Source organism: Streptomyces sp. NBC_01446 (genome assembly GCF_026340095.1).
GTDB classification, from domain to species: Bacteria; Actinomycetota; Actinomycetes; order Streptomycetales; family Streptomycetaceae; genus Streptomyces; species Streptomyces aureus.
Genome location: NZ_JAPEPO010000001.1, coordinates 7,183,571 through 7,298,913, shown reverse-complemented (window position 1 = coordinate 7,298,913; position 115,343 = coordinate 7,183,571). Strand labels below are relative to the sequence as shown.

The 115,343-nt window shown below is 70.8% G+C and carries 96 protein-coding genes and 4 pseudogenes (2 of these 100 running past the window's edge); 48 read left to right on the top strand and 52 right to left on the bottom strand.

Features of this window, described 5'->3' with window-relative positions; translation table 11 throughout:
* Positions 1–478, top strand: partial view of a FadR/GntR family transcriptional regulator gene (locus OG456_RS32895; protein WP_266567394.1) — the 3' portion only. It extends 302 nt beyond the left edge of the window; 478 of the gene's 780 nt are visible here — the last part of the coding sequence; its start codon lies off the left edge, out of view; the stop codon is at positions 476–478.
* Between the two features lie 46 nt (positions 479–524).
* Here the strand turns inward: OG456_RS32895 and OG456_RS32890 are convergent, their stop codons facing one another.
* Positions 525–1,055: a MarR family winged helix-turn-helix transcriptional regulator gene (locus OG456_RS32890; RefSeq protein ID WP_266567392.1), complete on the bottom strand. Its 531-nt coding sequence runs from the start codon at positions 1,053–1,055 to the stop codon at positions 525–527.
* On the bottom strand, positions 1,052–2,809 hold the full coding sequence (locus OG456_RS32885; RefSeq protein ID WP_266567390.1) for an FUSC family protein: 1,758 nt from the start codon (positions 2,807–2,809) through the stop codon (positions 1,052–1,054). The genes OG456_RS32890 and OG456_RS32885 overlap by 4 nt, the downstream gene beginning before the upstream one ends.
* A 215-nt stretch (positions 2,810–3,024) precedes the next feature.
* Here OG456_RS32885 and OG456_RS32880 point away from each other — a divergent pair, with 215 nt between their 5' ends.
* The 3 genes from OG456_RS32880 (at position 3,025) to OG456_RS32870 (ending at position 5,417) form a co-directional block, all read left to right on the top strand.
* The gene (locus tag OG456_RS32880; RefSeq protein ID WP_266567388.1) at positions 3,025–3,573 is read left to right on the top strand and encodes a DUF5134 domain-containing protein; all 549 of its coding nucleotides are present in this window, start codon (positions 3,025–3,027) and stop codon (positions 3,571–3,573) included.
* Between the two features lie 160 nt (positions 3,574–3,733).
* Positions 3,734–4,669, top strand: a complete 936-nt coding sequence (locus OG456_RS32875) for a M56 family metallopeptidase (protein WP_266567386.1) — start codon at positions 3,734–3,736, stop codon at positions 4,667–4,669.
* 73 nt (positions 4,670–4,742) lie between these two features.
* Positions 4,743–5,417, top strand: coding sequence for a phosphatase PAP2 family protein (locus tag OG456_RS32870; protein ID WP_266567384.1), 675 nt, complete (start codon positions 4,743–4,745; stop codon positions 5,415–5,417).
* A gap of 59 nt (positions 5,418–5,476) precedes the next feature.
* Here OG456_RS32870 and OG456_RS32865 read toward each other — a convergent pair whose 3' ends face one another.
* Complete coding sequence (locus tag OG456_RS32865; protein WP_266567382.1) at positions 5,477–5,722, bottom strand: DUF2630 family protein; 246 nt, start codon at positions 5,720–5,722, stop codon at positions 5,477–5,479.
* Between the two features lie 29 nt (positions 5,723–5,751).
* The gene (locus OG456_RS32860) at positions 5,752–6,336 is read right to left on the bottom strand and encodes a GNAT family N-acetyltransferase (RefSeq protein ID WP_266567380.1); all 585 of its coding nucleotides are present in this window, start codon (positions 6,334–6,336) and stop codon (positions 5,752–5,754) included.
* Between the two features lie 260 nt (positions 6,337–6,596).
* Here OG456_RS32860 and OG456_RS32855 point away from each other — a divergent pair, with 260 nt between their 5' ends.
* The gene (locus tag OG456_RS32855) at positions 6,597–7,292 is read left to right on the top strand and encodes a TetR/AcrR family transcriptional regulator (RefSeq protein WP_266567378.1); all 696 of its coding nucleotides are present in this window, start codon (positions 6,597–6,599) and stop codon (positions 7,290–7,292) included.
* Here OG456_RS32855 and OG456_RS32850 read toward each other — a convergent pair.
* On the bottom strand, positions 7,280–8,782 hold the full coding sequence (locus tag OG456_RS32850) for an LVIVD repeat-containing protein (protein ID WP_266567376.1): 1,503 nt from the start codon (positions 8,780–8,782) through the stop codon (positions 7,280–7,282). The two genes, OG456_RS32855 and OG456_RS32850, sit on opposite strands and share 13 nt — an antisense overlap.
* 117 nt (positions 8,783–8,899) lie before the next feature.
* Here OG456_RS32850 and OG456_RS32845 point away from each other — a divergent pair, with 117 nt between their 5' ends.
* The 3 genes from OG456_RS32845 to OG456_RS32835 all read left to right on the top strand — a co-directional run bounded on the left by OG456_RS32845 (position 8,900) and on the right by OG456_RS32835 (position 12,510).
* Positions 8,900–9,544, top strand: coding sequence for a DUF305 domain-containing protein (locus OG456_RS32845; RefSeq protein WP_266567374.1), 645 nt, complete (start codon positions 8,900–8,902; stop codon positions 9,542–9,544).
* Between the two features lie 96 nt (positions 9,545–9,640).
* Positions 9,641–10,990 carry an FAD-dependent oxidoreductase gene (locus tag OG456_RS32840; RefSeq protein ID WP_266567372.1) on the top strand — a complete coding sequence of 450 codons (1,350 nt, stop codon included), beginning with the start codon at positions 9,641–9,643 and terminating at the stop codon, positions 10,988–10,990.
* 158 nt (positions 10,991–11,148) lie between these two features.
* Positions 11,149–12,510 carry a nucleobase:cation symporter-2 family protein gene (locus OG456_RS32835; RefSeq protein WP_266567371.1) on the top strand — a complete coding sequence of 454 codons (1,362 nt, stop codon included), beginning with the start codon at positions 11,149–11,151 and terminating at the stop codon, positions 12,508–12,510.
* On the opposite strand, the gene OG456_RS32830 is transcribed toward OG456_RS32835, so the two are convergent.
* Positions 12,466–12,855 (bottom strand): helix-turn-helix transcriptional regulator, encoded by a 390-nt coding sequence (locus OG456_RS32830; RefSeq protein WP_266567369.1) that lies wholly within the window; start codon positions 12,853–12,855, stop codon positions 12,466–12,468. The two genes, OG456_RS32835 and OG456_RS32830, sit on opposite strands and share 45 nt — an antisense overlap.
* A gap of 166 nt (positions 12,856–13,021) precedes the next feature.
* On the opposite strand from OG456_RS32830, the gene OG456_RS32825 reads away from it, so the two are divergent.
* The gene (locus tag OG456_RS32825; RefSeq protein WP_266567367.1) at positions 13,022–14,101 is read left to right on the top strand and encodes an NADH:flavin oxidoreductase/NADH oxidase; all 1,080 of its coding nucleotides are present in this window, start codon (positions 13,022–13,024) and stop codon (positions 14,099–14,101) included.
* A gap of 38 nt (positions 14,102–14,139) precedes the next feature.
* Here the strand turns inward: OG456_RS32825 and OG456_RS32820 are convergent, their stop codons facing one another.
* The 3 genes from OG456_RS32820 to OG456_RS32810 all read right to left on the bottom strand — a co-directional run bounded on the left by OG456_RS32820 (position 14,140) and on the right by OG456_RS32810 (position 17,256).
* Entirely contained in the window at positions 14,140–14,394 is a 255-nt protein-coding gene (locus tag OG456_RS32820; RefSeq protein WP_266567365.1) for a type B 50S ribosomal protein L31, read from the bottom strand.
* A 136-nt stretch (positions 14,395–14,530) separates the two neighbouring features.
* A complete protein-coding gene (locus OG456_RS32815; RefSeq protein ID WP_266567363.1) occupies positions 14,531–16,078 on the bottom strand; it encodes a M81 family metallopeptidase in 1,548 nt (515 codons plus the stop codon).
* Entirely contained in the window at positions 16,075–17,256 is a 1,182-nt protein-coding gene (locus OG456_RS32810; protein WP_266567361.1) for an ROK family transcriptional regulator, read from the bottom strand. Before OG456_RS32810 ends, OG456_RS32815 begins: the two co-directional genes overlap by 4 nt.
* Positions 17,257–17,682: 426 nt before the next feature.
* On the opposite strand from OG456_RS32810, the gene OG456_RS32805 reads away from it, so the two are divergent.
* The 5 genes from OG456_RS32805 to OG456_RS32785 all read left to right on the top strand — a co-directional run bounded on the left by OG456_RS32805 (position 17,683) and on the right by OG456_RS32785 (position 22,427).
* A complete protein-coding gene (locus OG456_RS32805) occupies positions 17,683–18,399 on the top strand; it encodes an ABC transporter ATP-binding protein (protein WP_266567359.1) in 717 nt (238 codons plus the stop codon).
* Positions 18,400–18,491: 92 nt separating this feature from the next.
* The gene (locus OG456_RS32800; protein WP_266567357.1) at positions 18,492–19,580 is read left to right on the top strand and encodes a sialidase family protein; all 1,089 of its coding nucleotides are present in this window, start codon (positions 18,492–18,494) and stop codon (positions 19,578–19,580) included.
* A 34-nt stretch (positions 19,581–19,614) separates the two neighbouring features.
* Positions 19,615–20,292, top strand: a complete 678-nt coding sequence (locus OG456_RS32795; protein WP_266567355.1) for a uracil-DNA glycosylase — start codon at positions 19,615–19,617, stop codon at positions 20,290–20,292.
* Positions 20,293–20,372: 80 nt separating this feature from the next.
* Complete coding sequence (locus tag OG456_RS32790) at positions 20,373–21,344, top strand: N-acetylglucosamine kinase (protein ID WP_266569510.1); 972 nt, start codon at positions 20,373–20,375, stop codon at positions 21,342–21,344.
* A gap of 132 nt (positions 21,345–21,476) precedes the next feature.
* Positions 21,477–22,427, top strand: coding sequence for a sirohydrochlorin chelatase (locus OG456_RS32785; RefSeq protein WP_266567353.1), 951 nt, complete (start codon positions 21,477–21,479; stop codon positions 22,425–22,427).
* 86 nt (positions 22,428–22,513) lie between these two features.
* Here the strand turns inward: OG456_RS32785 and OG456_RS32780 are convergent, their stop codons facing one another.
* The 3 genes from OG456_RS32780 to OG456_RS32770 form a co-directional block, all read right to left on the bottom strand.
* Positions 22,514–23,560, bottom strand: coding sequence for a lactonase family protein (locus OG456_RS32780; RefSeq protein WP_266569509.1), 1,047 nt, complete (start codon positions 23,558–23,560; stop codon positions 22,514–22,516).
* Positions 23,561–23,764: 204 nt separating this feature from the next.
* Positions 23,765–25,102 carry a nitric oxide synthase oxygenase gene (locus OG456_RS32775; protein ID WP_266567351.1) on the bottom strand — a complete coding sequence of 446 codons (1,338 nt, stop codon included), beginning with the start codon at positions 25,100–25,102 and terminating at the stop codon, positions 23,765–23,767.
* 300 nt (positions 25,103–25,402) lie between these two features.
* Positions 25,403–26,914, bottom strand: coding sequence for an FUSC family protein (locus OG456_RS32770; RefSeq protein WP_266569508.1), 1,512 nt, complete (start codon positions 26,912–26,914; stop codon positions 25,403–25,405).
* A gap of 433 nt (positions 26,915–27,347) precedes the next feature.
* Between OG456_RS32770 and OG456_RS32765 the strand changes: the two genes are divergently transcribed.
* The 4 genes from OG456_RS32765 to OG456_RS32750 all read left to right on the top strand — a co-directional run bounded on the left by OG456_RS32765 (position 27,348) and on the right by OG456_RS32750 (position 33,013).
* Positions 27,348–28,817 (top strand): aldehyde dehydrogenase family protein, encoded by a 1,470-nt coding sequence (locus tag OG456_RS32765; RefSeq protein WP_266567349.1) that lies wholly within the window; start codon positions 27,348–27,350, stop codon positions 28,815–28,817.
* Positions 28,818–28,859: 42 nt separating this feature from the next.
* Positions 28,860–30,428 (top strand): APC family permease, encoded by a 1,569-nt coding sequence (locus OG456_RS32760; protein ID WP_266567347.1) that lies wholly within the window; start codon positions 28,860–28,862, stop codon positions 30,426–30,428.
* 20 nt (positions 30,429–30,448) lie between these two features.
* A complete protein-coding gene (locus OG456_RS32755; protein WP_266567345.1) occupies positions 30,449–31,993 on the top strand; it encodes a GMC family oxidoreductase in 1,545 nt (514 codons plus the stop codon).
* Positions 31,994–32,128: 135 nt separating this feature from the next.
* Positions 32,129–33,013, top strand: coding sequence for an LLM class F420-dependent oxidoreductase (locus tag OG456_RS32750; RefSeq protein ID WP_266567343.1), 885 nt, complete (start codon positions 32,129–32,131; stop codon positions 33,011–33,013).
* Between the two features lie 228 nt (positions 33,014–33,241).
* Here the strand turns inward: OG456_RS32750 and OG456_RS32745 are convergent, their stop codons facing one another.
* Positions 33,242–35,464, bottom strand: a complete 2,223-nt coding sequence (locus OG456_RS32745; RefSeq protein WP_266567341.1) for an NADP-dependent isocitrate dehydrogenase — start codon at positions 35,462–35,464, stop codon at positions 33,242–33,244.
* 241 nt (positions 35,465–35,705) lie between these two features.
* Between OG456_RS32745 and OG456_RS32740 the strand changes: the two genes are divergently transcribed.
* From OG456_RS32740 to OG456_RS32725, 4 genes are all read left to right on the top strand, one after another.
* The gene (locus OG456_RS32740; protein WP_266567339.1) at positions 35,706–36,188 is read left to right on the top strand and encodes an Lrp/AsnC family transcriptional regulator; all 483 of its coding nucleotides are present in this window, start codon (positions 35,706–35,708) and stop codon (positions 36,186–36,188) included.
* A 25-nt stretch (positions 36,189–36,213) separates the two neighbouring features.
* Positions 36,214–36,912 carry an HAD family phosphatase gene (locus tag OG456_RS32735; RefSeq protein ID WP_266567337.1) on the top strand — a complete coding sequence of 233 codons (699 nt, stop codon included), beginning with the start codon at positions 36,214–36,216 and terminating at the stop codon, positions 36,910–36,912.
* Between the two features lie 95 nt (positions 36,913–37,007).
* Positions 37,008–37,631, top strand: a complete 624-nt coding sequence (locus OG456_RS32730; RefSeq protein ID WP_266567335.1) for a transcriptional regulator — start codon at positions 37,008–37,010, stop codon at positions 37,629–37,631.
* A 65-nt stretch (positions 37,632–37,696) separates the two neighbouring features.
* Positions 37,697–38,674, top strand: a complete 978-nt coding sequence (locus OG456_RS32725) for a threo-3-hydroxy-L-aspartate ammonia-lyase (RefSeq protein WP_206301765.1) — start codon at positions 37,697–37,699, stop codon at positions 38,672–38,674.
* 70 nt (positions 38,675–38,744) lie between these two features.
* Here the strand turns inward: OG456_RS32725 and OG456_RS32720 are convergent, their stop codons facing one another.
* Both OG456_RS32720 and OG456_RS32715 read right to left on the bottom strand, forming a co-directional pair.
* Positions 38,745–39,389: an FxLYD domain-containing protein gene (locus OG456_RS32720; protein WP_266567332.1), complete on the bottom strand. Its 645-nt coding sequence runs from the start codon at positions 39,387–39,389 to the stop codon at positions 38,745–38,747.
* A gap of 72 nt (positions 39,390–39,461) precedes the next feature.
* Positions 39,462–40,553: a chemotaxis protein gene (locus OG456_RS32715; protein ID WP_266567330.1), complete on the bottom strand. Its 1,092-nt coding sequence runs from the start codon at positions 40,551–40,553 to the stop codon at positions 39,462–39,464.
* Positions 40,554–40,739: 186 nt separating this feature from the next.
* On the opposite strand from OG456_RS32715, the gene OG456_RS32710 reads away from it, so the two are divergent.
* Entirely contained in the window at positions 40,740–42,200 is a 1,461-nt protein-coding gene (locus OG456_RS32710) for a basic amino acid/polyamine antiporter (protein ID WP_266567328.1), read from the top strand.
* A gap of 40 nt (positions 42,201–42,240) precedes the next feature.
* Entirely contained in the window at positions 42,241–43,503 is a 1,263-nt protein-coding gene (locus OG456_RS32705; protein WP_266567326.1) for an arginine deiminase, read from the top strand.
* Positions 43,504–43,562: 59 nt separating this feature from the next.
* On the opposite strand, the pseudogene OG456_RS32700 reads toward OG456_RS32705, so the two are convergent.
* From OG456_RS32700 to OG456_RS32690, 3 genes and pseudogenes are all read right to left on the bottom strand, one after another.
* Positions 43,563–43,835 (bottom strand): annotated as a pseudogene (locus OG456_RS32700) (3-hydroxyacyl-CoA dehydrogenase NAD-binding domain-containing protein); the annotation flags it as partial.
* Positions 43,836–43,900: 65 nt separating this feature from the next.
* Positions 43,901–44,272 (bottom strand): Zn-ribbon domain-containing OB-fold protein, encoded by a 372-nt coding sequence (locus OG456_RS32695; protein ID WP_266569507.1) that lies wholly within the window; start codon positions 44,270–44,272, stop codon positions 43,901–43,903.
* A gap of 205 nt (positions 44,273–44,477) precedes the next feature.
* Entirely contained in the window at positions 44,478–45,146 is a 669-nt protein-coding gene (locus tag OG456_RS32690; protein ID WP_266569506.1) for a TetR family transcriptional regulator, read from the bottom strand.
* A 142-nt stretch (positions 45,147–45,288) separates the two neighbouring features.
* Between OG456_RS32690 and OG456_RS32685 the strand changes: the two genes are divergently transcribed.
* Together OG456_RS32685 and OG456_RS32680 are read left to right on the top strand one after the other, a co-directional pair.
* Positions 45,289–46,074: an electron transfer flavoprotein subunit beta/FixA family protein gene (locus tag OG456_RS32685; protein WP_266567324.1), complete on the top strand. Its 786-nt coding sequence runs from the start codon at positions 45,289–45,291 to the stop codon at positions 46,072–46,074.
* A gap of 51 nt (positions 46,075–46,125) precedes the next feature.
* Positions 46,126–47,088, top strand: coding sequence for an electron transfer flavoprotein subunit alpha/FixB family protein (locus OG456_RS32680; RefSeq protein WP_266567322.1), 963 nt, complete (start codon positions 46,126–46,128; stop codon positions 47,086–47,088).
* Positions 47,089–47,156: 68 nt separating this feature from the next.
* Here the strand turns inward: OG456_RS32680 and OG456_RS32675 are convergent, their stop codons facing one another.
* From OG456_RS32675 to OG456_RS32660, 4 genes are all read right to left on the bottom strand, one after another.
* Entirely contained in the window at positions 47,157–48,692 is a 1,536-nt protein-coding gene (locus tag OG456_RS32675) for a DEAD/DEAH box helicase (RefSeq protein WP_266567320.1), read from the bottom strand.
* A gap of 330 nt (positions 48,693–49,022) precedes the next feature.
* Positions 49,023–49,226, bottom strand: a complete 204-nt coding sequence (locus OG456_RS32670; protein WP_100598391.1) for a cold-shock protein — start codon at positions 49,224–49,226, stop codon at positions 49,023–49,025.
* 287 nt (positions 49,227–49,513) lie between these two features.
* Entirely contained in the window at positions 49,514–50,608 is a 1,095-nt protein-coding gene (locus OG456_RS32665; RefSeq protein WP_266567316.1) for an alkene reductase, read from the bottom strand.
* A 53-nt stretch (positions 50,609–50,661) separates the two neighbouring features.
* Positions 50,662–51,912 (bottom strand): MFS transporter, encoded by a 1,251-nt coding sequence (locus tag OG456_RS32660; RefSeq protein ID WP_266567314.1) that lies wholly within the window; start codon positions 51,910–51,912, stop codon positions 50,662–50,664.
* Positions 51,913–51,994: 82 nt separating this feature from the next.
* On the opposite strand from OG456_RS32660, the gene OG456_RS32655 reads away from it, so the two are divergent.
* Entirely contained in the window at positions 51,995–55,246 is a 3,252-nt protein-coding gene (locus tag OG456_RS32655; protein WP_266567312.1) for a BTAD domain-containing putative transcriptional regulator, read from the top strand.
* Between the two features lie 53 nt (positions 55,247–55,299).
* Here OG456_RS32655 and OG456_RS32650 read toward each other — a convergent pair whose 3' ends face one another.
* The 4 genes from OG456_RS32650 to OG456_RS32635 are packed head-to-tail and all read right to left on the bottom strand — an operon-like array spanning position 55,300 to position 60,107.
* Positions 55,300–56,451, bottom strand: coding sequence for an XdhC family protein (locus OG456_RS32650; protein ID WP_266567310.1), 1,152 nt, complete (start codon positions 56,449–56,451; stop codon positions 55,300–55,302).
* The gene (locus OG456_RS32645) at positions 56,444–58,582 is read right to left on the bottom strand and encodes a xanthine dehydrogenase family protein molybdopterin-binding subunit (RefSeq protein ID WP_266567308.1); all 2,139 of its coding nucleotides are present in this window, start codon (positions 58,580–58,582) and stop codon (positions 56,444–56,446) included. The genes OG456_RS32650 and OG456_RS32645 overlap by 8 nt, the downstream gene beginning before the upstream one ends.
* The gene (locus tag OG456_RS32640) at positions 58,579–59,571 is read right to left on the bottom strand and encodes a xanthine dehydrogenase family protein subunit M (RefSeq protein ID WP_266567306.1); all 993 of its coding nucleotides are present in this window, start codon (positions 59,569–59,571) and stop codon (positions 58,579–58,581) included. The genes OG456_RS32645 and OG456_RS32640 overlap by 4 nt, the downstream gene beginning before the upstream one ends.
* Positions 59,568–60,107, bottom strand: a complete 540-nt coding sequence (locus OG456_RS32635) for a (2Fe-2S)-binding protein (RefSeq protein WP_227293378.1) — start codon at positions 60,105–60,107, stop codon at positions 59,568–59,570. Before OG456_RS32635 ends, OG456_RS32640 begins: the two co-directional genes overlap by 4 nt.
* Before the next feature lie 279 nt (positions 60,108–60,386).
* Between OG456_RS32635 and OG456_RS32630 the strand changes: the two genes are divergently transcribed.
* Positions 60,387–60,974 (top strand): TetR/AcrR family transcriptional regulator, encoded by a 588-nt coding sequence (locus OG456_RS32630; protein WP_266567305.1) that lies wholly within the window; start codon positions 60,387–60,389, stop codon positions 60,972–60,974.
* A 28-nt stretch (positions 60,975–61,002) separates the two neighbouring features.
* Here OG456_RS32630 and OG456_RS32625 read toward each other — a convergent pair whose 3' ends face one another.
* The 4 genes from OG456_RS32625 to OG456_RS32610 form a co-directional block, all read right to left on the bottom strand.
* Positions 61,003–61,455 carry an STAS domain-containing protein gene (locus OG456_RS32625; protein WP_266567303.1) on the bottom strand — a complete coding sequence of 151 codons (453 nt, stop codon included), beginning with the start codon at positions 61,453–61,455 and terminating at the stop codon, positions 61,003–61,005.
* Between the two features lie 368 nt (positions 61,456–61,823).
* Positions 61,824–62,489, bottom strand: a complete 666-nt coding sequence (locus OG456_RS32620) for a DUF305 domain-containing protein (RefSeq protein WP_266567300.1) — start codon at positions 62,487–62,489, stop codon at positions 61,824–61,826.
* A gap of 86 nt (positions 62,490–62,575) precedes the next feature.
* Complete coding sequence (locus OG456_RS32615; protein WP_266567298.1) at positions 62,576–63,037, bottom strand: DUF6153 family protein; 462 nt, start codon at positions 63,035–63,037, stop codon at positions 62,576–62,578.
* A 176-nt stretch (positions 63,038–63,213) separates the two neighbouring features.
* Entirely contained in the window at positions 63,214–63,774 is a 561-nt protein-coding gene (locus OG456_RS32610) for an NAD(P)H-dependent oxidoreductase (RefSeq protein ID WP_266567296.1), read from the bottom strand.
* Between the two features lie 126 nt (positions 63,775–63,900).
* Between OG456_RS32610 and OG456_RS32605 the strand changes: the two genes are divergently transcribed.
* Positions 63,901–64,554: a TetR/AcrR family transcriptional regulator gene (locus OG456_RS32605; protein ID WP_266567294.1), complete on the top strand. Its 654-nt coding sequence runs from the start codon at positions 63,901–63,903 to the stop codon at positions 64,552–64,554.
* 89 nt (positions 64,555–64,643) lie between these two features.
* Here the strand turns inward: OG456_RS32605 and OG456_RS32600 are convergent, their stop codons facing one another.
* From OG456_RS32600 to OG456_RS32590, 3 genes are all read right to left on the bottom strand, one after another.
* Positions 64,644–64,877 (bottom strand): hypothetical protein, encoded by a 234-nt coding sequence (locus tag OG456_RS32600; protein WP_266567293.1) that lies wholly within the window; start codon positions 64,875–64,877, stop codon positions 64,644–64,646.
* A gap of 106 nt (positions 64,878–64,983) precedes the next feature.
* Positions 64,984–65,922: an AraC family transcriptional regulator gene (locus tag OG456_RS32595; protein WP_266567292.1), complete on the bottom strand. Its 939-nt coding sequence runs from the start codon at positions 65,920–65,922 to the stop codon at positions 64,984–64,986.
* Between the two features lie 34 nt (positions 65,923–65,956).
* Positions 65,957–66,880: an NADP-dependent oxidoreductase gene (locus OG456_RS32590; protein WP_266567291.1), complete on the bottom strand. Its 924-nt coding sequence runs from the start codon at positions 66,878–66,880 to the stop codon at positions 65,957–65,959.
* A gap of 363 nt (positions 66,881–67,243) precedes the next feature.
* Between OG456_RS32590 and OG456_RS32585 the strand changes: the two genes are divergently transcribed.
* Positions 67,244–68,374: an NADH:flavin oxidoreductase gene (locus tag OG456_RS32585; RefSeq protein ID WP_266567289.1), complete on the top strand. Its 1,131-nt coding sequence runs from the start codon at positions 67,244–67,246 to the stop codon at positions 68,372–68,374.
* 176 nt (positions 68,375–68,550) lie between these two features.
* On the opposite strand, the gene OG456_RS32580 is transcribed toward OG456_RS32585, so the two are convergent.
* Positions 68,551–69,330: a GntR family transcriptional regulator gene (locus OG456_RS32580; RefSeq protein WP_266567288.1), complete on the bottom strand. Its 780-nt coding sequence runs from the start codon at positions 69,328–69,330 to the stop codon at positions 68,551–68,553.
* A gap of 204 nt (positions 69,331–69,534) precedes the next feature.
* Between OG456_RS32580 and OG456_RS32575 the strand changes: the two genes are divergently transcribed.
* The 4 genes from OG456_RS32575 (at position 69,535) to manD (ending at position 74,848) form a co-directional block, all read left to right on the top strand.
* The gene (locus OG456_RS32575) at positions 69,535–70,890 is read left to right on the top strand and encodes an MFS transporter (protein WP_266567286.1); all 1,356 of its coding nucleotides are present in this window, start codon (positions 69,535–69,537) and stop codon (positions 70,888–70,890) included.
* A 46-nt stretch (positions 70,891–70,936) separates the two neighbouring features.
* Positions 70,937–72,025 (top strand): alcohol dehydrogenase catalytic domain-containing protein, encoded by a 1,089-nt coding sequence (locus tag OG456_RS32570; RefSeq protein ID WP_266567284.1) that lies wholly within the window; start codon positions 70,937–70,939, stop codon positions 72,023–72,025.
* Positions 72,026–72,027: 2 nt separating this feature from the next.
* On the top strand, positions 72,028–73,551 hold the full coding sequence (locus OG456_RS32565) for a mannitol dehydrogenase family protein (RefSeq protein WP_266567282.1): 1,524 nt from the start codon (positions 72,028–72,030) through the stop codon (positions 73,549–73,551).
* 82 nt (positions 73,552–73,633) lie between these two features.
* Positions 73,634–74,848 carry a D-mannonate dehydratase ManD gene (gene manD / locus OG456_RS32560; RefSeq protein WP_266567280.1) on the top strand — a complete coding sequence of 405 codons (1,215 nt, stop codon included), beginning with the start codon at positions 73,634–73,636 and terminating at the stop codon, positions 74,846–74,848.
* A gap of 242 nt (positions 74,849–75,090) precedes the next feature.
* Here manD and OG456_RS32555 read toward each other — a convergent pair whose 3' ends face one another.
* Entirely contained in the window at positions 75,091–76,848 is a 1,758-nt protein-coding gene (locus tag OG456_RS32555) for an FAD-dependent oxidoreductase (RefSeq protein WP_266567278.1), read from the bottom strand.
* A gap of 264 nt (positions 76,849–77,112) precedes the next feature.
* Between OG456_RS32555 and OG456_RS32550 the strand changes: the two genes are divergently transcribed.
* Entirely contained in the window at positions 77,113–77,706 is a 594-nt protein-coding gene (locus OG456_RS32550) for a TetR/AcrR family transcriptional regulator (RefSeq protein ID WP_266567276.1), read from the top strand.
* A gap of 56 nt (positions 77,707–77,762) precedes the next feature.
* Here OG456_RS32550 and OG456_RS32545 read toward each other — a convergent pair whose 3' ends face one another.
* The 9 genes from OG456_RS32545 to OG456_RS32505 form a co-directional block, all read right to left on the bottom strand.
* Positions 77,763–78,995 (bottom strand): RNA-guided endonuclease TnpB family protein, encoded by a 1,233-nt coding sequence (locus OG456_RS32545; protein WP_266567274.1) that lies wholly within the window; start codon positions 78,993–78,995, stop codon positions 77,763–77,765.
* A gap of 312 nt (positions 78,996–79,307) precedes the next feature.
* On the bottom strand, positions 79,308–81,353 hold the full coding sequence (locus OG456_RS32540) for a discoidin domain-containing protein (protein ID WP_266567272.1): 2,046 nt from the start codon (positions 81,351–81,353) through the stop codon (positions 79,308–79,310).
* A gap of 667 nt (positions 81,354–82,020) precedes the next feature.
* Positions 82,021–83,673, bottom strand: a complete 1,653-nt coding sequence (locus OG456_RS32535) for an ABC transporter substrate-binding protein (protein ID WP_266567270.1) — start codon at positions 83,671–83,673, stop codon at positions 82,021–82,023.
* 14 nt (positions 83,674–83,687) lie between these two features.
* Positions 83,688–84,494, bottom strand: coding sequence for an ABC transporter ATP-binding protein (locus OG456_RS32530; protein ID WP_266567268.1), 807 nt, complete (start codon positions 84,492–84,494; stop codon positions 83,688–83,690).
* Positions 84,491–85,513 (bottom strand): ABC transporter ATP-binding protein, encoded by a 1,023-nt coding sequence (locus OG456_RS32525; RefSeq protein ID WP_266567266.1) that lies wholly within the window; start codon positions 85,511–85,513, stop codon positions 84,491–84,493. The genes OG456_RS32530 and OG456_RS32525 overlap by 4 nt, the downstream gene beginning before the upstream one ends.
* On the bottom strand, positions 85,510–86,385 hold the full coding sequence (locus OG456_RS32520) for an ABC transporter permease (RefSeq protein WP_266567264.1): 876 nt from the start codon (positions 86,383–86,385) through the stop codon (positions 85,510–85,512). The genes OG456_RS32525 and OG456_RS32520 overlap by 4 nt, the downstream gene beginning before the upstream one ends.
* On the bottom strand, positions 86,382–87,419 hold the full coding sequence (locus OG456_RS32515; protein WP_266567262.1) for an ABC transporter permease: 1,038 nt from the start codon (positions 87,417–87,419) through the stop codon (positions 86,382–86,384). Before OG456_RS32515 ends, OG456_RS32520 begins: the two co-directional genes overlap by 4 nt.
* Positions 87,416–89,059, bottom strand: coding sequence for an amidohydrolase (locus OG456_RS32510; protein WP_266567260.1), 1,644 nt, complete (start codon positions 89,057–89,059; stop codon positions 87,416–87,418). The genes OG456_RS32515 and OG456_RS32510 overlap by 4 nt, the downstream gene beginning before the upstream one ends.
* A gap of 17 nt (positions 89,060–89,076) precedes the next feature.
* Complete coding sequence (locus tag OG456_RS32505) at positions 89,077–90,150, bottom strand: C45 family peptidase (protein ID WP_266567258.1); 1,074 nt, start codon at positions 90,148–90,150, stop codon at positions 89,077–89,079.
* Between the two features lie 168 nt (positions 90,151–90,318).
* Here OG456_RS32505 and OG456_RS32500 point away from each other — a divergent pair, with 168 nt between their 5' ends.
* From OG456_RS32500 to tnpB, 9 genes and pseudogenes are all read left to right on the top strand, one after another.
* Positions 90,319–91,347, top strand: a complete 1,029-nt coding sequence (locus OG456_RS32500; RefSeq protein WP_266567256.1) for a LacI family DNA-binding transcriptional regulator — start codon at positions 90,319–90,321, stop codon at positions 91,345–91,347.
* A gap of 155 nt (positions 91,348–91,502) precedes the next feature.
* Entirely contained in the window at positions 91,503–92,114 is a 612-nt protein-coding gene (locus OG456_RS32495) for a hypothetical protein (RefSeq protein WP_266567254.1), read from the top strand.
* Positions 92,115–92,336: 222 nt separating this feature from the next.
* Positions 92,337–92,951, top strand: coding sequence for a hypothetical protein (locus OG456_RS32490; protein WP_266567252.1), 615 nt, complete (start codon positions 92,337–92,339; stop codon positions 92,949–92,951).
* Positions 92,948–93,631, top strand: coding sequence for a hypothetical protein (locus OG456_RS32485; protein WP_266567250.1), 684 nt, complete (start codon positions 92,948–92,950; stop codon positions 93,629–93,631). Before OG456_RS32490 ends, OG456_RS32485 begins: the two co-directional genes overlap by 4 nt.
* Complete coding sequence (locus OG456_RS32480; RefSeq protein WP_266567248.1) at positions 93,631–98,394, top strand: putative T7SS-secreted protein; 4,764 nt, start codon at positions 93,631–93,633, stop codon at positions 98,392–98,394. The genes OG456_RS32485 and OG456_RS32480 overlap by 1 nt, the downstream gene beginning before the upstream one ends.
* Positions 98,395–98,409: 15 nt before the next feature.
* A complete protein-coding gene (locus OG456_RS32475; RefSeq protein WP_266567246.1) occupies positions 98,410–98,850 on the top strand; it encodes a hypothetical protein in 441 nt (146 codons plus the stop codon).
* Between the two features lie 230 nt (positions 98,851–99,080).
* Positions 99,081–99,773, top strand: a pseudogene (locus tag OG456_RS32470) (hypothetical protein); the annotation flags it as partial.
* Between the two features lie 69 nt (positions 99,774–99,842).
* Positions 99,843–100,418: an IS607 family transposase gene (locus tag OG456_RS32465; RefSeq protein WP_266567244.1), complete on the top strand. Its 576-nt coding sequence runs from the start codon at positions 99,843–99,845 to the stop codon at positions 100,416–100,418.
* Positions 100,415–101,911 carry an IS607 family element RNA-guided endonuclease TnpB gene (tnpB, locus tag OG456_RS32460; protein ID WP_266567242.1) on the top strand — a complete coding sequence of 499 codons (1,497 nt, stop codon included), beginning with the start codon at positions 100,415–100,417 and terminating at the stop codon, positions 101,909–101,911. Before OG456_RS32465 ends, tnpB begins: the two co-directional genes overlap by 4 nt.
* A 29-nt stretch (positions 101,912–101,940) precedes the next feature.
* On the opposite strand, the gene OG456_RS32455 is transcribed toward tnpB, so the two are convergent.
* On the bottom strand, positions 101,941–102,921 hold the full coding sequence (locus tag OG456_RS32455; protein WP_266567240.1) for an AraC family transcriptional regulator: 981 nt from the start codon (positions 102,919–102,921) through the stop codon (positions 101,941–101,943).
* A gap of 476 nt (positions 102,922–103,397) precedes the next feature.
* On the opposite strand from OG456_RS32455, the gene OG456_RS32450 reads away from it, so the two are divergent.
* Both OG456_RS32450 and OG456_RS32445 read left to right on the top strand, forming a co-directional pair.
* On the top strand, positions 103,398–104,618 hold the full coding sequence (locus tag OG456_RS32450) for a styrene monooxygenase/indole monooxygenase family protein (RefSeq protein WP_266567238.1): 1,221 nt from the start codon (positions 103,398–103,400) through the stop codon (positions 104,616–104,618).
* Positions 104,619–104,697: 79 nt separating this feature from the next.
* Positions 104,698–106,434 carry a flavin reductase gene (locus tag OG456_RS32445; RefSeq protein WP_266567236.1) on the top strand — a complete coding sequence of 579 codons (1,737 nt, stop codon included), beginning with the start codon at positions 104,698–104,700 and terminating at the stop codon, positions 106,432–106,434.
* 1,043 nt (positions 106,435–107,477) lie between these two features.
* Here OG456_RS32445 and OG456_RS32440 read toward each other — a convergent pair.
* A pseudogene (locus tag OG456_RS32440) lies at positions 107,478–108,335 on the bottom strand (hypothetical protein).
* A 95-nt stretch (positions 108,336–108,430) separates the two neighbouring features.
* Positions 108,431–109,009 carry a TetR/AcrR family transcriptional regulator gene (locus OG456_RS32435; RefSeq protein ID WP_266567234.1) on the bottom strand — a complete coding sequence of 193 codons (579 nt, stop codon included), beginning with the start codon at positions 109,007–109,009 and terminating at the stop codon, positions 108,431–108,433.
* Between the two features lie 220 nt (positions 109,010–109,229).
* On the opposite strand from OG456_RS32435, the gene OG456_RS32430 reads away from it, so the two are divergent.
* Both OG456_RS32430 and OG456_RS32425 read left to right on the top strand, forming a co-directional pair.
* Complete coding sequence (locus OG456_RS32430; protein WP_266569505.1) at positions 109,230–109,703, top strand: nitroreductase family deazaflavin-dependent oxidoreductase; 474 nt, start codon at positions 109,230–109,232, stop codon at positions 109,701–109,703.
* Between the two features lie 657 nt (positions 109,704–110,360).
* A complete protein-coding gene (locus OG456_RS32425; protein WP_323136369.1) occupies positions 110,361–110,651 on the top strand; it encodes a hypothetical protein in 291 nt (96 codons plus the stop codon).
* A gap of 160 nt (positions 110,652–110,811) precedes the next feature.
* Here OG456_RS32425 and OG456_RS32420 read toward each other — a convergent pair.
* From OG456_RS32420 to OG456_RS32400, 5 genes and pseudogenes are all read right to left on the bottom strand, one after another.
* A pseudogene (locus OG456_RS32420) lies at positions 110,812–110,973 on the bottom strand (nitroreductase/quinone reductase family protein); the annotation flags it as partial.
* Positions 110,974–111,229: 256 nt separating this feature from the next.
* Positions 111,230–111,994, bottom strand: coding sequence for an SDR family NAD(P)-dependent oxidoreductase (locus OG456_RS32415; RefSeq protein ID WP_266567232.1), 765 nt, complete (start codon positions 111,992–111,994; stop codon positions 111,230–111,232).
* The gene (locus OG456_RS32410) at positions 111,991–113,418 is read right to left on the bottom strand and encodes an MFS transporter (protein ID WP_266567230.1); all 1,428 of its coding nucleotides are present in this window, start codon (positions 113,416–113,418) and stop codon (positions 111,991–111,993) included. The genes OG456_RS32415 and OG456_RS32410 overlap by 4 nt, the downstream gene beginning before the upstream one ends.
* Positions 113,419–113,602: 184 nt before the next feature.
* Positions 113,603–114,586: a Gfo/Idh/MocA family protein gene (locus OG456_RS32405; RefSeq protein ID WP_266567228.1), complete on the bottom strand. Its 984-nt coding sequence runs from the start codon at positions 114,584–114,586 to the stop codon at positions 113,603–113,605.
* Positions 114,583–115,343 carry the 3' portion of a sugar phosphate isomerase/epimerase gene (locus OG456_RS32400; RefSeq protein WP_266567226.1) on the bottom strand. Its footprint extends 151 nt past the window's final position, so the window shows 761 of its 912 coding nt (coding positions 152–912); its start codon lies beyond the right edge, outside the window; the stop codon is at positions 114,583–114,585. Before OG456_RS32400 ends, OG456_RS32405 begins: the two co-directional genes overlap by 4 nt.

The window sequence follows — 115,343 nt, the reverse complement described above, 5'->3', positions numbered from 1 at the left end:
CGCCTCCCTCGGTGAACTGGTGCAGTTCCGCATGGTGCTCGACGCGGAGAGCAACCGGCTCGCCGCACGCCTGCACACCGCCGACGACCTGGCCCGCATGCGGGATCAGATCGACCGGATGGAGCGCCTCGGCGCGTCCTCGACGGGAAACCTGCACGCCTTCAGCGAGGCGGACGCCCTCTTCCACCGGGCCGTCGCCGAGGCGAGCGGCAACTCCCTGCTCGGCCTGTGCGCCCGCGCCGTGCACGAGGCGGTGGTCGGGGTCATCGAGGAGAAGATCGCGGGCGCCGCTGACGCCTCCGCCTGGATGGAGCGCTCGATCACCCACCACCGGCAGGTGCTCGACGCGATCAGCTCCGGCGACGCTCCGCGCGCGGCCCGGCTCGGCCGTGAGGCGCTGTACGAGTACTACGCCGACCATGTGGAGCCGGAGACACGGCGGTTGCTCGCGGCTGCCGTGGAGGATCCCTCGGACTAGCGGCTGCACGGCCGGCCATCCGGCCGGGCCGCGTCGAGCCCCGGGGTCAGGCGCGCGGACCACCCGGGCGTCCTTCGAGCTGGCCGAGCAACTCGCCCAGCAGGACACTGAGTTGGTCATGTCCGGCGCCGCCGAGGCCGGAAAGTACCGTCTTCTCGTACGCGAGCTGGTCGGGCAGCAGCGCGTCGACCAGCTCGCGGCCGGCGTCGGTCAGGCTGAGGTGGGAGACGCGCCGGTCGCGGGTGTCGCCGCGCCGGTCGACCAGACCGCGCTCCTGGAGCTGCTTGAGCCGCTTGGTGACGGCGGCGCCGGAGGAGAAGGTCTCCCGCGCGAGGTCACCCGGGGTGAGTTCGTGGCCGGTGCGGCGCAGCGCGCCGAGCAGGTCGAACTCGGCGCGGGTCAGCCCGGCGCGGCGCAGCGGCGCGTCCTCGGCCTGCTGGAGGAGGGCGGCGCAGCGGTTGATCCGCCCGATGACCTCCATGGGCCCGGTGTCGATGTCGGGGCGGACCGTCTGCCACTGCCGCACCACCGTGGCGACGGTGTCGTCCGCCGCGGCCCTGCCGTTCCGTGTCGTCATGCTCGCGTGTTCTCCCGGGCGTCCGTGCCGCCCCTGTGCTCGTCGGTCTCCTGGACGGTCCGCCGCGTCCGGCGTCGGACCGTCGCCGCGAGCGTACGGTGTGCGGCCTGCTCGGCGGCGACCACACGCTCCTCGGGCAGGGCGCGCTGCCACCATTCGCCGGCCGCGGTGTCGTCGGCGGCGCGCAGTTCGACGAGCGCGGCGGCGAGCCTGCGGTGCGTGGTCTCCAGGCCGCCGGGCTCGGGACGCGGGGCCGCGAGGGTGCGCTCAGCGGCCTCGCGGGCGCGTTCGGTCGCTTCTAGGGCGAGCTCGATGTGGTCGGCGGCGCGCCGGTTGGTGACGATCACGGCGGCGACGATGCCGAGGAGCGCCCCGACGAGGGTGTCCACGACCCGGTCCGTGATGAGCTCGCCGGCCTCCTGTGTCCTGGCGAACTCGGTGATCAGCAGTGCCATGGGGGTCACGCAGACGCCGCCGAGCCAGTAGTTGCGGGAGATGAACGCCTCGGCGCCGAAGCTGAAGAGCAGGCAGAACAGGACGACGAAGATCTGTCCTACATGGGCGAGAGGCACCACGGCGGCGAAGACGAGCACTCCGGCGAGGTTGCCGGCCACGCGCTGCACGGTGCGGTTCCAGGTGAGGGTGACGTTTGCCTGGTAGAGCGAGGCGGCGGTGACCAGGGCCCAGTACGGGCGGCCGACGCCGAGGGCGAGGGACCCGTATCCGGCGAGGGCGCAGCCGACGGCGGTGCGCAGGGCGACCGGCAGGAGAGGCGAGCCGGGGGCGAGCCTGCGCCACAACGACGGCTTGCCGAAGGCGAGTTCGGCCTCGATGCCGAGGACTTCGTCGTCGATGTCGCTGGGGTTGCCGATGGCGCTGATGCCGTCGTGGCGGGCCGGGCGCGGGACGGGGCCCGTGCCGCTCAGGCCGGCGGCCCAGTCGCGCAGGAGCGCCGGGTCGGTGTCGGCGGGGGCCGCGAGGGCGACCTCGGCGCGCACGACGAGGCGCTCCAGGCCGCGGCGGGCGGCGCCGCGGCCGCCGGTGGCGAGGAGGGACTGCCAGGCGGCGTGGACGGCGGCGGCAGCGCCGGCCCTGGCCCGCTCGCGCGCTCCGTCCTCGGCGCTCACGTACGCGGCGGCGGCGTTCAGCGCGCGGGCGGTGGCGCGCCGCTCCGGGCCGTGCGGGCGTATCAGGGCGGGGGCCATGCCGACGAGCCAGGCCACGGCGCCCGCACCGGCGGTCAGGGCGAGGTGGCCGGGTATCTGCCCCAGGGTCTGCGGGGCGAAGAGGCTGGCGGAGCTGATGAACGTGAGGATCAAGTGACCCGGCGGGCCGATGCGGGTCGCGTCGCACAGGGTCTTCTGCGCGGCGGCGAGAACCGCGCCGACCGCGACGAGTACGGCCGCCGACGAGGTGAGCGACGCGGTGAGCAGGGCCGCCGCGAGGCTCGCGAGCATGCCGAGGACGACCCAGGCGAGGGCCCGCGCACGCGCCGCGTACGGCAGATTGTGGGCGTAGAGGGCGCACAGCGACCCGGCCATCGTGTACATCGCGAGGTCGAGGCGGCCGAGGGCGAGCAGCGTCAGGTTCGGCACCGCCGCGGACACGACGACGCTCGTCGCGGGCTTGAACCAGATGTCGGACGGCTTGTTGAGACGCAGCACCCCCGCGAGCGGGAGCCGCCGGACGAGCCGGGGCCCGGACGGCGACGGCGATGGGGTGGGGGTCGAGGTCGGGGTTTCTGCGCTGCTCATACAGAGAAGTTTAGCAAGTGTTTTACCTGGAAACTTTCGCCGCTCTGCACCCGGTCCCCGCACCCGCCCACCGACCGGCGGGCCGCCGACCGCGCACCACCCGCGCACGGTCGCACCGCGAACGCGCCCAGTGCTCCCCTGCGCTCGATTGCGCCCCGCCCCGCACGGGCATCTCGTCCCCGACGCGGTACGGCGTCCGACTGGGGGAGGTTCGCGTGCACGGACCGGGCTCGGCCGCCTGGCTGCTCGTCGCGCTGTGCGCGGCGACGGGGGCGTACTGCCTGCTGCGGATGCGCAGCGGAGTCGAGGAGCAGCGCCGCACGGCGGGCAGCGAGGCCCTCATGGGGTTCGGCATGGCGCTCATGGCGGTACCCGCCGCGGTGATCACGCCGCCGCGCGCCGCCTGGGCGTTGTACGCGGCCGTGTTCGGGGCGGCGGCGCTGCGCGCGCTGTGGGCGTCCCGTTCGAGCGCGCACCACCTGCACCACCTGGTGGGCACTTTCGCCATGGCGTACATGGCGGTGGGGATGGCCGCGGCGCCGAGCGGGCACGCCGGTCACGGAGGGGCGGGCGCACCGCTGGTAACCGGACTGCTGCTGCTCTATTTCGCGGGGTACGTGCTGTGGTCGGGGGTGCGGCTGGTGCCGGTGGCGACGGCCGGGGGCGGCCCGCCGGTGTCCGGCTGGGGGGACCGCCCGGAGCTGGCGCGGGCCTGCCGCCTCTCGATGGGCATCGGGATGGTCGCGATGCTGCTGATCATGTAGGCGCACGGGCGGGGCCGTGGAGGCGCCTGCGCGAGCCCGCACGGACAGGGGGCCGGGGAAACTGCTCCATTGCGGACAACTGCCCGCTCAAAACCGTGGCGTACGTCACTTGACGCGACAGCCCGTACCCTCCGGTAGCCCCGGCTCATAGGCTGAGGCCATGACGGTCCCCGTAGCACTGCTGCTGCTCGGCACCCTCGCCGCTGTCGTTGCCCCGCGCCTTCTCGCGCGGGCCGACTGGCCGGAGCGCGAGCCGGTGGTCGCCCTTTGGGTGTGGCAGTGCGTGGTGGCCGGTGTCCTCCTGTGCTGCGCGTTGTCGATGACGCTGAGCGCGGCCGCCGCCTGGCAGGCCGTCCGCGGCCATGTGTTCGCGTCCGCCCCGCACGCCGTCGTCGACGCGTACGCGCTGCGGGCGGCCGGCGGATGGGCGGCGACGCTGGCCGTGACGCTCGCGCTCGGCGGGCTGTGGACCGCGGCGATGCTCGCCCGGGAGATCTTCCGATCGCGGGCCAGGCGCAGGCGGCGGCGCGCCGAACTCCTGGTGCGTTCCCCGCTGTTGCCGGGCGAGGAGCCGGGCAGCGACCGACTCGTCGTCCTCGAAGGCGAACGTCCCGACGCCTGGTGGCTGCCGGGTGCCGCGCCGCAACTGGTCATCACGACGGCCGCCCTGCGCCGCCTCAAGGGCCGTCAGCTGGACGCGGTCCTCGCGCACGAGATGGGCCACGCACAGTGGCGGCACGACTGGCTGCTGCACTGCTCGGGGGCGCTGGCCACGGGCTTCCCACAGGTTCCGGTCTTCGCCGCGTTCCGCGACGAGATGCACCGGCTCGTCGAACTGGCCGCCGACGACATGGCGTCGCGCCGCTTCGGGCGCCTGACCATCGCCCTCGCCCTGGTCGAACTCAACGAGGACCGCGGGGTGTTCGGCCCCTGCCCGACGCCCCAGGCCCATGTGCCGCAGCGCGTGCACCGCTTGCTGACCCCGCCGCGGCGGCTCACCCCGGCCCGGCGTCTGCGCCTGACCGCGGCGGCCGCCCTCGTACCGGTGGTGCCGCTCCTGGTGACCTTCGTGCCGGGCCTGCGCGCGCTGGGCTGACCGACGGCCGGAGCCGGACGCGTCCGCTCCGCCTGATGGCCACCGGCGCCGTCCATGGGTGAGGATCTTCCCCATGCACCAGGCACCGGTCGACTCCCCGCCCCGCCCCCGGCATCCGCGGCTCACACGCGCGACGGCGGTGCTGGCCGCTCTCAGCGCGCTGCTGCTGATCGCGGTGGCAACGCGCTGGGAACCACTGATGACACTGGACGGCGAGCTGGCGCGCACCGCCCACCGCTGGGCCGTCGACGATCCCGGACTGACGCAGGTGAACCGGGTTCTGACGGACTGGTTCTGGGATCCGTGGACGATGCGCGCCCTGTGCGCCGTGGTCGTCGTCTGGCTTGTATGGAGACATGACGCCTGGTGGCTCGCGCTGTGGGTGGCCGCCACATGTGCGGTCGGCACACTGATCCAGCAGGGCCTCAAGGCGGCCGTCGGCCGTGCCCGCCCGGTGTGGACGGACCCCGTGGACTCCGCTCACTACGCGGCCTACCCTTCCGGGCACGCGATGACGGCGACGGTGGTGTGGGGGCTGATCCTCTGGCTGCTGCGCCGCTACGGCGCAGGCCGCGTCCTGTGGCGTACGGCGTGCACGCTCGCGGTGGTGTCGGTCGTCGGCGTCGGCCTCACGCGGCTGTGGCTCGGCGTGCACTGGCCCTCGGACGTACTCGGCGGCTGGCTGCTCGGGGCGCTGACGGTGACCGTGTCCGTGACGGCCTACGAGCGGCTCACCGCGAGCAGGTGACCCGTCAGGGCAAGACCGCCAGGACAAGACCGCCAAGGTGCGCCGTCACGACCGGGCCGTCACGACTCATAGCCCTCGACCTGGGACTCGGGCCTGGCCCTCGCCTCGTCGGGGTTCTCGCCGAACTCCGTCTTGGCCCGGCGCTGGCGCAGCAGGTCCCAGCACTGGTCGAGTTCGCGTTCCACGGCGGCAAGGCGCTCGTGCTCGGTCGCCCCGTCGATCTGACCGGCGGCGAGCGACGCGCGGAGCCGCTTCTCGTCGTCGACCATCGCCGTGATCCGGGCCAGGATCTGCTCTTGATCCATGTCGGTACGCCTCCTAGCTGGCCTGCCCGTCACCCCTTGCCCACTGTAGGGAGGGTTCGCCCGGTGTGCGATCCGGTTCCGGTGGGCGCCCGGTACCGCAGCACCCCGTCGTCCTCGCCCGCTTCGTCCCGTACTCCACCGCAGGCCTCGATGACGCGGCGGGAGGCGGCGTTGTCCGTGTCACACGTGATCAGCGCCGGGTCGATGCCCAGGCGCGCGGCGAGCGGGAGAGCGGCGCGGAGCATCGCGGTGGCGTGTCCGCGGCCGCGGGCGCCGGGCCGTACGTCGTAGCCGATGTGCCCGTCGCGCAGCCAGGCCTCGGTGAGGCGGTGGCGGATCGCGAGGCGGCCGAGGTAGGCGTCCCCGTCGACGTACCAGAGGGTCGTGCACTCGACGTCGTACTGCAGGATGCTGCGCGGTCCGTGGGTGAGCCGCATGCGGGCGACATAGTGCGCGAAGACCGCCGGGTCCTGCCAGGTGTCTCCGTACGCGCGCAGGCTGAGCCCCGCGGTGGAGTCGTCGTCGGGTCCGCCGTGGCCCTCGGCGCGGGTCTCGTCCATGGCGGCCAGGAAGGAGGCGTGGACGCGGACGTCGGGAGCGATCAGCTGCGGCATGGGGCCAGTGTGCCCCTGGAGGAGTCCGCCACGTCGGGGATTTCCGGCGTCGGCGGCCGGACCGGAATCACCTGCCGGGCGGGTGTCCGGACGGCACCGACGCCGTCCGGACACCCGCCCGGCAGGACCGGGCGTATCCGACGATCCCCCGCGTCGCCGGATACGCCCAGGAGCCCTGGCCGGGGGTTCCGCAAAGGGGCCCTCTGCCAGGGACGCTCCGAGTATACTGGCTACAAGCCAGTCAACGCAGGAGTTACAGGATGTCCCCGCGCAGCGCATCGGTCAACGAGGAGTTGCGACGGCGATCCCGCGAGCGGCTTCTGCAGGCGACGGTCGAGCTCGTCGGGGAGCGCGGGTACGACGCGACGACGCTCGGCGACATCGCGGACCGTGCCGGTTCCGCGCGGGGCCTGGTGTCGTACTACTTCCCCGGCAAGCGGCAGCTGCTCCAGTCCGCGGTGCACCGGCTGATGCACCGGACGCTCGAAGCGGCGCTGGAGCGCGAGCCGCACACCGAGGACGGGCCGGAGCGGCTGGCGCGGGCCGTCGACGCGATCCTTGGCCTGGCCGTCGACCACCCCGTCCTCATGCGGACGCACATGGCGGGGATCCTCCAGGCCGAGGGCTTCGTGCAGTGCCCCGAGCAGCAGCGGCTCGCCGAGCTGCTGCGCGACACCGTCCTGCGGAACGGCTCGCTCAGCGTCGAACGCGACTATCCGCTGCTGCGCTCCCAGCTGATGGGGGCGGTGTTCGCGGCGCTGGTCCCGGGGGCGCCGATGGCGTTGCCGACCCTACGGGCGGAGCTGTTCGCCCGGTACGGGCTCGCGTGGGAGCTCGGAACCCCGCCGGCAGACGCGGCGCCCGGCGGGAGAAGCCCGGGGAGTGCCCCGGACTTCTCCCAGTACTTCGAGCCCGGAGGTCCCGGGTCCCGGTCCAGCGGCTCTCAGTCGAAGTAGTCCGGCTGCGTCTGGACGTTCAGCTCGCCCGTGCGGACTCGCTCGGCCGGGTCGGTGCGCCGGTCGCTGAGCTTCAGGACGTCGAAGCCCTTGGCGATGTCGTTCGAGTAGATGTAGCCGTTGTAGTAGTACGCGGACCAGGCACCGCCCACCTGGAGGGTGTCCGTGGTGAGCGGACCGCGCTCGAAGTAGCCGATCTCCTTGGGCTTCGAGGAGTCGGTGAAGTCCCAGACCGAGACGCCGCCCTGGTACCAGGCCTGGACCATGATGTCCTTGCCCTTGACGGGGATCAGCGAGCCGTTGTGGGCCACGCAGTTCTCGGTGTCCGCCTGGTGGCGGGGGATCTTGAAGTAGTTCTTGAAGACCAGCTTGCGGTGGTCGCCCTTGCCGACGATGGCGTAGATGCCGTCGGCGCCGCGGTCCGGCCCGACGGCCTCGTTGCAGGTGGCCGCCCCGCCGCCGCCCAGCTCGTCCGTGAAGACGACCTTGTCGGCCTTCTGGTTGAACGTCGCCGAGTGCCAGAACGCGAAGTTGGTGTTGTCCTCGACCTGGTCGATGACCTTGGGGTTCTCGGGATCCTTGATGGAGAACAGGATGCCGTCGCCCATGCAGGCTCCGGCGGCCAGGTCCTTGGAGGGCAGGACCGTGATGTCGTGGCAGCCGGTGGTCTTGGAGACGCCCGGGTTGGTGGGCCCGCCGGGGTTGCCGCCGCCGTCGGGTCCCTCACCGGGGAACAGGACGGGGAAGTTGACCATCGCCGCCTTCTCGGGTGCCTTGCGCGGCACCTTGATGATCGAGATCCCGTCGTGCGGCGGCTGGCAGTCCGGGAACGTCGCGTTCGGCGAGTACGACGAGACGTACACGTAGACGTTCTTCTTCTCCGGGACCAGCGTGTGCGTGTGCGAGCCGCAGGCGGTCTCGACGGCTGCGACGTACTTCGGGTTCTTCTTGTCGCTGATGTCGAAGACCTTCATGCCCTCCCAGGAGGACTTCTCCGTGGCGGGCTGCGTGGTGCTGGCACAGGAGTTGTCGCTGCGCGACGAGTCGGTCGACAGGAAGAGCAGGTCGCCGGAGACGGAGATGTCGTTCTGCGATCCGGGGCACAGGACCTGCGCGACGGTCTTCGGCGCCTTCGGGTTGCTGATGTCGAAGATGCGGAAGCCGTCGTAGTTCCCCGCGAAGGCGTACTTGCCCTGGAACGCGAGGTCCGAGTTGATGCCGGGCAGGACGTCCTTGGGGATGTTGGCGAGATGTTCGATGTTGTCGGAGTGGACGACCTCGTCCTGGGCGGGTATGTCGCCGTTCGCGATCGCCGCCCGGGTGTCGGCCGCCACGCTCTTCGAGAGCCGCTCGGCCTTGGCCGGGGCGTCGCCCGGGTCGGGGGTCGCCGCCGCCGGAGCGGCCATGAGCAGCGCGGCCAGCAGCCCGGCCGCGGTCGCGGCAACTCCCAGGCGTCTGCGGCGCGTTCGGGACTCGTTCAACAGGGTCACTGCTGTCTCCCTCGTCGATGACTTCCCCGCTTCCCCCGTTCATGCGGGAGCGGAGCACGGACCCCCACGAGTATCGTCTTCCTCATGCACAGATCAACAGATGGCAACGTACTCGTCATGAAAGTTGTTCTGCCGTTGACGGCCGCGGTCGCCGCGCTCGTACTCGGCGGCTGTGACACGGCGTCGGACGGCGGGGGCGCTGACGCCAACTCCCGCGCGCACCCCGGTCCTTCGGTGATCGCGCCGGGCAAGCCGGGCGAGGGCGCCGAGACGCTGTCGGCCGAGGACGCGCAGAAGCGCAAGCCGGACGACAGCCCCAACTCGGCCGACTTCAGCTACGCGCAGATGATGATCGCGCATCACACACAGGCCCTCCAGATGACCGAACTCGCCCCGAAGCGAGCCGAGTCGGGCCAGGTCAAGCGCCTCGCGGAGCGCATCGCCGCGGCACAGGGCCCGGAGGTCGGGGCCATGGAGGGCTGGCTCAACTCCCACGGCAGAGAACGCGAGAGCGGCGGGCACCACGGGCACGAGGCGATGCCGGGGATGGCGACCGAGGCACAGCTGAAGACATTGCGCGCGGCGCACGGCGCGGCCTTCGACGAGCTCTTCCTGAAGCTGATGATCACGCATCACACCGGGGCGGTCACCATGGCGACAGACGTGCTGTCCGAGGGGAACAACGTCCAGATCGAGGAGATGGCGAACGACGTGATCGCGCAGCAGACGGCCGAGATCGGGCGCATGCGGAAGATGTCGTGATGCCCGACGCGTGAGCTCCGTGCGCGTCACACCCTCCCGGCCCGGCCCCCTCGGTGTCATGCTGGAAGTCCGTCGGGCCTGCGGAAGGAGTCCGCCGTGCTGCGCGTCGCCGTTGTGGGATCGGGGCCGAGCGGGGTGTACACCGCGCAGAGCCTGGTCCAGCAGGAGCGGGTGCCGGACGTCCACGTGGACGTCCTCGACCGGCTCCCCTGCCCGTACGGCCTGGTGCGCTACGGCGTGGCACCGGACCACGAGAAGATCAAGTCGCTGCAGAACAATCTGCGTACGGTCCTGGAGCACGAGCGCGTCCGCTTCGTCGGCGGTGTCGAGATCGGCCCCGGCCTGCCGCCCGACCGGCTCCTGGAGATGTACCACGCGGTCGTGTACTGCGTGGGCGCCGCCACCGACCGCCATCTGGGCGTACCGGGCGAGGATCTGTTGGGCAGCTGGTCGGCGACCGATTTCGTCTCCTGGTACAGCGCGCATCCGGACGCGGTGGCCGAGGGGTTCGTGCGGGGCGTGGAGTCGGCCGTCGTCATCGGCGTGGGCAACGTCGCCGTGGACGTCACCCGGATCCTGGCCCGCGGCGCGGCCGAGCTGGCGCCCACCGACATGCCGCAGGCGGCGCTCGGCGCACTGGCCGACAGCCGGGTGCGGGACGTGTACATGGTGGGGCGGCGCGGCCCTTCGCAGGCACGCTTCACGACCAAGGAGCTGCGTGAGCTCGGCACGCTTCCCGGGGTCGAAGTGGTCGTGGATCCGGCCGAGCTGGCGCTCGATCCCGCTTATACCGACCCGTCGGGGCTGCCTGCGGCGAACCGGCGGAACGTCGAGGTGCTGCGCGGCTGGGCCGAGCGCCCGTCGCCGAGTCTCCCCCGTCGCATCCATCTGCGTTTCTTCCAGCGGCCGGCGGCGCTCCTGGAGGGGGCAGCGGGCCGGGTGTCGGGCGTGCGGTTCGAGCACACCGCGCCGGACGGCTCGGGAGGCGTGAGCGGCACCGTCCGGTTCGACGACATCGACGCGCAGCTCGTCCTGCGGTCGGTGGGATACCGCGGAGTACCCCTGGACGGGCTGCCGTTCGACGAGGCCACCGCAACCGTGCCGCATCGCGAGGGGCGCGTCCTACGGGCGGGTGAGGTCTCGCCCGGCGAGTACGTCGCGGGCTGGATCAAGCGCGGCCCGACGGGCGTGATCGGCACCAACCGCCCGTGCGCCAAGGAGACCGCGCAGTCACTGCTCGACGACGCCGCCGCGCTGACCGCCCGGGACGTTCCTGGTGACGCGCTCCGCGGGCTCCGCGCGGCGGGCTGCGCGGCCGTCGAGTGGCCCGGGTGGCTCGCGATCGAGCGCGCGGAGGCGGAGCTGGGCCGCTCTCTGGGGCGCGGCCCGGTGAAGATCCCGGACTGGGCGGGCCTGCTGGCGGCGGCCCGCGACGGGACGACGTAGCGCCTGAGCGGCGATACGCGCTGACGCGGGGGCGCCCGGGAAGCACGACACATTCCGGCAACAGACGCGAAATCAACAAATCGTTTAAGCCCCCTACGGTCTCGTGCTGTCCACACCCCGCACCCACGTTCGCGTTCCGACATCCCCTTGGAGTGCCCATGGCAGATCCGGCTGTCCCACCGTCCGTCCACCCCGTCGACGAGGTGCTGCCCGTGCGGCAGCTGGCCGCGTTCGGCCTTCAGCACGTGCTCGCCATGTACGCGGGCGCGGTGGCCGTGCCGCTGATCGTGGGCGGCGCGATGAAGCTGTCGCCCGCCGACCTCGCGTATCTCATCACCGCGGATCTGCTGGTGTGCGGCATCGCGACGCTGATCCAGTGCGTCGGGGTGTGGCGGTTCGGCGTGCGGCTGCCGATCGTCCAGGGCTGTACGTTCGCCGCCGTCTCGCCGATGGTGATCATCGGCACGACGGGCGGCGGGCTGCCCGCGATCTACGGGGCGGTGATCGTCGCCGGGCTCGCGATGATGCTGCTCGCGTCGGTCTTCGGCAGGCTGCTGCGCTTCTTCCCGCCGCTGGTCACCGGCACGGTCATCCTGATCATCGGCGTCTCGCTGCTGCCGGTGGCGGGCAACTGGGTTGCGGGCGGCGCGGGTTCGAAGGACTTCGGCGCCCCGAAGAACGTCGCGCTGGCGGCGTTCGTCCTCGTGATGGTCCTCGCGGTGCAGCGCTTCGCGCCGCCGTTCCTGAGCCGCGTCGCCGTGCTCGCCGGCATCGTCGTCGGCACGGCCGTCGCCGTGCCCACCGGTTTCACGGACTTCGGCGGTGTCGGTGACGCGCACTGGGTGGGGATCAGCACGCCGTTCCACTTCGGTACGCCGACGCTCCACGGCGCGGCGATCGTGTCGATGCTGATCGTGGCCCTGGTGACGATGACCGAGACCACGGGGGACTTCATCGCGGTGGGCGAGATGACGGGGCGGCCCGTCCAGCCGCGCTCACTGGCGGACGGCCTGCGCGCGGACGGCCTCTCCACGGTCCTCGGCGGCGTGTTCAACACGTTCCCGTACACCGCCTTCGCGCAGAACGTCGGGCTTGTGGGCATGACACGGGTGCGCAGCCGCTGGGTCGTCGCCACGGCGGGCGGGATTCTGGTGCTGCTCGGCCTGCTGCCCAAGCTGGGCGCGGTCGTCGCCGCGATCCCGGCGCCGGTGCTCGGCGGTGCGGGCCTGGTCATGTTCGGTACGGTCGCGGCGAGCGGCGTGCGGACGCTGGCCCGGGTCGACTTCGCCGGCAACCACAACCTGACCGTCGTCGCCGTGTCGGTGGCGATCGGGGTGCTTCCGGTGGGCGTGCCCGGGATCTACGCCAAGTTCCCCGACTGGTTCCAGACGGTCATGGACAGCGGGATCAGCGCGGGCTGCATCACGGCGATCACACTCAACCTGCTGTTCAACCACCTTCCGGGAAGCGGGCGTTCAGCCCCCGAGGCCGCCGGCACCCTCGGATCCCCCGTCGCCTAGCCGGTCGTCCTGCCGGGCGGCCGCCGCGAGGACGCTGTCGAGAAGGCCGGGGAAGAGTACGTCGAGGTCGGCGCGGCGCAGCACGCTCATCTTGGCGGTGCCCCGGTAGATCTGCCGGATCACGCCGCTCTCGCGCAGGACGCGGAAGTGGTGCGTGGTGGTCGACTTCGTGACCGGGAGGACGAAGTGGGAACAGGAGAGCTCGCTGTTCTCGCCCTCCTCCGCCAGCTCCCGCACCACCCGCAGGCGCATCGGGTCGGCGAGCGCGTGCAGCACCGACTCCAGGCGGATCTCGTCACGCGTGGGGTGAGCAAGCGCCCTGCTGCTCGGTGCGGCGGTCGTCACGGCGGCTCCACTTCGTTCGGCCCGGTGTGCGGATGGGGGTGGTCGGGTGCGTTGCTGTTGCGTCAGGCCCATTGTACGAGACCCGTCGTAGTTTGACAGGCGCCGTACTACGATGCCTATCGTACGAGGACCCGCCACGCCCGTCGTGAACGTATAGGAGTCTGCCGTGAGCGCGCTGTTCGAGCCCTACACCCTTCGGTCGCTGACCATCCCCAACCGGGTCTGGATGCCGCCGATGTGTCAGTACAGCGCCGCCCCCGAGGGCCCGGACACCGGCGCCCCGAACGACTGGCACTTCGCGCACTACGCGGCCCGCGCCGCCGGCGGGACGGGCCTCATCATCGTCGAGGCCACCGGTGTCAGCCCCGAGGGCCGCATCAGCCCGTACGACCTCGGGATCTGGAACGACACGCAGGTCGAGGCGTTCCGCCGGATCACCGCCTTCCTCAAGGCGCACGGCACCGTCCCGGGCATCCAGCTCGGGCACGCGGGCCGCAAGGCGTCGACCGACCGCCCCTGGAAGGGCGGCGGCCCCGTCGGAGCCGACGCGCACGGCTGGGACTCGGTCGCGCCGAGCCCGCTCGCCTTCGACGACAAGCACCCCGCCCCGGCCGAGCTCACCGTGGAGCGGATCCGCGAGATCGTCGCCCAGTTCGCCGACGGCGCCCGCCGCGCCCTGGACGCGGGCTTCGAGGTCGCCGAGATCCACGGCGCGCACGGCTACCTGATCGGCCAGTTCCTCTCGCCGCACTCCAACGTCCGCACGGACGAGTACGGCGGCCCCTTCGACAACCGGGTGCGCTTCGCCCTCGAGGTCGTCGACGCGGTCCGCGCCGTGTGGCCCGACGACAAGCCGCTCTTCTTCCGTATCTCCGCCACCGACTGGCTGGAGGAGAACGGCTGGACGCCCGAGGAGACCGTGCGCCTCGCGACCCTGCTCAAGGAGCACGGCGTCGATCTGCTCGACGTCTCGACCGGCGGCAACGCGTCCGGCGTGCGCATCCCGGTCGGCCCCGGCTACCAGGTCCCCTTCGCCGCGCGCGTGAAGGCCGAGACGGAGCTGGCCGTGGCCGCCGTCGGCCTCATCACCGACGTGGAGCAGGCCGAGAAGATCCTCGCCAACGGCGAGGCCGACGCCGTCCTGCTCGGCCGTGAGCTCCTGCGCAGCCCGTCGTGGGCGCGCTCGGCGGCGCGCGAGCTCGGCGGGGACGTGCACGTGCCGGACCAGTACCACCGCTCGGTCTGAGCCCCAGCGGTACGGCGGTCAGTCGGGCGCAGGGGCGCTCAGCCCTTGTCCTGCTCGCCGTACCGCTTCTCGAACTTGGCGACCTGCCCCTCGGCGTCGACCACCCGCGCCTTGCCCGTGTAGAAGGGGTGCGACTCGGAGGAGATCTCGACGTCGACGACGGGGTAGGTCTCGCCGTCGTCCCACTCGATCGTCTCGTCGCTGGCGGCCGTCGAGCGGGTCAGAAAGGCATAGCCCGCCGACCGGTCACGGAACACCACAGGGCCGTAGGCGGGCTGTTTGTCCTGCTGCATAGTGTCTCCTTCAGCGCGCGGTTCAGCGCACCGGCTCGTCCACGGCCGGTACGGGCCTCTCCAGCCTCACCCGGAAGCGTCCGCTCCGCGACTCCGTCCGCTGCCGGTTCGCACAGGCGCGCCGGCGGAAGCGCGCCTACAGGAGCGTGGCCGTGAGGTCGGGGCCCGGCCCGTCCGCGTACGCGTCGTCGTCGAACGGGTACAGCGGCCGCTCGACCCGGTGGTGGCCCAGGCGCAGGAGGTCCTGGTCGACGCCGCCCGGGGTGAGGGCGAGCAGCCAGTCGGCGGCCAGGTCGTGGAGTTCGGGCTCCAGATAGCCGATCTTGACGACGACCAGGTCGTACGTGCGCGGGTCGACGCCGAGGCCGCCCTCCGCGGGGCCCGTGAAGTCGGCGAGCGTGTGGAACGGTTTGCGGCGCTCCACGAGGACGACGGTGAGTCCGCCGACGCGCACGGCCGCCATGTCGACGCCGCGGTCGTACGCGCCGCCCTCGGCCCGGTCCTTCTGCTCGGTGGCGCGCTGCAACGCCGTGACGGTGCCGGTGAGTTCGTACGGTCCGCCGTGGCCGGCGTCGACCTTGCCGCCGACGCCGAGGGTGACCTCGGCGCCCACTCCCGCCTCGAAGCAGCGGGCCACGGCGACCGGGTCGGTGATGCCGGGGTGCACGGCCGTGACCCGGCCGGTGCGGATGGCGTCGTTGGCGAGGAGCTCGCCCAGCATGTACGCGAGGTCACCGGCGCCGCCCGCGGTCGGGTTGTCGCCGGAGTCACTGATGAGGAAGGGGCGCTTGTCGGAGGCGACCGCCTTCTCGATGCACTCCTGGGCGCTGCCGGTCGGACCGACGAAGACGAAGTCCCTGCGGGCGTCCCAGTAGCGCCGGGCGAGCTTCTCGGCCTCCGCGGCGGCGAGTTGGGCGTCGTCGCCGGTGACGACGATGGCGGCTTTGCAGCGCGGCTCGTCGGCCCAGGCGTAGCCGACCCACATCGCCGCGTCGAGGATGCCGTCCTTCCGCTCGATGTCGGCGAGCGAGGCGTAGAGGGACTTGGCGGGTTCGAGACGAGTGCTGGTCTTCTCGCCGGGCAGCAGGACGGGGACCTGGACCCAGGCGCGGTGCGGGCGCGTGCCGTCGCGCAGGCAGCGTACGAGGTTGCGGGCGGCGCGCTCGCGGGTGTCCCAGGCGTCCTCGTGCGGGGCGAGGCGGTGGGCCGTCAGCAGATCGCAGGGGCCTGCGAAGCGGCGCGAGACATTGCCGTGCAGGTCCATCGCGGCGGACAGGAGCGGGCGGGTGCCGTGCGCGTCGAGGGCGGCGCGGACCGCGTCCGTCAGGTCGCCCTCGGCGTCGGTGAGGCCGATGACGCTCATGGCGCCGTGGATGTCGTAGACCATGCCGTCCAGGGGGCCCGCCTCGCGTATGCGGGTGACGAGTTCGTCCTTGAGGACCAGGTACGACTCCGCCTCGACCGGTCCGCCGGGCAGCGAGGTCGCGTGCAGCAGCGGCACCCACTCGACCACGTCGGCGAGATCGGAGTCGGGCCGGGTCCAGGTGTAGCGGTCGAGGAGGTCCTGGCCGCGGGTCTGCCGGAAATCGTCCGTGGTGGAGCGGTGCGGGCAGAACGTGGAGGACTCGATGCCGATGCCGCCGATGCCGATGCGCAGGCGGCGTGCGGGGGCCGTGCTCGTCATGCTGAGGCGCTCTCTTCCTGGGGGACGGGTGCGGTGGGGAGGTTGTGGCGCAGGGCGGTGAGGCCCGCGCCGAGCAGTCCCGCGTCGGGGCCCGTGACCGTCGTGGTGATCTCCAGGTCCGCGGTCGCGAGCGGCGGGCAGCGCTCGTACAGGACTCCGCGGACGGCGGCGACCAGCGGTTCGGCGGCGGCGAGTGCGCCGCCGAGGGCCACGGCCTGTGGATTGAAGAAGTTCACGACGACGGACAGGACCGTGCCGATGTGCCGGCCGGCGGTGCGGACCAGGGTGGTGGCCTGCGGGTCGCCGTCGGCGACGAGCTGGAGGAGCTCGGTGGTGGAGGCCACCTCGACGCCCTGCCCGGCGAGTTCGCGCATCAGCGCGGCACCGCTGGCGACCGTCTCCAGGCAGCCGATGTTGCCGCAGCTGCACGGCCGGTCCTGCGCGGCCTCCACGCGTACGTGGCTGATGTCGCCGGCGCAGCCGTTGGCTCCGTCGTGCGGGCGGCCCGCGGAGATGATGCCGCTGCCGATGCCGCGGCCCGCCTTCACGACCACCATGTGGTCGAGGTCGGGGCGGGCGGCGCGGTGCTCGCCGACGGCCATCATCGTGGCGTCGTTCTCCACGGTGACGGGCAGGCCGAGGCGTTCGGCCAGGACGTCGCGCAGCGGATAGCGGTGCCAGCCGGGCATGCGGGACGGGCTCAGGATGCGGCCCTCGCCGGGCTTGACCGGGCCGGGGAATCCGACGCCGAGCGCGCGCACGGTGCGGCCCGCCTCCCGCTGCCGTGCGGCGAGTTCGGTGACCTGGCCGCAGAGCCAGTCGACGGCCGACTCCGGCCCCACGGTGATGTCGTGCGGCAGGTCGACGGCGTCGAGGACGGTCCCGTCGAGGCCGACCACTCCGAGGCGCGCGTGATGGCTGCCGAGGTCGGCGGCGAGCGCGACACCGCCCTGGGCCCGCACGCGCAGCAGACGGGGGCGCCGCCCGCCGCGCGAGGCGCCCTCACCGGACTCGGTGAGCACGCCGGCCGCCACGAGTTCCTGCACGCGCAGCGAGACGGTGGAGGGGGCGAGACCCAGCTCCCGTACGAGGTCGGCCCGGGAGGTGGCGGCGCCCGAGGAGACCAGGTGCAGGATGTGCTGCGCCGACCCCGGTTCGCCCTGCGATGTGTCGGACATACCGCCCTCTTGATTGCTCGGTTGCTTGGTTGCTTGGTTCAGCGCGTGGGGTTCGATGAGCTCGTTCGGCGTCTTGGTTCGATGTGTTTCTTCGATGAATGATCGAACCCTAAGACCGAGCCGAACCAAGATGGCCATACCTTCGGAACGAAGAACTGTTTGCCGAATGAAGCTATTGACTTGTTTTCGCCGACCGGCCCAGCGTTCGGGCGCCGCCCCGTCGCACTCAGGTACGGGGCCGTCCCCCGTCCCCTTGGAGGCCCTCCCTCGGCGTCGTCGGCGAGTCCGGCTGCGGCAAGACGACGCTCGGCCGGATCGTCGCGGGCCTGGAGGACCCGACGGCCGGATCGGTGCGCTTCGGCGGCGAGGACCTCGCGGGCCTCACGCGGGCCGGGCACCGGGCGCACCGCCGCCGACATCCAGCTCATGTTCCAGGACTCGACCGCCGCCATGGACCCGCGGATGCGGGTCGGCGAGATCCTGCGCGAACCCCTCGGCATCCAGGGCGTCGGCAGCCGCGCCGAGCAGGAGGCGCAGATCGGCACACTCCTGGACGCCGTGGGGCTGCCGCGGGGCGCAGTGCACCGCTATCCGCACGAGTTCTCCGGCGGCCAGCGCCAACGCCTCGGCCTGGCACGGGCGTTGACGCTGTCCCCCGATCTGGTGGTCGCGGACGAGCCGGTGTCGGCGCTCGACGTGTCCGTGCAGGCGCAGATCCTCAACCTGATGCGGGAGCTCCAGCGTGAGCGCGGCCTGACGTATCTGTTCATCTCGCACGACCTCGCGGTGGTGCGCTACCTCGCCGACACCGTGGGCGTGATGTACCTCGGCAAACTCGTCGAGACCGGTCCCGCGGAGGAGGTGTACGCGCGTCCGCTGCATCCGTACACGCAGGGACTGCTCGACACGGTCAACGTGCCCGACCCGTCGGCCACGGCCGGTTCCGGGTCTCCGCTGGCGGGCGAGACGCCGTCCGCGGCGAAGCCGCCGTCGGGGTGCCGGTTCCGCACCCGCTGCCCACTCGCGCAGGACGTCTGCGCCGAGGTCGAGCCGCCGGTCGCGGCGCCGCGCGGGGCCGGCCACCAGGAGGCCTGTCACTTTCCGCTGCCGGTGCCGGAGGAAGTGGCCGCCCAGCCGGTGTGACCTGCGGCGATGCCGCCACTGGGGGTGACTGTCAGTGGTCAGGTGCAGACTGTGCCGTACCTGAGACAAAGGCGTCCTCGGAGGTGTCCGGCATGACTGAAGTGCTACTGACGGTTGGCACGCGCAAAGGGCTTTTCATCGGCCGCAGGCGGGGCGGCGGCGCGTGGGAGTTCGACGAAGGCCCGTACTTCAACTCCCAGGCCGTGTATTCGGTGGCGATCGACACGCGGGGCGATGTCCCGCGGCTCCTGGCGGGCGGTGACAGTGCGCACTTCGGCCCGTCGGTCTTCCACTCCGACGACCTGGGCCGTACGTGGACGGAGCCGTCACGCCCCGCCGTCAAGTTCCCCAAGGACACGGGGGCCTCGCTGGAGCGCGTGTGGCAGCTGCACCCGGCCGCCGCCGAGCGGGACGTGGTGTACGCGGGCACCGAGCCCGCGGCGCTCTACCGCTCGGAGGACCGGGGCGAGACGTTCGACCTGGTGCGTCCGCTGTGGGAGCACCCGACGCGGTCGAAGTGGGTCCCCGGCGGCGGTGGCGAGGGCCTGCACACGGTGGTCACCGATCCGCGTGACGCGCGCGCGGTGACGGTCGCGGTATCCACGGCCGGGGTGTTCCGCACGCGGGACGGCGGACAGAGCTGGGACCCCGCCAACTCCGGGGTCTCGGCGGTCTTCCTGCCGGATCCGAACCCCGAGTTCGGCCAGTGCGTCCACAAAGTCACGCAGGACGCGGCCGACCCGGACCGCCTCTACCTCCAGAACCACTGGGGCGTGTACCGCAGCGACGACGGCGGTACGCGGTGGAACGACATCGGGGCGGGCCTCCCCTCGACGTTCGGCTTCGCCGCCGCCGCGCATCCGCACCGCGGGGACACGGCGTACGTGTTCCCGATCAACGCCGACTCGGACCGCGTGCCCGCGGAGCGGCACTGCCGCGTCTTCCGTACGGAGGACGCGGGCAGGAGCTGGGAGCCGCTGACGGCGGGTCTCCCGCAGGGCGATCACTACGGGACGGTGCTGCGCGACGCGATGTGCACGGACGACTCCGACCCGGCGGGCGTCTACTTCGGCAATCGCAACGGCGAGGTGTACGCGTCGGCCGACGACGGGGACAGCTGGCGGCAGTTGGCCTCCCATCTGCCGGACGTGCTGTGTGTGCGAGCGGCCGTGGTCGGTTGATCGGCCCGTCCGTCACGGCAGTAGGGTGACGCCCGTGGCACCACGACCCTTGCACGAAATCGTAGAAGCCGGCTGGGCCAAGGCCCTCGAACCCGTCGCGGGACAGATCACCGCCATGGGTGAGTTCCTGCGCGCGGAGATCGCCGCGGGACGCACCTACCTCCCGGCCGGGGCGAACGTGCTGCGCGCGTTCCAGCAGCCGTTCGACGAGGTGCGGGTCCTGATCGTCGGCCAGGACCCCTATCCCACGCCGGGCCATGCCGTCGGGCTCTCGTTCTCGGTCGCGCCCGAGGTGCGGCCACTGCCCGGCAGCCTCATCAACATCTACCGCGAGCTGAACACGGACCTGGGCCTGCCCCAGCCGTCGAACGGTGACCTGACGCCCTGGACGCGGCAAGGCGTACTCCTGCTGAACAGGGCACTCACCACGGCCCCCCGCAGCCCCGCCGCACACCGCGGCAAGGGCTGGGAAGAGGTGACCGAGCAGGCGATCAGGGCGCTGGCCGCGCGCGGCCGTCCGCTCGTGTCCGTCCTGTGGGGCCGCGATGCCCGCAATCTGCGGCCCCTCCTCGGCGACCTGCCGTCCGTGGAGTCCGCGCACCCCTCCCCCATGTCGGCCGACCGCGGTTTCTTCGGCTCGCGCCCGTTCAGCCGGGCCAACGACCTCCTGACGCAGCAGGGCGGGCAGCCGGTGGACTGGCGGCTGCCGTGACGCGCGAGCCCGCCGCTGCCGAGCCCGGTCCGGGCCACGGCGGGAACGACGACCCCGCGCGCCCCGGGTGGGTCCTCGGCGTGGACTCCGGCGGTTCCGGTCTGCGCGTGGCGCTCGCCTCGGCCGGGGATCTCACACGTCCCGAGACGACGCTGTCCCGCGAGCCCGTCCGGACCGGTGCGGCGGGCATCGACGCCGGGCATCTGCTCGAACAGATGCTTCCGATGGCCCGGGAGCTGCTCGCCCGCGTCGGCGACCGCGGCCCCGGCGTGCCGCGGCTGAGCACGGTCGCCGTCGGTGCGGCCGGCATGGCCACGCTCGGCGACGGACTGCGGGCCGAACTCCCGGGCGCCCTCGCGGCCGAACTGGGCGTACGGCGGCTCGCGTTGGCCGCGGACGGTGTCACCGCCTACGCGGGCGCGCTCGGCCAGCGGCCCGGCGCGGTCGTCGCCGCGGGCACGGGCATGATCGCGCTCGGCACGGACCTCACCTCCTGGCACCGGGCCGACGGCTGGGGGCATCTCCTCGGCGACTGCGGTGGCGGTGCGTGGATCGGGCGGGCGGGCCTGGACTCGGCGATGCGGGCGTACGACGGTCGCCGCGGGGGCTCCGCCGCGCTGCTCGCCCTCGCCGAGGAGCGGTTCGGCCCGGCGGCCGGACTGCCGGCCCGGATCTACCCGCGCACGGACCGTCCCGCCGTCCTCGCCGCCTTCGCGCCCGACGTGGCCCGCGCCGCACTCGACGACTCCGTCGCCGCCGGCATCCTGCGCGCGGCGGCCGGACATATCGCCGAGGCGGCGGCCGCGGTGTGCCCGGCGGGTGACGGCAGTGAAGTGGCCCTCACCGGCGGCCTGTTCAAGATGGGCGAGCCACTGCTCGCCCCGCTCCGCGCCGAGCTCGCGGAGCAACTCCCGCACGCCGGCGCGGTGTCGGCGACCGGCGACCCCCTGCACGGTGCACTGGTGATCGCCGCCGCGCTCGCCGACGACGGTCTGCGCCTGCCGTGCGACGGCCGCCTCCTCCACGTCCCCCCGGAGGCCGCCGAACACTGACGGCGGTCCTTGCGCCCCTTCTGACCTGGACAGTTGAGCCATTCGTAACTGAAAGGATAAATACGGACGGATACCGCTCAGCTGCCCCCTCCCCGAACAAGGGAGACCCGTGAGCCAGTAGCATGCGGCGGCATGAGCTCCCCCACTGGGCCTGCATCCGGCCTGCCTGTACGAATGCCGCGACCCCGTCAGCCCGGTCGGCACCGCCGCCCGGAACCCGTGGCCGCTCCCGAGGGCGCACCCGCACTCGTCCTCGCGGTGCCCGGCGCACCCAGCAACGCCTCGCGCAGCCTCGCCGAAGAGGTCGTCAGCATCGCCCGCTCCGAGCTGCCGGGCCTCGACGCCCGCATCGGATACCTCGACGGTGACGACTCGGAGGCCGCCGAGGCCTCGGCGTTCGCCGAGTTCCCCTCCCTGCGGGCCGTGCTCTCGCGCGCCGCGAAGGAGCGCACTGCCCGTTTCGAGCAGGCCCGTGCCGCGGGCGCCGACGTCGCGGAGCCCGACGGACCGGTCGCCGTGGTCGTACCCCTGCTCGCGGGCCCGGACAGCGCGCTCACGCGCCGCATCCGGCAGGCCGTGATCGACAGCCGTACGGCCGCCGAGCTGACGGATGTCCTCGGCCCGCACCCGCTGCTCGCGGAGGGCCTGCACGTGCGTCTGTCGGAGGCGGGCCTGGCCCGTGCCGACCGCGCCCGGCTGTTCACGGTGGCGACCGCCGCAGACGGCATCATCCTCGCCTCGGTCGGCGGCGACGAGGCCGTCCAGGCGGCCGGGATCACCGGCATGCTCCTGGCCGCGCGCCTCGCGGTGCCGGTCATGGCGGCCGCGCTCGACGAGGAGGGCGCCATCGCGGCGACCGCCGAGCAGCTGCGCGGATCCGGCTCGCAGCAGCTGGCGCTCGCCCCGTACCTGATCGGCCCGGAGATAGACGCCAGCCTCCTCGAGGCGGCGGCGAACGAGGCGGGCTGCGCCTCCGCCGAGTCGCTGGGCGCCTACCCGGCGATCGGCAAGCTGGCCCTGTCGAAGTACACGACGGCGCTGGGCATCGCCCCGCAGCAGCCGCAGGGCGCGCCGGTCCTCTAGCGGACCCGGACCGTACGCAGGCACCCGGCGACGGGCCCGAACCCCGGTGGGGTCGGGCCCGTCGCCGTACCCGCTCGGGAACGGTCTCAGCCGAAGATCACGCAGGACGCGGCGGGCGCCTCGATGGAGCCGCTGCGGCGCGGGAGGCCGGTCTCGCGGTCGACGGAGAACCACGTCACGTCGCCGGACCGCTCGTTCGCCGCGTACAGGAAGCGGCCCGAGGGGTGCAGGGCCAGGCCGCGCGGCCAGTCGCCGCCGCAGGAGACGGTGGCGCGCAGCGTCGGCCGGTCGCCGGTGGCGTCGAGGGCGAGGACGGAGATGACGTTCGCGCCGCGTGTGGCGGTCCACAGGAAGCGCCCGTCGGGCGATACGACGGCCTCGGACGGGAACGCGTCGCCGTGCGGCGCGTCCGGCAGCACGGAGGTCTCGCCGAGCGGCTGCAGGGCGCCGCCGTCCGCGTCCCAGTGGCAGACGGTGACGGTCGGCGTGAGCTCGTTCAGGATGTACGCGCGATCGCCGCGCGGGTGGAACGCGAGGTGGCGCGGTCCCGAGCCGGGCCGCAGCGCGACCTCGCGGTGCACCTCAAGGCGCCCGCCCTGCATCGAGCAGACCCGCACCGAGTCGGTGCCCAGGTCCACGCTGACGGCCCAGCGGCCGCTGGGGTCCGGCATCACCTGGTGGGTGTGGGGGCCCTGTTGGCGCCTGGGATGCGTCCCCGAACCCTCGTGGCGCAGCACGTCGACGGACTCGCCGTCGAGAGTGCCGTCGGCGCGCAGCCGTACCGAAGTAACGCTGCCGGAGCCGTAGTTGGCGGTGAGCACATGACCGTCGTACAGGGCGAGGTGGGTGGGGCCCGAGCCGCGGACGAGCACGCCGCGCCCGGCGAGTTCGGGCTTGCCGTCCCCGGTACGGAACGCGGCGACGGCCCCCTCGGCGGTCTCGCTCACCGCGTAGAGGATGTCGCGCGCGGGCGAGAGCGCGAGGTACGAGGGGTCGGGAAGCGTGTCCACGGCGCTGAGCACGGTGAGTGAGCCGCTGTCCATGTGGACGGACGCGGTGAGGATCCCGGAGCCTCCCGCTGCGGTGAAGGATCCGATGTACGCCCGTCCGCCCTGCCTGTCGCCCACGCGAATCCCCTCGCACCACCTGCACGGTGAGCCCGGTGCTCGCCGTTCGTGCGGCCGACGGTAGCAGCGGGGTCCTGGGCCCTTCGTTCGGAGCAGGCTGGATGAGGGAGCGGGGTCTGGCGCGTGCAGCTGCAAGGCGGAGGAAAGCGGCGACGCGACGGGGCCCCTGGTGCCAGGCCCCGCGGGCCCAGCTGAACCGAACGAAAGTCCCTAGAGCAGGAAGTCGCCGGACGCCCTGGCGAGTGCCTCGGGATGCTGTACGTACGCCGGCGTGCGCGCCGTGGTGTCGTACGTGCGGTGGAAGACCGGGGTGGCCGAGCCGGAGATCGGCGGCACGATCCAGGACCAGTCGGCGCCGACCGTGCGGCCTTTGCGCTCCTCGCGGTCGACGTGGGTGAGGAAGCGCCGGGACTCGGTGTGGTGGTCCGTGACGGTGACGCCGGCGCGGTCGAAGGAGTACAGGACGGCGCGGTTCAGCTCGACGAGGGCGCGGTCCTTCCACAGGGATCGGTCGCTGGTGGTGTCGAGGCCGAGACGTTCCGCGATACGCGGCAGGAGGTCGTAGCGGTCAGTGTCGGCGAGGTTGCGAGCGCCTATCTCGGTGCCCATGTACCAGCCGTTGAAGGGTGCGGCCTGGTAGCAGATCCCGCCGATCTCCAGGCACATCGTGGACAGGGCGGGCACGGCGTGCCAGCGCAGGCGCAGCCCGGCCCACCAGTCGTGGTCCTCGTGCTCGATGGGGACTTCGAGGACCGCGTCGGGCGGCAGATCGAAGCAGCGCGGCTTGTCGTCGGTGCCCTGGACGATCAGGGGCAGTACGTCGAAGGGGGTACCGTCGCCGCCGCGCCAGCCTAGGCGCCGGGCGAGCGCGGTGAGGCCCTCGTTGCGCGGGTCGCCGACGACACGGCCGTCGCGCTGCACGTACCCCGCGTACCGGATGAGCTGTTCGTTCCAGATGCGCGGTCCGGGGCGGTCCGGCGCGTCGGGTGCGAAGACGGTGATCAGGGGGCGGATCCGGCCGCCCTGGGAGGCCCCGCGCAGATGGTCGGCGCAGGCGGCCGCGATGTCCTCGGCGGCGGTGAGGTCGCGGCGGTCACGGACGTGCAGGGAGTTCCAGTAGAGCCGGCCGATGCAGCGGTTGGCGTTCCGCCAGGCGACGCGGGCCCCGAAGGTGAGCTCGCGCTCGGTGTGGCGGTACGTTCCTGTCCCCGCGATCTCGGCGTATGCCTCCGCCAGGCGGGGGGCCGGGTCGCCGAGCCGCTCCTCGGCGTGGTGGGCGCGGATGAATTCGGAGGCAACGGGCCAGAGTTCCGGGGTGCGGGGAACCGGGTTACGGGGGTTGGGGTTGCGGGGGTGGTCGATACCGGCGGCGGAACGACGGCGGGCGGCGCCTTCCGGGCAGCGTTCGTGCCGTTCCTGGAAGCCTCCGCCCCAGGCGACGGCTCCGTCCCGCGCCGTACCTCCACCCTTGGCCGCGCCTCCGTCTCTTGCCTCGGCTCGGTCCAGCCAGCCGGCGGGACCGTCGGTTCGCTGTGGTGTATCGGGCATGGCGCACTCCCAGGGGGTCCCCGGCCGCGGGCCCTCCCGCGGGGCCGCGCACTCCGTGCGTCCACATGATGCCGCTGCGTCACCCGTCCGGGGGCCGATCCGCCGTCTACGTGACGGGCGAATCCGCCCCGGGCCACGCCGGGCCGTCCGTCTCGCGGGGCGTTGCCGCAGGTGGGACGAGTGGCGTAGGGCCGCGACCGTACGCGCGATCAGACCCCGACCAGCACGGAGCGCGAAGAGCACTACAGGGGCGCGAAACATCCAGCGCGCGCCCCTCAGGCGGGCCGGAGCCGCGAGGGCTCAGGCGCCGACCGCGACCCGGTTGGATCCGCGCAGCGGGACGGCGAGTTCGAGCAGTGCCTGCTCCAGGGCGTGGAGATGGGCCAGCACGGGTTCGCCCTCGGCGAGATGCGGCACCGCAGCGGATGCGGTCTGGCTGCGCTGCCCGCCCGCCGGGGCGTCGGTGAGCGCCTCGACGGCGGTCTCCACGCGCCAGCAGGCCGCGGCGAGCCGGGCGTCGTGCGAGGCCTCCGGGTCGGCGACGACGGAGGCGAGCCCGCGCACCTCGCGCGCGCAGTCGTCGAGCAGCGCGAGTACGTGCCGGGCCCGGCCCATCCGCGCCCGCATCGGGCTGAGCGGATGCACCAGCGGCGCGAGCGAGAGCCGCACCCTGCCGAGGATCGACTCCAGTTCGGCCACGCGCCGGGTCGGGTCGGCCGTCGGTGAGCCCGCGAGCCGGGCGGCGGCCTCGGCGGTGCAGGCGTGCACACAGCGCAGGGCCCGCTCGACCCACGCGTCGGTGACGGAGTGCGTGGTCACCGGCAGCACGAGCAGTACCGCGAGCACGGCGCCGAGCGCCCCGACGGCGGTCTCGCCGACCCGCAGGGCGAGCAGCGCCGGGTCGAGCACGCCGAGCAGCCCGTACAGCATGCTCGCCATGACGGTGACGGCGAGCATCATCCACGTGTACGAGACAGCGGCGGTGTAGAAGATCCCGAACACGCTGAGCGCGACGATCACGGCGGCCGCGACCGGCTCGTCGTGCAGCGGCACGGCCACGGCGAAGCCGAGCACGATGCCGAGCACCGTGCCGAGGAACCGCCGGAATCCGCGCACCACGGTCTCCCCGCGGGACGTCGTGTTCACGAACACCCACCATGTGGCGCCCACGGCCCAGTACCACCGCTGGTCGGACAGCACCTGACCGGCGGCGAGCGCGAAGCCGGCCCCCGCGGTCGCCTGCACGGCCTGCCGCGTCGTGATGCGCCCGAGCCGGCTCCCGCCGGTGGGCGCCGCCACCGCCGCGGGCGCCGGCAGCCGGCGCTCGTAACACCACAGGCCGAACCGCACGACCAACGCGGCGGCGAGCGAGAGGATTACGGCCGCGTACAGCTCGGGGAGCTGGTCCGGCACGGTGTGCAGGAACTGCGCGGCGAAGAAGGTCATGAACGCGAACACGCCGAGGGAGTGCCCGCGCGGCCCCCACCGCCGCGCGTACACGCCGGCGCCCACGACCGCGAGGAACGCCAGGTCACGGGCGACGGGCACGTCGTGCAGCGCGGCCGCGAGCCCGAGCACCGGGAGTCCGACGGCCGGGAGCAGCGCGGTCGTCACGGCCTGTCCGCGCACCGTCGCGTCGGTCACCGTGAACAGGGCGAGCAGCGCGGCCAGGCCACCGGTGATGGCCGCGACGAGCGAGTGTCCGGCGAGCCCGCACAGGGCCACCGCAAGGCTGATGCCGAGGACGCCACGGGCCGCGAAGCGCAGCCTTAGCCGCCCCGGATCCGGAGCCACGAACACCCTCTTCAGCACAGCCACCCACCCTTTCCGCGTCACCGCGGAACTCCGCACGAAAAAGGCGCCGCGGAGATCCCGCAGCGCCATCGACGGGACCATCACAGCATCTCAAGGGCCTATGGATCAACCGTAGGAGAAAGCCTTGGGCCAATGGCCCAGTCAAACGCTCCGCACGTAAGCCGGGAGGGGACCAACGGACCACGCCGAGGGAGACGGCGCGCTGTCGGCCTTCGAACCGTCGGGCGGGCACGGCCGACGACCCGTCCGCCATGCCTGAAGCCGGTGACGACCGCCGTGCGGCCCGCCCCGTCGGCGACGGGATGTCCCTCACCTCACCGCTGGCCCCCGCGGTGCTGCGCGGACGACGCCGCGTACTTACTGTCGGTTGACGGGGCACCACACCACGTGCTCGGGAGCTGGATCGCACGTCCGACCCGGAGGAGTCTGCATGCCTGAGCTGTTCATCGGTGGCAGGTGGATCGCCGCCGTCGACGGGCGGGTGCGCGAGATCCGCTGCCCGGCCGATGGCACGCTGGTCGCCACGGTCGACGAGGCGGGTCCACAGGACGCGGCGGCGGCGGTCGCCGCGGCCCGCGAAGCCTTCGACCGCGGACCGTGGCCCGCCACACCGGCCGCCGAGCGCGGCGCGCTGCTCCTGCGCGTGGCCGCCCTCATCGAGCGTGACAAGAACGCACTCGCCCGCGCCGAATCCCTGGACACCGGGAAACGGCTCGTGGAGAGCGAGTACGACATGGACGACATCGCGAACTGCTTCCGCTACTTCGGCAATCTGGTGGCCTCCGGCGGCACCGACCGGATCGTCGACACCGGCAACCCCGGCGTGGACAGCCGAGTGGTGCACGTGCCGGTCGGCGTGTGCGCGCTGATCACTCCCTGGAACTATCCGCTGCTGCAGACCGCCTGGAAGGTCGCCCCCGCGCTCGGCGCGGGCAACACCTTCGTCCTCAAGCCCAGCGAGCTCACTCCCCACACCGCGATCATCCTGATGCGGCTGCTGGCCGAGACCGGACTGCCCGACGGGGTCGCCAATCTCGTCCTGGGCACCGGTCCGGACGCGGGAGCGCCGCTCACCGAGGACCCTCGGGTCGACATGGTGTCGTTCACCGGTGGTCTTGTCACGGGACGGCGCATCATGGCCGCGGCCGCGGCCACCGTGAAGAAGGTGGCTCTGGAGCTCGGCGGCAAGAACCCCAACATCGTGTTCGGCGACGCCGACTACGAAACGGCTGTCGACTACGCCCTGATGGCCGTGTTCCTGCACTCCGGTCAGGTCTGTTCGGCCGGGGCGCGGCTGCTGGTCCAGGACGAACTGCACGACAGGTTCGTCGAGGACCTCGTGGCGCGGGCCCGGGCGATCCCGATGGGCGGCCCGTTCGCCGAGGATGCCCGCACGGGCCCGCTGATCTCCGCCGCCCACCGCGACAAGGTCGAGGCATATGTGGCCGCGGGTGTCGCGGAGGGTGCGGTGCTGCGCTGCGGTGGCGTCCGGCCCGAGGACCCGGCGCTGCGGGACGGTTACTACTATCCGCCGACCGTCCTCACCGGGTGCACCCCCGGCATGTCGGTGGTGCGCGACGAATCCTTCGGCCCGGTCCTGACCGTCGAGCGGTTCCGCGACGAGGCCGAGGCGGTCGCCCTCGCGAACGACACCGTCTACGGCCTGACCGGAGCGGTCTGGACGCAGAACGCCGAGCGAGCCGAGCGGGTCGCGTCCCTGCTGAACGCCGGGACCGTATGGATCAACGACTTCCACCCGTACGTACCACAGGCCGAGTGGGGCGGTATGAAGCAGTCCGGCGTCGGCCGGGAGCTGGGTCCGACCGGCCTCGCGGAGTACCAGGAGGCCAAGCACATCTGGCGTAACACCGCGCCACGACCGCAGCGGTGGTTCGAGTGAGCCCTGGGCACGCCACCATACGTGCGGGAGAGGAGAACGGCGATGCCGGACATTCCGCCTGATGGCCCTGGTCACGCCGCGGGTGGCCACGACCAGGACGCCGCGCTCACGGAGCTGGGCTACAAGCCCGAACTCAAGCGCACCCTCGGCAATTTCCACACCTTCGCCGCCGGGATCAGTTACATCTCCATCCTGACCGGCACCTTCCAGCTGTTCTACTTCGGCGTCAGCTTCGGCGGGCCGGCCTACTGGTGGTCGTGGCCGATGGTCTTCATCGGGCAGCTGATGGTGGCGCTGAGCTTCTGCGAACTCGCGGCGCGCTTCCCCGTCGCGGGGTCGGTCTACAACTGGGCCAAGCACACGGGCGGTCCGCACATCGGCTGGCTGGCGGGCTGGATGATGACGATCGCGACCATGGTGTCGCTGGCCGCCGTGGCCCTCGCGTACCAGCTGACGCTGCCTCAGATCTCGAGCTTCTTCCAGGTGATCGGTGACGGGACGGGACCGTACGACGCGGCCACCAACGCCGTGCTCCTGGGCACGATCCTCATCCTCTTCACCACCCTGATCAACGCCTTCGGCGTCAAACTGATGGCCACCATCAACTCCGCCGGGGTGTTCATCGAGTTGATCGCCGCGGTCGTACTGGTGGGCCTGCTGGCAGCGCACATCACCCGCGGTCCGAGCGCGATCGTCGACACCGACGGCTACGGACAGGGCCAGCCGCTCGGCTACCTCGGCGCATTCCTGACCGCGTCGCTCGCCTCGGCGTACGTGATGTACGGCTTCGACACCGCCTCCTCGCTCGGCGAGGAGTCCATCGATCCGGCCCGCAACGCTCCGCGCGCCATCCTGCGCGCACTCATCGCCTCCTTCGTCCTGGGCGGCCTGATCCTGCTCTTCGCACTGCTCGCCACCCCTGATCTGCGGGCCAAAGAGCTGTCGGTGGACGGTCTGCAGTACGTGGTGAAGGCCACGCTCGGCGAGACGGTCGGCCTGGCCGTGCTGTGGTGCGTCGTCATCGCCATCACCGTGTGCGCCTTGTCCGTACAGACCGCCGGCCTGCGCATGGCGTTCGCGATGGCCCGCGACAACAACCTGCCGGCCGGCTCCAGACTGGCGAGGATCAGCCCGCGGTTCAAGACCCCGGTGGTCGCCACGTGTCTGATCGGGATCGTGGCGATCGCCATCCTCGTCGTCAACATCAAGCAACCGCAGATCTTCTCGGTGGTCACCAGCATCGCCATCATCATGATCTACATCGCATATCTGCTGGTCACGGGGCCCATGCTGGTACAGCGGCTGCGCGGCGAGTGGACACCCGCGCCCGGCTACTTCTCGCTGGGCCGCTTAGGCCTGCCGGTGAACATCCTGGCGGTGCTCTGGGGCGCCGCGATGTCGGTCAATCTGCTGTGGCCGCGCGCCGCGGTCTACAACGCCACCGGACCCCAGCACTGGTATCTGCGATGGGGCGGCGTCCTGTTCGTCAGCGTCGTCGCGGCCGCGGGCTTCACCTACTACTGGTTCGTGCAGCGCAAGAAGACCGGCGTGATCGCCGAACACGCCGTCGGGGAACCGCCGGAGCCCGCGCCGGCCCACGGCGGAGCCTGAGTCGAGAGGGAGCAGCAGCGGTGGATGAGTTCGATTACGTGGTGGTCGGCGGTGGTACGGCCGGGGCGGTCGTGGCCGCGCGGCTGAGCGAGGACCCGGCCGTCACTGTCTGTGTGCTGGAAGCCGGTCCCTCCGACGTCGGCGACGACAGCATCCTGCGGCTCGAGCGGTGGATGGCCCTGCTGGAGTCCGGTTACGACTGGGACTACCCGGTGGAGCCGCAGGAGAACGGCAACAGCTTCATGCGGCACGCCCGCGCCAAGGTCCTCGGCGGTTGCTCGTCGCACAACTCATGCATCGCGTTCTGGGCGCCGGCCGAGGATCTCGACGAGTGGGGGGCGCTGGGCTGTACGGGGTGGAGCGCCGCGGACTGCTACCCGCTCTACGAGCGCCTGGAGACCAACGACGCGCCCGGGGACCACCATGGCCGCTCCGGCCCCGTCATCATCCGCACGATCCCGCCCGACGACCCGTGCGGCAGGGCCCTGTTGGCAGCCTGCGCCGACGCGGGCATTCCCACCACGCCGTTCAACACCGGCTCCACGGTGGTGCGCGGCGCGCACTGGTTCCAGATCAACGCCCGCGAGGACGGCACCCGTTCGTCCGCGTCCGTGTCGTATCTCCACCCGATTATCGACAGCCGGCCGAATCTGGAGATCCGTACCGGGCTCCAGGCCAAGCTGCTGCTGTTCGACGACAGCAATCGCTGCACGGGTGTCGAATACCTGGAGCCCGACAGCATTCACAGCGGCTCGGTCGCGGCGCGGCGTGAAGTCGTCGTGAGCTGCGGGGCCATCGACTCGCCGAAGCTGCTGATGCTGTCGGGCGTCGGCCCGGCCGGGGATCTGCGCGATTGCGGCGTCGACGTGCGGGTGGACTCCCCCGGGGTCGGCTCGCACCTTCAGGACCATCCGGAGGGTGTGATCATGTGGGAGGCGAAGCAGCCCATGGTGACGAGGTCCACCCAGTGGTGGGAGATCGGCATCTTCGCCGGAACCGAACCGGGCCTGGACCGGCCCGACTTGATGTTCCACTACGGCTCGGTGCCCTTCGACATGAACACGTACCGGCGCGGCTACCCGACGACGGACAACGCGTTCTGTCTCACGCCGAACGTCACCCGGGCCCGGTCCATGGGCACGGTGCGGCTGCGCACCCGCGACTTCCGCGACAAGCCCAAGGTCGACCCGCGGTACTTCACGGATGAGCACGACATCCGGGTGATGATCCACGGGCTTCGGCTCGCACGGGAGATCACGGCGCAGGCGCCGATGGCCGCCTGGGCGGGTGCCGAACTCGCCCCGGGCCCGGCCGCTCAGTCCGACGACGAACTGTTCTCGTACATCAAGGAGACCCACAACACGGTGTATCACCCGGCGGGAACGGTCCGGATGGGCTCGGCGAACGACGCGGACTCTCCGCTCGACCCGCAGCTGCGGATCAAGGGGGTCAGCGGGCTGCGGGTGGCCGACGCGTCGGTCATGCCGTTCCTGCCAGCCGTCAATCCGTGCATCACGACGATGATGATCGGCGAGAAGTGCGCCGACATGATCAAGGCAGGTTGATCCGGCGAAAGTATTGACGGTGCGGCCCGCCCGCGCGGCCATCGCGCACGGCGTTGTAGTGACGGAATACAAGATCGCCTACGAGGGTTACGGCAGGCGTCGGACATTGATCCACCTGACAGCGGGAGACGGCTCATGAGCTTCAGCGACAGCAGCACGCAGGCATCCGCGATCGGCAGGTACGGCCTGTGGAACACCGGGCTGCGCGACCCAGACCCTGCTCGCGCCGCCGAACTCGCCGAAACCGCCGCGGAGTTGGAGCAGCTCGGCTACGGCGCGCTCTGGCTCGGCGGCAGCAGTGGCATCGAACACGCCGCCCCGCTGATCGAGGCCACCTCGAAGATCACGATCGCGACCGGCATCCTCAGCATCTGGCAGCACGAGGCGCGGGAGACCGCCGACCGCTGGGCCGCCCTGGAGGCCGCCCACCCCGGCCGGTTCCTCCTCGGCCTCGGCGTCAGCCACGCGAAGCTCACCGCGCAGTACAAGCGTCCGTTCGCCGCCATGGTCGACTACCTCGACGCGCTGGACGCCGCGGGGATCCCGGCCGACCGCCGCGTGCTGGCCGCGCTCGGCCCGCGCATGCTGGAGCTCTCCCGTGACCGTGCCGCCGGCGCCCACCCGTATCTGGTCACCCCTGAGCACACCGCGCAGGCCCGCGAGGCGCTCGGCCGGGGGCCGCTGCTCGCGCCGGAGTTCACCGTGGTCCTGGAGGCCGACCCGGACCGCGCCCGGGCGACCGCCCGCGAGACGCTCGCGCTCTATCTGCAGCTGGCCAACTACACCAACAGCTGGCTGCGTCTCGGCTTCACCGAGGACGACTTCGCGAACGGCGGCAGCGACCGGCTCGTCGACGCCCTCTTCGGCTGGGGTGACGAGGAGCGGGTGCGCGAGCGGATCGACGCCTTCCTGGACGCGGGCGCGGACCACGTCGCCATCCAGGTGCTGGCCCCGGGCGAGGACCGGGCCGGCCTGCCCCGCGAGCCGTGGCGGCGGCTGGCGGCGGCACTGGAGCTCTGAGTCCAGGGGGGTGAAATCCTGGCGCGAAATCCAGTGCCTCCCAGGCCCACCCCTGTCGCACGCCCCGTGCGCCGCGCACCCTCATACGGTGGAGACCGGCGGCAGTGATCCGCCCGGCCACAACCACTTCGAGAAATGAGTGGGTACGGGCGCGGACACGGGACCGCCCCGGTCGGCTGGTGCCGACCGGGGCGGAACGCGTCACACCGGGAGCGCTGCCCGAAGTGCTCAGGCGAGCGACGCGATGGCCTGGTTGAACGTGGCCGACGGGCGCATGATCGCCGCGGCCTTGGCGGCGTCGGGCTGGTAGTAGCCGCCGATGTCGGCCGGGTTGCCCTGGACCGCGATCAGCTCGTCGACGATCGTCTGCTCCTGCTCACCAAGGGTCTTGGCGAGCGGCGCGAACGCCTCGGCGAGCTGGGCGTCGTCGGTCTGCTTGGCCAGCTCCTGCGCCCAGTACAGAGCGAGGTAGAAGTGGCTGCCGCGGTTGTCGATGCCGCCCAGCTTGCGGCTCGGCGACTTGTCCTCGTTGAGGAAGGTGCCGGTCGCGCGGTCGAGGGTGTCGCCCAGGACCTTGGCGCGGGCGTTGCCCGTGGTGGTCGCGAGGTGCTCGAAGGAGACGGCGAGGGCGAGGAACTCACCGAGGCTGTCCCAGCGCAGGTAGTTCTCCTTGACGAGCTGCTGGACGTGCTTCGGGGCGGAGCCGCCGGCGCCCGTCTCGAACAGACCGCCACCGTTCATCAGCGGGACGACGGAGAGCATCTTCGCGCTCGTGCCCAGCTCGAGGATCGGGAAGAGGTCGGTCAGGTAGTCGCGCAGCACGTTGCCGGTGACGGAGATGGTGTCCTCGCCGCGGCGGATGCGCTCCAGGGAGAACGCGGTCGCCTCGACGGGCGACATGATCTCGATCTGCAGACCGTCCGTGTCGTGGTCGGCCAGGTACGTCTTGACCTTCTCGATGAGCGTCGCGTCGTGCGCGCGGCCCTCGTCGAGCCAGAACACGGCCGGGTTGCCGGTCGCGCGGGCGCGGGTGACGGCGAGCTTGACCCAGTCCTGGATGGGCAGGTCCTTGGTCTGGCAGGCGCGGAAGATGTCGCCCTCGGCGACCTCCTGCTCCAGGACCACGTTGCCCGCGGCGTCCACGAGGCGAACGGTGCCCGCGGCGTGGATCTCGAAGGTCTTGTCGTGGCTGCCGTACTCCTCGGCCTTCTGCGCCATGAGGCCGACGTTCGGCACCGAGCCCATCGTGGACGGGTCGAAGGCGCCGTTGGCGCGGCAGTCGTCGAGGACGACCTGGTAGACGCCGGAGTAGCTGCTGTCGGGCAGGACCGCGAGGGTGTCGGCCTCCTCACCGTCCGGGCCCCACATGTGGCCGGAGGTGCGGATCATGGCCGGCATGGACGCGTCGACGATGACGTCGGACGGTACGTGCAGGTTGGTGATGCCCTTGTCGGAGTCGACCATGGCGAGGGCGGGGCCCTCGGCGATCTCGGCCTCGAAGGACGCCTTGATCTCGGCGCCCAGGTGGGGCACGGAGTCGAGGCCCTTGAGGATGGCGCCGAGGCCGTCGTTCGGGGACAGGCCGGCAGCAACGAGCGCCTCGCCGTACTTGGCGAACGTCTTCGGGAAGAAGGCGCGCACGACGTGACCGAAGATGATCGGGTCGGAGACCTTCATCATCGTGGCCTTGAGGTGCACGGAGAACAGGACGCCCTCGGCCTTGGCCTTGGCGATCTGTGCCGTGAGGAACTCGCGCAGCGCGGCGACGCGCATGACGGAGGCGTCGATGACCTCGCCCGCGAGGACCGGGACGGACTCGCGCAGGACGGTGGTGGTGCCGTCGGCGGCCGCCAGCTCGATGCGCAGGGTGCCGGGCTCGGCGATGACCGCGGACTTCTCGGTGGAACGGAAGTCGTTGACGCCCATGGTGGCGACGTTGGTCTTCGACTCCGGCGTCCACTTGCCCATGCGGTGGGGGTGCGCCTTGGCGTAGTTCTTGACCGACGCGGGGGCGCGGCGGTCGGAGTTGCCCTCGCGCAGGACCGGGTTGACGGCGCTGCCCTTGACCTTGTCGTAACGGGCGCGGACGTCCTTGTCCTCGTCCGTCTTCGGGTCGTCCGGGTAGTCCGGCAGCGCGTAGCCCTGGCCCTGCAGCTCGGCGACGGCCGCCTTCAGCTGCGGGATGGAGGCCGAGATGTTCGGCAGCTTGATGATGTTCGCGCCGGGCGTCTTGGCCAGCTCGCCGAGCTCGGCGAGCGCGTCGTCGATGCGCTGGCCCTCCTCGAGGCGCTCCGGGAAGCTGGCGATGATCCGCCCGGCCAGCGAGATGTCGCGGCTCTCCACACTGACGCCGGCGGTCGAGGCGTAGGCCTCGACCACGGGCAGGAACGAATACGTCGCGAGGGCCGGGGCCTCGTCGGTGTGCGTATAGATGATGGTCGAGTCAGTCACCGGGTGCTCCGCTCCACAGTCTGCGTCTCTCGTCTGCAACATTGCTCGACATCAAGATATCTCGTGACCGACCCCCTCTCGACAGGACCCCGCACCGGATCCCGCACCGGATCCTGGGCACTCCCCCGCCGCGGCCCTCCGAAGCCTGCCGATTCACCCACTGGCCGGCACAATCCCGGATCCACTGGACCATTGGTACAGTCGTCCGGCGATCACCGCCCCGCGAAGGAGGCCGCAGCCCATGGCCGTGGACGAGTTGGACACCCGCATCCTGCGTCTCCTCCTGGAGCAGCCACGTACGAGTGTGCGCGAGTACGCCCGCATCCTCGGCGTGGCCCGCGGCACGCTCCAGGCGCGGCTCGACCGGCTGGAGCGCGACGGCGTGATCACCGGCACCGGCCCGGCCCTCTCCCCCACGGCGCTCGGGCACCCGGTCCTCGCGTTCGTCCACATCGAGGTCACGCAGGGCCATCTCGAGGACGTCGGCGACGCGCTGGCCGGGGTGCCGGAGATCATCGAGGCCTTCTCGATCACCGGCGGCGGAGACCTCCTGACCCGCGTGGCGGCCCGCGACAACGGCCATCTGGAGGACATCATCCAGCAGCTCAACCGGCTGCCCGGCGTGGTCCGCACCCGCACCGAGGTCGCGCTGCGCGAGCGGGTGCCGCACCGAATCCTGCCGCTCGTCGAGGCGATCGGCCGGGCCGCCGCCGAGCGCCGGTGACCGCGGCCTTGGCATCCTGGAGCGCATGAGCACCCTGGGCAGCACCGCGGTCGTCCTCGACCTCGACGGAACCCTCGTGGACAGCGAGCCGAACTACTTCGAGGCGTGCCGGCGCACCCTCGCCGAGCACGGAGTCCCGGACTTCACCTGGCAGGAACACGAGTCGTACGTCGGCATCAGCACCCAGGAGACCATCGAGATCCTGCGGCAGAAGTACGGCATCCAGGCCCGGGTGGAGGCGCTGCTCACAGAGATGAACACCCGCTATCTGGCGCTCGCGCGCGCCGGCACACCGGTCTATCCGCAGATGCGGAAGTTCGTGGAGCGGCTGCATGACGCGGGGGTCCCGATGGCCGTCGCGTCCGGATCGTCGCCCGAGGCCATCGACGCGATCCTGTCGGGTACGGGCCTGGCCGCACAGCTGAGGATCTACGTCTCCGCGGACGAGGTCGCCCACGGCAAGCCCGCGCCCGACGTGTTCCTGGAAGCGGCGCGCAAGCTCGGCGCGATGCCCGCACACTGCACGGTGGTGGAGGACGCGATCCCGGGAGCCGCGGCCGCCTACGCCGCGGGGATGCGCTGCATCGCGATCCCGTACGTGGCCGCGCAGGCCGACGATCCCGCGTTCGCCACGGCGGGGCTGCTGTTCCGGGGCGGGCAGCGGGAGTTCACAGCCGAGGCCGCGTACGACTGGCTGGCGAGGACTGCGGCTCCGAGCGCGTGACCACGTGACCGCTCCGCACGACAGTTGATCTCCGACTCCCCGCACGACAATTGATCTCTCTGGACGGACAGTCCAGCTCTTTATAAACTGTCAACATGTCCGAACCCGGTCACACCCATCTCATGGAGCAGCTCCAGCAGGTCGCCAAGGGGCTCGCGGCCACGTTCGCGCCGTTCTGCGAGGTCGTCGTGCACGATCTCGACGACCCGGACCACGCGATCGTCGCCATCGAGAACAACCTGTCGGGCCGTTCCGTGGGCGACCCCGCCACCGAACTCGGGCTCGCACGGCTGGCCGACGACGCGTACCCGCAGGTCGTGGCGAACTATCCGAACCGGTTCGCGGACGGCCGCCGGGTCAAGAGCACGTCGATCGGCATCAAGGACGAGCGGGGCCACTACGCCGGCGCGCTCTGCCTGAACATCGACATGACCGTCTTCGACGGCATCGGCACCGTGCTCGACCACTTCGGCCGCTCCGACAGCTCCGCGGCCCCCTCCGAGTCGCTCGACCCGGCGGGCGGCGACGCCATCCGCGCCCGCATCGACGCGTTCGCCGCCGACCGCGCGACCACGCCCCGCGCCCTGCGGACGACCCAACGCCGTGAACTCGTACGGGAGTTGAAGGCTCAGGGCTTCATGGAAGTACGGAGGTCGGCGGGCATCGTCGCCGACCACCTGGGTGTGTCGAGGGCGACGGTGTACGCGGATGCCAAATGAGCGGATGCCACATGCCGCATGCCCGGACGCCAGATGAGCAGCCGCCAATTGAGAGGAAGTCCCCCATGGCCGACCTGACGCCGACCGACCTGCCGACCTACGAGGACGTCGTGCGCGCGCACGAACGCGTCGCCCCGCACGCCCACCGCACCCCCGTGCTCACCTCGCGCCTCACCGACGCCGAACTCGGCGCCTCCCTCCACTTCAAGTGCGAGAACTTCCAGCGCATGGGCGCCTTCAAGTTCCGCGGCGCGTTCAACGCGCTGTCCAGGTTCTCCCCGGAGCAGCGGCGGGCCGGCGTCGTCGCCTACTCGTCCGGCAACCACGCGCAGGCCGTGGCCCTGTCCGCCGCCATCCTGGAAATGCCCGCGACCATCGTCATGCCGCACGACGCGCCCGCGGCCAAGCTGGCCGCCACCAAGGGGTACGGCGCGGAGGTCGTGATGTATGACCGCTACTCGGAGAACGTCGAGGAGATCGGGCACCGGGTCGCCGCCGAGCGGGGCCTGACGCTGATCCCGCCGTACGACCACCCGGATGTGATGGCGGGCCAGGGCACCGCGGCCAAGGAACTGTTCGAGGAGGTCGGCGAACTCGACGCGCTGTTCGTGCCGTTGGGCGGCGGCGGGCTGCTCTCCGGGTCGATCCTCGCCGCCCGCGCCCTGTCCCCGGGCTGTGCGGTCTACGGCGTCGAGCCCGAGGCGGGCGACGACGGCAGGCAGTCGCTGCGTGAGGGCCACATCGTCGACATCGACACCCCGCAGACGATCGCGGACGGCGCGCAGACACGGCACCTGGGCAAGCACACCTTCGCCGTCATCAAGGACGGCGTCGACGACATCCTCACCGCGACGGACGACCAACTCGTCGAGTGCATGCGGATCTTCCACACCCGGATGAAGACCGTCGTCGAGCCGACGGGCTGCCTCGGCTTCGCCGCCGCGCGCGCCCTGGCCGGACAGCTGCGCGGCCGCCGCGTCGGTGTGATCGTCAGCGGCGGCAACGTCGACGTCGAACGCTTCACGCAGTTGCTCCGGCCCTGAGGCACTTCTCCGCGGCGCCGCGCTCTCAGGCAGCGCTGCTCAGTCTCAGTCTCAGTAGCGCCGCTCGGGCTCAGTAGCGCTGCGCCTTGGCGACCTTCGCGGTCAGCTTCATCTCCGGGGGCTTGCGGCTGATGGCGAGGGGCTGGGCCCGCTCGCCGGGGTCGAGGTTCTCCGCGCCGACGTACCGGGTCTCGACGACCTTGCCGTCGGCGTCCTTGAAGTCGACCTGCACGGCGTAGGACGCCTTCTTGTCGGTGCGGTTGGTGATGTTGACGACGACGGCGAACACGCCGCCCGTCTGGGACCTCGGCTTGCCGGTGAGGGCGACGTCGGCCGTGGCGTTGCCCTGGCCCTCGACCTTCATGAGTTCACTGGCGGCCGCGGCGTTGGCCCGTTCCACCTCGGCCGACACGGACGCCTCGAACTCGGAGGCCCTGGCCGAAGCGGAGCTCGCCGCCGCCGAGGCCTCCGCCCTCGCCGAGGCGACGGCCGACTTGGCTGACGACGCCATCGCGGAGGGCGGGGTGCCGGAGAAGGAAGCCGTATTGGGGGGTGTCGCGCGCGGGCTGACGCTCGACGAACTGTTGTTGCCGTTGTCCGTGCCGCACGACACGAGGGCCGCGGCGCTTGTCGCGGCGGCGAGCACCGCGAGGACGGCCGTCATGGACCGCCGCCGGCGCGGCGCTGGCTTCTTCCCGGGGGAACCGGCACTCATTCAGACGTCTCCTTGAATCTCTCCGAAAGCTCTGGCTCTTTTCCGACACCTCTGACAGGGGTGTCGGCGAGGTCAATAACGCATGATTCCGACGATTCCCGTCCCCTCCGGGAGGGTTCCGTCGGGGACGAAACGCACCTCGGCGCCCGTCTCCAGGGCCCGTTCGACGATCTCGTCGACGATGTCGTCGTGGGCGTCCAGGTCGCCGGGCTCGGCCGGGACCAGGTGGTCGCCGTCCAGCCGGACGGTGGTACGGAAGTGCTCCTCGACGACGAGTGCGCGGACCCGCCCGGCGGCGACGTGCTCCCACACCTCGTCCACGCCCGCGGCGAACTCCTTCCATCCCCGGGCGCGCTCGATGTCCGCCATTGTGGCGGCCACGCTCTGCTGCTCCTGTGCGGCGACGGCGGGCAGCACCGCCTCGCGCACTGCTTCCGCTCGGGCGTTCGCGAGCCCGCCGTGGGCCACGGGGACGGCGTGCTCGGTGGCCGTTCCGACCTCGTTGAGCAGGGTGACGGCCGCCTGCTCACCGGCGACGTACAGCCGCGCCGTCGGAGCCAGGGCCTCGCCGAGCGCCGTGTCGACCTGCCGGAGGAACTGGCGGGTCTGCTCGTCGCGGTAGGTGCTCGACAGGTCCCCGATGCGCTCCTTGCGCTCGGCGTCGGGGTCGTCGAGGCTCCGGGACAGCGGGAATCCGGCGGCGTGCTGCTCCACGAGGCGCCGCGCGTCGCCCCTCCACAGCGCGGCGCGGTCCGCCGAGACGGCGAGGACCCAGTAGGGCTGTTCGGCGGTGTACGCGGCGACGAGATTGCGGGTCAGATACGTGTCGGCGAGGACGACCCGTTCGGGGACGGTGCGTGGCAGCGACCACACGTGGTGCTCGCTCGGCGAGGCGAAGATCGCCAGACCGTCCTCGGCGTGTTCGAGGTCGATCTCCGCGAGCGCCAGATCCAGGTGCTCGAGGACGTCCTGGCGGCGCTCCGGGGTCACCGCGGGATCGGCCTCCAGCTCCTTGGCCGCGCCGGCCAGCAGATTGCGCAGCCGGATGGGGTCCTGCGCGTTGTCCGGCTTGCGCCGGTGCGTGGGCATGAGGACCGACACTGCCGGATAGTGCCGGGGCCGGCGCAGCGACGCGAGCACGGCGGGTGTCAGTTCGGGCTGCATGGGAGCGCCTTTCCGGAGGCGTGAGGCTTCACAAGGCTTCCTCGATGCACGATATGCCCGAAATTCCGGTTCGTCGCGCGGCACTACTCCCCTTGCCACCCGCACACCCCCCAAGGGGACATGACGGACATTCTATGAATATGGTCGTCCTCTGTCGGTTCCAACGCCCCACGGCCAGAGGAAGACATGACGCAGGCACAAGGCTCCCTCGCCGCCGACCAGCCCGAGCAGTCGCCCGCGGCCAAGCTGACCCTGATCACGCTGACGACGATGGTCGTCGGATCCATGGTCGGCGCCGGCGTCTTCTCCCTGCCGAGCCGCTTCGCCCAGGAGACCGGCGTCGCCGGCGCCCTGATCGCGTGGGCCATCGCCGGCACCGGCATGCTGATGCTCGCCTTCGTCTTCCAGAAGCTCGCCGTCCGCAGGCCCGACCTGGACGCCGGTGTCTACGCGTACGCCAAGGCGGGGTTCGGCGAATACCTCGGCTTCTTCTCGGCGTTCGGCTACTGGGCCAGCGCCTGCGTCGGCAATGTGACGTACTGGGTACTGATCATGTCGACCATCGGCGCGATCGCCCCCGCCCTCGGCGACGGCGACACCGCCCTCGCGATCATCCTTTCCTCCGCAGGGCTGTGGGCGTTCTTCTTCCTCATCCGGCGGGGCGTCAAGGAAGCCGCCACGATCAACCGCATCGTCACCGTCGCGAAGGTCGTGCCGATCCTCGTCTTCGTCCTGCTGGCCCTGTTCTGCCTCAAACCGCATGTCTTCGCGGAGAACTTCGGCGGCGCCGACTACGCGGGCTCACTGTTCCACCAGGTCAGAGGGACGATGCTGGCCACGGTCTTCGTGTTCCTCGGCGTCGAGGGCGCGAGCGTCTACTCCCGCCACGCCAAACGCCGCGAGGACGTCGGACGCGCGACCGTGCTGGGTTTCCTGAGCGTCTTCGCCGTCTTCGCCTCCGTCACGATCGTGTCGTACGGCATCCTGCCGATGAGCGAGATCGCCGAGCTGCGCCAGCCGTCCATGGCGGGCGTCCTCGAGGCGGCGGTCGGCACCTGGGGCAAGGTGTTCGTCAGCGTCGGCCTGATCATCTCCGTGCTCGGCGCATATCTCGCGTGGACGCTGATGGCGGCCGAGGTCCTCCTCGTCGCCGCCCGGGACAGTGACATGCCGCGGTTCCTGGCCCGCACGAGCCGCGCCGACGTTCCTGTGCCCGCACTCGTGATGACCACGGCCCTCTCCCAGGTCGTCCTGGTCATCACCTCGTTCTCGGACGACGCGTTCAACTTCGCGCTCGATCTGACGAGCGCCCTGTCGCTGATCCCGTTCCTGCTGGCCGCCGCGTTCGCCGTGAAGATCGCAGTGCGGCCGGACGCGCTCACGGTCAGGGCCCACGACTCGCGCGGCGAACTCGTCGTGGCGGGCATCGCGACCGTCTACACCGCGTTCCTTCTCTACGCGGCCGGGATGAAGTTCGTCCTGGTGTCGTTCATCATCTACGCGCCCGCCACGGTCCTCTTCGTGATGGCCCGCCGCGAACAGGGCAGACGCCTGTTCTCCCCCGCCGAACTCGTCATCCTCGCGGTGTCCGTGGCCGGAGCTGTCCTCGGTGTCATCGCCCTGGCGGCCGGCTGGATCAGCCTCTGACCGGCCCGCCCGTCACACCGACACTCTGGAAAGGCACATCGTGACCAGCAACGACACCACGGCCGAGCCGGTGCTCGGCGTCCACTCCGAGGTCGGCACGCTGCGCAAGGTCCTGGTCTGCGCGCCCGGCCTCGCCCACCGCAGGCTCACCCCGACCAACTCCGACGACCTCCTCTTCGACGACGTGATGTGGGTGGAGAACGCCCAGCGCGACCACGCCGACTTCGTCAACAAGCTGCGCGGACGCGGCGTCGACGTCGTCGAACTGCACGAACTCCTCACCGAGACCATGACGATCCCCGAGGCGAAGGCCTGGCTCCTGGACCGCAAGATCGTCGCGAACGAGGTCGGCCTCGGCCTCATGGACGACACCCGGGCCTTCCTCGACGAGCTCAGCCCGCACCGTCTCACCGAATATCTGATCGGCGGCCTGGCCACCACCGACCTGCCGGACGAGTTCCGCTCCGACTACGTCGCCCTGGTCCGCGAGTCGACGGGCGTACGCGAGTACCTGATGCCGCCCCTGCCCAACACTCTCTACACCCGCGACACGACCTGCTGGCTGTACGAAGGCGTCACCCTCAACCCGCTGTACTGGCCCGCGCGCCACGACGAGACCCTGCTGATGAAGGCGATCTACACGTTCCACCCCGACTTCACCGGCTCCACCGTGTGGTGGGGAGACCCCGAACAGGACTGGGGCCAGGCCACGTTCGAGGGCGGCGACATCATGCCCGTGGGCAACGGCGTCGTCCTGATGGGCATGAGCGAACGCACCTCACGCCAGGCGATCACGCAGGTGGCGGCCGCACTGTTCGAGAACGGCGCGGCGGACCAGGTCATCGTCGCCGGCATGCCGAAGCTGCGCTCCGCCATGCACCTGGACACCGTCTTCACCTTCGCCGACCGCGACATCGTCACGCTCTACCCGGCCATCGTGGACGCGGTCCACACCTTCACGCTGCGCCCCGGCGACGATCCGTCCGGCCTCCACATCACCGACGAGGGCACGCGCCCGTTCGTTGACGTCGTGGCGAAGGCGCTCGGCCTCGGTGCACTGCGCGTGATCGAGACCGGCGGCGACGTCTACGCCTCCGAGCGCCAGCAGTGGGACAGCGGCAACAACGCCGTCGCGGTCGAGCCGGGCGTCGTCATCACGTACGACCGCAACACCCAGACGAACACGCTGCTGCGCAAGGCGGGCGTCGAGGTCATCACCATCGTCGGCGCGGAACTCGGCCGCGGCCGAGGCGGCGGCCACTGCATGACATGCCCGCTGATCCGGGACCCGGTCGACTTCTGACCGGCGCCGGGTGCGCCCGGCTCAACTGTCGTACGCGCAGAAGCCGCGCCCGACCTCCTGACGGCGGAGACGACCAGGTCACGGTCGGCGAACTCGTCGAGGTCGGTGGTGAACTCCGGCCTGGCGAGGGCGGCTTCGCGGTCATCCGCGCCCACCTTGCCGCTGCGCAGGCCGCGGTCGAGGGACGCGGTGATACGGGACTTGCCCGCCGCAAGCGCCTCTTCGCCGCGCTAGGCGACCAGGACGTCGAGACCGGCTCGGGCGCAGACCTCCGCGATGCCCGATCCCATCAGGCCGCAGCCCACCACGCCCACTCTGCCGAACGCACGCATCGAAGATCGTCCTCTCTTCCGGCCGCCCGCGGTTGCCGGCCACCAGTTGTCGCAATGCGGCAGAGTCACTGCCAGTCGGTGCGTCCGCCCGTGTCGCACAGCTCGAAGACCACTTCCCCCGCGTCGGGGTCGCTGCCGGCCACGGGTCGCACCCGGGCGCCGATCCACACCAGGTTCGGGGCGGCACCGACGACACGGCACCGGAACACGAAGCCTTCGGGGAATCGGACCAGGGACTCGTTGCGTGCCGTGCCCGTGTACCGGTTCACGACGCTGGACTGCACGACGACGCCAAGACCGTCGCTGTGTTCGGCCTGCAGATCGCTCGACGCGCACACCGGGCACAGAAGCCGCCGGAACGAGGCGGTGCCGCACCATCGGCAGCGCTGGATCGTCAGGCCGGTCCCGTCGGGCCCGGTCGGCGCGGTGTGGGACACCGCGTGCCCGATCGGCGCGGTGTGGGACACCGCGTGCCCGATCGGCGCGGTGTGGGTTGCTGTCTCGGACACGGCTCGGCCCCCTGCGCTCGGCTCTGATGCGCCGCACCATCGCGTCGGCGCCTCCGCACCGTATGGCACTGAGTTCCACGTTGTAAAGGTACTGAGTGCCAAATCAAGCCGATCCATCTCCGGATCGAGCCCCTCAGCCCTGACCCAGGGCCGATTCGATCCGCTGCACGACCTGCCACATCGGGGCACCCTTCGGGGCGACCATCACGACGACTTCGTCCTCGGCGGCGGGCAGGGCCGCACCCTGATCCGCGCCACTCCACACACCGCGCACCATTCCCAGAGCGTGGTCCACGGCCGCGTACGGGTCCCCCTCACCACCCGAACGGAGCCAGGTGCGGAGCCCGTTGTTATGGGCGGCGACGACGGACGCGGCGATCACCTCGGCCCGCAGCGCGCCGTCCCGCTCCCCCTCGAAACGCTCCCGCAGATAGCCCGCCAGGGTGCGCTCGTAGCGCCGCACCACCGACAGCTCGTACGTCCGCAGCCCCGGCACCTCACGCGTGAGGCGGTACCGCTGCACGGAGAACTCGGGGTTGGCCGCGTACATGCGCAGCACGAGGCGCGCCGCGTCGGCGACGGTACCCACCGGATCACCGCCGTCGGCCTCTTCGAGGAACGCCGTCATGTCGGCGAGGCAGCGCTCGTGATCCGGGAAGACCGCGTCCTCCTTGGACGGGAAGTACCGGAAGAACGACCTGCGCCCGACACCCGCACGGGCGACGATGTCGTCGACCGTGGTCTGCTCGAAACCCCGGTCGAGGAAGAGCTGGAACGCCGCCTCGGCGAGCACCTCGCGCATCGGCGCTTTCTTGGCCGGTCTGGTCGCCTCAGTCATGCCGGGAACGTAACACCGAAGCGGCTCCTCTGGCACCACGTACCTTGCCAGAGGGTACTGAGTGCCATAGTGTCACTTTCAGGAACCAGAGGGTAGGAGAGCCGGCGTGAGCTTGAGGATCGTTGTCACCGTGAAGTATGTGCCGGACGCGACGGGGGACCGGCATTTCGCTGATGACCTGACGGTGGACCGTGATGATGTGGACGGGCTGCTGTCGGAGCTGGATGAGTACGCGGTCGAGCAGGCGTTGCAGATCGCGGACGGGGCGGACGATGCGGAGGTCACCGTGTTGACGGTGGGTCCGGAGGACGCGAAGGACGCGTTGCGCAAGGCGTTGTCGATGGGCGCGGACAAGGCGGTCCATGTCGAGGACGACGATCTGCACGGCACGGACATCGTGGGCACGTCGCTGGTGCTGGCGAAGGCGATCGAGAAGGCCGGCTTCGACCTGGTGGTCTCGGGTATGGCGTCGACGGACGGCACGGCGGGTGTGGTTCCGGCGTTGCTGGCGGAGCGGCTGGGTGTGCCGCAGGTGACGCTGCTGTCGGAGGTGTCCGTCGAGGGTGGTGTGGTGACGGGTCGTCGTGACGGTGACACGGCCTCGGAGCAGGTTCAGGCTTCGCTGCCGGCGGTGGTGTCGGTGACCGACCAGTCGGGCGAGGCCAGGTACCCGTCGTTCAAGGGGATCATGGCGGCGAAGAAGAAGCCGGTCACGTCCTGGGATCTGTCGGATCTGGGCCTGGAGGCCGACGAGGTGGGTCTGGCGGGTGCGTGGACGGTCGTGGACGCGGCGGCTGAGCGTCCGGCGCGCAGCGCGGGCACGATCGTCAAGGACGAGGGCGAGGGCGGCAAGCAGCTCGCCGAGTTCCTCGCGGGCCAGAAGTTCATCTAGCCCGGCCGTCCCCTTCCGTCTCACTCTTTCGCATGCAGGAGAAGAAGTCCCATGGCTGAAGTTCTGGTCTACGTCGATCACGTGGACGGTGCCGTCCGCAAGCCCACCCTTGAGCTGCTGACGCTGGCCCGCCGGATCGGCGAACCGGTCGCCGTCGCCCTCGGCAACGGTGCCGCCGGCACCGCGACCGTGCTGGCCGAGCACGGCGCGGTCAAGGTCCTCACGCACGAGGCGTCCGAGTACGCCGACTACCTGGTCGTGCCGAAGGTGGACGCGCTGCAGGCCGCCTACAACAGCGTGTCGCCGGCCGCGGTCCTGGTGCCGTCCTCGGCGGAGGGCAAGGAGATCGCCGCGCGCCTGGCGGTGCGGGTCGGCTCGGGTGTCATCACCGACGCCACCGACCTCGAGGCCGGCGACTCCGGTCCCATCGCCACGCAGTCCGCGTTCGCCGCCTCGTTCACGACCAAGTCCCGTGTCTCCAAGGGCACCCCGGTCATCACCGTCAAGCCCAACAGTGCCCCGGTCGAGGCTGCTCCGGCGGCCGGCACCGTCGAGGCGCTGGCCGTGACGTTCAGTGAGCAGGCCACCGGTACCAAGGTCACCGCGCGCACGCCGCGCGCCTCGACCGGGCGCCCGGACCTGACCGAGGCCGCGATCGTGGTCTCCGGCGGCCGCGGCGTCAACGGCGCCGAGAACTTCACGGTCATCGAGGCCCTCGCCGACTCCCTGGGAGCGGCGGTCGGCGCCTCGCGCGCCGCGGTCGACGCGGGCTGGTACCCGCACTCCAACCAGGTCGGCCAGACCGGCAAGTCCGTGTCTCCGCAGCTGTACATCGCCAACGGTATCTCCGGCGCGATCCAGCACCGGGCCGGCATGCAGACCTCGAAGACCATCGTCGCGGTCAACAAGGACGCCGAGGCCCCGATCTTCGACCTCGTCGACTACGGCGTCGTCGGCGACCTCTTCGACGTCGTCCCCCAGCTCACCGAGGAAATCAACACCCGCAAGGGCTGACAGCAGCAGAACGGCCGGAGGCCCTGGACCGATATCGGTCCAGGGCCTCCGGCCTTCGTGCGTATGTCTCAGCCGGCGCGGCGGACCCGCGCGGCCTTGCGGGCGTCGGCGAGCTGGCGGGCCTCGGAGGTGCGGCGCGAGTCACCACCGGCGCGGCCGGGGCGCGAGCCCATGCCGCGGAACGGGGCACCGCCGCGCTTGGGGCGCTCCGTGGCCGGCGCGGTGCCGGTGATCGGGACGCCGGAGGGCGCCTGAGCACCGGTGATACGGCTCAACTCGGCCTCGCCCGACCGGACTTGGGTGATCTGCGGCCGGATACCGGCGTCGCGCATCAGCCGGCTCATGTCGCGGCGCTGGTTGGGCAGGACCAGGGTGACGACGCTGCCGGACTCACCGGCACGGGCGGTGCGGCCGCCGCGGTGCAGGTAGTCCTTGTGGTCGCTCGGCGGGTCGACGTTGACCACGAGGTCGAGGTTGTCGACGTGGATGCCGCGCGCCGCGACGTTGGTGGCGACGAGCGCCGTGACCGTACCGGCCTTGAACTGGGCCAGGGTGCGGGTGCGCTGCGGCTGGGACTTGCCGCCGTGCAGGGCCGCGGCCCGCACGCCGCTGCCGAGCAGGTGCTTGGTGAACTGGTCGACGGCGTGCTTGGTGTCCAGGAACATGATGACCCGCCCGTCGCGGGCCGCGATCTCGGTGGCGGCGGCAAACTTGTCGGCGCCGTGCACATGCAGTTCGTGGTGTTCCATCGTGGTGACGGCGCCCGCCGACGGGTCGACGGAGTGGACGACCGGGTCGTGCAGGTAGCGGCGCACCAGCAGGTCGACGTTGCGGTCCAGGGTCGCCGAGAACAGCATGCGCTGCCCCTCGGGGTGCACGAGGTCGAGCAGCTCGGTGACCTGCGGCATGAAGCCCATGTCGGCCATCTGGTCGGCCTCGTCCAGGACGGTGATCTTCACCCGGTCCAGACGGCAGTCCTTGCGCTCGATGAGGTCCTTGAGGCGTCCGGGCGTCGCGACGACGACCTCGGCGCCACCGCGCAGGGCACTGGCCTGACGGCCGATGGACATACCGCCGACGACGGTGGCCATCCGCAGCCTCAGCGACCGGGCGTACGGGGTGAGCGCCTCGGTGACCTGCTGGGCGAGCTCGCGCGTGGGGACGAGGATCAGGCCGAAGGGCTGCTTGGCGTCGGCGCGCTGACCTGCGAGGCGCGCGAGAAGCGCGAGTCCGAAGGCGAGCGTCTTGCCGGAGCCGGTGCGGCCGCGGCCGAGGACGTCCCGGCCCGCGAGCGAGTTCGGCAGGGTGGCCGCCTGGATCGGGAACGGCACGGTCACACCCAGGCCGGTCAGCGTCTTGAGGATCTCGGCCGGCAGGTCGAGCTCACCGAAGGTCTCCACGGCGGGGAGGGCGGGCGTGACGGTGACAGGCAGCGCGAACTCGCCCTGCGGCGCGGCGGGCCTGCGCCCGTAGCCGCCGGAGCTCTTGCCGCCGGAGCGTCCCTGGCCCTGGCCCTGGGGTCGAAAACGGGCGCCCCGGTCGCCGCCGGCGGAGCCCCGGCGGGGGTTGGAGTAGCGGTCGTTCGTGCGAGCTGAACGGTTCATGGAGAACCTTCCTCGATATGGCACGTATCGAGGAATTCCCGGCGCATGAGTGCCGGACGAATTGCAAGAACGAGCCGAATAACAGACTGAAAATCAGCCGGCGCGCCGGTACGGAGAATGGCGACGCCTGACGTCGGAATGCTGGGATTCCGCTGCGGCAGGCGGCTCTCGGACGGGCCGGATCAATGGGGTGCGGGGGTCTTGGCGCCCCGCCGGGGTGGTGTGCCACCCGGTGGTCGTGCCTACCCGGGCGGGATACCCCGCAAACAGCAACGAGCTGGTGCCCGTACCACCAGGGTACGGGCACCAGCTGCGCTCAACGCTTCAGCGTCAGGCGGGAACGATGTTCTCCGCCTGCGGGCCCTTCTGGCCCTGCGTGACATCGAAGTTCACCTTCTGGCCTTCCTGAAGCTCACGGAAGCCCTGGGTGGCGATGTTCGAGTAGTGGGCGAAGACGTCGGGGCCGCCACCCTCCTGCTCGATGAAGCCGAAGCCCTTTTCCGAGTTGAACCACTTCACGGTGCCAGTAGCCATATGCAAATTCTCCTTCGGGGCAGTGCCCGTGGCCCACACTGTGTGGACCTCGGCGTCGCCGCAATGATTGCCCCGCCCGGAAAAATGCATCCGGAAATAGAAAAGCGCCCGGCAACGTGAAGTCACCTAAGGCACTTGAAGTATCTATGGGAACCACAACTGCAACTGAGATCAACACTAGCACGGACCGGGCTTCGGAGCACGGTGAGCCAGAATATTTCGCGCGTCGCCGTGAACCTTCACCCCGGATTGAGCAAACCAGGGGCCCCGGGCGCCTGGTATTCACTTCACCGCCGGCTGTCGGACAGGGACGGGTAGTCCGTGTAGCCCGTCTCCCCTCCCACGTACATCAGGTACCTGTCCCGGACCTGGTTGACCGGCGCGCCCACTCGCAGCCGCTCGACCAGGTCGGGGTTGGCCAGGAACGGCCGGCCGAGCGCCACCAGGTCGGCGCCGGCGGCCAAAAGGCGCTCCCCCTCGCTTCTGCCGCCGTCGGCCGGAATCCGCTCCCGCGGCAGCACGGGGTTGGCGATCAGCGTGCCGGTCCAGCGCTTGCGGAGGTTCTGGAAGAGCAGATTGTCCGGGTCGGCGAAGACGATGTGCAGATAGGCGAGGTCCAGGTCCGAGAGGGCGTCGACGAGTGCGGGGTAGATGTCGTCGGTGTCTCCCTCGTCCATGCCGTTGACGGTGAGTCCCGGAGAGATCCGCAGGCCCACCCGCTCGGGGCCGATCGCGTCCGCGACGGCACGTACGACCTCGACCACGAACCGGACCCGCCCCTCGGCCGTTCCTCCGTAGGCGTCGGTGCGGTGGTTGGTGCCCTGGCCGAGGAACTGGTGGAGGAGGTAGCCGTTGGCGCCGTGCACCTCGACGCCTTCGAAGCACGCCGCCACGGCCTTGCGGGCGGCCTCGGCGAAGTCGGCCACGGTGGTGCGGATGTCGTCGGGCGTCATCTCCCTCGGTACGACGGCGGGCTGGTGGCCGGTCGGGGTGTGGACGGTGTCGGGGAGCGGCACCGGCGAGGGGGCGATCGGGGTCAGTCCGCTGTTGTCGGGGTGGCCGATCCGGCCGCCGTGCTGGATCTGGAGGAACATCCGGCCGCCGGCGGCGCGGACCTCGTCGGTCACATGTCGCCAGCCCTCGACGTGGGCCGCGTTGTGGATGGCCGTGATGTTGGCGTAGGTCTGCCCGACGGCGCTGGGCGTGGACGCCTCGGCGATGATCAGGCCCGCGGTGGCGCGCTGGGCGTAGTAGGTGGCCATGACGGGCTGCGGGACGCCGTCCGCGGAGGCGCGGTTACGGGTCATGGGCGCCATGACGAGGCGGTTGGGCAGGGTCAGCGCGCCGAGACGGGCGGTGTCGAACAGGCGGGACGTCGTCATGGCGGTGCTCCTCGAATCGGGGTGAGTGGTGTGACGGGGTGTGGTGTGGGCGTTCATGAGGTCCGCGCCGTGCGGCGGGCGGGGAATCCGTGGGTGCGGGCAGTGACGACCACGGCGAGTACGGGAACCAGGAGCAGGAGGACCGTCCAGGGGAAGGAGCGGGATCCGACCAGGTCGAGGAGGATCCCGCCGGCGATTCCGCCGCCGGCCATGGCCACGTTCCAGAGGGTGACGAGCATGGCCTGCGCGGCGTCCGCCGACTCGCCGCCCGCGTCGCCCGCGGCGGTCTGCAGGAGTGTGGGGGCGCCGCCCCAGCCGAGGCCCCACAGCGTCACGGCCGCGTACACCAGAGCGGAACTGTCGGACAGCAGGGCCAGGACGGCCGCCGCCACGCCCACCAGCAGGGCGGCCGCGACGGTCAGGGCGCGCAGGTGGCGGTTGATCATTGCGCCCACGATCCAGATGCTCGCCAGGGACGCGGCGCCGAAGACGAGCAGCACGAGATCGGTGGAGTTCCCCATGCCGACTCCGTCGAGGAACGTGGCGACGTACGTATAGAGGACGGTGTGGGCGAGGACGAAGACGAGGGTGACGAAGAGGACCGGGGACACGCCGGGGACGCGGAGCGCCCGCAGCATCGGCGGCCGGGCTCCCTGTCGCAGTCCCGGCTGGTCGGGGACGGCCGCGGCGATCCAGCCGAGGAGGGCGACGGTGAGGACGGTCATGCTCACGAACGCGATCTGCCAGTTCACGGCCTTGCCGAGGAACGTGCCCGCGGGAACGCCCAGGGACAGTGCGACCGGGATACCCGCCATCGCGATCGCGATGGCCCTGCCCTGGAGGTGGGCGGGCGCGAGGCGCCGGGCGTAGCCGGCGAGCAGCGCCCAGGCCAGGCCGGCCGCGACTCCGGCCACGAAACGGGCCACCATCGTGAGGGGGAAGTTCGTCGAGAGGGCGGTGACCGTGTTGGCGACGCCGAACCCCGCCATCGCCGTCGTCAGGAGCCGCTTGCGGCGCCATCCGGCGGTGGCCGCGGTGAGGGGGATCGCCGTGAGGGCGGTGCCGATCGCGTAGACCGTCACGGTCTGCCCGGTGGCCGATTCGCCGACGCCCAGGTCACGGCTCATCGCGGGCAGCAGACCCGCGGGCAGGGTCTCCGTCAGGCTCGTGACGAAGACAGCGGTGGCGAGGGCGAGCAGGGCGGGGAGCGGCAGCTTGCGGTTCTCGGTGGCGAAGGCGGTGGATGGTGCGGCGGCGGGTGGTGTGCGGGTCGGCTCTGTTCTGGTGAAATCTGTTCCGGTCATGCGTCGACAGTGCAGGTCGGGGCTTCGGGAACGCTGACGGTCCGCTGACGGTCGGCGGCCACGGCGTGTGTACGGTGCTCGCATGCGGTTCGGGGTGCTTGGTCCACTGACGGTGTGGGACGGCGACGGGGATCCGGTCGTGGTTCCCGAGGTGAAGGTCAGGGCCCTCCTCGCCGCGCTCCTGGTCCACGAGGGGCGGCCCGTCTCCGCCGACCGTCTCATCGACGGCCTGTGGGGCGACGATCTTCCTGGGAATCCCGCCAACGCCCTCCAGGCGAAGGTCTCTCAGCTGCGCAAGGCGCTCGGCCGCGACCGCGTGGTGCGCCAGGCTCCCGGCTACCGGCTCCGTCTCGACGAGGCCGGGGACGAGGTGGACGCCGACCGCTTCCTGTCCCTGGTGGACCGGGCGGGATCCGCGTCGGGTCCGCGCGAACGGACCGAACGCCTCACCGAGGCACTGGAGTTGTGGCGTGGTCCGGCCTACGCGGATTTCGCGGACGAGGAGTTCGTACGTACTGCTGCGCAGCGTCTGACGGAGCAGCGGCTGGCCGTCCGGGAGGAACGGGCCGAGGCGCTCCTGGAGTCGGGCGACCTCACGCTCCTCACCGGGGAGCTGGCGGACCTCGTCGCGCGCCATCCTCTCCGGGAGCGGCTCCGCGCCGTCCAGCTGCGGGCGCTGTATCTGACGGGCCGGCAGAGCGAGGCCCTCGCCTCGTACGCGGACCTGCGGGGCCGGCTCGCGGACGAGCTCGGCCTCGACCCGAGCCCCGAACTGGCCGCGCTCCACGAGGCGATCCTGCGCCAGGACCCGGCGCTCGCACCTCCCCCGACCTCTCCTGCGGGAGCCGCGCCGCCGCCGTCCGAACGCCCTCGGTCGAACCTTCCCGCCCCGCTCACCGCGCTCGTGGGCCGTGAGCGCTCCCTGGCCGAGATCGGTCAACTCCTTGCCACGGAACGCCTGGTCACGCTCACCGGCCCCGGCGGGGTCGGCAAGACGCGGCTCGCGGTCGAGGCGGCCCGGCGGAACCAGGACGCCCCGGACGGGGTGTGGCTGGTCGAACTCGCCGGTGAGCGCGGGAGCGTGGCCGATCTCGCCCAGGTCGTCTCCGCCGCGTTGGGCTTGCGCGACGACGCGCTTTCGGGTCCGCCCGGACAAGGCGCGGCGGCCGGGCCCGAGCAACGGCTCGCCACGGCCCTGCGGGACCGCAGGACGCTGCTCGTCCTGGACAACTGCGAGCAGGTCGTCGATTCGGTGGCGCGGCTCGCCGGGACGCTGCTGGGCCGCGCACCGCACCTGCGGATCTTGACCACGACCCAGGAGCCGCTGTGCGTCGCCGGGGAGACGGTCCATCTGGTCGAGCCACTGCAGCCCGCCGACGCGGTAAGCCTGTTCACGGCGCGCGCGGCGGCGGCCTCCCCCGGCTTCTCGCCCGACGAAGCCACTCCTGAGACCCGTGCGGCGGTTCTGGAGATCTGCCGGCGCCTCGACGGCATCCCGCTCGCGCTCGAACTGGCGGCCACACGTGTACGGGCCCTGGGCGTAGAGGAGTTGGCGGCCCGGCTCGAGGACCGTTTCCGGGTGCTGACGTCGGGGCGGCGGGGTGCGCCACCGCGTCAGCAGACTCTGCGGGCGGTGATCGACTGGAGCTGGGAGCTGCTCAGCGCTTCCGAGCGGATCGTGCTGCGCCGCCTGGCCGTGCAGCGCGACGGCTGCACTATGGACGCGGCGGAGGAGGTGTGCGCGGGCGACGGGGTGCGCCACGACGAGGTTCTCGACCTCGTGACGCGACTGGTCGACCGGTCGCTGGTCGTCGTGGTGACCGACCCCGGCGGCGCCGGCCCCCGCTACCGGCTCCTCGAGTCCGTCGCCGCGTACGCGAAGGAGCGCCTGCACGAGACGGATGAACTCGCCGCGGTACGCCACCGCCATCTGCGGCACTACACGGAACTGGCCGAGCGCGCCGAGCCCCGCCTCCGTGGCGGTGGGCAGCGCGAGTGGCTCGGCCGGCTCGACGCCGAGACCGCCAATCTGCGGGCGGCGCTCGACGAGGCGACGCGGCGCGCGTCGACGAGTGGCGCTACCGACGACGCCGTGCGCCTGGCCACCGCCCTGTCCTGGTGGTGGCTGCTGCGCGGCCGCCTGAGCGAGGCCCGTCGGGCCCTGTCCGCCGTGCTCGCGGTGGTGCCGTCCGCGGGCGAACTCCGCCTATTGAGCGATGCGTTCGGACTGATGACCGGTGAGCGACCGCCAGCGGCGCCGTGCCATGACGTGGCGATCACCGATCCGGTGCGGCGGGGGCGCGCCCTGTGGTTCTCCGCGTACGGCCTGTTCAGGTCGGGTGACCTCACCGCCAGTGAGGAGGCGGTCTCGCGGGCGCTCGCTCTCTTCGCCGCCGCGGACGACCGGTGGGGTACGGCCGCGGCTCTCGGGCTGCGGTCGATGCACGCGCTGATCCGTGGCGACCTGGACGCCCTCGGGCGCGACGGGCTGCGCAGCGCGAGAATCTTTTGTGAACTCGGCGACCAGTGGGGCGAGTTGCAGACGGTGGAGCCACTCGCGGCGCTCGCCGAGATCAAGGGTGGGTACGCGGAGTCAGCGCGGCGTCACGAGGAAGGACTGCGTCTGGCGCGGGAACTCGGTCTGGACGCGGAGGTCTCCGCCCGGCTCTCCGGCCTGGGCCGGCTCGCGCTGCTCGACCGCGACTGGGACCGGGCCGTCGAACTGCACGAGCAAGCGCGGCGATCAGCGTCCGAACAGGGCTACAAGTACGGCGAACTCCACGCGGAGATGGGCCTCGCCCTCGGCGCACGCCGCTCCGGCGACCTCGATGCGGCGCGGGCACATCTGCTGCGTATCCGCGACGAATTCGGTGACGTGTCGTCGGAGGCGGGTGACCATCTGCTCCAGGCCGAACTGGGCTTCGTCGCCGAACTGCGCGGGGATGCGGCCGGGGCGGCCGCCCATCATCTCCTCGGCCTGGACGTCGCCTGTGCCATCGGCGAGCCGCGCGCCGTGGCCCTCTCCCTGGAGGGCCTGGCAGGCGCGGCGGCGCTGACTGAGGACGGGGGCCGGGCAGCCGCACTCCTCGGCGCCGCGGACGCGGCCCGCCGCAGCGCGGGCGCACCGCTCCCGCCCGCGGAACGCGGCGACGTGGACCGCATCACGGCGAGGGCGACGGCTGCGCTGGGCGGCCCGGCCTTTGCGGAGGCGTACGGGGACGGTGCGAACCTTTCACCGGAGAAGGCGGCCCGTACGGCGCGGCTCCACTTCCGAGCTGCCGCGTCAGGCCAGGACCCTGGGGGCCTCCACACGTCTCCCCGCACGGGTCGTTGAGGCCGGGCACACCGAATATGGCCCGCCCTCTCCAGCTATGGTCGTGTCGTATCTCAGATCCGCCCCGACGTCATCCGGCGCTCCCCCGCCTCGCCGTCGTGATGGATCGGTGTGCGCGAGGCGGTCAGGGGGGCGCCCGTGCCGCCCTGTCTCGACGCGATGATTTCCGCCGCGATGGACAGGGCCGTCTCCTCGGGGGTGCGGGCGCCGAGGTCCAGGCCGATCGGCGAGTGCAGGCGCGCCAACTCCTCGCTGGTCAGGCCGACTTCACGGAGGCGACGGTCGCGGTCCTCGTGGGTTCGGCGTGAGCCCATCGCTCCGACGAACGCGACGGGCAGCCGTAGGGCGATCTCCAGTAGCGGGATGTCGAACTTCACGTCATGGGTGAGCACACACAGGACCGTGCGTTCGTCGGTCGTGGTGCGCCGCAGGTAGCGGTCCGGCCAGTCGACGACGATGTCGTCGGCTTCAGGGAAGCGGGCCCGCGTGGTGAAGACGGGGCGTGCGTCGCACAACGTCACGTGGTAGCCGAGGAACTTGCCCGTACGGACCAGGGCCGCGGCGAAGTCGACGGCGCCGAAGACGATCATCCGGGGCGGTGGCACGCTCGACTCGACGAAGAGGGTCAGGTCGGCGCCGCATTGGGAGCCGTCGGCCGAGAGATCGAACGTGCCGGTGCGGCCCGCGGCGACGAGGGCCCGCGCCTCGCCCGCCACGGTGCGCTCGAGACCGGAGCCCCCGGCGAGCCCTCCCTCGTACGATCCGTCGGCCCTCACCAGCAGTGCCCCGCCTCGCAGTTCGGCCGGTCCGCGGGCCACCCGGGCGAGCGCGGCCGTCTCGCCGCGGGCGGCGGCCGCGAGCGCCGCCGCGAACACGGGCCTGTCCGGCGCGTCGGCGCGTACCGGCGTGACGAGGACCTCGATGACGCCGCCGCAGGTGAGCCCCACGGCGAAGGCGTCCTCGTCGCTGTAGCCGAACCGCTCCAGGACGGACCCGCCGTCCTGGAGCACCTGCAGGCACAGTTCGTATACCGCTGCCTCGACACAGCCGCCGGAGACCGAGCCGATCACCGTGCCCTCGCTGTCGACGGCGAGGGCGGCGCCGGGCGGGCGGGGTGCGCTGCCGCCCACCGAGACGACGGTGGCGACGGCGAAGTCCCGGCCCTGTCCGGCCCACCGGTTCAGCTCGTCGGCGATGTCAAGCATCGCCGTCACCCTCGGCCGGGGCCCCGGCCGACAGGACGCGGTCGGGCCGGATCGGCAGGTGGCGGTGGCGGACGCCGGTCGCGTGCCACACCGCGTTGGCGACGGCCGCGGCCGCGCCCACGATGCCGATCTCGCCGATTCCCTTGATCCCGACGGGGTCGTCGGCGTCCGGGTCGTCGACCCAGTCCGCCTCGATCAGCGGTACGTCGGCGTTCGCGGCGAAGTGGTAGCCCGCGAGGTCGGCTCCGACGTGGCCGCCCGTGGCCTGGTCCCGGATCGCCTCCTCGTGCAGCGCCATGGACAGTCCCCAGATCATCCCGCCGACGAACTGGCTGCGCGCGGTCAGCGGGTTGACGATCCTGCCTGCCGCGAAGACGCCGAGCATGCGCCGTACGCGCACCTCGCCGGTGGTGACGTCGACGGCGACCTCGGCGAACTGGGCGCCGAAGGAGTGCCGTTCCTTCTGGGTGAGGGAGCCGACGGCGGCGCTGGTGTCGGATCGCACGGTGATGCCCTGCGGCGGAATGTCGCCGCCCAGGGCCAACTGCTCCCGCAGGTCGCGCCCGGCGGCCGTGACGGCCCAGCCCCAGGAGCGGGTGCCCATCGAGCCGCCCGAGATCGCCGCCGGGCCGAAGTCGCTGTCGCCGATGCGCACATGGACGCGCTCCCCGGCCACGTCGAGGGCCTCCGCGGCGAGCAGGGTCAGCGCGGTCCGCGCCCCCGTCCCGACGTCCGACGCGCCGATCCGCACCGTGAAGGTGCCGTCGGCCTCAGCGGTCACGGCCGCCGTGGACGGTGCCACGATCACCGGGAAGGTGGCCGCCGCCGTGCCGGTGCCGAGCAGCCAGCGCCCTTCGCGCCGCACGCCGGGACGTGGGTCCCGGTCCGCCCAGCCGAACCTGCGGGCCCCCTCGTCGAAGCAGGCCAGCAGGTTGCGGGAGCCGAACGGCAGCCCGGAGACCGGGCCCACGTCGGGCTCGTTGCGGGCACGCAGCGCGATCGGGTCCATGCCGCACCGTTCGGCGAGTTCGTCGAGCGCGGACTCCAGGGCGAACGAGCCCGGAGCCTCACCGGGCGCGCGCATGAAGGTCGGCGTCGGCACGTCCAGGCGCACCACCCGGTTGACGCTGCGGTGAGCGTCCGCGGCGTACATCGGACGCCCGAACCCGGCGCTGGCCTCGACGAATTCGTGGACCGTCGACGTGAGGCTGTGCGCCTGATGGTCGAGAGCACGCAACCGCCCGTCGGCGTCGGCGCCGAGCCTGACGCGCTGGGCCGTGGGGCTGCGGTAGCCGACCAGCGAGAACATCTGACGTCGGGTCATGACGACCCTGACCGGGCGGTCGAGTACGGTCGCCGCCATCACGGCGAGGATCTGGTGCACGCGCACACCCTTGGACCCGAAGGCACCACCGATGTGCTCGGACCGCACCCGCACCGAGGCCGGGTCGAGCGAGAACAGTTTCGCCAGCTCCTGCGCCACCCACATGCTGCCCTGGTTGGAGTCGACGACCTCCAGGCGTCCGCCGTCCCAGCGCGCCATCGCCGCGTGCGGTTCCATCGTGCCGTGGTGCTCTTCCGGGGTGGTGTACTCCGCGTCCACGACATGGACGGACGCGGCGAGTTCGGCCGCGAGGTCGCCCTTCTCCACGAGCATGCCGTCGCCGTCCGGTGTGTAGATGCCGGCGTGTCCGGCGGAGAACGCGACGTCGTGCGGCTCCTCGTCGTACCGCACCACCAGCGCCTCGGCGGCCTCCCTGGCCTGCTCCGTGGTCTCGGCGACGACCAGCGCCACCGGCCAGCCCACGAAGGGCACCCGGTCGTGCTGGAAGACCTCGACGATCGGGTCGGGCCGCCCCAGCATGCCGATGTAGTTCCCGTCGACGCGCGGCGCGTTGCCGTGGTGCAGCACGGCCAGCACCCCGGGCATCCCGCGGACGGGGTCCGACTCGACCGAGCGGATGCGGCCGCGGGCGACGGTGGACAACACCAGCCAGCCGTGGGCGAGTTCGGCGGCGGGGACGTCCCCCGCGTACCGGGCCGCCCCGGTGACCTTCTCCAGCCCCTCCACCCGGGTGTACGAGGCGCCGACGGTGCCCGTCACCGGGCCCGCCGTGGTCGTCGTGCTCATCGGGCGGCCTCCTCGGCGAGCTCGGTCAGCACGGCCACGACGAGATTGCGCATCAGCGTCACCTTGTATCCATTGTGGGGCAGCGTCTCGGCGGCCGCGAGTTCGGCGTCAGCGGCGGCGGCGAAGGCCTCGGCGGTGGCGGGGCCGCCGGTCAGGACGCGCTCGGCCTCGCGTGCGCGCCAGGGTCGTGACGCCACCGCCCCGAAGGCGAGGCGCACTTCGTGGACAGCTCCGTCCCGGACGTCGAGCGCGGCGGCGACGGAACCGATCGCGAACGCGTAGGACGCGCGCTCGCGGACCTTGCGGTAGCGGGAGAGGGCGGCGACGGGCGCCGGGGGCAGGATGACGGCGGTGATGAGCGCGCCGGGCGGCAGGGCGGTCTCCACGTGCGGGGTCTCCCCCACGGGCACATAGAACTCCGCGAGCGCCAACTCGCCCGGGCCGTCCGCCGTTTCGTACGCGACGACGGCGTCGAGTGCGGCGAGCGCCACTCCCATGTCCGAGGGGTGGACGGCCACGCAGTGCGCGGAGGCACCGAGGATCGCGGCGTTGTGGTGCTCCCCCTCGATGGCGGGGCAACCGCTGCCGGGCGTGCGCTTGTTGCAGGGTTTGGCCAGGTCGGTGAAGTAACCGCAGCGGGTGCGCTGGAGCAGATTGCCGCCGACGGTGGCCATGTTGCGCAGCTGGCCCGAGGCGCCCGCGAGGACGGCCTGCGCGAGCATCGGATAGCGGCGCCGCACGTCGGGATGGGCGGCGAGGTCGCTGTTGGTGACCGTGGCACCGATGCGCAGGCCGCCGTCCGGCGTCAACTCGATCTCGCCGAGCGGCAGTTCCCGTACGTCGACGAGCCGGGCCGGCCGCTCGACGCCCGTCTTCATCAGGTCGACGAGGTTGGTGCCGCCGCCCAGACAGCGCGCGTCGGGGTCGGCGTCGAGCAGGGCGACCGCGGCGGGCACGTCGAAGACGCGCTCGTAGCCGAACTCCTTCATGCGACTGCCTCCGTTCCGGCGGCGCGTGCGACGGCCTTGACGATCGAGACGTAGGCGCCGCAGCGGCACAGGTTGCCGCTCATCCGCTCCCGGATCTCGTCGGCGGTCAGCGGCGGGACACCCGCCTCCGGCCGTACGTCGGCGGTGACTGCGCTGGGCCAGCCCGCCGCGTGCTCCTCGATGACGGCGAGGGCCGAACAGATCTGGCCTGGGGTGCAGTAACCGCACTGGTACCCGTCGAGGTCGAGGAACGCCTGCTGCACCGGATGCAGTCCGTCGGCGTCGGCCACGCCCTCGATGGTGGTGATCTCACGCCCCTCGGCGGCGACCGCGAGCTGCAGGCAGGAGACGGCGCGGCGGCCGTCGAGGAGCACGGTGCAGGCGCCGCACTGGCCCTGGTCGCAGCCCTTCTTGGTGCCCGGCAGATCGAGTCGCTCGCGCAGGGCGTCGAGCAGGGTGGTGCGGTGGTCGACGGGCAGCGTGTACTTCTCACCATTGATGTTCAGCGTGATGACGCTGGACGTCGATGGGGCCATGATCAGCCTTCTTTCGCTCATGGGGTGCGAGGGCTGTGCGTGTGCGAGGGGTGTGCGTAGAGGGAGAACGTCGGGATGGTGCGCCTGCCGCGCGCTCGTCGGCCGAAAGGCCGCTTGCGGTGGGCGGCGGCCGTTAACTCGAGCCGGATCTGCCGCTATGGTGGACCTAAGCGGACAAGTGTCCGCTACGTCGAACCTAACGGACACCTGTCCGCTTAGCAAGGGCATTCCGGTTCTTGGCACCGGCGTACGGATTCGTGATTCCCGGAAGGGGGACGGGTGCAGCCGAAGAAGGACGCGCCGCTGCGCTCGGACGCGCAACGCAATCGCGACCGCATCCTGGAAGTGGCGCTGGTCGAGCTGACACGGTCGGCGGACGCCCCGCTGAGCGCGATCGCGAAGAAGGCGTGCGTCGGCCAGGGAACGTTCTACCGCAACTTCCCCAACCGTGAGTCCCTCGTCCTCGAGGTCTACCGCTACGAGATGCAGCAGGTTGCCGACACCGCGTCCCAGTTGCTCGCGGCCCGCGCTCCCGACGAGGCCCTGCGCGCATGGATGGACCGCCTCGCCCAGTACGCCATGGCGAAGGCCGGCCTGGCGGACGCACTGCGTCAGGCCACCACGCGCGGCAGCCTGGCCTCCCTCGGCCACGGCCCGGTGACTTCGGCCATGTCGCTCCTGCTCAAGGCGAACGAGGAGGCGGGCACGATCCGCCCCGGGGTGACACCGGAGGACTTCACACTCGCCATCGCCGGGCTCTGGCAGATCGATCCGCACGGCGACTGGCAGTCGCGCGCCGGGTGGCTGTTCGACCTCGTGATGGACGGCCTGCGCGCCGGTGCGCCGGGGGCCGCCCGAGGCGGGTGAGTCCCGCGCACCCCAGGCCGGGGCCCCCTCAGGGTGAAGGAGGCCGGGGATGCGGGGGTCTGGGCGGCCCGTCGTCCAGCGCCTCGGGGCTCGACACCGGCGGCCAGACCGGCCGGTGCGAGGGAGGCAGCGACAACAGGGCCTGGCCGACGGACCGTTGGGCGGGGAGCAGATCGACACTGCCGGTCTGGGCGAGGAGTTCGGTCAGCCGTCGCCCCGCCCCGGCCAGGAGGAGCTTGCCGCCCCGGCGGTCCAGCAGCCACCGCATGGCCAGCAGACAGTACAGACCGCGTGAGTCGCAGAAGGCGAGCGCGGTGACGTCGAGGACGAGGTACGGGTGCCCCGCGTCGACGCAGGCACCGAGCGTGCCCAGGAAGAGTTCCTCGCCGCTCTGGTCGAGTTCGCCGCTGACCCGCAGCACCGCGCAGCCTTCACAGCTCGCCAGCTCGGTGATCATCAATCGGTGGCTCTGCGTGGACATCACACCTCCATCCGGCCGACGTACGAGGGCCCTTGGCGTCGAGCCTCGCACACATCGGCGCCGGCGCCCGAACCGGACAAGTGCCCCGGGCCGGCACGATCAGGCCGTGGCGGGTCCCGGTTCACGGTCGGCGCGGCTGCCGGGCGGCCGTTGCGGTGAGGGTCTCCCACCATGCCCCCGATCGCGCGTGCCGTCACGGGTCCGGCGGCAATCAACCGTGCGTGCGCCCTGCCGGGGTGTGGCCGACAGGGTGCCTGTCGGCCACACCCCTGGGGTGTACGGCGCGTCCACCCCAGGGCGTTTCACCAGACCTTTCAGATCCGTCAGCTCTTTCGGATCTTTCGGATCTTTCGGATCTTTCGGATCCGTCAGCTCTTGCCGAGCATCTTGTTCATCTGCTCGATCTCGGCGGTCTGCGCGGTCACCACGTCGGCGGCGAGCCGCGTCGCGGGGCCGTACTTGCCGTCGGACTTCTCGGTCCTGCCCATCGTGACGGCGCCCTCGTGGTGCTTGACCATCATCGCGAGGAACTTCTTGTCGAAGTCGCCGCCGGAGGCCTTCTTGAGTTCCATGTCGCCGGCGCTCATCATGCCGGGCATGGACGAGGAAATGTCGTGGCCCATGCCGGACATGTCGGCGGGGACTTCCTCACCCCATGCGGTGAGCCAGCCGGACATGTTCTCGATCTCGGGGTCCTGGGCCCCCTCGATCCTGGCGGCGAGGCTCTTGACGTCCTTCGACGCGGCGCGGCCCTCGGCCAGTCCGGCCATCTCGACGGCCTGGCGGTGGTGCTGGATCATCTCCTTGGAGAAAGAGACGTCGGCGCTGTTGTGACCGTCGGCACTGTCGCGGCCTTCCGCCTTGCCGTGGTCGCCGACCTGGGGCGAGGCGGCCGCGGCCGAGCCGGATTCCTTCGCCCCCATGTCGTGTCCCCCGGCCGGCTTGTCGCTGCCACAGGCGGCGAGTACCAGGGCGGCCGCCCCTGCGGTGGCGGCGAAAGCGGCGCGGCGGACGAACGTGCGGTGTGCGGTCATGCGGAACTCCTGGTGCTGATCTTGGGTGAATGGCTCGCGCGAGCGCGGCGCCGCCCCTTGGGGCGTGCGGTACCGCGCGGGCCGTTCTAGATCCGCAGGAGTTGGAGTTCCGATAGTGACGGCGGGGCGCGGCCGCCGTCGGGGCCACTGCCGGCCGACGAGGTGCGGGCGTCCGGGCGGGCGGGGCAGGTGATCACGTCGGGGAGCATCGCGGGCGCGACTGCCGGGGGCCCGGCGACGGAGGCGGAGGCGCAGACCGAGTCGGCGTGGGCCATGTGTCCGCCGCAGCCACCGCCATCGTGGTCGCACGAGTCGGAATCAGAAGCCTTGACGCCCCGCTGTCCGGGCCCGGCATGGTCACCCGCGTCTGCGGCGCCATCCGCACCCATGGCGGACGCGGCCGCGGGATGCATCTCGCCGTGCGCGCCTGCCGGTACGGGTCCCAGGCCGTGCATGCCGAGCAGGCCCAGGAGCACGGCGCCGACGAGCAGCCCGAGGAGCCGCAGCGTCAACTGCGGTCGCGCGGGCGGTCCGAGGCGGGTGGTCACCGCTGCATCGTAGGCAGAGAGGATCGGCGGGCGCGCTCCGGGGCCGCCACGGATCAGCCGTTCGTGGCCCGGCCGGGGTTCGTCCGGAACCCGTGAGGGCTCCCCCGGAACGGGAGCGGCCGGAGGCCCGGGACAGTCGTCGTCCCGGGCCTCCGGCCGCACTCGTGTCAGGAGCCTCAGGCAGCGGCGGGAGTGACCTGCTCGCTCAGGCGGCCGACGACCTCGGCCAGCGCGGTCGCGACCTCGGAGTCGTCGGCGGGGTGGGTCTCGGCGAAGCGCGTCACGGAGCCGGGGATGGACAGCTTCACGTCCTCGAGCACCGCGGCACCGGCGATGCCCGCGGCCTTGCGCACGTCGTCCTGCGCCCACACGCCGCCGTACTGGCCGAAGGCGGTGCCGACGACGGCGACCGGCTTGCCGGAGATCGCGCCGGCGCCGTACGGACGGGACAGCCAGTCGATGGCGTTCTTCAGGACGGCCGGCATGGTGCCGTTGTACTCGGGCGAGAAGAGGAGGAAGGCGTCGGACTGACCGGCGGCCTCGCGCAGCCGCGCGGCAGCGGCGGGGACGCTGCCCTCGACGTCGATGTCCTCGTTGTAGAAGGGCACGTCGGCGAGGCCCTCGAAGAGCTGGATGTCGGCGCCGGCGGGGGCGTGCTTGGCGGCGGCCTCGGCGAGCTGACGGTTGTGGGAACCGGCGCGGAGGCTGCCGACGAGGGCGAGGATGCGAACAGACATGGCATAACTCCAGATAAGGGCGAACGGATCTCATGCACGGTCCAACCGGACCGAAGTCCGTTTAAAGTTGTACCACCTATCCGGACCACGGTCCACTTTTCGGTTTCCCGGCGCTACTCTGAAGCCATGACCGGCCCTATCCCTCCCCTCGTCACGACGTCCGGCACCCAGGGCGGACCGACCGACCTCACTCTGACACCGACGGGCGAGCGGCCCGCGCTGCGGGCGGACGCGGCACGCAACCGCACACGCCTGCTGGAGGCCGCATCACACCTGATGTCCGAGTGCGGCGCGGCCAACCTGACCATGGAGGCGGTGGCGACGGCGGCCGGGGTCGGCAAGGGGACGGTCTTCCGGCGCTTCGGCGACCGGACCGGGCTGCTCATCGCCCTCCTGGACCACCGGGAGCAGCAGCTTCAGGCGGCATTCCTTTCGGGCCCGCCGCCCCTGGGTCCTGACGCGCCCGCCCTGGAGCGCCTGCATGCCTTCGGGCCCGCCCTCATCCGCCACGAGCGGGACCACCACGAGCTGATCCTCGCCGCCCGCACCGACCCCCTGCGCAACTACACGGTCCCGGCGAACCGCCTGCGCCACACACACGTCAAGCTGCTGCTGCGCCAGGCGGGCGCGAAGGGCGACACCGATCTCCTCGCGCACACGCTGCTGGCCGCCGCGGACACCGCGCTCGTCCACCATCTGACTGTCGAGCGGGGCATGCCGCTGGACCGCGTGGAGGCGGGCTGGCACGAACTGCTCGACCGGCTCGCGCGAACGTCCTAGCCGGACCGGCTCACGTACGCGATCATCCTGGTCGGCCGGTTTACGCAAATGCCCCGACCGGCGCACGCAAGCGCTCTATGGCCGACCGGTCACGACGCCGACTCCGGCCCGTCCGGTCCCCAGGAGTCGGGCCCCGCATCGTGCCAGTCGATCAGTTCCGGGTCGTCGACGGCCGTGTCCGCCTCGGGAAGGCCCGCGGCGCGCAGGAATTCCAGCACGTCGAGCAGGTTGTAGGCGGTCCCCACGTCCGTGCCGCGAATCGTCACCCGCCTACCGCCGTCAGGCAGGGGCGGGTGCACGGTCACGGGCGCACCTTCGGCCATACCTCAAGCATGGTCCAGGCAACCCGAAAATGCACCCCCACTCGAACCTGCATTCGAAGGCCCGGCCCCGCCTACGCCGCCCCGCCGCATCGCCACACCGCCCCGCCTACGCCGCCCTGGTCTGCCGCCGGTAGCCGCCCGGGGCGAGCCCGTACTCCCGTTTGAACGCCTTGGCGAAGGCGAACTCCGAGCCGTAGCCGGTGCGGGCGGCGACCGTCGTCAGGGGCGCGTCGGACTCCCGTAGCAGCCGGGCCGCCGTCGTCATGCGCCAGCGGGTCAGATACGCCATGGGCGGCTCCCCCACCAACGCGGTGAACCGCCTGGCGAACGCGGCGCGGGACAGCCCGGCCCGCTCGGCCAGCGCCTCGACGGTCCACTGGGTCGACGGGTCGCCGTGCATGGCCGCCAGCGCGGGCGCGACGGCCGAGTCGCCGAGCGCCGCGGCCCAGCCCTGCGCGGCGGAGGCGGGCTGGTCGTCCAGCCAGGCGCGCAGGATGTAGAGGAGCAGCGAGTCGATCAGCGTGGGCACGATGCCGTCCGAGCCGATCCGCGGATTCTCCAGTTCGGAGCCGAGGAGCTGGACCGCCGCGCTCAGCTCCGGGTGGCGCCCGTGCCGCGTCGGCAGGTGGACCACCTCGGGCAGCTGGCGCACCAGGGGGTGCGGGCGGCCCTGGTCCAGGTGGTAGTTGCCGCACAGCAGGCTGGTCTCGGGGCCGTCACCGCCGAGCGTCACCGAGCCGATCGGCGACCCCTCCCGGAAGTGCTCGGCCCTGGGCTCCTCGGCCGGGCTGGACGGGTGGTCGGCGAGGATGTGGCCCCGCCCGTCGCGCAGGAAGACGACATCGCCGGGACTCAGCGGGATCGGCTCCAGATGCGGGGCCGAGTCCTCCAGCGGGACCAGCCAGCAGGTCCCGTACAGCACCACGTGGAATCCCGCGCCGGCGACCGGGGGCAGGCGCAGGCCCCAGGGGGCGCGGCCGTTGGTGCGGACGGACGCCGGGTGTCCCGTGCGCATCGAGGCCAGCGCCTCGGTGAGGATGTCCATCCGGCCTCGCCCTCCCTGGTGCGGCCTGTCCCGGTCAGACCGTCAGGACAATCTTGCCCTGTACATGCCCTGAGGCGACCAGCTCGTGCGCCTTGCCCGCCTCCGCCAGCGGGAACGTCTCCTGGACGTGCGGACGGATCGCGCCCGCGTCGACGAGTTCGGCGATCGCCTCGAGCGCGGCGTAGTCCGGCTCGACCGAGATGCCGGCGAAACGCCGCCCGGCCGCCTCCACGCGCGCGGCGAGCTCCGGGTCACCGTGTTCCAGGATGCTGATGAGCACGCCGCCGGGACGCAGCGCCCCGAGCGACCGGTCCCCCTGGGCGAGCGAGTCGAGGACGATGTCGGCGTCCTTGACCACGTCGGTGAAATCGGTGGTCCGGTAGTCGATGACCTCGTCGGCGCCGAGGCCGCGGAGGAAGTCCTGCCGGGCCGCGCTGCCTATGGCGGTCACATGGGCGCCCCGCGCCTTGGCGATCTGCACGGCGAAGTGGCCGACACCGCCTGCCGCCCGCTGGATGAGGACCCGGTCCCCCTCCTTCACGCCCGCGGCCTGCACGAGGCCCTGCCAGGCGGTGAGCGCCGCGAGGGGGATGGCAGCGGCGTGCACGTGGTCGACCGACGCGGGCTTACGGGCCAGCTGGCGGGACGGGGCCGCGACGTACTCGGCGTAACCGGTGGCGGCGCGGGGGAAGAACGGCATCCCGTAGACCTCGTCGCCCACGGCGAACCGGCTGCCGGGGGCGGCCTCCTCGACGACCCCCGAGATGTCCCAGCCGACGCCGAACGGGGGCTCGCCGAGCAGCGGGAAGGCGCCGGACCTGACGGCCACGTCCACCGGGTTGACCGCGGCGGCGTGCACCTTGACGAGAACCTCACCGGAGAGCGGCTTCGGCCGCCCGGTCTCGACGACCTCGAGAACCTCGGGACCGCCGAAGGACTTCTGAATCACTGCGCGCACGGTAACTCTCCCTGTTCCAGGCGGGGTTGAGGGAGCCGGTCCGAGATCCGGCCCGGCGCCTGCTTGATGTCCTCAACCATAGGGAGATCGAATGAGCCGCTGAATAGCCTTCCGTCTCGGCCACATGTCCCAGCGTCTCGATGGCCGGGATCCCCGGGCATCTCCTCGCAGGGACGCTCGCCCTGCCGGCCGGCGTGCTGTGGCGGGCCTCCGGTGTCGTCGGCCACCCATGGGCCCCGGAGCCGTGGCCCGGATCACATGAGGACGAAGCTGACCTGCGGAATGCCATGGGGGCCGGAACGGTTGGCACACGGAGATTGCATGCTTGTGCACATACCGACTGGTACCTAAGAGGAGCACTCTGTGACTGACGCCGTGTCGCCTGTTTCCCGCGCTGCCGAGATCCTGTCCCGCCCTGTCGCCCTGAACGGTCTGAAAGTCCCGAACCGCATCGCGATGGCGCCCATGACGCGCATGTTCTCGCCGAACGGCGTCCCGGGTGAGGACGTTCGGTCCTACTACTCCCGCCGCGCCGCCGCGGGCGTGGGCCTGATCGTCACCGAGGGGACCTACGTCGGCCACGAGTCGGCCGGCGAGAGCGACCGGGTGCCGCGCTTCCACGGCGAGGAGCAGCTGGCCGGCTGGGCGACGGTCGCCGAGGACGTGCACGCGGCGGGCGGCACGATCGTGCCGCAGCTGTGGCACATCGGCATGGTGCGCCAGCAGGGCAAGCCGCCCTTCGCCGAGGCCCCGGCCGTCGGCCCGTCGGGCCTTCGCATCGACGGCACCGAGGGCACGGGCAAGGCGATGACCCAGGGCGACCTGGACGACGTCATCGGCGCGTTCGCGCAGGCCGCCAAGGACGCCGAGCGCATCGGCTTCGACGGCGTCGAGGTGCACGGCGCCCACGGCTACCTGCTCGACCAGTTCCTCTGGGCCGGGACCAACCGCCGTACCGACGGCTACGGTGGCGACCCCGTGGCCCGCACGCAGTTCGCCGCCGAGATCGTCGCCGCGATCCGCGAGAACGTCTCCCCCGAATTCCCGGTCATCTTCCGCTACTCGCAGTGGAAGCAGGAGGCCTACGACGCGCGGCTCGCCGAGACCCCGGACGAGCTCGAGGCGATCCTCAACCCCCTCACCGCGGCCGGTGTCGACGCCTTCCACGCCTCCACCCGCCGCTACTGGAACCCGGAGTTCGACGGTTCGGACCTGAACCTGGCGGGCTGGACCAAGAAGCTCACCGGCAAGCCCACCATCACGGTCGGCTCCGTCGGCCTCGACGGCGACTTCATCCGCGCCTTCATGGGCGAGGGCTCCGCGGTCAAGGGCATCGACGACCTCCTCGACCGCCTGGAGCGCGACGAGTTCGACATGGTCGCCATCGGCCGCGCCCTGCTCCAGGACCCGGAGTGGGCGGCGAAGGTCCTGGAGGGCCGTTTCGACGAGATGAAGCCGTATGACGCGGCAGCAGCGCTCAAGACCCTGAGCTAGGACCTGCCTCCAGTCCTGGGGTCGTCCTCCACGACGCCCTCACGAGCAAGGACAAACCGGCCTCGCGCCCCGGTTTGTCCTTGTTCGTTTAGGCGGGACTCCGTTGGGGGCGCGAAGCTGCTGGACGGCTGCTCGGCCCTCGACCGGCAGACGAGCCGCCCCCGGAGTGAGTGGCGTCAGGCGCGCAGCCCGGGATGGACCCGTGGGCGGGCCGGGGCGCTGCCCGGCTGCTCATGCGGATCTGCGAACAGCTCCGGATGGCTTGCCCTGATCGTTCCGATGTCGTCGAAGACGCCCTGGAGGTGTCCGCGCAGCGCGTCCTCCGCGCGCGCCGCGTCCCGCCGTTCCAGGGCGTCGACCACCGCGGTGTGCTCGTCGACCAGCGTCTCGATCCGGTGCGGCAGCGGCAGACTCAGCCGGCGGGCCCGGTCGAGGTGCGCCTTGGCGGTCGCCACCGTGCGCCAGAGCGTGCGGTGGCCGCTCGCCTCCATCAGGCGGCGGTGGAAGGCCTCGTCCTGCTCGAAGAACCCGTCCGCGTCCCCCGCCTTCAGCGCGTCCCGCTGTGCATCGAGGATGGCGCGCAGCGCCGCGATGTCCGGCGCGCCGGACTTCGTCACCGCCTCGCGCAGCGCGGCCAGTTCGAGCGCCTCCCGCATGAACTGGGCTTCCAGGACGGCGTCGACGCTGATCCGCGAGACGAACGTACCCAGCTTGGGGAAGACGTCGACCAGCGACTCCTCGCCCAGCAGGATCAGTGCCTCGCGCACCGGGGTGCGGCTGACGTCCAGCTCCGCGGCCAGCTCGTTCTCCGACAGGGGTGCGCCCGGCAGGAGCTCGAGGGAGGTGATGCGTGCCCGCAGCAGGGCGTGCACCCGAGCCCGGACGGACTCGCGCGGACGCGGCGCCTCCGCTTCGACCCGTCGCGTCTTTCTCGGTTCCCGCCGCTGAGCTGCCATGACGCTCACTTTCTCACCTCAGCTGCAAGGTTACTTACATACAAGGCTTGTATGTAAGTGCGGACGGGGGTAGAAAATGACGCGGAGGTCAACGGACCCCCTGGCCACGCCCGTGTCCCTGTCCCCACTGTGGACACTCCTGTGCCCCGGTCTCGCGAACCGCTTCCGTCACGTCCGCACGTCCCCCTCGACCGGAGGTCAACGATGACCACCCGCTCCGTCACCGAGAGCGAGACGCCGGCTGCCCCGCCCGGCACCTCGCTCCCCGCCCGCCCGCGCGGCCGGGGGAAGAACGTCCGCTGGGGCATAGCCGTCCTGTGCTTCGGCGGCCTCGCGGTCAACTACCTGGACCGCTCCACGCTCAGCGTCGCCCTGCCGTCCATGTCGGACGACCTGCACATCGGTCCCGAGACGCAGGGCTTCATCCTCAGTGCCTTCTTCTTCACGTACGCGCTGTGCCAACTGCCCGCCGGGGCACTGCTGGACAAGTACGGCGTGAAGCGGGTCTTCGCGATCGGCGCCATCTGGTGGTCGGTGGCCACCGTCGGCATGGGCCTGGTCCGCGGCGTCGGCTCGCTCGTCGGCGCCCGGATGCTGCTCGGCGCCGGTGAGGCCGCCGGATATCCCGCACCCGCGAAGGCCGTCTCCCGCTGGTTCCCCCGTCACGAACGAACCCTCGCCAACAGCGTCTGGGACAACGGCGCGCGCGTCGGCACCGCCATCGCCCTGCCGCTGGTGACGATGCTGGTCTCCGCGTTCCACTGGCGCGTCGCGTTCATCGCCTGCGGCCTGCTCGGCGTTCTGTGGATCATCGGCTGGTGGCGGCTCTACCACGAGCCCGCCGACCACCCGAGGCTGACCACCGAGGAGCGCGCCTACATCGAGGCGGGCGGCGCTCACACCGACGCGACGGCCACGCAGGAGGCGGACGGACCCAAGGTGCGCTGGCGGGACCTGTTCCGCTACCGGACGGTCTGGGGCATGATGCTCGGCTTCTTCTGCCTCAACTACGTCATCTACTTCTTCATCACCTGGTTCCCCAGCTACCTCGTCGACGAGCGCGGCTTCGACCTCCTCAAGCTCGGCTTCTTCGGCACGGTCCCGGGTCTGGTCGCCATCTTCGGGTCGCTGCTCGGCGGCTTCACCGCCGACCGGTTGCTCCGCAAGGGCTGGTCCACCACCAGGGTCCGCAAGACCTGCCTGGTCTCCGGCACGCTGTGCTCATCCGTGATCGCGCTCACCGTCGTCGTACCGACCGCGTCCGGCGCCCTCGCGCTGCTCTCCCTCAGCTACGCCTCGCTGACCTTCTCGACCGCGTCGGTGGCGTCGCTGCCCGCGGACGTGGCGCCGACCGCCGGGCATGTCGCCTCGCTCGCCGGCATCCAGAACTTCGCCTCGAACGTGGCGGGGATCCTCGGCCCGATCGTCACCGGATTCCTGCTGGCATCCTCCGGGGGCTCGTACCTGGTGCCGCTCCTGGTGTCCGGCGCCCTGTCCGTCGTCGGCGCCCTCACCTACGCGTTCGTCATCAAGCGCGTCGAACCGCTGCCGGTGCGCTAGCCCGCCCCGACCCGCTCCATCCCCGCACGAAAGAGAGGGACGCCCCGTGGCCCAGTCGGTCGAGTCGGCCCAGTCGGTCGAGCCCGTCGAGTCCATACATCGCGCCGCCGTGCTGCACGGCCCCAAGGACGTGCGCGTCGAGGACCGCCCGGTGCCCGAGCCCGGTCCGGGCCAGGTCCTGGTCGCCGTCCGTGCCGTCGGACTGTGCGGGTCCGACCTGCACTACTACGCCCACGGCGAGAACGGCCCGAACGTCCTGCGACAGCCGACCGTCCTCGGCCACGAGCCGGCCGGCGTGGTCGTCGGCCACGGCGCAGGCGCCGACGACCTGCCCCACGGCACGGCCGTGGCCATCGAACCGGCGCACCCGTGCGGCACGTGCGCGCTGTGCCGGGCCGGGCGCTACAACCTCTGCCCGAAGGGCACCTGTTTCGGTTCGCCGCCGACCGACGGCGCGCTCGCCGAGTACGTGTGCGTGCCGCGGGACTTCGTACATCCGCTGCCCGCGTCGACGGACGTCCGGCTCGGCGCGCTGATCGAACCACTCGCCGTCGCCGTGCACGCGATGCGCCGCGCCGCGCTCGCCCCCGGTCAGCGGGTGCTGGTCACGGGGGCGGGGCCGATCGGTGTGCTGGTCGCGCAGGTCGCCGCGGCCGGCGGCGCCGGGTCCGTGACGGTGTCCGATGTGGCGCCCGAGCGGCGGGAGTCCGCGGCGCGGATCGGCCTGCACACCGTGGACGCGGCCGGCCTCGCGCCCGATCCGGAGCGGGCCCACGCGCTCGCCTCGCCGGACGGCTACGACGCCGTGTTCGACTGCTCCGGCGTGGGGCCCGCCCTGGTGTCGGGGATCCGCGCGCTGCGCCCCGGCGGCACCGCCGTGGTCGTCGGCAATCCGAGCCGGCCGCTGACCGAGCTGCCACTGGCGTGGATGCAGCGTCAGGAACTGTCCCTTGTGACGTCGTTCCGGTACGGGGCGGGGGACTTCGCGGCGGCGGCCGCGTTGGCGGGCCGTGTCCAGCTGGCTGAACTGGTCACCTCCTCCTTCCCGTTGGAGCGGGCGGCCGAAGCGCTCGAGGTCGCGCTGACCGACCCGTCACAGATGAAGGTCCTGGTCGAGCCGGCGCGGGAGGTCTGACCATGACCTCACGCACCCAGCCCCGCCGGTCGCGTACCGCCCTGCCCCGCCTGTCCCGTACCGCCCTGCCCGTGGCCGGTCTGAAGCTGCCCCCGCCCCTCCCCGAACCCGGCATCGTCCATCTGGGCCTCGGTAACTTCCACCGCGCCCACCAGGCCGTCTACACGGCCGACGCCCTGCGCCACAGCCCCGGCCCCTGGGGCATCACCGGTGTCTCGACGAGCACGGCGCGAGGTCCGCGCCCGGTGCTGACCGGCATGGCGGAGCAGGGCCAGCTCTATACCGTCCTCACCCTGCGCCGCGACGCGGGCGTCGCCGCGACCGTGCCCGGGGTGCACCATCCGGGCCTCGTCGCGGACGGGCAGGGCGCCGAGGTCGTCGCCGCGATCGGCAGCCCCACCACACGCATCGTCTCCGTCACCGTGACCGAGAAGGGGTACACCTTCGGCGCCGACGGCCGTCTCGACCTCGACGACCCGCTGGTCCGCGCCGACCTCGCGGGAGGCCCGCCCCGCACCGCCCTCGGCCTGATCGTGCGCGGGCTCCAGCACCGGGCCCGCACCGACGGGTCGCCGGTGACCGTGCTCAGCTGCGACAACCTCATGGCCAACGGGCACCGACTGCGTGCCCTCATCGACGAGTTCGTCGCCGCCCTGCCCGCCTCGGAACGCCCCGAGCTGCAGGCCTACGCCGCGACCTCGCTGACCACGCCGAACACCATGGTCGACCGGATCGCGCCCGCCACCACCGACGAGCACCGTGATCTGGTCGCCCGCGCCTTCGGCGTCCGCGACTCGGTGCCGGTGCCCGCCGAGCCGTACCGGCTGTGGGTCATGGAGGACCACTTCCGCGCCGGACGTCCGGCGTGGGAGCACGCGGGCGCGCTGTTCACGGACGATGTCGCCCCGTACGAGCTGATGAAACTGCGGCTCCTCAACGGCGCCCACTCGCTCCTCGCCTACCTCGGCCTGCTGCGCGGACACCGCTGCATCGACCAGGCGGTGACGGACGAACTCCTGGGCGGTGCCGTGGAGTTCGCGATGCGGGAGGAGATCCTGCCGACGGTCCCGGAGCCCGAGGGAATACCGGGCAAGGCCTACGTCACCGAACTCCTCGACCGGTTCGCCAATCCGGCGCTCGGCCACCGCACCGCGCAGGTCGGCTCCGACGGTTCCCTGAAGATCCCGGTCCGCTGGGCGGGGGTGCTCGCCGAGTCGCTGGCCGCGGGGCGCCTCCCGCGCGTCCTCGCTCTCGGCCTCGCCGCGTACGTGCGCGTCATCACGGCCGACGACGCGTACGACGAGCGTGCGCTCGGCACGGTCCACGACGGCGCCCGGTCACGCCTGGCCGAGCTCGCGGCCCGGGCGAGCGGCCCCGCCGACGCGGCCCGTCTTCTGCTCTCCGAAGGCGACTTCCTGCCGCCGGACGTCGCTCAGCACCGCGAACTAGGCGATGTGGTCGGCGAGTTCGCGCACACGCTCGCCGTGCACGGCGTCGAGGCCGCGCTGCGTTCCGCGCTCACCTGATCCAGGTGCCGGGCCGTCGAACCCGTGCGCCGGCCCGGCACCTCCCCCTGCCCCGCGCCCCCCATCGAGAAGAACGGCACCCATGGCCACCATCACCTCGGCCGAGGTCTTCGTCACCTGCCCCGGCCGCAACTACGTCACCCTGAAGATCACCACGTCGGACGGTGTCACCGGCATCGGCGACGCCACCCTCAACGGCCGCGAGCTGTCCGTCGCCTCCTACCTGCGCGACCACGTCTGCCCCACCCTGATCGGCAAGGACCCGGCCCGCATCGAGCTGGTGTGGCAGTACCTGTACAAGGGAGCCTACTGGCGGCGCGGCCCGGTCACCATGACAGCCATCGCCGCCGTCGACGTCGCCCTGTGGGACATCAAGGGCAAGGTCGCGGGCCTGCCCGTGTACCAGCTGCTCGGCGGCGCGGCCCGCGACGGCGTCACCGTCTACGGCCACGCCAGCGGCAACACGGTCCCCGAACTCCTCGACGACGTACAGCGTTTCCTCGACAAGGGCTTCCGCGCGGTGCGCGCGCAGGCGGCGGTGCCCGGTCTGGAGCGGGTGTACGGCATGCGCAAGGGCGACGGCGACACCTACGAGCCGGCCGACGGGGCGCTGCCCACCGAGGAAGTCTGGGACACGGGTGCCTACTTGGACTTCGTGCCGACCTACATGTCCGCCGTCCGCGAGCGGTTCGGCTACGACTTCCACCTGCTGCACGACGTGCACCACCGGCTCAGCCCCATCGAGGCGGGCCGCCTGGGCCAGTCCCTCGAGCCCTACCGCCTGTTCTGGATCGAGGACCCCACTCCGGCCGAGGACCAGGAGGCCTTCCGCCTCATCCGGCAGCACACCACGACGCCGCTCGCGGTCGGCGAGATCTTCAACTCGATCTGGGACTGCCAGCACCTGATCACGAACCGCCTCATCGACTACATCCGCACGTCCGTCTCGCACGCGGGCGGCATCACACACCTGCGCAGGATCTTCTCGCTCGCCGAGCTGTACGGGGTCCGCTCCGGCTCGCACGGCGCGGGCGACCTCTCCCCCGCGTCACTCGCGGCCGCGCTCCATGTCGACCTGTCGATCCCGAACTTCGGCATGCAGGAGTACATGGCCCATCTCCCGGGCTACGAGGAGGTGTTCGAGACGTCCTGGACGTTCGAGGACGGCCTGATGCACCCCGGCGACCGCCCCGGCATCGGCGTCGAGTTCGACGAGAAGGCCGCCGAGCGCTTCCCGTACGAGCGCAAGTACCTGCCGGTGAACAGGCTGCGGGACGGATCCGTGCATGACTGGTGAGGCGAGTGGCCACGGCGCCTGCCCGCCGTGGCGCCGATCCACCCGGGACCGCTGCTGACCGGGACGGGGCACCCCGGCAAGCGCGGCCGGGGCGGGCCCCGACCGTGCCCGCCGTGTCCACGACGCGGGGAGCCCGCAGCCCATGCCGGATCAGCCGGGAGCGCCGCACAGCATCGGTGCGACCCTCGGGCGATGGCTCCTACCCGCGTGCCGTCTTGGCCGCCCAGGCCCGCCTTAGCCGCCTAGGCTCCGAGATAGACGCTCGGCGGGAGCCACGTCGGACGGGGCAGGCCGAGGTGGTCCTCAAGCATCAACTCGGCCTGGGTGAGCGCGCCGTAGACCCATCCCTGCCCGGTCGAATAGGCATCTCCGCAGACGTACAGGTTGGCGTCGTGGAGCGGGCGGCGCATGCGCGGCATGATCTCCCAACTCTTCGCCCCCACCTGCCAGAAGTGGAAGGCCGCCCCGTACGGGTCCTGTACCCAGTCCTGGAAGTAGGCCGACGTCGGTTCGGGGATGCGGGCGTCGGGGCCGTGCAGCTCGCGCAACTGGCGCTGTGCCTCGTCGACAAGCGTCGCCGGCGCTGCCGCGTCCATCGGCCGCGGCGGACGGGTCACCGACACCGGGCCGAGGCGCTGTGGCCGCTTCAGCAGTTCGTTCCAGAACTCCACGTCGCTGAGGTCGTTGTAGGAGGCCAGCAGCAGGGCGTTGCGGTTGGCGGAGTCGGCCCCGGGCTGCTTCCCCTCGACGCCCCAGTAGTACGTCTGGCGCAGCGGCAGGTCGGTCACCGAGCGGCCCTTGCGCAGGCCGAGATCCTCCCACCACGGCCGGTCGTAGCCCAGAAAGAGCTTGGAGGCGGGCCTCGGGACGATCGAGCCAAGGTCGGACAGGAAGCGGTCGCTGGTGAAGAGGAAGGTGTCCGGGTCCAGCAGCTCGATCGAGCGCTGGGGCATGGCCAGAACGACGTGGCGCGCCCGGACGGTGATCGGCCGGCCGGAGGGCCAGACGGAGAGGGCGAGCGACAGCACCTGCTCGCCGCGGACGGTCTCCCGGTCGATCCGGCGCATCTGGTGGTGGAGGTGGACGGTCCCGCCTTCGGCCTCGAACCGCCGGACGAGCTCCTCGGGCACTGTCTGGTAGCCGTTGCGCAGAAGCAGGTACTGCGGTGCCGGGGAGCCGACGAAGTCAGCCACCGACGCTTCCATGGCCTCGACGCTGTTGACGTTGGCCACCACCGAGCCGTAGCCGAAGCCGGCGCGGAGGAACGCCCACCCCTCCTGCCCGACCGCATCGAGCAGCAGGTTCCAGAACCCGGTGTCGTAGAGGTGCCGACCGTCGGCCGACGCCGTCGGCTTGATCTTGTCCCACGCCTGTTGGTCCATGCCGACGGCGCCGGGGACGAAGCGCTCTATGACCGACACGAGCGCGTCGTCCGGCGACTTTCCCCGGATCGCGGCCGGCAGGTCGTAGGGCACGACCGTCGGATCGCCCCACTGGGACTGGGTGAAGCGGTGCCGGCGCAGGTAGACGAGGTTCTGCGACTCGTCGACCGGAAAGGGATCTGTCGGCAACCCGAGATGGTCCACGAGGTCGGCGATGACCGGCTGGTTGTTCAGGTAGCGCATCCCGCCGAGCTCGGCGTGCAGGTGCGGCATACCGGGCGGCGTCACCGAGAAGAGGCGGCCGCCGACGCGTTCACTGCCCTCGAACAGACCCACCGTGAGCGGGCCGCCCCGACGCCGTCGAAGCTCCTTCAGTACGGGACTGTGCTTGGCTTCCGGGCCAAGCAGTCGCCAGGCGGCGTACGCCCCGGACACCCCGGCGCCGATGACCGCGACGTCGAGCACGCCGTGCTCGCCCTCGACCGTGGTGGCCTGCTCCGGCCTCGCCTGGACGAGCGGACGCGCCCGCGCCGACGCCCCCAGCGCTCCGTCGACGATGGCGGCGGCGCCGAGCGCCCCGGTTCCCTTGAGGAGATCACGCCGCGTTGGTTTGCCCATCTCCAGCAGCCTCTCGGCTCGAAATGCCCTCGGTGGACCGCCTATTGCGGCCGCCGAACCGTATCAATTCGGACATCTTGTGGGCTGCTGTCGGGCAGCGACGGGTGAGTCGCGGGATGTCTCGAGCGGACGGAAACACACGGCGCGTACGGAGTCGCGGCACCGGGGGCTCTGTGGGGCGAGGAGAACGCGGGGCCGTCACAGCGGCCCGCTGCGTCACACCCCCCGCGGCGTATGCTTGCGCAGGTCAGGGGAGGAGGCACCATGGGGCGGATGCCGTCGGCGCAGCGGCGCAGGCAACTGGTCGAAGCTGCCATCCGGGCCATGGCCCGCGACGGCGTCGCGAAGACCACCACGCGGTCCGTCGTAGCGGAGGCGGGCGTCTCACTGAGCGTTTTCCACTACTGCTTCGACTCCAAGCAGGAGTTGCTCGAAGCGGTGATGGACACCATCTCCGAGCACTCCGAGTCGGACGTTCTCACCACGCTCACCCGCAGGCCCACCCTGCGCGAGACGATCCGCGCCGGGCTCCAGGCGTACTGGGACCACGTACTGGCCAATCCCGGCGAGCACATGCTGACGTACGAACTCACCCAGTACGCTCTGCGGGAGCCCGGCTACGAGCATCTCGCCCGGCGGCAGTACGAGCGCTATGTCGCGGCGCACACCAAGGTGATCCGTCAACTCCCCTCGGTCCTGGGCGTGGAGCTGACCGTGCCCGAGCCCGCGGCCGCCAGGTATCTGGCCGCGCTGACCGACGGGCTCACCCTCAACTTCCTCGTGCTGGGCGACGAGGAGAAGGCGGGCGACGTGCTGGACGTCGCCGCGGACCAGATCCTGACGTTGGTGCGGGATTGACTTGCTCCTCGGGCTGAAGCCCGAGGATTCTGGCCTTCCCTGATGTTGCTGCGCCGCTACGCGACGCGGGCGGCATCGGGGAGTCCGTGGCTTCCTGTTTCGCTGCGCTGTGCCACGACCAGGGCCGTGGTCTTATCTGCGCTCCGCAGGCTGTGACCACCGAGTCCGGCGGCCTTTTTCACGTTGATCGCGGCGTTGATGTCCCGGTCGTGCACCGTGTGGCAGCCGGGGCAGGTCCACTCGCGGATGTGCAGGGGCTTGGGGCCGTCGATGCGGTCGCAGACGTGACAGGTCTGAGAGGTCGGCACAAACCGCCCGACCTTGATCAGGGTGCGTCCGTACCGCTGGGCCTTGTACTGGAGCATGGTCACGAACTGGGACCAGCCCGCGTCGTGCACGCTCTTGGCCATCCGGGTGCGCGCCAGTGCCCTGACCGCCAGGTCTTCCACACCGATCGCTTGATTCTCGCGGATCAGCTTCGTGGAGAGCTGGTGGTGGAACTCGCGGCGCGCGTCGGCCACGGCCGCGTGGGCGCGGGCGACCTTGAGGCGGGCCTTCTCGCGGTTGCTGGATCGCTTCTGCTTACGGGCCAGCTCGCGCTGCGCCTTTTTGAGTTTCTTCTCCGCGCGGCGCAGAAACCGCGGGTTTTCGATCTTTGTGCCGTCGGAGAGGATCGCGAAGTGCTTCAGGCCCAGGTCGATACCGATCTGGTGGCCGGGGCCGGCGGGCCCGAAGCGCTCCAGGTCGGCGGCAGGGTCGGTGTCGATGACAAAGCTGGCGAAGAACCGTCCGGCGCTGTCCTTGATGACCGTGACCGACGAGGGCACCGTGGGCAGGGTGCGCGACCACCGCACCTTCACCTCGCCGATCTTGGGGAGCAGGAGGTGTCCGGCGTCGGTGAGTTTCCAGCGGGCGTTCGCGGTGAACCGGATGGCCTGGCGGGTGTCTTTGCGGGACTTGAAGGACGGCTCCCCGAGCCTGGGGCCCTTGCGTTCACCCTTGAGGGAGGCGAAGAAGTTGCTGTACGCACTCTCCGCGTCGCGCAGAGACTGCTGCAGCACCACCGAGGAGACCTCGCCCAGCCAGGCCCGCTGCGGGGTTTTCTTCGCCTCGGTGATCAACCGGCGGGACAGTTCGCCGGCCCTGGGGAAGGGGAGCTTGTTCTCGCGGGCGGTGCGCCGGGCGCGTACCGCGTCGTTGTAGACGACGCGGGCACAGCCGAACGCCCGTCCCAGAGCGGCCTGCTGGCCGCGGGTCGGATACAAGCGAAAGCTGTACCTCAGCTGCATGAACGGAAACCGTACCCGGTGCGGTGATGCCGGGCAGAGGGAAGATCCATACTGATCACCGGCGCCTTCTTGCGATCACGTGTGCGCTGACACCGAGCAGGGCAACGCCCTTCTCCGATCACACGCGTTCACCTGTGCCCCAGGCCGTGTCCAGCCCCGCCGGAAGGCAACCACACCGCTCCGCGGCAGCCCTCACCTACGACGCGTTGGCCCGCTCCGCGGCCCACAACACTGCGCCGCTCCGCGCCGCCACCACATGATTCGCTTCACCCTCGGCGTAAACGCCGGAGCACTGCGAATGAAGCCGGTAGCTCAGCGGCCGTACACCGCCGCCTCGTTGACCGAGTAGCCGTACTTGGTGGCGCGTGTCACGCCGTGGATACGGACGTACCGGGCCTGCACCGGGCTGAACACCGCGTTGTCCAGGCCCCCGTCCCCGCTGTCCGTGGACCACACGGTCCGCCACGTGGTCCCGTCGTCCGAGACCTCGATCCGGTAGGCCCGCGCAGAGGCCCGTTCCCAGTCGAGGGAGACCTTGCCGACCGTACGGGAGCTGCCCAGATCGAGCCGCAGCCACTGGTCGTCCGACCAGCCGCTCGCCCATCTCGTGCCGGTGTCGCCGTCCACGGCCCGCCCTGCAGCGTAGCTGGTGAACGGGTTCCACTCCGTCGAGCTTGCGCTCGCCGGGGCGCCGGCGGCGAGGTCGGGCGCGGGCTTGTGGAGTTCGGTCGCCTTCCAGGTGCGGAGGTAGGACTCCGCGCCGCCGAGCAGGTCCTGCACCGTGTCCTTGCCGCCGCTGAGCCGCATCTGCTCGATCCAGTCGGGCACCATGCCGACATGGGCCGCGCCGTCGGTGTTGAAGTCCCATGTGCGTTCGCCGGTTTGCTGACGGTCGATGACGGAACCGCCGTCGGCGCTGCGGAAGGGGTACTTGACCGCGTTGGGGGCGTCGGGTCCGACCGGTCCCGGCCAGCCGCCGACACCGTTCATGTCGGTGCCGTAGCCGAGTCCGACGCCGTACTTCTGGCGCAGCGCCCTGGTCCCGGCGGACTCCTTGGCGAAGCTGTCGGCGCTGGACATGTACGAGGCCTTGAAGCCGCCGAGGCGGTAGACGCGCTCCAGCCAGCCGTCGTCCATCCAGCTGTGGCTGGAGAGCACACCGGGGTAGTCCGCCGACTCCAGCAGGTCCAGGGTGCGACCGGCTGCCTTGACGCTCATGTGGTCGACCTCGACCATCATGTTGCGCTTCATCAGCCCCTTGACCGCGTACTCACCGAGGCGGGTCAGACCGCGCTTGTTGCACTGCGCGTCGCTGTCGTACGTGGGCACCTTGGTGCCTGCGGGGAGCAGTTTGGTCACCTCGGCCGGGGCGGCCGCGTTGCCGGTGGGGTTGTCGTGCTGCGGACCGCTGCACTTCTCCGTGTTCCAGAAGGTGCCGGTGGAGAGGAACTGGCCGATGTCCACGGCCGTTCCGATGGTGCCGGAGTCCATCCGCACCCCGCACAGGGCGTTGTCGAACTTGTGGCACAGGAACATGCTGCGCACACCCAGTTTGTACAGCTCGTCCAGACCGCTGTCGATGTCGGCCTGGCTGCACTGGGGGACGTCGAGGATCTGCTTGCAGCCGAAGGGCTCCGAGGTCTCGACGCCGAGCACCACGGCGAGCTTGCCCTCCGCGACGACCTGGCGGGCCTGGGTGGAGTCGGTGACGATGCGGAAGAAGCCCTTTCCCTTTCCGCCGTAGATCTTGTCGATGTAGTCCTGCATCTCGTAGGACTTACGGGCCTCGAGACGGATGGCGTCCATCTCGTTGCAGCCGCGGTCCCTGACGTAGATCGAGCACAACAGGCCGTTGGTGACCAGGTCGTTGACCAGCACCCGCTGGCCGCCGCGCCAGGCGCGCTCCAGCCACGCGTAGTAGTTCTGCTGGTGGCTGAGGGAGTTGTGGGCCGGCCAGTCCTTGAACGTCGGCCAGCCCACTGGGTCGTGGTGGCCGTCCGCACCGCCGGTGACGTTCTCGAAGAGGGCGAGGGAGCCGTCGGGATAGTGCTCGGGGCAGTCCTTGAGTGCGTCGGCGATGCCCGCTTCGGAGAACGGCTTGCCGCAGATGATGCGCCCGCCGAAGCCCTCGTTGGACATCAGGTGATTGTGCGCGTCGATGAAGCCGCGGACCCGGCCCTGGCTGTCCGTGCCGTGGAAGGGTTCGCCGGTGACGTTGATCTGCGAATCGGCGGCGGGCCGCGCCGTGGGCTCCCACCAGGGAGTGTCGGCGCCGACGGCCGGAGGGGAGCCCACGCCGAGAGCCAGCAGGAGGGTGACGACGATGGCGAACAGGCCGCGTCTGCGGAGGAGGGTCATCCGGGCTACCTTCGCTGTCCGGGATGGGCACGCGCCAACTTACTCGCGCGTAGGTCCCGTCGAGGATGGCGCGGCCCTGACAACGAGTCAATAGTCCGGGACAGATGACCTATTTGATGCGCCGTCAGCTCCCTGGCTGAAAAAGGCCCCTGCACCTGGTCGGAGAGAAGGGCCTGCTCAAAGGGCGTTCTGGAGGGCGCGCCGGAGGCCGAAATGGCGGAGCAGCCCGGTTGCGAGCGAGGTGCCAAGGCCGGGGCGAGGGCGGGGAACTCACGCAATGAGTCCTCACGCAGGCGGGTGCCGGCCGATGTTGCCGGCTGGAGTTCCTGCTGCGGGTGGTTCGGACGGGCCTGGGCCGGCTGGCAGTGGATGCGGCGGTGAACGTGGCTTGCTGGTGCGAGACCGCTCACGCCACCCATGACGTTGATGCCCTCAGGACGACGAGGCTTCGCCTGACGCACGAGGCGGCCGCCGCTGCCCTGGCCCTGCCGGGCCGGATCCACGTAGAGAGGTAGCGATGAAGCCCGGCATCGGACGACCGGCCTCGTGCCGGACACACGCCCCCTCACGAACTGCGCTCCGGGCGGGCAGCGCCCTGAAGCGGGAGACACCGGCGGGGTTGCCGCTGGAATCTCCCGCCTCGGGCGGAAGGGAGGCCAGGTGAGGGCTACTTGCCGGTTCCGCTGAGGTGAGCCGCCCACGGGTAGTAGACGTAGTCGAACGCTGCCGGCGCACCGGTGATCTTACTGCCGAGCCACACGTCGTTCGTCAGCTGGATGCCGGAGAACATCGGATCCATCTCGTCGTGCAGCTTCTGCTCCATCTGCACGACCAGCTTGGAGCGGGCGCTGTCGTCCTTAGTGCCGATCGCCTTGGCGTAGAGCCCGTCGATGCCCTTGTAGCCGGACTGGTTGAAGGTGCCGCCGGTCACCGCGGTGAGGCCCAGCCAGTCGAGCGGGTTCGGGATGTTCGGCCAGAACTGTGTGTACAGCAGGTCGGTGTCGCCACGCGTCGCCGGGTCGTAGAGGTAGTTCGAGTAGCCGGTCGCGGGGACGACGTTGAGCTTGAATTTCAGGCCGATCTTGTCGGCCGCGTCCTTGATCCCGACGCCCAGCTGCTGCGTCTCCGCCTGCTGCGGAACCACGAGGCTGATCTGCTGCGACTTCACGTCGGCCGGAACGCCGGCGAGCAGCTTCTTCGCCTCCTCGATCTTCGCGGTGCCGTCGGTCCTGACCGAGTCGGCGTACGGGGTGAGGTCGTCCTTCGCGAAGCCGTACACGGCCGGTACGGTCTGCAGCGAAGCAGGGGTCCCCTCACCGGCGTACACCTGCTTGCCGATGCCCTTCCAGTCGATGGCCATCTGGAGCGCCTTGCGTACGTCGGCGTTGCCCATCGCGCCCTTGTGGTTCGCGACCACGAGCGTGACGGCCAGGGGCGCGGGACCGGAATAGAGCTTGCCCGCCGACGATGCCCTCAGCTGTGACAGGCCGGCCACCGGCGGACCGTACGTTCCGTCGATCTGGCCCGAGAGCAGGCCGGAGGTGATCGCGGAGTCGTCGGTCAGGAACGTGAAGTCGATGTTCTTCACCTTCCGTGGCAGCGACTTGTTCCAGTAGCCGTCGTAGCGGGTCGCGCTGATCGACTGACCCCGCGTCCACTTGGCGAACTTGTAGGGGCCGGTGCACATGACACCGACGCCCGGCGTCCCGACCTTCTTGCCGTGCTGCTCGTAGAAGTTCTTCTGAACGACGACACCGGCGTAGCTCGCCAGCTCGTCGTTGAAGAGGTAGTCGGGCTTCTTGAGCTTGACGGTCACTTCGGCGGTGCCCGTCTTCGCGATCGAGGCGACGTTCGCGTACAGGTAGCCGTAGAAGCTCGACTTGTCCGTCATGTTGTGCCGCATGCTCCACACGACGTCGTCGGCGGTCATCGGCGAGCCGTCCCAGAAGGTGACGCCGCTGCGCAGCTTGTAGACCCAGGTCTTCGGGTCGGGGTTCGCGTACGACGTCGCCAGATTGGGCTTGATCTTGAAGTCGGGTGTCTGGGCGAACAGTGTCTCGCACATATTCGAGTTGATCATGTTCGGCGTGTAGTCGGCCGACTGGAAGGGGTCGACGGTCTGCGGCTCGCCCTGGAAGACGTTCCAGGTGATCTTGTCGACCGAGCCCTTGCCTGTCGGCGTGAACGTCGTCAGCGCGTCCGAGGACTTGGTCCCTTCGGTGTCGGACGTGCCTCCTCCGGAGCAGCCGGCCACCACGAGCGTGGTGGCGGCGACGACGGCGAGTGCCGATGCCCGTCTGCTGGGGCGGGGTGCGTACATGGCGTGACTCCAGGTCAGTGTCGGGCTGTGAGGGTTTCGGGGTCCCACCCGCTGCGGGGGACGCTGTCGCGCAACAGGCGGGTGTAGGGGTCCTGAGGGTTGTCGAGCACGTCGGCGGTGGGCCCTTGCTCGACGACGGCGCCGTGACGCATGACGATCGTGTCGTCGGTCACCTGGCGGATGACGGCGAGATCGTGGCTGATGAACAGGTAGCTCACGCCACGCTTGCGTCGGATGTCCGAGAGCAGATTGAGGATCTGGGCCTGGATCGAGACGTCCAGGGCGGACACGGCTTCGTCGAGGATGAGGATGTCCGGATCGGCGGCGAGCGCGCGGGCGATGGCGACGCGCTGGCGCTGCCCTCCGGAGAGCGACCTCGGCAGTGCCGCCAGCTGCCGGTCGTCGAGTCCGACGAGCTCCGCCAGTTCGCTCACGCGCTTCCTGGTCTCGTCACGGCCCAGCCGGGAGTGAACGCCGACGACTTCCGCGAGGCAGTCGCCGACGCGCTGGCGGCGGTCGAGCGAGGTGTACGGGTCCTGGAAGACGATCTGGATGTCCCGGCCCCGCTGACGGCGGCTGCGTGCGGAACGCGCCGGAAGTGACCGGTCCTCGCCCCGGAACGTGATGCGGCCACCGGAGGGACGTTCCAGGCCGATGACCATCCGCGCCGTGGTCGTCTTGCCGGAGCCGGATTCGCCGACGATACCGAGGGACCCGCCGGGGGCCAGGGCGAAGCTCACGTCGGCGACCGCGGTCGCCTCGGCGCGCCCGCGGCCGAACGTCTTGGTCAGGTGCTCGACCACGAGCAGCGGTTCGGTCATCGCTGGACCTCCTCGTTCGAAACGGAGCCGACATGCTCCTGCGGCACCAACCGGCCGCGCATTCCGGGCATCCGGACGCACCGGGTCTGCGAGGGACCGATCTGCAGCAGGGGCGGCACTCCTGCCCGGCACTCCTCTCGCGCAAAGGAACAGCGCGGTGCGAACGCGCAGCCGTCCGGCGCCTCGTAGGCCGTGGTCGGATGACCGCTGATCGCGGGCAGCCGGTCGACGCGCCGGCCGATCTCGGGTCGTGCCTGCACCAGTGCGGCGGTGTACGGGTGGAGCGGGTCCTCGTGCAGCCGCACCGACGCCTGACGCTCCATCACCTGGCCCGCGTACAGCACGATCGTCTCGTCGCACACGGCGCCGGCGAGCTCCAGGTCGTGCGTGATGAAGAGCATCGCCATGCCGTACTCGCGCTGCATGCGCCTCAGGATCGCCATCACTTCCGCCTGGGTGGTGACGTCGAGCGCGGTCGTCGGCTCGTCCGCGAGGATGAGCCGGGGTCGCGCGGCGACCGCGGCGGCGATCATCACCCGTTGCAGCAGACCGCCGGAGAGCTCGTGCGGGTACTGCCGCAGCCGGCGCTCCGGGTCCCCTATCCCGACCTCGGCGAGCAGCTCCTGCGCGCGCTTGCGAGCGGCGGACTTCGGCATCCGGTCGTTGATGCGCATCGCCTCGGTGAGGAAGTCGCCGATCGTGCGTACCGGGTTCGTGTAGGCCCGTGCGTCCTGGAAGATCATCGCGACGTCCTCGGCCCGGTAGGACCGCAGGGCGTCGGCGCGAAGGTCGAACACCTCGGCGCCGTCGAAGCGGACACCGCCCCGGACGTCGGCGCCGTCGGGGAGCAGGCGCGCGATGGTGCGCACCGTCATCGACTTGCCCGAGCCGGACTCGCCGACCAGGCCGAGCGTGCTTCCGCGGTCGAGCGAGAACGAGACATCGCGCAGCACGGTGCGCAACTCGCCCGCGACCGGCAACCGGACTGTCAGACCCTCGACTTCGAGAAGTGCGTTCACGAGCGTGCCTCCCAGCGCTCCGTGAGCCGGTCGCCGAGCATGTTCACGGCGCCGACGGTGACGACGATGAGCGCGCTGGCGAACAGCGCCTCCTGCGGGTGTTGTTGCAGCACACCGGCCATACCGGTGCCGACCATCGCGCCCCAGTCGGAGCTCGGCGGCTGCACCCCGAGGCCGATGAAGGAGAGGCCGGCGAGGTCCATCAGGGCGAACCCGAAGGCGAGGGTGGCGTTGGCGACGATCAGCCCACCCACGTTGGGCAGGATGTGCCCCAGCGCGATCCGCAGCCCGTGCACGCCCTGGACCTGCAGCGCCGCGATGTAGGGCAGGTTGCGCTCACGCAGCGCCGCGCTCCGCACGATCCGTGCGATGTAGGGGACGTAGGCGACGGACAGCGCCACGACGGCGGCCGTCAGGCCGGATCCGAACAGTGCGGTCGCCAGGATCGCGAGGAGCAGACCGGGGAAGGCGAACACCGCGTCGACGACGCGCACCACCATCTGGTCGAACCAGCCGCCGAACCAGACGGCCGCGAGCGCGAGGATCGTCCCGAGGAGCGTCGAGATCACCACGACGAGGAACGGTCCGATCAGCGCGGTTCGGGAGCCGTGGACGAGGCGGGAGAGAAGGTCCCGCCCGCTCGCGTCGGTTCCCAGCAGATGCGCGCCGCTCGAACTCTGATACGCACCGGAGAGGTCGACGGCGTTCGGGGCCTGCGGTGAGAGGAGCGGCGCGAGGACGGCGCAGCAGACGACGAGTCCGAGGAGCGTGAGCGCCACCCAACCGGACACCCCGATGCCTCGCGCAGCCCGCGCCGCCCGCCGGCCGGCCTTTCGGGCTCCGATACGGCGTACCGCTGCTGTCGCGCTCATGAGTCCTTCTTCCCGATCGACACGCGCGGGTCGAGCAGTGTGTAGGCGATGTCGATGAGGGTGTTCAGCACGATGAAGGCGGCGACGTACATCAGGCAGATCGCCTGGACGACGGGGAAGTCCTTCTGCTGAACCGAGCTGACGAGGAACTGGCCGAGCCCGCCGAGCTGGAAGACCTGTTCCACGACGACGCTTCCGGCGATCAGGCCCGCGATCGTGAGACCGGCGACGGTGAGCACCGGCATCGCGGCATTGCGCATCACATGTCTGCGCACGACGGCCCCGCGGGGCAGTCCGCGGCTGATCGCCGTCTGCACGTGATCGGCCGACAACTCCTGCCGGACCGCGGTCTGCGCGAGTCGCGCGACGAACGCGACGGACGCGAGCGCGAGCGCGACCGACGGAAGAACCAGGTGGTAGACCTCGTCGAGGCCCGCGCGGCCGGCGCCGAACACCGGGAACCACTCCAGGTCGACCGCGAACACGACGATCAGTACGACCGCTCCGACGAAGGTCGGCACCGCCATGACACCCGTCGCAGCGGCCATGGCCGACCGGGACACCCAGCCGGGCTTGAGGCCGGCGAGCGTGCCGATGGCCAACCCGAGCACCAGGACGATCGCCGCGGCCATGAGGACGAGAAGCGTGGTCACCGAAGCGCGGTTTCCGACCAGCGACGACACGGGTTGGTTGTAGATGATCGAGGTTCCGAAGTCGCCGTGCAGCACGCCGCCCAGCCACCTCAGGTACTGCTGCCAGATGGAGTCGTCGAGGTGGTACTCGGCCTTGATCGCGGCGATCGCTTCGGGGCTCATGGTGCGACCGTGCGTGAGATAGGTGAGCGGGTTTCCCGGCGCGGCGTAGAGCGCTCCGAAGACGACGAGGCTCGCGATGAACAAGGTCACCATCAGCCCCACGATGCGAACGGCCACGAACCGCGCTATCGCCCCGCCGGGCCGCTGCTTCGCCCTCGCCTTCGCCTTCGCCTTCGCCTGCCCTGACGGCACGGGCGCCGGCATGGTCGCGTCGCTCATCGGTTCACCTCCGGCTGTGCGTGATGGACCACGCGGCCACCCACGACGGTCCGCAGCACTCGCGCGTCGAGCAGTTCCTCGAGCGGCCGGGAGAAAATGTCCCTGTCGAGCACGATGAAGTCGGCGTACAGCCCTTCGGCGATACGGCCGTGCAGGTGCTCGGAGCGGCTCGCCCAGGCGGCGTCACGCGTGGCGTGCACGATCGCGTTCGCCAACGGCAGGGCGTAGTGCGCGAGATTGGCGGGCAGCGACGGATCCAGTGCCGAACGCCGTGTCGCCGCGATGAACATGTTGGGCAGCGGCGCGTGCGGCGAGGTCGGGGAGTCGGTGCCGAGCACGAGCGTGGCCCCGGCATCGGTCATCTCGGGCCACGGGAAGCCGCGCTCGACCCGTTCGTCGCCGAGTACGCGTCGCCAGTTCTCCTGGATCGCCGGATCGGCGTGCACGGGCTGCATGCTCGCCGTGATGCCGAGTGCTGCCAGTCGGTCGATGTCCGCGGGGTCGACGACTTCGAGATGCTCGATGCGGTGGCGGCGCTCCTTGGGGCCGTTGAGAGCGACGGCGTGCTCGACGGCGCCGATCGCGACGCGGATCGCCTCGTCACCGATGGCGTGCATGGCGACCTGCAGGCCGGCCGCGTCCGCGGCGGCCACCACCGGTGCGAGCTCGGCAAGACTCCAGATCGGGTCGGCGTTCGTGCCGTCCGCGTAGGGCTTCCCGAGAGATGCGGTGCACCCGTCGACGGTTCCGTCGACCATGACCTTGATGCCGGTCACGCGCAGGAACGCGGTCGAGTGGTGGCCGGCGAGTTCGACGGCGCGCTCGACCTGGGTGAGGTTCCTGCCCTCGTCGCCGGTGGGCTGGACGCGCCAGAACGCGCCGATGCGCGTGGTCAGGGCGTCCGCCTCGTCGGCTCGGCGCATCGCCGCGTAGTCGTCCTCGCCCAGCGCCATCTCGGTCGAACCGACGATCCCGGACTCGGCGTACGCCGCGAGGGCGACGGCCAGGGCCTCGTCACGGTCGGAGTCACTGGTGAAGCCGTCGAGCACCGGCCACACGAGGTGATGCATCGCGGTCTCGTCGACCAGGCCGGTGGCCGCGCCCCGCTCGTCCCGGTGGACCGTTCCCCCGGGGGGTGATGCCGTGGTGTCGTCGATGCCGACCTCGGCGAGGGCCGCCGAGTTCAGCCAGATCGAGTGGAAGTCGTAGGCCTGCGCGTAGACGGGCCGGTCGGCGACGGCGTCGAGCATGCCTCGATCCGGCTGGCCGCCAGGTATGTCACCGTGCTTCCACCCGGTGGCGAGCACGCGAGGGGCGTCGGGGTTCTCCTGCGCCCCCTTCCGGATGCGCCGCTGGATCTCCTCCACCGTGTTGGCGCCCCAGAGATCGACCTGGGCCGCTGCTTCGCCGGTGCCGACCACATGCGCATGGCCGTCGACGAATCCGGGGAGGACGGTCGAGCCGTCGAGGTCGTGGATCAGGGCATCCGGTCCGGCCACACGTGCCGCGGTGGCGTCGTCGCCGACGTAGGCGAACCGGTCGCCCACCACCACGAGCGACGCGGCCCAGGTGCGTCGGTCGGAGGTGAAGATGCGGGCGTTGCGATAGAGATGAACGGGCTGGGTCACGTCGTTGTGCATCGGGTTCCTCAGAACTGTCAGAACTGGTCGAGACCCTCGCGGGCCGCGGTGTCGGGGTTGCCTGCCCGGTACTCGAGGGCGAAGCCGGGAAGGTCGAGAGAGGCCGTGAGCAACGTGCTCCACTGCTCGTGGCCGGGCTGGGACGCGTCGGCATGGACGCACACCACCGCGGCGGCGCCGTCACCACCGCAGAAGGCGGCCGCGCGCTCCGGCGCGGAGCGGCCGGTCATGTGGCCGCGCACAGCGCGTGCGTGGAGGTACCGCTCGACCGACGCCGACTCCGGAATGCTGGCGTCGCCGTCGGCAAGCCCGGCATCGAGAAAGTGGTTCGTGTGGACGACCCAGCCGTCGTCGTCGGGTCGCACCACGGCGATTCCGGAGGGCGACATCTCGATGGACGCCGCTTCGGCGTGGCCGCCCTGGTAGCTCGCGACAGTCAGCACCGTGGACGCGCTCAGGGTCGCGGAGGCGACGATGTCGCGGGCCTCCGCCACCGTCGTCGCCTCCTCCAGGATGCGACGCGCGACCGCATGGACGGGTACGCCGCCGGTGGCTCCGTCGGAGCGATGCCTGAGGATGTTGAAGTGGAGGCCGAGGCCGGCGTCGTTCACCCCGATCTTCGCGGCCGTTCCGAACTCGGTGAAGAGCTTCACCCGGCGTCCGGTCCCGGTCACGAGCGACAGCAGGAGACCGTCCGGAGTGAGCGAGTCGTGCCAGTCCCACGTCTGGATCGTCTCGGGTGGGCCGCCGGCGGGCGGCGCGTACACGGCGGTCGTGCACTCGCCCTTCCCGGGGGGTGCGTCGGCGAGCACCTCGGTCCGTGCGCCGACCGCGGCCACCTGCCACGGCTCGATCCCGGCTGCCCCGGCGATCGCGTCGGACTCCTCGGCCAGACCCGGATACCAGTCGCGCAAGGCGTCGTGACTGCGGGCGACGATGTCGCGGACGGTCGTCTCCGGGATGCCCAGAACCGCGAAATGCGACAGGTAGCGGGCACTGACGTCACGCACCTGATCGGCGTATCGCGTGCCGATCTCGCGTCCCCGGTCGTGGGGGTCAGTGGTGGTCGTGCGAAGTGTGTGCAGCTTCATCGTGTTGCTCTTCGACCTTTGCTTGTGAGGCCAGTCACAGTGAGAGGCGGGCGACACGCTAGGTGGGTAAAACGTTTAATACAATGGCGCGCAAGTCACTTCCGCTCGCTTTCCGCTGGCTTTCCGCTCTTTCCGACGCGGCGGGAAATTCGAACCGAGGAGGTCGCCGTGGCCCGACCGAAGGGCGTCACCATTCGCGATGTCGCCCAGCGCGCGGGGGTATCCGTCGCAGCCGTCTCGATGGCGCTCAACGACACCGGGACGCTCAGCGCGGCCACGCGACTGCGCATCCGGGCACTCGCCGAGGAGATGGACTACCAGGCCGACGCCCTCGCGCGCGGCCTGCGACGTTCGTCGGTCGGGGCGATCGGGCTCGTCATACGGTCACTTGACGCACTCGGTGAATACGCGCCGCGGGGCGTCGACGTGTTCACTCGCTACATCGGCGCCGTCTCGGCGCAGGCGATGGACCGTGGACTCAGCGTGATGCTCGTACCCGACCCGACCAGGCGGCCGACCCCACCACTGGCGCTGTCGCTCGACGGCTACATCGTGACGATGCCTCACATGGATGATCCGGTGGTCGCTCTCCTCGAACGGAGAGGGATCCCGTACGTGACGCTGGGACGCGATCCCAGCCGCCCGGACTTCACGGACTGGGCCACCGAGGACGACGGCGCGAGCTTCCGGCGCGTCTACGAGCACTTCGCCGCGAGCGGCGCCCGATCGATCGCCCTGTTGCGCGGAACCGACCCCAACGCGTGGAACATCGACAGCGAGGTGACGTACCGCGCCTGGTGTGAGAGCGCCGGGATCACGCCGCGCGTCTACATGTCGGCCGAGCGCGCCGGCGAGCAGGGCGGCGAAGCCGTGGCGCACACGATCGTGGACGACGGCATCCCCGACGCCATCCTGTGCCACACCGGCCGTCAGGCGGCCGGCGCGCTCGCGGGCCTCACGGCTCGCGGTGTCGCCGTGCCGGACCGGACGATGCTCGCCGCGGCTTCCGACTCCGAGCACACTCGCCACAGCAGGCCTGCCATCTCGGCCATCGAACTCCACGTCGAGGAAACGACGTTGGCGCTGCTCGACCTTCTCCAAGCGCGTATCGCAGGCGAGCCGAGCGCGGGACCGGTCCTGACGACCGATCGCTTCCGGGTACGCGCATCCTCACGACGCACTCACACGAACACCTGATTACTCGCTCGAGCTGCCGCACCCGGGATGATGGGGGGCGCCGTTCCTGGCCGCTGGCCCACCGTGGCGAGCACAGCTCATAAAGTCCGAGGTTCGGACGGTAGCGTCACGTTCTCCCCATAGCTCTCCGGTTCCTGCACCGGTACTGTCGGGCCGTGACACCCGATCCCTCCATCGATGCCGTTTCCGCAGGCCAGGGTCGCGTCAGTCAGCGCAACCTGCGTCTGTCGGCGGTGCTGGTGACGCCTGTGCTGGTGGTGACGTCAGGGCTGCTCGTGCGGTCAGGTCTGGTCGGTGATTCGTGGTGCATCCTCGCCCTGTTCTCTCCGCTGATCAGCGTCCTTGTCTGGTCCATCCTCGGCGAGGCGCGGGCCGTTGAGCTGCGAGACGGCCATCTGTTGACCGCGCACACCTTGAGCGGGCGGCGTACCGTCGATCTCACCCGACTGACGAAAGTACGACGAATCGAACTCATGGGCCGCGGCCAGCCGATAGACGGGCTCGCGTTGCAAGACGCCTATGGCGTCTCCCTCGTCATCGACAAGGGGCCCGACGCTGCGGTCCGCGAAGCGATCGCGCAGCGTCCGACCGGGGAGATTGCCGTCTCGCGCCGCGCGGCCGAGCGACTGCAGCTCATGCCGTCGACGTACCGCGCCTGGAGGACCTACCTCCGCGCCCTGCTCTGCACCATCGCCTGGATCGGCGCCGTCATGGTGTCGGGCATCATCTTCCTGGCCGTCAGCCTTGGCGTCGCGGGCAGGGTTTGACGGACGCTCCGGATGTCGCAGTGGCGGAGGGGTCCGGTTGACTTCCGAGCCCTAGGAGGCTCACGACACACGCGAAGGCATGCCCATGCCATTCGTGTGCGCCTTGCCGGGACGAGGCCCGGCGCACTTCCGGATACCCCCCGGGTCTACGCGCTTCTCTGTGACAGGGGTGTGACGCAGGCACGTTGCCACACGCAATGTGTGGTTGTGATGATGGGTGGCATGTCTGGGCACGGGGGTGCGGCAGATGAGCCGCAGCGGATACCGAGATCGCGTCTCGCGGACTACGCGGCGATGAGCGCAGCGCCGGCTGCTGAACCAGCGGCGATGTCCGGGGAGCCCGATTCCGGACTGCAGGAAACCCCGTTCGCGCAGTCGGCAGCAGCCGACCCGGCGACCGGGCCGGTCGGCCCGGATCCGGCGGCTGAGGAACCCGAAATGGCGGCCCGTAGAAAAGCGTTCGCCCAGCTACTCGGAGAGTTCCGGCGGACGGCGGTGCTGGTGCCGCTGGGCGACGAGCCGGGCGCGGAGGAGGAACGCGGGATGCTGACCGCCGACTTCAACGGGATCCGGTTCATCCTCGCCTTCTCCGACGAGCAGGCCCTGGCCCGCTACGCACAAGCGCGTGGCGAATACGCCCGGGAGTGGACATACCGCACAGTGCTGGGGGCCCGCCTCCTCGATGTGGCGGTGCCGGCCGCGGGGGTGCCCTGCGGGGTGGCCCTGGACTGCGCGGACGGGGCTGACGGGATGGTGTTCCCGCCGGTGAAGGGGATCGTGCCGGACGACGTTGCGCTCGACCGTGACATCGACGAGAACGCGGGGGGTGCCGCATGACCGGCGACGGAGGCGGTGGCGGAGGTGGTGGCGGCGGCAAGGATCTGAAGGCCACCGGTCTGGATCTGGTCGCCAAGGGGTTGACCGAGGCGCTGGCCGAGTTGAAAGAGCTGGGGATGGTCGGGGAGGCCGGCGCGGGGCGCGGCTTCTCCGACATCGCTTTGTCCGGCCTGGAGTTGGGGCACGAAGGGCTGACCGGGGACTTCAAGTCGTTCTGCGAGCGCTGGGAGTGGGGTGTGCGCTCGCTGGTCAACGAAGGCAACGCGTTCGCCCAGAAGACCGGCCTGTCGGCAGGCACGTACTACGAGACCGAGCAGTACGTGGAGGGCAGCTTCAAGGTCGTCGCGAACTCGGCGATCGGCAACCCGTACGCCTCCGAGGAGGACGTCACCAAGCAGGGCTGGGGCGACATCGCGAAGTCCGGTGCCTACGGCGGTGTCGACTACAGCGAGAAGTCCTTCGATCAGGCCATGGCGAACAGCGCGCAGGGCTGGAAGGACGCCGGCCGCGACATGGCGACGTCCCATATTGCGGGTCCGTTGGGCATCAATCCCGAGAACCTGCACAAGGCTGCCGGGGTCTCCGATGCCGAGTACGACAAGTGGCTCGACGACACCTTCGGCCCCTCCCCCGAGGAGCGGGCCAAAGCCGCCGGGCAGCAGGGCGGGGGTGAGGGCTGATGGGGCTCGGTGACATCGTCGATGGCGTCAAGGGCGGTATCAACAAAGGGCTTTCGGTCGGTGAGGATCTCATCGACGAGGGCAAGAAGAAGGTCGGCGAGGGCGTCGACTACGCCACGAACAAGGTCGGCGACGGCCTGGACTACGTGGGGCTGCACGGGGCGGCCGACGCGGTCGAGGACTGGGGCGACGACGTCGCCTCCGACCTCGGCGCAACGCCCGGCGAGCAGCAGCTCGGCCAGACCGAGGAGGCCAACGAGCTCGTCCACGGCAACCCCGACAAGATCCGCGAGTCCGCCAAGCACCTCAAGGACTTCCACACCGCCTTCGACCACGTCAGCGCGGGCATGCGCAAGGTCGACTCCTCCGGCTGGGCGGGCGAGGGCGGCGACGCGTTCCGCAAGAAGTTCGGCGTCCACCCCACCAAGTGGGCCGAGGCCGCCGACGCCTGCGACGATGCGTCCAGCACTCTGGAGTCGTACGCCGGTACGGTCAAGTGGGCGCAGGGCAAGGCCAAGGAAGCCGTCGAGCTGTACAAGAAGGGCACGAAGGCGTCCAAGGACGCGGTCGACGCGTACAACAAGAAGGTTGACGCCTACAACGGCAAGATCAAGGCGAACGAGGACCCCGGCCCCAAGCCGGAGCCATTCTCGGATCCCGGCAAGGCCGACATCAAGAAGGCCCACGAGACGCTCGCCGAGGCGCGCAAGCAGCGCAACACCGCCGCCTCCGATGCCCAGGGCAAGGTGAAGGCGGCACTCGCGCACGCCCCCGCCGAACCCCCGCCGCTCGACCGCCTCGGCAACGACCTCGTCGACGGCTACCAGGCGTACAACCTCGAGCTGACGCACGTGGTGGGCGGCGCCCTCAAGGGCACGGCGGGACTGCTCAACTTCGCCCGCGGCCTCAACCCCACCGACCCCTACAACCTCACCCACCCCGCCGCCTACATGCAGAACGTCTCCATGACGCTCTCCGGCCTCGTCTCCACCGCCGCCCACCCCGAACGCATCGTCACCGCCGCCGTCGACGGCTTCAAGAAAGACCCCTCCGAATTCATCGGCCGCCTCCTTCCCGAACTCGTCGGCACCAAAGGCGCCGGACTCGCCCGCAGCGGCCTGCGACTGGGTCTCAAGAAGGGGATGGAGGAAGGGGCGGAGACCGGCCTGCGACGCGCCACGCGCGATGCCGAGCGGCACGCGGAACCCGACGGACAGAAGAAGTGCAACGGCACCGACCCGGTCGACCTCGCGACGGGGCTCATGTATCTGCCCCAGACCGACGTCGAACTGCCGGGAGTGCTGCCGCTCGCCTTCACGCGTCGCGCCGAGTCCGGGTACCAGCTCGGCCGCTGGTTCGGGCCTTCCTGGTCGTCGACGCTGGACCAGCGCCTGGAGATCGACGCAGAAGGGGTGGTCTTCGTCACCGATGACGGCCTCCTGCTCGTCTATCCCCATCCCGCTCCCGGGGTTCCCGTGCTGCCCTCGCACGGCCCCCGTCGCCCGCTGAACCGTGTCGACGGCGGTTACACGGTGAGCGATCCGCGCACCGGCCGCGTCTGGCACTTCGCCGACCGGGACGAGCGATCGGCGGTGATCGAGCAGATCGACGACCGCAACGGCAACTGGATCACCTTCGAGTACGACTCCGAGGGCACCCCGCTGTCCATCGCCTCCAGCGCGGGCCACCGTCTGGTGTACACCGTTTCCGACGGCCGGGTCCGTGCCCTGCTGCTGGCCGACGCCGCCGGCGACGGGGAGAACCTTGAGATCAAGAGATACGGCTACTCGGACGAGGGCCACCTCACGGAGGTCGTCAACTCGTCCGGCCTGCCACTGCGCTTCACCTACGACGAGCGTGGCCGCATCACCTCCTGGACCGACACCAACGACCGCTCGTACACCTACGCGTACGACGACCGGGACCGCTGCGTGGCAGAAGGCGGAGCGGAGGGCCATATGGCTCTTCGCCTGGCCTATACAGAGCCTGACCCGAGCACGGGGTACCGCCTGACCACGACGACGACCGGCGAGGGTCACCGGCGGCGATTCCTCGTCGACGCCTCGTCCCGGGTGATCGCGGAGACAGACCCGCTCGGCGCCACCACCCGCTACCGGCGTGACCGCTTCGACCGGCTCCTGTCCCGCACCGATCCTCTCGGACATGTCACCGCCTTCCGGTACGACGAAGCGGGCAACCTCGTCCACGTGGTGCGCGCCGACGGGCGCGAGGCCCACGCCGAGTACAACGAGCTCGGTCTGCCCGTGAAGGTGACCAATCCCGACGGCACGACCTGGCGCCAGACCTACGACGAACGCGGCAACCGCCTCACAGCCACCACCCCCGCCGGTGCGACGACGCACTTCACCTACGACGAGGCGGGCCGGCTCACCTCCGTTGTCGACCCGCTGGGCGGCGCCACGACGCTTCACTGTGATCGCGCGGGCCTTCCGGTCGAGGTGACGGATCCGCTCGGTTCGACCACCACGTACGAACGTGATGCCTTCGGCCGGCCTGTCGCCGTCAGGGACCCGCTCGGGGCGACGACCCGCCTGGAATGGAACACCGAGGGCCGGCTCGTCCGCCGTACCGCTCCCGACGGCGGCAGCGAGACGTGGTCGTACGACGGGGAGGGCAACTGCACCGCCCACACCGACGCCGTCGGCAACGTGACGCGCAGCGCCTACACGCACTTCGACCTGATCACCGCGCGCACGACACCGGACGGAGCACAGTACGCGTTCACGCACGACTCGGAACTGCGCCTCACCAAGGTCACCAACCCTCAAGGTCTCACCTGGAGTTACGAGTACGACAGCGCCGGGTGGCTGGCCCGGCAGACCGACTTCGACGGACGTACGGTCCACTACGAGCACGACGCCGCCGGGCGTATGACCACCCGGACCAACGCTCTTGGCCAGACGGTGCGGTACGTCTACGACGAGCTCGGCAGGGTGGTGGAGAAGGAAACCCCCGCGGGCAACACCACCTTCGCCTACGACCTCACCGGCCGGCTCGCCCGGTCCGACGGGCCGGGGGGCTCGCTCACCATCCTGCGCGACCGCTTCGGGCGCGTGCGTTCGGAGAACGTCGACGGACGTGTACTGACCTACCGTTACGACGAGTTGGGTCGACGGACCGGGCGGCTCACGCCCAGCGGCGCCGAGTCCGCATGGACCTACGACGTGGCGGGGCGCAGCGTGCGGCTGACGACCGCGGGGCGTGATGTGGGCTTCGCGTACGACTCCGCCGGCCGCGAGACCGGTCGCCGCATCGGCACGTCCCTCGCACTGGACAACTCCTTCGACGACCTGGGCCGCCTCACCACACAGTCCGTCGTCGCGTCGGGCGAGGACCGGTGTGTCCAGCGCCGCGCGTACACCTACCGCGCGGACGGCAACCTGCTGGGCGTCGAGGACCTCGTGTCCGGCACCCGGCGGTACGAACTCGACGCGATCGGCCGCGTGACCGGCGTCGAGGGCAGCGGCTGGTCGGAGTCGTACGCCTACGACCTCGCGGGGAATCTGACCGCCGCCTCCTGGCCTGACGAGCATCCGGGCCAGGCGGCCACCGGCGCGCGCTCGTACTCCGGTACGCGCCTCACCCGGGCAGGGCGTGTCCACTACGAGCACGACGCGCTGGGCCGGGTCACCGTGCGCCGCAAGCGCCGCCTCTCGGGCTCGACCGAGGTCTGGCGCTACGAGTGGGACCCCGAGGACCGGCTCGTCTCCACGGTCACCCCGGACGGCAGGAAGTGGCAGTACACGTATGACGCGTTGGGGCGACGCAGCGCGAAGACGTGTCTGGCCCCCGACGGCGAGACCGTGGTCGAGCGCACCGTCTTTACCTGGGACGGCACGACCCTGTGCGAGCAGGTGGCGACGTCGCCGGAGCTGCCCCGGCCTGTCGCTCTCACCTGGGACCACGCCGGTCAACGGCCCATCACCCAGACCGAGCGGGTGCTGGCACCCGGGGCGCCGGGCGAGGAGTGCCCGATGCCACCGCAGGAGGTCGACTCACGGTTCTTCGCCATGGTCACCGATCTCGTCGGCACGCCCACGGAGCTCATCGACGAGTCCGGGGGCATCGCGTGGCGTCGGCGCAGCACCGTGTGGGGCACGACGGCCTGGGCGAGCGACAGCAGCACGTACACGCCGCTCCGTTTCCCCGGGCAGTACTTCGACCCCGAATCCGGCCTGCACTACAACTACTTCCGCCATTACGACCCCGAGACGGCACGCTACGTATCGCCCGATCCGCTCGGCCTGACTCCCGCACCCAACCCGTCCACCTATGTGGACAACCCCCATACCTGGTCGGACCCGCTCGGCCTCGCACCGGAGTGTCCGCCGAAGGGCGAGCACTCCAACCCCTTCGAGCGCCGGGAGGACGCCGAGAGGGCGGCCTTCGAGGTGGCGGGCGTCCCCTACGGGGCCGCGCCGGACGCGCAGTGGGTGGTGATGGGGGACAAGACCCTCAAGCACATGCCCGGGCACGTCTACTCGAAGGACCCCACCCACTGGGGAAACTTCCGGCAGTTCGAGACTTCGGACGGCTCCAGAGTGGTGGTCGAGCACACGCACGATCCGGCGGGTCCCCACTTCCACGCCGGGGCACCCAAGGGCTTCACGCCGGCGGACCGGAGCCGAGACCTCGTCAACTTCGGCTGGGACAACACCCGAGAGGGCTACAGCACGATGGAACGCTATCGCGCGTTGGACAAACCTGGTGGGGACCACCACTTCTTCCACAAGAACAACTGACGGACAAGGACCACAGTGAACAACGACGACATCAAGGATCGCTTCCGGCAAGCCGGACTGGGCGTCGGGGAGTTCCTCGACGACGGGACGAGTCCGACGGTCACCGAGGCGTTCCGGGTGACGGCGAACATCGACACCGTGCCGTCGGCCCGGGTGCCGAAGCGGGACGAGGACGCCCTGCGCCGGGCTCAGGACCTGTGGCTGTCGGCGGCCCGGCAGCGGGGCGTCGTCACACCCGACGGCGCCTTCCTCACGGCCGCCGGGCTGAACGAAGGCTGGCTCCGCGTCACGCTCACGCCCGACACCGACCTCTCCCGGCTCACGGATCCCTCCGGCGGCATCGAGTTCCTCACCCGCTCACCGGACGGTTCCCGCCTCTGCGCGATCTCCACCGAGGGCGGCGAGCACTGGGTCATCGACGAGGCGTACCCGCCGACGGACGACGAGGACGACTGACGCAACCCCTCACCATCGACCCGACGCACGACGGCACGGGACCGGGAAGTACGGGACCGGGCGCTACGACCCGCCGGGCTACACCCCGCCGGGTCGTACTCCGCAGCCACCGTTGGTCATGTCCACCTTGTAGGAGATGAGGGAGAACGTGCCCCGGTTGATACGGATCTTCGCCGCGTCGTTCCAGCTCATCAGCTGATCACAGCCAGTTCGCGCCATCGGAAGCCACCATGAGTTTCACCACCCCGCCGCGCCCACTCGATGTGACCGCACTCATTCCTCAACTGGCCCCACTGGCACGTAAGGCGACGCGGTTGCACCCCCGACCCGGATCGCCGTCCCTGCACGACAGCTCCGTCGGCGGGCCGCTGCTGTGGCCCGCCGACGAGCCTTGGCCTCATTGCGAAGGGCCTCACGACAGCAGCGCGGCAAGCGGCGTGACGCACTCTCCGGACGACATCCGGCTTCTGCGTCGCATCCGTGCGGCAGCGGCCGAGCAGCGGCTCCGCGACCCCGAGGCGCCCACGATCACGCCCGAGGAACTGGAGACGGAGAAGGAGCTCAGCATGGGCCGCCCGTGGTTCGACGGCCCGATCCCCATGCTGCCCGTGGCCCAGCTCTACACCCGCGACGTCCCTCTCCCGAGCAGCCCGCCCGGAGCCGATCTCCTCCAGGTCCTGTGGTGCCCCTTCGACCACTCGGCGGCACACCCCCGAACCGCCCTCTTCTGGCGTTCCTCTGTCACCGTCACCGACTTCCTCGACGCCCCGCCCGAGCCGCCCGTGATCCAGGAGGGCTGGTACCTCCCGGAACCGTGCTTGCTCGCACCGGAGCAGATCACCGAGTACCCCAACCCCACGGAGCTGAGCAAGGAGCTGCAGGATCAGCTGGGCGACGCGAGCCGGTGGGAGACGGCCGGCTCTGGTGGGGCCACCAACTGTTGCGTAATTCGTCAGTGAATCTCAGCCTTTCTCATGTGTTATCTTGATTGCGTGAAGCTTTCCGAGTGGGCGGCGCGCAATGGCGTGCACTACCAGACCGCGTGGACGTGGGCGAAAGAGGGCCGTATGCCGGTCCCGGTGCGCCAGACGCCGTCCGGCACGTGGCTGGTCGACGAGCCCGCTTCGGAGGTGCCTGGCCGCGTCGTGGCGTACTGCCGAGTGTCGTCGGCGGACCAAAGGACGGACCTTGACCGGCAGGTGGCCCGCGTGGTCCAGGGGGCCACTGGTCTTGGCCTGCCGGTTGCAGAGGTCGTGACCGAGGTCGGCTCGGGACTGAACGGTCGTCGGCGCAAACTGCACCGGGTTCTGTCAGACCCGCAGGCGGTGGTGATCGTGGTTGAGCATCGAGACCGGCTGGCCCGGTTCGGCGTCGAGCACCTCGAAGCCGTCTTGTCCGCGTCTGGGCGTCGCCTGGTTGTCCTCGACCCCACCGAGAGTGCTGATGACCTGGTGCGCGACGTCACCGAAGTGCTGACGTCGATGTGCGCGCGCCTGTACGGGCGGCGGGGGGCGAAGAACCGGGCCGCCCGCGCGGTGGCCGTGGCGACCGGTGAGGCCGCCGAGTGAAGAAGTTCCGGCCGCAGCCCGGGTTCGTGGTTAAGGCGTACCGGTTCGCCCTGGACCCGAACGCTGTCCAGGAGCGGGCACTGCACTCGCACTGCGGTGCGGCACGGGCCGCCTACAACTGGGCGGTTGCCTGGATCGAGGCGTCGTGGTGGCAGCGCAAGGCCGAATCCACCTACGGCATCCCGCAGGAGCAGTTGACCGAGTGGCGGCCGTGGTCGCTGCCCGCGCTGCGCAAGGCGTTCAACGCGGCCAAGCACACCGACCCGAGGTTCGCCGCCTGGTGGCAGGACAACTCCAAAGAGGCGTACAACACCGGCCTGGCGAACGCCGCCGCTGCGTTCGACAACTACGCCAGGTCCAGGCAGGGCCAGCGCCGTGGCCGCGCGATGGGAATCCCGCGTTTCAAGTCGAAGCGGAAGGCGCGCCCCTCCTGCCGGTTCACCACCGGCACCATCCGTGCCGACGCCGACGGCCGGCACGTCACGCTGCCCCGGCTCGGCACACTGCGCACCCACGAGCCCACGGTGAAACTCCTCGCACGCATTCAGGCCGGGACGGCCCGGATCCTGTCGGCGACCGTCCGGCACGAGCGCGGGCGCTGGTTCGTGTCGTTGCAGACCGAGGTGAAGCGCGACCTGGTGCGCGTCGCCCGGCCCGGCGTGGCGATCGGCATCGACCTCGGTGTGAAGACCCTCGCGGCGATGGCCGACAGTGCCAAAGAGATCCGCGAAGTGGCCAATCCGAGGCACCTGGACACTGCGCTGAAGCAGTTGCGCCACGCCTCTCGCACGGTCTCCCGACGCCAGGGACCCGACCGGCGTATGGGGCACAAGCCCTCGAAGCGGTGGGAGAAGGCCAACGCCGCCCGCAATCGGGTTCACCACCGGGTGGCGAACCTCCGCGCCGACGCCCTGCACAAGCTCACCACGAGCATTGCGGCCGAGTACGGCACCGTCGTCGTCGAAGACCTCAACGTCGCCGGCATGCTCCGCAACCGGCGCCTGGCCCGCCGGATCGCCGACGCCGGGTTCGGCGAGATCCGCCGCCAGGTCGAGTACAAGACCCGCCAGCGCCACGCCACCCACCTCGTGGTCGCCGACCGCTGGTACCCATCCTCCAAGACCTGTTCCGAGTGCGGCGCAGTGAAAGCCAAGCTGCCGCTGCACGTTCGAACCTACATATGCGACGCCTGCGGCCTGGTCATCGACCGGGACGAAAACGCCGCACTCAACCTCGCAGCCCTCGCGGCAGCCGCAGTAACTGGTACCGGAGTGGCCGGAGACCAGGACACCGCCCCGGCGGCGTCGAAGCCTCGTGGAGCCGACCGTAAGACCCGCGCCACCCGTCCCGGCCGCACGGCCAGGACGGGGCGGGCAGGTGGCGCAACCCTGCCGCACCAGTGGCAGACGGAAACGAGAGACCGTCCCCAAGCCGAAGCCTTCACGCTTTGGCGACGTGACGGACCTTCCGGGCAGAAATGCCCGGAATGCTGAGAGCTACTGACGCTCTGAGCAACGGTCTCCTATGACCGCAACGTCTCCGAAGGAGACTCCCCGAACTGCTGGCGGTACGTGAGTGAGAAGCGGCCTGGGTGCAAGAAGCCCCAGCGGGATGCGACGGCGGTGACGGTCGTGACACCCGGGTCGGAGGTCAGGAGTTCCTTGCGTACGCGGTCCAGGCGGACCTCGCGCAGGTACGCGAGCGGTGTCGTGTCGAGGTGCCGGCGGAAGCCTTCCTGGAGGGCCCGCACGCCGACGCCGGCACATTCCGCGATCTCAGCGACCGTGAGCGGCTCGGCGGCGTGACCCTCGATGATCTCCATGGCACGGCGGACCGCGGGCGGCGCGACGCGCGGCTGCTCGCCGAGCAGCGCCGGCGTGTAATTGCTGGGCTGGGCCATCAACAGCTGGGTCATGAGGAGTGATTCAAGCTGTTGTGTCACGACGGGCCGGCCTGTCATGCCGTCCGGCCCCTCCGCCTCCCGGCGCATGAGGTCGACGATGTTGAGCCAGGAGCGGGAGCCCGGTGTGGTGAGGTCCATACCGAGCGAGAAGGAGATCGGGCGGCGCACGGTGCGGCCGAGCAGACTGCCCAGGTGTGATTCCAGGGATGATCGGTCGAACCACACGATCAGCTGCGGATTGCCACCGCCCCAGCGCATGTCCAGCTTTCCGGTCGGAGAAGGGACAGAAGCGAGTTCGGGGGAGGAAATGATCTCCTCGCGGCCGCAGGTGATTTCGGCGTAGCCGGCGAGCGGGATCTGGACAAGGAAGAAGCTCTCCAGGTCGCCCGGCGTGATCCGGACCTCCGCTCCGTAATCGAGGTAATACAGACCTGTCCGGTCAAAGGGTGCGCCGTGCAGCCGGGCGTCGAGCGTCGCCGAGCGCTGCATGATGCGCAACTCATGTGGACAGAAGGCGCGGCCGACCTCGGCCCGCGCCTCCCAAATGTCCGCTGTATGAAACCGCTGGCGATTTGCGAGGGGAGGCTCTTCAGCGGGCATGTAAACCTCCACCGCCGAGACGCGCGATCAGGACAGCAACCCGCGTGATCCGGATAGCAAAGATGATCTTTCCATACCAAGGTTGATCCCCGGCACCTCGAGAAGGAACCAGGGAATCAACGATGCAGGGAGTGCCGGGCCGGACTGCGCTCGTCACGGGAGCGGAGCCAGGCCCAGCGGACAGCCCGTCGCATGCGCGCCGCGCGTGCTACGCGCGACCTGCGCGGAGAGGGCCGCCGAGGCCGTACCCCCGCGCGTCGCGGCACCCTTGCCTCTGCCTCCCGGCTCACCGAGTCGGCCGGGCCGGGTCCCCCTACGGGTGACCCGGCCTCCCGCGGCTGCTCCCCGGCCCCCTCCGGGGGCAGCCGTATTCCACACGTGCGCCCCACTCATTGGCGCCGCCACCTTGCCGGAACGCTGTACCAGTGCACGGCACCGCCCCCAACCGCACAATCCGACACCCGGAGGTTCCCCCCATGCGCAAGATCACCATCGTCGGAGCCGGCCAGGCCGGCCTCCAGCTCGGTATCGGTCTGCTCGGCCATGGTTACGACGTCACCGTCGTGTCCAACCGCACCGGAGACCAGATCCGTGAGGGCCGGGTCATGTCCAGCCAGGCCATGTTCGGCACCGCGCTGGCCCACGAGCGCAGCCTCGGCCTCGACTTCTGGGGTGACGCCTGCCCGCCGATCGCCGGGCTCGGCGTGAACATCGCGGACGGCCAGGGCGGCCGGGCGCTCTCCTTCGACGCCCGCCTCGACGCCACCGCCCGCTCGGTCGATCAGCGCGTCAAAATGCCGATCTGGATGGGCGAGTTCGCGCGCCGCGGCGGCCGTCTGGTCATTCACGAGGCCGGCCTCGAGGACCTGGAGCGCTACGCCGCCGAGTCCGACCTGGTGATCGTCGCGGCGGGCAAGGGCGAGATCGCCGGACTGTTCCCGCGGGACGCCGAGCGTTCCCCGTACGACGCTCCGCAGCGCGCGCTGGCCCTGGCGTACGTCATCGGCATGGCGCCGCTGCCCCACCGCCCCGGCGTCAGCTTCAACGTCATCCCCGGTGTGGGCGAGTACTTCACCATGCCCAGCCTCGCCACCAGCGGCCCCTGCGACATCATGTTCTTCGAGGGCATCCCGGGTGGCCCGTTCGACTGCTTCGACGGACTCACCCCGGACCAGCAGCTGGCGAAGTCCCAGGAGCTGCTGCGGACGTACGTCCCGTGGGAGGCCGAGCGCTGCACCGATGCCGCGCTCACCGACCGGAACGGCACCCTCGCGGGCCGCTTCGCGCCGACCGTCCGCAAGCCCGTCGCCACGCTGCCCTCCGGCGCGCAGGTGCTCGGCCTCGCCGACGTCGTCGTCCTCAACGACCCGATAACCGGCCAGGGTTCCAACAACGCCTCGAAGTGCGCGGCCTCCTACCTCGCCACCATCCTGGACCACGGTGAGCGCCCGTACGACGCGGCGTTCATGGAGCTGGCCTTCGGCCGCTTCTGGGACAACGCGCAGTCCGCCACGACCTGGACCAACGCGATGCTCGGCGCCCCGCCGCAGCACGTCCTGGAGCTCTTCGGCGCGGCGAGCGTCAACTCCCGTATCGCCGCCCGCTTCGTCAACGGCTTCGACGACCCGCGCGACTTGTTCCACTGGTTCATGGACCCGGTCGCCGCGAAGAACTACCTGGCCGAGGTCAGTGCCTGAAGCTCCGTCGGGATCAGTCGGGCAGCGATCTGACAGAGCGTCAGCAGTACGTACGTAACGAGAGCGGGACAGCAGGACCATGAGAAGGATCGCGGTGATCGGCGCCGGGCAGGCGGGTGCCCAACTCGCTCTGGGACTACAGACGCACGGCTATGACGTCACCCTGGTCACCGACCGCAGCCCCGACGGGATACGTCGCGGCCCGGTCATGTCCAGTCAGTGCATGTTCGACACCGCGCTGCAGAGCGAGCGCGAACTCGGTCTGCACCACTGGGAGGACCGGGCCCCGGACATCACCGGCATCGCGCTCTCCCTCATCGGTCCGCACGGCACTCCGGAAGTCTCCTGGCGCGCGCCGCTGGATGGGCCCGCACACTCCGTCGACCAGCGGGTCAAGTGTGCCGCCTGGATGGAGCAGTTCGCGGACGGCGGCCGCGGCGAGATCGTGCTGCACGAGGTGGGCGTCAACGACCTCGAGTGGTACGCCCGTACGCACGATCTCGTCGTGGTCTCCACCGGCAAGGGCGAGCTGAGCCGCCTCTTCCCGCGCAACGCCGAACTCTCCCCGTACGACGGGCCGCGCCGTGCGCTGGCTCTGACGTACGTCACGGGAACGGCGCCGCGGGAGGGGGAGGCAAAGGGGGAGGCCGCCGTCCACTACCGCATGGTCCCCGGCGTCGGCGAATACTTCTCCTTCCCCGCCCTCACCACCACCGGGCCCTGCGACATCATGGTCTTCGAGGGCGTCCCCGGCGGCCCGATGGACTGCTGGGACGACATCGTCACCCCCGAAGCCCACCTCACCCGCTCGCTGGAAATCCTCCACCGGTTCTTCCCCGACGAGTACGAGCGCTGTCGGCACGCCCAACTCACCGACAACGGCGGCGTGTTGCGCGGCGGGGTCACCCCGACCGTGCGGCATCCCGTCGCCCGCCTCGCCTCCGGCCGGCACGTCCTCGGTATGGCCGACGCCGTCGTCCTCAACGACCCGATCACCGGCCAGGGTTCGAACAACGCGGCCCAGGCCGCCACCCACTACCTCGACAGCATCCTCCGCCATGGCACCGCCGAATTCACCCCGCAGTGGATGCAGCGCACCTTCGACAACTTCTGGCGCGGGTGGGCCCAATGGGCCGTCGGCTGGACCAACTCCCTCCTGACCGACCTGCGCCCGCACCACCGCGAACTCCTTTCCGCAGCGGCCGAAATCCCCTCGGTCGCCGGCGCTCTCGCCGCCGGATTCGACGACCCGCGCACCCTGTACCGCTGGTGGTTCGAGGAGGCCGAGGCGCACCGCTTCCTCGCCGAGAAGCGCGCCCAGCACGCCGCCCGCTTCGACGGCCGCGCACTGCGCCGCGCACTGGGCCAGTACGCCACCGGCGTGACCGTGGTGACGGCCCGCGCCCCCGACGGCCGCAACGTCGGGATGACCGCGAACTCGTTCACCTCCGTCTCCCTGGACCCGCCCCTCGTCCTGTGGTGCCCCGGCAAAAACGCCCCGAGCCTCCCGGACTTCACCGACGCCTCGCACTTCGCCGTCCACGTACTGGCCGCCGACCAGCACCACCTCTCCCGCCAGTTCGCCACCCCGGCCGACGACAAGTTCCGCGGCACCCCCACCACCCCCGGCATCGCCGGCACCCCCCTCCTGGACGGCGCCGTCGCCCGCTTCCAATGCCGCACCGTCCAACGCCTGGACGCCGGCGACCACATCATCTTCCTCGGCGAGGTCGAACAGTACGAGGCCGACGGCGGCACCCCTCTGGTGTTCCACTCGGGGTACTACCACGTGGCGACGAAGCATCCGGATCTGTGAACGCGTAAGCGGAACTGCGGCGCCCAGGGCCATGTCCGTCTGTCCGTCCGCCGGCCTGTCGCGGTTCAGGCCGCCGACTGCCGGCCGTGCACCTGGCAGGTGTCGAAGAGGCGGGGGCAGCTCGGCGAGGGTGGTCCGCGACCACGGAACCCCAGCCCCGCACCGCCGCTGAAAACGTGAACATCCTGACCGGCGGTTCTCACCCGGCTCTGACCTTTACCACGGCGGCGGCTTACCTCCGTGCGCAGGCGTGACGGACCCCGCCTGGCGGCCGTCGGCACGCCGGTTCCCGCCTCCCCGGGACCGGCCGCTGCCGTGGCGGCCCCGAGCAGCACGCCCAGGTGAGACGCACGCCCTCGACGCCGACCCGAAGGAGGGAGACATGGGTGACCGTGATGATTCCGACGACGCCCCGAGCGACCTGAGCGACCTGACCGACCCACTGCCTGAGAATGAGAATGAGGATGAGGATCCGAGTGGGCACATGTCGGTGACGTGGACACACAGCAGCACCCCGTCTACGCCTCCATCGTTCAGCGTTTAGCTCGATATCAGCTGCGGGCGGACTCCAGAGCGCCAGCCAGACTCGTTTGGTACGGCCGGACTTCAGACCTACAGTCGGCACCCGCATCAAGCAAGGAACGACAACCGAACCTGCCGACGAGCATTGTCCTTGTTGGTATCCGCGAAACTCCGTTAAGACAACTGTCAGCGTAGCCGTCGACACGCCCCTCGTAGGCGCGCTGACTAGCCAATGCAGGGGTGGGCGACGCCTATCGGTGGTTCGTCAATCCCAGCGGAAGCGGGGGTTGACGAACCACCGGTAGCCGTGTGATCGGCTGGTTCATCGATGCCGCAACAACCGCGGAGTTGGCCACCAACGCGCCGAGCATGGCGATCGGCGACAGCGTGGACACCGCGATGGTGGAGTCCTTCTGGGCCCGCGTCCAGGTGAAACCACTCGACCGCCGACGATGGCTCCCCCGGTTGGAGCTGTCCACCGCCCTCTTCGAGAACGTGCGACCGGAATCGCTCGCCTTCAGTCAGCAGCCCCTGGCCGAGGCGAGCGCCTCCGCTCCGGCGTATTCCGCGAGGGAACCCAACTCCGCCTCGATGCGCAGCAGGCGGTTCCACTTCGCGGTGCGCTCGGAGCGTGTGGTCGAGCCGACCTTGATCTGCCCGGTGCGCTAGCCGACGGCCACATCCGCGAGCCAGTCGTCCTCGGTCTCCCCGGACCGGGCGGACAGGACCGTGCCGTACCCCGCGGCGTGGGCGCGGGCGACGACGCCGCGCGCCGAGTCGAGGGTGCCGGTCTGGTTCGGCTTGACCAGTACGGCGTTGGCGACGCCCTGGGTGATGCCGCGATCGAGGCGGGCCAGGTCGGTGACGAAGAGGTCGTCGCCCAGCAGTTGCCGGCCGGCCAGACGCTTCGTCGCGAGGTTCCAGCCCTCCCAGTCGTCCTCGCCCAGGGCGTCCTCCAGCGAGACGATGGGGTAATGGGCGCACCAGTCGGCCAGTTCCTCCACCAGTTCGTCCGGGGTGAGCTCCCTGTCCTCGGCGGCGAGGCGGTAGCCGCCGTCGGCCTGCTGGAACTGGGTGGCTGCGATGTCGATGGCGATGCCGATGTCATGGCCAGGGCGCAGCCCAGCTCGTTCGACGCCCTCGATCAGAACGTCGAGCGCTGTGCGGTTGCTGGGCAGAAGGGGACCGAGGCCGCCTTCGTCCGCGACCAGGGCCACCGGGAGTCCGCGGCCGGCGAGGACCTCGGCTGTTCCGGCGCGTACGCGGGAGGCCCATTCGATGGCTTCGGTGAACGTCGTGGCGGCCAGGGGGACGGCGAGAAAGTCCTGCACGTCGATGGAGCGTCCCGCGTGCGCACCGCCCGAGATGATGTTGACCATGGGAAGCGGGAGCTGAGGGGCGGCACCGGCTTCAGCGACGGCTTCGTACAAGGGGATGCGCCGGGCGTCGGCGGCCTGCGCCGAGCAGCCGTGACTCAGCCTCGCGGTCCTGCGCCATGCAGCAGGGTGTCGATGACGAGCGTGGCCAGTGCGTCCGGGTCCTGCGCTGCTGGCTCCTGATCGGCGCCGGGTCTGTCAAGGGCTTCACCGAGGAGGGCGTAGTACACCTGCCGCGTCCACTCCAGGTCCGCGTTCGGAGCGAGCAGCCCCTCTCCCCGCGCACGGGCCAGGAGTTCCATGGTGTGCGCGTCGATCTCGACCCAGAGGGCGATCGCGGCGGGGGTGTGGGCCGTGGCGTGGCTGAGGGTGAAGCGCCAGGTGTTCTTGACCCGCAGTACGTTCGCGGTCACTCGGAACAGCGCCACGAGCGCGGGGGCGGAGCCGGGCCGGGCTTCCTCGATCGCGTCGATGATCTGCTGCTTCGCGGAGACCGCGAGCGCCTCCAGTAGCGCTTGCCGGTTCGCGAACCGGCGGTGGACGGTGATCCGCGTCAGCCCCGCCGCCTCGGCGATCTGCTCCATGGACGCGCCGGCGTCCTGGGCGAGGACCCGCTCGGCCGCCTCCAGAATCGCGCGCACACTGCGCTCGGCATCTGCCCGCAGTGCTCGGCCCATGTCTGTCTCCTGTCTGGTTCGCTACCCGGCTCCCTTGTAGAGGATACGTGAACGCTACGGTTACCTCATTAAGTGATTCTCCAATGTTGCAGGTCTGGATGTATTCGATACGCTAGTGGCACGGGTAAAGGATCGCTCCGCACCACTGAGCTTTTGCCGACCTGGCTGACGGCGAGACCAGTGCGAACGAAGACTCTTCGACAGTATGGAGATGGGTGACATGCCACTTAAGGGCGAGTACGAGCCGAGCGCGATGCAGTTGGTACGTGACCAGGTGGAGCTGTACGAAGGCTCCGGTGGCACGGAAGGCACGACGCTGAACGAGCTGATGGGTCCGGAGGCGGGGCGGGACCTGCCTGTCGTCATCCTGACCACCCTGGGCGCAAAGAGCGGCAAGATCCGCAAGTCCCCGGTCATGCGGGTGGAGCACGACGGCTCCTACGCCGTCGTCGCCTCCTTGGGAGGAGCTCCCAAGCACCCGGTCTGGTACCACAACGTGGTGGCCGACCCCCGGGTGGAGCTTCAGGACGGCCCGGTGCGCCAGGACATGGTGGCACGCGAGGTGACCGGCGACGAGAAGGCCGTCTGGTGGGCCCGCGCCGTCGAGGCGTTCCCGGACTATGCCGACTACCAGAAGAAGACGGACCGGGTGATCCCGGTCTTCGTCCTGGAGCCGGCGGCCGAGGAGCACTGACACGGCACGGCTGGCTCATATCCGAAGAGGGACCATGGCGCTCGCAGCGCCAGGTCCGCGTACGCACACGTGAGCTCAAGAGCGATCGTGCTAAGGGGGCACCACATGCCACCCCATGACAGCCTGTGCAGGTCAGAGGATTGCGGTGGCATGTTGAGGGTCAACCCCTGCCAACGACCCCGAAGTCGTCCGGGCGCGCGGTGGCCACACAGTGGCGCGCTGCGTGGGTCCTGCAACCTGGGCTTTTATAGGTGGCACGAAGGTTTTGAACGCTGCGCCGTGCGTGCCCGTCGGCCCGCATGAGGGCCGCACAGCGCGCGCTGTGCGGCCCTCGGCCTCTTTCGTCACGCCTGACGCCGGCTGGAGCCCGGGACGGACTTCAGCAGCTTGGCGCCTCGGGGGCTGGTCCGTGACGCCGGGGGCGAGGCCAAGCGCCTCGTGGCTCACATCGCCCGCTCGATGACCCAGCGGCGTCGCCCTCAGCGTTCGCTGGACTCGACGCCCTTGCGGGCGATGCCCCCCCGATCCACTTGCCGCGCAGTCAGAGCCCTGCCACCAACCCCGCCTGGCGACGGAAATCAACTCGCGAACCGCCCTCTCACACCGGCTGGGCGTGGTCAGCGTTCCGTTCGTGGAGCCCGCCGCCAAGCTGATCTCATGGCGACGTCCGAGAGACCGGTAGTGATCTATCCGCCCGACGAGAACGGCGGCCGGCGTCTGCGCGTTGACGGCTCGATCCTCGGTCGCGCATTCACGGTGCGGGACGTGGTGGCGTTCATGCAGGAAGCCGGGCTGCAGGAGTGGGACGAGATTGACGTCGTGCGGACCTCGCTCATCGACCGGCGCGGCGGTGGCCCGGACCATGCTGACGAAGCTCGGGATAGTGACGCCGGTGTTCGCGGCGCGTGTGATAGCGCAAATAGTCCTCGATGTCATCGCAGGGGTTGACCCTCAACATGCCACCGCAATCCTCTGACCTGCACAGGCTGTCATGGGGTGGCATGTGGTGCCCCCTTAGCACGATCGCTCTTGAGCTCACGTGTGCGTACGCGGACCTGGCGCTGCGAGCGCCATGGTCCCTCTTCGGATATGAGCCAGCCGTGCCGTGTCAGTGCTCCTCGGCCGCCGGCTCCAGGACGAAGACCGGGATCACCCGGTCCGTCTTCTTCTGGTAGTCGGCATAGTCCGGGAACGCCTCGACGGCGCGGGCCCACCAGACGGCCTTCTCGTCGCCGGTCACCTCGCCTGCCACCATGTCGAACAGTCTTCGTTTGCGCACAGCGAACATGGCGGACGCGATCATTCCTCGGTGCGATCAACACGCGTGATCGGCGGAACTCGCCTCACCACGATCACGCGACCGTCAGGAGCTTCACCTCTTCCCGCACTCGCCCCCACCACCAAACAAAGGCTCACTGCTACCTGCACAGCACCGTCGAGCACCTGGCCGGCCCGGAGTGGGAGTCCGTGACATGTTGCCGGGGCCGACGGCTCCCGCCCCCGGCGTACCGCCCGGGAAACGTGCCTCAGCTGCCCATTCCCAGCCGGGCGCCGCCGGCGACATCCAGGCTCAGGCCGGTCAGGTAACGGTTGGCCGGGTCGGTGAGGAAGGCGATGGTTGCCGCCACCTCCTCCGGCTCGGCGAACCGGCCCATCGGGATCTGCGCGGCCCGGGCCTGGCGGGCGCGACGGTCCCCCTCGGGGGCACCGCCGCCGGCGCGGGTGGCGAGCTGGTCCCACATGGCGGTGTTGACCGGGCCGGGGCACACACAGTTGACCGACACGTTGTCCGGGCCGAGTTCCAGAGCCAGCGACCAGCAGATGTTCAGCACGGCCGCCTTGCTGGCGTTGTACGGCACGTACGCGCGACGGGCCTCCTTCGCGGCGACCGAGGCCACCGCGACCATGGAGCCGGACCCCTGTTCCTTCATCACGAGGCCGACTTCGCGCAGTACGGAGAAGGCGCCCGTGGCGTTGATCGCCATGACCCGGGCGAACTCGGAGCTCGGGGTGGTGAGGAGGTCCGGCTCGTTGCCGAGGATTCCGGCGGCGTGCACCAGGACGTCGATCGCCCCGTACTCCGCCCGGATCCCGGTCACGGTGTCGCGTACCGACTGCTCGTCGGTGACGTCGAGTTCACGGAAGTCCGCGAGCCCCTTCGGGCGGCTGTCGGGTGCCGTGCGGTCGCAGCCGATGACCGTCGCGCCCGCTGCGTGCAGTCGTTCGGCGGTGGCGGCTCCGATGCCTCCGCTGGATCCGGTGACCAGTGCGATCTGGGACGGGGCGGTCATGGCGTGTCCTCCGTGGGTGCGGTGAGATTCCTGGATGAAGTGCTGTGCTCGGCGTCGGATGCCGCAGCAGGGGGCGTGGTGGCAGTGGTGTGGGTGCCTGCGCTGCCTGTCTCGGGGAGGGTGAAGTAGACGATGAGGCAGAGCAGGACGATGGCCGTCATGTAGACCGCTACGCCCATGGGGTGTCCCGCCTCGATGAAGGCGCTCGCGATGAGCGGGGCCGTCCCGCCGAGGGCCGCAATGACGATCTGGTGGGCCACTCCGATGCCGGACACTCGGACGGAAGCGGGGAACAGTTCGGCCTGGATCGTCGGGTAGACCCCCTGCCAGATCGCCAGGACCACCCAACCGGAGACGGTCACCGTCACGTAGACACCGAATCCGGGGTGCTGCAGCAACAGCAGCAGCGGATAGAAGAGCACCACCATGCCGATCGCCCCGATGATGGGGAAGGGCTTGCGCCGACCGATGCGGTCGGACAGGGCGCCGCACAGCGGCACGATGATCACCAGCAGGCCGAGACCGATGGCGTTCCCGGCCAGGGCGGAGTCCAGGTCACGGCCGGTGGTCAGGTGCGCATAGGTGGGCAGGAAGGTGGCCCACGTGTAGTAGGCGACTGCCGGGGCCGACAGCGCCGCGGTCTGCAGCAGCGCCTTGGGGTGCCTGCGCAGCAGTTCCCGCAGGCGCAGGGTCTCAGGCTTCTTGTCGGTGTCGGACTCCTCGACGGCGGCCTCGAACTCGGGGGATTCGTCGGCGCGCGAGCGCAGCAACAGACCCACCACGCCGAGGACGCCACCGATGGCGAACGGGATGCGCCAGCCCCACGTCTCCAGGTCATGGGTGCTCAGCGTCGCGGTGACAACCGCCCCCATGCCGGTGGCGGCCAGCGTCGCCAGGCCGCTGGCCATGTTCGACAACGAGCCGAACAGGCCGCGCCGGTCGGTCGAGCCGTTCTCCACCATGTAGGCGATGGCGCTCTGCATCTCGCTGCCGGCCGAGATGCCCTGCAGTACGCGGGCGAGCAGGAACAGCAGCGGCGCCGCGTAGCCGATGGCGGAGAACGGCGGGGTGAGCGCGAGGATCAGGCTGCCCGCGGCCATGCCGCCGATGGTGGTGGCCATGACGACACGGCGGCCGTAGCGGTCGGCCAGCGGGGAGATGATGATGCCGCTCAGCGGCCGCACCACGAACCCGACCGCGTAGGTCAGCAGGGCGCCGATCAGCGACATTGCCGGGCTGCTGCCGGGAAAGATCTGACTTGAGAAGACGGCGGCCAGGAGGCCGTAGATGTACCAGTCGTACCACTCGATGAAGTGGCCGATGGTGCCCGCCAGGATATTCAACGTCCTTCCGCGGGGCGGGACTTCCGGGTTGCCGGTGGCGGAGGGGTGTTCCGGTGAGGCTGTTCTTGGTGCGTTCGCCATTGAGCGCTCCTCAGTACGGTGAGGGATGGGGGCTGTGCGAACAGTCGGCGGTCTGGGCGCCGCGGACCAGGGGGTTCCGGTCGCCGCCGTCGGCGGTTTCGGAAGCCTTCTTCGAAAATTGATGCCGGCCGATGCCGGGGAATGCCGGCCGCGATGAGGGGGCCGGTCGGGCTCGCGCGGAGGGTCAGCGCGTCGCGTGACTGGACCAGGTGCGGCCCTCCTGCTCCTTCACGGGGAGACCGGCGGCCAGCAGGATCTGATCGAGGAGTGCCTGTGTGCGAGCGGCCTCCCGACCCGATGTCAGCGGTGTGTCACGGTCTCGTACGCGGTCGAGGAAGTGGTGAACGGCGGCCGCGAACCCGAAGGTGTTCGTCGCCGTGGCCCAGCCGAAGGCCTCGGGGCTCATCGAGCGCACGGTGCTCACGCCGTCCCGGGTGAGGGTCACCGTGTCCGGGGCCACCACCTCGGCCGAGCGCTCCGCACCGTAGGCGTCGAGCTTTTCCGCCCACGCGCCGGCGGTCCTCGCCGCGGTCAGGACGCCGGTGCCACCACCGGCGAACCGGACCAGGGCGGAGATGCCGTCCTCCTGCCAGGGGTCGTCTCCGGCGGCGTGGGCCGAGACATCGACCGGTTCACCCGGGCAGAACCAGCGCAGCAGGTCCACCATGTGGATGGCGTTCTCGAAGGTCGCGCGGTACTCACTGCCGCGACGGTTCTTCTGCGCGACGCAGAAGTCGGCGCCGGTGTCCCCGAATTGCTCACGAGCGGCTGCGTAGGACGGCGCGAACCTCCGGTTGAACCCGACCATCAGCACGCGCTCGCGCTCGTCGGCGAGGTCGGCGAGCCGCTCCGCGTCGCTGGTTGCGGTCGCGAGGGGCTTTTCGCAGAAGACGTCGACGTTCGCCTCCAACGCGCGGCTCACACCGGCGAAATGCTCCGACCTCGGGGTCAGGACGAACAGCGCGTCCAGGTCGCGTTCGAGGGCCTGCTCGATGGTCGGGACGGCAGTGGCGAAGCCCCAGCGGCGGACCAGTTCGGACGGATCCTCTCGCCGGGACACCAGGGCATCGAGGACGACATCGTCCCGCGCCACCAAGGTGGGCAACTGCGCGATGTGCGCGATGTTCCCGGCGCCGACCACACCGACGCGCAGCGGGGCCGGGCTCATCGGGACACCTCCGCGGGCGTGCGGGTGGCGGCCTCGTCGAGGAGCGAGCGCAGTACGCGGGCGGAGCGGGCGAAGCCCTCCGCCGGGGCCGGCAGGTCCTGCGGGTGCCAGCGGTATTCGTACTCAAGGCTGATCACGTCGTCGTATCCGTGCTGCTTGACCGCTTTCAGGATGTCCGCCCAGGGCACGATGCCGTCGCCGACGACGCGGGAGCGCACGGCCCGCTCGTCCGCCTTCACCCGGGCCGTCTCGGACGCGACGAAGGGGGCGTCCGGGTCGGTGAAGACGAGGTCCTTCACGTGGACGTGCCCGATCAGGTCGCCCTGCTCCCGCAGTGCTTCCGGCCATGCCTCGTCGTGCGTGAAGGTGAGGTTCGCCTGGTCGTAGAGCACCCGGACGGCTGGCGAGTCGACCTCGCGTATCAGCCGGGCGGTCTCCTTGGCCGACTGCGTCATGGTGCCGAAGTGGTTCTCCACGCACAGGCGTACTCCGGTGTCGGCGGCGAGCGGCGCCAGCTCCGAGAGGCTCGCGCGCAGGCGCTCCCAGTGTCCGGCGTGATCGGTTCGATCCGCTCCCCAGGAACCCGCGTACACGCGGATCCGGGTGGCGCCCACGCGATGGGCGCAGTCGATGGCCGACCGCAGTTCGTCGAGCGCGGCCCGTCGCTGCGCCGGGTCCTCGTGGTTGATTCCCGTGGTGTACGGAGCGAGCCCCACCACCGGTACGCCGAGATCGTCCGCCACGCGGGCCGCCTCGG

Coding starts and splice junctions, on each gene's coding strand:
- OG456_RS32890 (WP_266567392.1), bottom strand. CDS start 1,055: ATGACGACACGGAACGGCAGGGCCGCGGCGGACGACACCGTCGCCACG.
- OG456_RS32885 (WP_266567390.1), bottom strand. CDS start 2,809: ATGAGCAGCGCAGAAACCCCGACCTCGACCCCCACCCCATCGCCGTCG.
- OG456_RS32875 (WP_266567386.1), top strand. CDS start 3,734: ATGACGGTCCCCGTAGCACTGCTGCTGCTCGGCACCCTCGCCGCTGTC.
- OG456_RS32870 (WP_266567384.1), top strand. CDS start 4,743: ATGCACCAGGCACCGGTCGACTCCCCGCCCCGCCCCCGGCATCCGCGG.
- OG456_RS32865 (WP_266567382.1), bottom strand. CDS start 5,722: ATGGATCAAGAGCAGATCCTGGCCCGGATCACGGCGATGGTCGACGAC.
- OG456_RS32860 (WP_266567380.1), bottom strand. CDS start 6,336: ATGCCGCAGCTGATCGCTCCCGACGTCCGCGTCCACGCCTCCTTCCTG.
- OG456_RS32855 (WP_266567378.1), top strand. CDS start 6,597: ATGTCCCCGCGCAGCGCATCGGTCAACGAGGAGTTGCGACGGCGATCC.
- OG456_RS32845 (WP_266567374.1), top strand. CDS start 8,900: ATGAAAGTTGTTCTGCCGTTGACGGCCGCGGTCGCCGCGCTCGTACTC.
- OG456_RS32835 (WP_266567371.1), top strand. CDS start 11,149: ATGGCAGATCCGGCTGTCCCACCGTCCGTCCACCCCGTCGACGAGGTG.
- OG456_RS32820 (WP_266567365.1), bottom strand. CDS start 14,394: ATGCAGCAGGACAAACAGCCCGCCTACGGCCCTGTGGTGTTCCGTGAC.
- OG456_RS32815 (WP_266567363.1), bottom strand. CDS start 16,078: ATGACGAGCACGGCCCCCGCACGCCGCCTGCGCATCGGCATCGGCGGC.
- OG456_RS32810 (WP_266567361.1), bottom strand. CDS start 17,256: ATGTCCGACACATCGCAGGGCGAACCGGGGTCGGCGCAGCACATCCTG.
- OG456_RS32805 (WP_266567359.1), top strand. CDS start 17,683: ATGTTCCAGGACTCGACCGCCGCCATGGACCCGCGGATGCGGGTCGGC.
- OG456_RS32800 (WP_266567357.1), top strand. CDS start 18,492: ATGACTGAAGTGCTACTGACGGTTGGCACGCGCAAAGGGCTTTTCATC.
- OG456_RS32785 (WP_266567353.1), top strand. CDS start 21,477: ATGAGCTCCCCCACTGGGCCTGCATCCGGCCTGCCTGTACGAATGCCG.
- OG456_RS32775 (WP_266567351.1), bottom strand. CDS start 25,102: ATGCCCGATACACCACAGCGAACCGACGGTCCCGCCGGCTGGCTGGAC.
- OG456_RS32765 (WP_266567349.1), top strand. CDS start 27,348: ATGCCTGAGCTGTTCATCGGTGGCAGGTGGATCGCCGCCGTCGACGGG.
- OG456_RS32760 (WP_266567347.1), top strand. CDS start 28,860: ATGCCGGACATTCCGCCTGATGGCCCTGGTCACGCCGCGGGTGGCCAC.
- OG456_RS32750 (WP_266567343.1), top strand. CDS start 32,129: ATGAGCTTCAGCGACAGCAGCACGCAGGCATCCGCGATCGGCAGGTAC.
- OG456_RS32740 (WP_266567339.1), top strand. CDS start 35,706: ATGGCCGTGGACGAGTTGGACACCCGCATCCTGCGTCTCCTCCTGGAG.
- OG456_RS32735 (WP_266567337.1), top strand. CDS start 36,214: ATGAGCACCCTGGGCAGCACCGCGGTCGTCCTCGACCTCGACGGAACC.
- OG456_RS32730 (WP_266567335.1), top strand. CDS start 37,008: ATGTCCGAACCCGGTCACACCCATCTCATGGAGCAGCTCCAGCAGGTC.
- OG456_RS32725 (WP_206301765.1), top strand. CDS start 37,697: ATGGCCGACCTGACGCCGACCGACCTGCCGACCTACGAGGACGTCGTG.
- OG456_RS32720 (WP_266567332.1), bottom strand. CDS start 39,389: ATGAGTGCCGGTTCCCCCGGGAAGAAGCCAGCGCCGCGCCGGCGGCGG.
- OG456_RS32715 (WP_266567330.1), bottom strand. CDS start 40,553: ATGCAGCCCGAACTGACACCCGCCGTGCTCGCGTCGCTGCGCCGGCCC.
- OG456_RS32710 (WP_266567328.1), top strand. CDS start 40,740: ATGACGCAGGCACAAGGCTCCCTCGCCGCCGACCAGCCCGAGCAGTCG.
- OG456_RS32690 (WP_266569506.1), bottom strand. CDS start 45,146: ATGCGCGAGGTGCTCGCCGAGGCGGCGTTCCAGCTCTTCCTCGACCGG.
- OG456_RS32680 (WP_266567322.1), top strand. CDS start 46,126: ATGGCTGAAGTTCTGGTCTACGTCGATCACGTGGACGGTGCCGTCCGC.
- OG456_RS32675 (WP_266567320.1), bottom strand. CDS start 48,692: ATGAACCGTTCAGCTCGCACGAACGACCGCTACTCCAACCCCCGCCGG.
- OG456_RS32670 (WP_100598391.1), bottom strand. CDS start 49,226: ATGGCTACTGGCACCGTGAAGTGGTTCAACTCGGAAAAGGGCTTCGGC.
- OG456_RS32665 (WP_266567316.1), bottom strand. CDS start 50,608: ATGACGACGTCCCGCCTGTTCGACACCGCCCGTCTCGGCGCGCTGACC.
- OG456_RS32660 (WP_266567314.1), bottom strand. CDS start 51,912: ATGACCGGAACAGATTTCACCAGAACAGAGCCGACCCGCACACCACCC.
- OG456_RS32655 (WP_266567312.1), top strand. CDS start 51,995: ATGCGGTTCGGGGTGCTTGGTCCACTGACGGTGTGGGACGGCGACGGG.
- OG456_RS32650 (WP_266567310.1), bottom strand. CDS start 56,451: ATGCTTGACATCGCCGACGAGCTGAACCGGTGGGCCGGACAGGGCCGG.
- OG456_RS32645 (WP_266567308.1), bottom strand. CDS start 58,582: ATGAGCACGACGACCACGGCGGGCCCGGTGACGGGCACCGTCGGCGCC.
- OG456_RS32640 (WP_266567306.1), bottom strand. CDS start 59,571: ATGAAGGAGTTCGGCTACGAGCGCGTCTTCGACGTGCCCGCCGCGGTC.
- OG456_RS32635 (WP_227293378.1), bottom strand. CDS start 60,107: ATGGCCCCATCGACGTCCAGCGTCATCACGCTGAACATCAATGGTGAG.
- OG456_RS32625 (WP_266567303.1), bottom strand. CDS start 61,455: ATGTCCACGCAGAGCCACCGATTGATGATCACCGAGCTGGCGAGCTGT.
- OG456_RS32620 (WP_266567300.1), bottom strand. CDS start 62,489: ATGACCGCACACCGCACGTTCGTCCGCCGCGCCGCTTTCGCCGCCACC.
- OG456_RS32610 (WP_266567296.1), bottom strand. CDS start 63,774: ATGTCTGTTCGCATCCTCGCCCTCGTCGGCAGCCTCCGCGCCGGTTCC.
- OG456_RS32605 (WP_266567294.1), top strand. CDS start 63,901: ATGACCGGCCCTATCCCTCCCCTCGTCACGACGTCCGGCACCCAGGGC.
- OG456_RS32600 (WP_266567293.1), bottom strand. CDS start 64,877: ATGGCCGAAGGTGCGCCCGTGACCGTGCACCCGCCCCTGCCTGACGGC.
- OG456_RS32595 (WP_266567292.1), bottom strand. CDS start 65,922: ATGGACATCCTCACCGAGGCGCTGGCCTCGATGCGCACGGGACACCCG.
- OG456_RS32580 (WP_266567288.1), bottom strand. CDS start 69,330: ATGGCAGCTCAGCGGCGGGAACCGAGAAAGACGCGACGGGTCGAAGCG.
- OG456_RS32575 (WP_266567286.1), top strand. CDS start 69,535: ATGACCACCCGCTCCGTCACCGAGAGCGAGACGCCGGCTGCCCCGCCC.
- OG456_RS32565 (WP_266567282.1), top strand. CDS start 72,028: ATGACCTCACGCACCCAGCCCCGCCGGTCGCGTACCGCCCTGCCCCGC.
- manD (WP_266567280.1), top strand. CDS start 73,634: ATGGCCACCATCACCTCGGCCGAGGTCTTCGTCACCTGCCCCGGCCGC.
- OG456_RS32555 (WP_266567278.1), bottom strand. CDS start 76,848: ATGGGCAAACCAACGCGGCGTGATCTCCTCAAGGGAACCGGGGCGCTC.
- OG456_RS32550 (WP_266567276.1), top strand. CDS start 77,113: ATGGGGCGGATGCCGTCGGCGCAGCGGCGCAGGCAACTGGTCGAAGCT.
- OG456_RS32545 (WP_266567274.1), bottom strand. CDS start 78,995: ATGCAGCTGAGGTACAGCTTTCGCTTGTATCCGACCCGCGGCCAGCAG.
- OG456_RS32540 (WP_266567272.1), bottom strand. CDS start 81,353: ATGACCCTCCTCCGCAGACGCGGCCTGTTCGCCATCGTCGTCACCCTC.
- OG456_RS32535 (WP_266567270.1), bottom strand. CDS start 83,673: ATGTACGCACCCCGCCCCAGCAGACGGGCATCGGCACTCGCCGTCGTC.
- OG456_RS32530 (WP_266567268.1), bottom strand. CDS start 84,494: ATGACCGAACCGCTGCTCGTGGTCGAGCACCTGACCAAGACGTTCGGC.
- OG456_RS32520 (WP_266567264.1), bottom strand. CDS start 86,385: ATGAGCGCGACAGCAGCGGTACGCCGTATCGGAGCCCGAAAGGCCGGC.
- OG456_RS32515 (WP_266567262.1), bottom strand. CDS start 87,419: ATGAGCGACGCGACCATGCCGGCGCCCGTGCCGTCAGGGCAGGCGAAG.
- OG456_RS32510 (WP_266567260.1), bottom strand. CDS start 89,059: ATGCACAACGACGTGACCCAGCCCGTTCATCTCTATCGCAACGCCCGC.
- OG456_RS32505 (WP_266567258.1), bottom strand. CDS start 90,150: ATGAAGCTGCACACACTTCGCACGACCACCACTGACCCCCACGACCGG.
- OG456_RS32490 (WP_266567252.1), top strand. CDS start 92,337: ATGTCTGGGCACGGGGGTGCGGCAGATGAGCCGCAGCGGATACCGAGA.
- OG456_RS32485 (WP_266567250.1), top strand. CDS start 92,948: ATGACCGGCGACGGAGGCGGTGGCGGAGGTGGTGGCGGCGGCAAGGAT.
- OG456_RS32480 (WP_266567248.1), top strand. CDS start 93,631: ATGGGGCTCGGTGACATCGTCGATGGCGTCAAGGGCGGTATCAACAAA.
- OG456_RS32455 (WP_266567240.1), bottom strand. CDS start 102,921: ATGCCCGCTGAAGAGCCTCCCCTCGCAAATCGCCAGCGGTTTCATACA.
- OG456_RS32450 (WP_266567238.1), top strand. CDS start 103,398: ATGCGCAAGATCACCATCGTCGGAGCCGGCCAGGCCGGCCTCCAGCTC.
- OG456_RS32445 (WP_266567236.1), top strand. CDS start 104,698: ATGAGAAGGATCGCGGTGATCGGCGCCGGGCAGGCGGGTGCCCAACTC.
- OG456_RS32435 (WP_266567234.1), bottom strand. CDS start 109,009: ATGGGCCGAGCACTGCGGGCAGATGCCGAGCGCAGTGTGCGCGCGATT.
- OG456_RS32430 (WP_266569505.1), top strand. CDS start 109,230: ATGCCACTTAAGGGCGAGTACGAGCCGAGCGCGATGCAGTTGGTACGT.
- OG456_RS32425 (WP_323136369.1), top strand. CDS start 110,361: ATGGCGACGTCCGAGAGACCGGTAGTGATCTATCCGCCCGACGAGAAC.
- OG456_RS32415 (WP_266567232.1), bottom strand. CDS start 111,994: ATGACCGCCCCGTCCCAGATCGCACTGGTCACCGGATCCAGCGGAGGC.
- OG456_RS32410 (WP_266567230.1), bottom strand. CDS start 113,418: ATGGCGAACGCACCAAGAACAGCCTCACCGGAACACCCCTCCGCCACC.
- OG456_RS32405 (WP_266567228.1), bottom strand. CDS start 114,586: ATGAGCCCGGCCCCGCTGCGCGTCGGTGTGGTCGGCGCCGGGAACATC.